We start from the raw sequence: 111,402 nt of genomic DNA, 5'->3' as shown, positions 1-111,402 counted from the left end.
ATCCCGCGCTGAAACTCTATCTAGTGGGCTATTTCGACAACCTCCCATCGGCTTTCGTCGCGGCTGGACGCATTCAGCTCCTAGATCCGACCCCCGACTATCTGAGCTACCTCGACCTCGTTCAGGGGGCGGACATCAACGTCGCCGTGCTCGAGCCTTCGCGGGTCACCGATGCAAAGAGTGAAATCAAGTGGTTGGAGGCAGCTGCCTTCGGCATACCCTCGGTGGTCTCGCCGACCGCGGCCTACCGGCAAGCCCTGGTCGAGGGCGAGACAGTCCTTTTCGCGGAGACCGTCGAGGACTGGCAGCGACAGCTCGAACGGCTGATCCAAGACAGGGATCTGCGCACCCGCATCGGGCGGGCGGCACGGGATGCCGCCTTCGCACGCTTCAGCCCGGCCGTCGGCGAACGTCAGCTCGGCAAGATCCTCAAGCCCTATCTGCCTGCCAAGAAGGCGCGCGCGAAAAAACGCATTCTCTTGGTCAACGTCTACTTCGCCCCTCAGTCGATTGGTGGCGCCACGCGGGTCATGGAAACCCAGGTTCGTGGCTTGATGGAGCACTACGCTGATGAATACGAGGTCTTCGTCCTGACGACCCAGGCCGACCATGATCCCGCTCGCCCCTACCATGTCGATCAATACTGGTACGAGGGCGTGTTAGTCACGCGTCTCGAGGTGCCGTCGCGAGACTGGGCGACACATGAGGATGGCAAGATTCAGGCGTTTTGCGAGGAGTTCTTCCGTTCCTATGAGTTCGACCTCATCCACTTGCACAGTATCCAAATGCTTACCGCATCGGTCGCGGTTGCGGCGCTGGCATGCAATATTCCCTACGTTGTGACCTTGCATGACGCCTGGTGGCTGTCCCCGTATCTCTTCCTCGTCGACGAATCCGGCGCACTGGTGGACCATACCGACCCCATGAGCGGAGGCGTATCGCGACCGAAAGGCGACTCCGCGCACCAGCGGCTAACCCGTGCCGGCGTGCTGCAGCGACTGCTGAAGAGCGCGGCAGCCGTCCTCGCCGTGTCGGAGACCTTTGCGGCCCTCTATCGCGAGGCTGGGGTGAGCAACGTCCGAGTCCATGAAAATGTCTCCGAGCCGTTGAAGGCAGTCGAGACTGCGCCGCGCACAGATGATCGAATCGTTCTCGGTTATGTTGGCGGTATTAGTCGGCACAAGGGGTATCATCTGCTCCGGGATGCGATCACTGAGGGCGACTTCCCTCAGTTTCGTCTTCTCGTCGTTGATCATGCACTCAACCCGGGCGAATCCTATGCGACACATTGGGGTCGCACCGAAGTCTGCTTCATCCCCAAGGTGGAACAGTCTCGTGTCGCCGAACTCTATGCACAGATTGACGTCTTGATCGCGCCGTCGATTTGGCCGGAAAGCTACGGGCTCGTCACCCGAGAAGCGCTAAAGGCTGGGTTGTGGGTGATTGCCTCCAATCGCGGGGCTATCGGAGACTGCATTGAAGATGATGTGAGCGGAAATCTGTTTGAGCCAAGTGATGCACAGTCCTTCCAGCGAGTGCTCCTGCGTCTACCGCAAGCCTTGGCGGGCAGACGGCCGCCCCGTCTCTTGGTCCCGGAATTGCGCGGAAATGCTCGAGATCCCTACGTGTGCAGCCTAGTTGATGTTTATCGCGAGAGCCACTGATGAGTCTTGACTATAGGAACTACCGTTTCGTTATTGGAATTGGCTCTCAGCGCGCAGGGTCAACGCTGCTCCACAGTCTGCTGGACAAGGCGTCAAACGTGTTTATGCATCCTGTGAAGGAGCTTCACTATTTCGACACCTTGAATGGTTATCGGTCAAGTGATGCGTTGAAGCAGTTCTCGGAGCGCCAGCTGGCAAGAGAAATCGATCATATCGTGACGGCGCCAGATACGTCGTTTACGAGGAACAAGAGATATCGCTGCTATCTCCGCACCAACAAGATTCTGAGTCGTGTCGAGGTTAACGAAGTAGATTACCTCGATCTGTTCCGCCCGAATCTAGCGGAGTATAAGCTGCTTGGTGAAGTGACACCAGAGTACATGTTGCTTGACTCGGATGCCATAGCGCGAATGCGGGACATCGTTGGGGAGTCGGCTGCCATCGTGATGATCTGCCGCAATCCCGTGAAGCGAATTCTGTCCGCTGTGAAGCTTATGAGCTCATACAATAACCTTCAGTTCGATGACGCGTCGGCAGGGCGCTGGCTTAGCGATATGTTGAGTCGAGATTCTTCGTGGCTGAAAGCTCAAGACGGTTATAACGACTATGAAGCGGCTATCGAGCGGTTTTCCAGATTCTTCTCACGATTTATTGCGGTGAGTTATGATGACCTGGTAGCTGATCCAGGATCAACTGCTGATGCCTTGTCAAGAGCACTTGAAATTCGTATTTCGACTCATGATTTTGTAGAAGGCGCTAGGAAAGTCACTAATTCCTTGGGAGTGGATTTCTCGTTTGGTGAAGGTACGATAGCGGCCCTAAGTGATCGCTATGCGGACGCTGAACGGTTTTTGAGAGACTATTTCGGGGTGCCGCTGCATTGTTAGAGCTGCGGTAAAAATGTCCAATATTTTGACTGCTTTTCGGTCGATTTCGGGAAGTCGAGACTCTGCCGTGAACGCTGAAATTTGCTCCAGCCCTTTTAGGGTGCAGAGATACAACATTCAAAATCAGCAAGTTGCGGAGTCTGCACGAGCCAGGAGAACGGCAATCGCGCCCCATTGACAGTCTAGGCTACTGAAAATTAGGGCGATTTTTCCGAACACGCCGCGGAACCTTAAAAGGGCTGGTTCGACGGGTTGCGCCCGGATCTAAACAGGAAGCAGTAAGTGCCAATCTTTCAAAACTTCAATTTGCTTTTCGTTCATATACCGAGATCCGGAGGAACCTCCATAAACCGGTTCTTTTACAATATGGGGGCGTTTCCTTACAAGAAACCAGACAGGAACCCTGATTATCACAGTCTATACGGTCTTGATTCGAAAGAACGCAAACTCATCGAGCTCGATCATTTAACGTTCGAGATGATCAAGCAATACACTCCTTATCATCGGCTCTCGAGACTCCAGAAGTTCTGCGTAGTCAGAAACCCATATGACCGATTCTTGTCCGAATACAATCGCCAGAAAAAAGAGAAGGATAAACGCATTTTTTCAAACATAGAAGATCTGAGCCTTGAAGCATACTCAGAGGCGGTATTCGCGCTTTTTGCGAGTCGGAAGATATTTGAACTAAGCCACTTTTCCCAATGCCACCTGATACCACAGTACGAATACATCCGAGACGGCTTCGGGATCGCGCGAGACCTAAGAATACTACGATTCGAGACGCTTGATGAGGGCTTTCAACGCCTCTTGGGCGACCTCGGAGTTCAGTCTGACCACCCTCTTCCGAAGCTCAATTTCACATCCAAGCAAACAAACATCGCCAAAGTGCCATTAGTGGAGCAAGCCGTAAGGGCTCTGTACGCGCAGGACTATGTTTTTCTTGGCTTTGAGGAGTAATCAATGAGGGTCGCCGTGATTGAATACTGGCCCGTGCACGAGGAAATACTGCCCTCGCATATCTACTCCCTAAATGCGTTGGGCGTGAAACCAGATGTCTTTCTCAACTCTGACTCAATCACCATCAAAGGTGACTTGTTCTCCCTCTACAATCAACTGGAATTAAATCTTATCGCTTACCCTTTTAAGGGTATTGCAAAATGGAAAGCTCTTGCAAACCGGATAAATGAAGAAAAATACGATCTAGTCATAGTCAACAGCTTCCAGACAGGCGGTAGCGACTGGGCTTTAAGCCTAGAGGCTCATAAGCTTTGCTTGGTTCACAGTGTCCTCGAATTCTACAATAACAGGAAGACATTCGAATCTGCCGTCGAGCGCGACGATGTCTCGCTCATGTGCCTAGGGGCAGCCAGCACGACAACGCTGCAGAACATTATTTCTCACGCTTGCAAACGACGCAAGGAAATTCATAGTATTTATGCCGCTATATTCCCAGATAACCAAACAAGTCTTGATAGACGAGTATGCCCAACTACATGCAAAGGTACGCGGATAGCGATAGTCGGTGGAATTAACTACAAGAACAGAAACTTCAGTCACTTATTTCAACTTGCCGCGAGCCACCGCGATGTCGTATTCGATGTTGTCTCTGGCGGTCAAGACTTCGGAAAGCTGCAAGCCGAAGTAAGAGAAAACGCATTGACCGGCCAGTTCCGTTTTCTTTCGAACGATGGATCGCGAACATCGTACAAGGACATGTTCGCGGCGGTACAGGGTAGCGACTATCTGATCACAGGGTTCAAGAGTCCGTGTAGATACCACGAATTCTCAATATCATCAGTAATTAATTACGCAATAGGATTCCGAAAGCCATTGGTACAGGACCCGATTACTAAGATGCTATATGAGATCCCCGGACCGATCGTGCATCGGGGCTTAGAAGAAATTCTGGATCTTAAGGAAGAGGACTACTCTCAAGCATTAGTTGCGCGGTTGGAGCAAGCAAAGTCGTCTTCCGTCCAAGCGTATCAAAGAGTTCTTGCGAAGTGTTGAGTTGAAAGGAAATGTATTCCCAGGGTCGTGCGCCGGCGTCCGCTTTGTACTATCGGTCCATATCCATTCGCTTTTGCGCATTCCTGACCTCTGATTGCGCGATTTTCTTGTTAGCGGCAGCGGCGAGAAGTGTCGCTTATAATTAGGCTCTCCAGGATTTCATGGGGAATCACAAGTCATTTTAAAACAATTGCTTAGAGCGGATTTTAGCGTACACGCCAATTCCAAAATATAGTCGAGCGATTCTATTTTAAGTTTTTGATTGTCCGAAGTACATGGCTTTGCGTACCTGGTGGCCATCATTGACTGGTACGCGCGCCGGGTGCTGGCCTGGCGCCTATCCAACACCTTGGAGGCGGGGTTCTGCGTGGACTGTCTGGAAGAGGCGCTACGGGCTCACGGGCGCCCCGAGATCTTCAATACCGACCAAGGGTCACAGTTCACCAGCGCGGCGTTCACGGGAGTGCTCCTGCGCGAAGGGATCGCCATCAGCATGGATGGACGCGGGCGGGCATTGGACAACATCTTCGTCGAGCGCCTGTGGCGCAGCGTCAAGTATGAAGATATCTACCTCAAGGGCTACGCCAGCTTGCCCGAGCTGCTCCTGGGGTTGACTGAGTATTTCGCCTTCTACAACGGAGAACGCCCCCACCAATCCCTGGGGTACCTCACGCCTGATGCGGTCTACCGATCGGGAAACGGGGGTGGGGCCAAGATCGTCGATCGCTTCGGCGAGGCAACACTGGGGCAGCGCCAAACCGCTGCGATTGAGGGGGCCAGTACAACTTAAATTCGAGGGAAAACTGTCCTGGACATGGGGTCCACTTTAGACGCCCTCGGTCATTCGCGAGGCGATGACCTCGGTGCGCACCCTGGATGTCGAGCAGTGGGTCAAAACGCATCTCGGCGACTCCATGCTGGCCAAGCGACGGCAGGCGTTCAGGCCGTCTGCGGTCGACATGAAAACTGCATGAAAGAATGACGGGGGATTGAACATCCTAGTCGGGCGGTCACCTTTGATCGAGGATTCAAGGCGAAGGCAGGCAGTCATGTTATCGCGCGAACTGGCCAGCTGACGTGCAGCGCCGCTGGCAATTGAATTGTTGGGTGTGGGTCTGATCATCTGGCGCTGAGGCGGGACGTGGCGCAGCCGGTGGCTGTGTTGGGGGGCAGATGCTTGGGGCCGGCGATCTCCAAGACCCGCCCCCCGATTGTTCCTATCCCGAACTCGACGATCTCGACGATCTGAGTCCGATGGTCCAGGGTCGGTCTCGCATCGCTGCACAAAGTAAGTAAGAGCTTCATACAACTGCATGATTTGCGACAAGTCCTGCTCGCAAGACAGCACGCGGAGACGCGAAGATGCGCGCAGGTCACGTTCATCCAGCTAGCCGGATACGTGCGGCCGGAGCCCCGCCGATCTGCTGCCGTGCCAGTGCCTGGGAGCCGGCCCGCTCCCCGCTCCCCTCGGCATCGCGGGCCGCGACGGCAAGCCGGCTCGCGGCGCGGTGCATGGCGCTGCCGTGTGATGGTCTCAAGCGCCACCAGGTGGTCGCGCATGTTCGCCAGCATGTGGGCCTGCATCCTTGGCGACCGCTCGACCCGTTAGCGGCTATCCTCGGCCTGCGCTCGCAGTGCCGCAACACTGGTGAACAGCGCGAAGACCAGCATCGGCTCCCCTTAACGCCAGCTCACTCGCGCACCCACGCCCGGATCTGATCCGGTCCCGGGATGCTCCCCGCGTGGACCACCTTGCCGTCCAGCACCACGCCGGGCGTGGACATGACGCCGAAGCCGAGGATCTCGGCCATGTCCGTCACCTTCACAAGCTCGATCTCCACGCCCGCCTCCCTGGCCGCCTGCGTGATCGCATTGGCGGTGACTTCACAGTTGCGGCAGCCGCCGCCCAACACTTTGAATTTCTTCATCGAGATACCTCAAGTAATCAGATTGAAACCCCAGCCGACCAGGGTGAAGGCGACCGCCAGCACCCCGGCGAACAGGGCCAGCGCCTGCCAGCGGATGACCTTGCGCAGGATGAGCATCTCGGGCAGCGACAGGGCGGCGACACTCATCATCAGGGCCAGGGTCGTGCCGACCGCCACCCCTTTGCCCAGCATCGCCTCCGCCACAGGGATGATGCCGGTGGCGTTCGAATAGAGCGGAATTCCCAGCAGCACAGCGGCTGGGACCGTATACCAGTCATCGCCGCCCAGGTGAGCGGTCACCCAGCCGGCCGGGACGAAGCCATGGAAGAGCGCGCCGACGCCGACCCCGATCAGCACCCAGAGCCAGATGCGGCCGACGATCTCTCTGACTTCGCCGACCGCGTAACGATGGCGGCCCATCAAGCTCTTATCCGGCTCGATCATCGCCGCCTCGCCCATGTGGATCTTCCAGACATAGTCCTCGACCCAGCGCTCGGGGCGGAACGCCTGCATGGCGATGCCGCCGAACCAGGCGACCAGGAGCCCGGCGGCGACGTAGAGCGCGGCGAGCTTCCAGCCCAGGACGCCGACCAGGATGACGGCGGCGACCTCATTGATCATCGGACTCGCGATCAGGAAGGAGAAGGTCACGCCCAGCGGGATGCCCGCCTCGACGAAACCGATGAAGAGCGGCACCGAGGAGCAGGAGCAGAAGGGCGTCACGGCGCCCAGGGTGACGGCCATGCCGCGCGCCTGCCAGTCCGGGCGGTCGCGGACGAAGGCGCGCACCCGCTCGGGCGAGAGCATGGCGCGCAACAGTCCCATCACATAGATGACGAGCACCAGGAGCACGAAGATCTTCACCACGTCCATGACGAAGAAGTGGATGGCCGCGCCGAGATGGGATTCTGGGCTCAGCCGCAGAACCTGGAAGGCGACCAGACGAGCGAAGGCATCAAACATGAGCGGCGACCGCGCGGCCCTCCTCGTACCAGCCCTTGGTGCGATTCACGACCCGCACCACCAGCAGCATCACCGGCACTTCGATGAGCACGCCGACCACCGTCGCCAGGGCCGCGCCGGACTCGAACCCGAAGAGCGAGATGGCCGCGGCGACCGCCAGCTCGAAGAAGTTGGAGGCGCCGATCAGCGCGGACGGACAGGCGACGCTGTGCTTCTCACCCACCTTGCGGTTGAGCCAATAGGCCAGTGCGGAGTTGAAAAAGACCTGGATGAGGATGGGTACGGCCAGGAGCAGGATGATCAGCGGCTGCTCCAGGATCGCCTTGCCCTGGAAGGCGAAGAGCAAGACCAGGGTCGCGAGCAGGGCCAGGATCGAGGCATGCCCCAGGGTCTCCAGGGTGGCGTCGAAACGATCCTGACCCTTTTGCAGGAGTCGGCTGCGCCAGACCTGGGCGATGATCACCGGGATGAGGATATAGAGCACCACGGACGTCAGCAGCGTCTCCCAGGGCACGACGATGGACGAGAGCCCGAGCAGCAGCCCGACGATGGGCGCGAAGGCGAAGACCATGATGCTGTCGTTGAGCGCGACCTGCGACAGGGTGAAATAGGGATCCCCGCCCGTCAGGCGGCTCCAGACGAAGACCATGGCGGTGCAGGGCGCGGCGGCAAGCAGAATGAGCCCGGCCACGTAGCTGTCCAGCTGCTCGGCCGGGAGCCAGGGCGCGAAGAGGCCGCGAATGAAGAGCCAGGCCAGCAGGGCCATGGAAAAGGGCTTCACGGCCCAGTTGACGAAGAGGGTGACGCCGATGCCCTTCCAGTGCGAGCGCACCTGGTGCAGGGCGCCGAAGTCGACCTTCATCAGCATGGGGATGATCATCACCCAGATCAGCAGCCCGACGGGGAGGTTGACCTGGGCGATCTCCAGCCGCCCGAGCAACTGGAAAGGTGCCGGAAACCATTGGCCGAGTCCGATGCCGACCAGGATGCAAAGCCCGACCCAGAGCGTCAGCCAGCGCTCGAAGACGCTCATGGGCGCCCCGGCGGCCTCTTTGATGGCGATCTCGCACTGAACCGACATGGGCTACTCCGCCGCTGCCGCGTGCAGACCAAGCGCCTGCGCAACGGCAGGCACCAACCGTGCGCGGATGTCGTCACGCACGCGGATGAAGGACTCCAACGGCTCGCCGTGCGGATCGTGGAACGCGAGATGGATCTGCTGGATCGGGCGCGGAAACACGGGGCAGCTCTCCTTGGCGTTGTCGCAGACGGTCACCACCAGATCGATCGGCGTGTCGATCAAGGTGTCGATGTCTTTCGGGTAGAGCCCATCGGTCGGCAGCCCGGCGTCCCGCAGCGCCGCGATGGCGCCGTCCGCCACCTTGGGCTGAGGACGGGTTCCGGCGGAGCGCGCGCGGACCTGTCCGGCCAGGTCGTGATTGAGAAGGACCTCGGCCATCTGCGAGCGGCAGGAGTTGCCGGTGCAGAGGACCAGGACGGTCTTTGGCTCGGTCGTCATGGGTGCGTCCTTTGGCGTTGAGAGTCAGTTGCCGCCGCGCTCGAAGTCGAGATAGGCGCGGTTGATGTTCTGGCGGTGCAGGCTGTCGAAGTTCTCCAGGCCACTGAACTGGGGCGCGTCCGCCAGCCGGGCGACGACCTCGTCCAACGGTTCCCAATCCGCCCGAGCCGTGCCGACCTGCTCGACCAGCCAGTCCAGATAGTCCCCGGTGTCGCGCTGGGCCTTGGCGAGATCGCCGACGCTGCCGTGTCCGGGCACCAGGACATCCGGCTTCAGGGCCTCCATCCGGTGAAAGGCCGCGCGCCAGCTCGCCACGCGGCTGCTCGGCAGCACGCCGAGCAGGCGGTCGTTGTAGACCAGATCGCCGGCGAACAGGACCCGCTGCGCCGGCAGCCAGACCACGGCATCGCCAGGGAAGTGGGCGTCGCCGAGATCCAGCAGCTCGATGCGGACGCCGCCCAGGTCCAGGCGCGCCTGATCGCCCGCCAAGGGTGCGCTGGCCGTCACGGGCTCGGTCCCCGCCAGCCGCTCGCCGAGGACGGCGCTCAGATTGGCCAGATGCTGGTCGCCGTAGGTCTTCTGGGTCGCGGCCGTGCGGCTCAAGGCGATGATCTCGGCGCCCTGCTCGGCGAAATAGCCGTTACCCAGCCAGCGGTGGTCCTGGCTGCCGGTATTGATGACCCATTTCACCGGCCGGTCGGTCACCGCGCGGATGGCCGCCGCGATTCGCTTGGCGCCCTCGCGCGAGGCGCCCGAGTCGATCAGCACCACACCCTGATCGGTCACGACGAATCCGAGGTTGCAGTTGAGTGCATCGTTCTCCGCGGTGCGCGCGCCGGTCGAGCCGATCAGGGCGTAGACGTCGGTCGCAACCCGAACCCTCGTCAGCGCGTCAGCCCAGGCCGCCGTCATACCGACGAGCAGCCAGAGCGCGGCCGAGGAACGGAGAAATCGCTGAATGGAAGGGGTCATGCTCGTCTCCCGCGGGTGAGCCCAGGCATCTGCTCGGGGAAGAAAGGTCGCGCCGCCCGACGTCAGGCGCAGCGCGACGCCGACGGCCGATTGGCCATGTTCGACAAGGCCTGCTCGTCATCCGTGAAGGGCGCTTGATCCGCCACCCCGGCGGCCGTTTCCCGCAGCACGCCCTGAATCCAGGCCGGCAGCGCGGGACGGATGCGGTAGTAAACCCAAAGACCCTCGCGCCGGTCCGAGACCAGCTCAAGCTCGCGCAGCTGTGCCAGGTGGCGCGAGACATGGGGCTGGACAGCACCTGTCGCATGGGTCAGCTCGCAGACGCACAGCTCCTCATGGCGCAGCAGCAGCACCAGACAGCGCAGACGGATGTCATGGGCAAGGGCGGCGAAGAGGGTGGTTGGCGTAAGCGGCATGCCGCAAATATATGCGCGGCTGTATATATCGTCAACCGTATATAGATCTGGGCTCGCCGAAGCCCGACGAGCACACCTGATTGGTCAGCAACAGGCCCATCACACAGAATGTCAGCCACCCGCGCTTGCTGCGAGTCAACCGGCGCTACCCGGTGCCGGTTCAGTGGCTGGCGGAGGAAGGCAGCTCAAAAGCCGCCGCCGGTGCGAAAGCCGCCGCTTCCGCGAGATCCGCCGCTTGGACCCCGTCCGCCGCCGCCCCCGCGGCTGCGACCCAGGCCGCCGGAGACGATGTCTCCGAGATTGCCGAGGTCTCCAAGCCCGCCGCCCCAGACGCTGCCGCGCCCGAAGCCGCCGGAGCCGAAACCGGGGTCGCTGCGTGGCGGCCGATAGCGCTGCTGCTCCTGCAGCACCCTCCAGAGCCCGTTGCGGTCGAGCATGCCGTTGAGGAAGTTGCCGAGCATGAGGGCGACCAGGCCGCCGTCCTGGAAGGTGGAGCCGGGGCGGTCGTAGCCGCTGCGCTTGAGGTCGACGCGCAGGGATTCGAGTTCGCTCAGGCGCGCGCGCTGCTGCCCCAGGCTGTCGCCGAGTCCTTGCGCGGATGCCTGGAGTCGACGGCGCTCGTCCTCGCGCGCGAGCAGGCGGCTGACGATGAGGTCGTCGTCCGGAAAGGGGGTGAGCATGGCTTCGCGCCGCAGCGCCATGAGGTCCTCGCGTTCAAGCTCGGCGGCCAGGTAGTCAACGGCCTGCTTGGTGTGTGCATCCTCCCCGGCGGCGAAGGCGGCCTTTTCCGAGACCAGCGTTTGGCGCCGCGCCTCGGCGGCCTCGATGCGGGCGTCGATGGCGCTCAGGGCCTGCTGCTCCTGTTCGAGCGCGGCCTCCAGCGTCGGGATGCCGTCCGCCTCCCGCGCCGCCGTGTCCAGCGCCTTAAGTGTCTCGAAGGCCGCATCGGCCGCCCGCTTGAGCGACTCCGCATGCGTGCGCAGCCGCTCGGGGATTTCGTTCAGGCGTGCGTAGTTCGCGCGCGCGTCCGCGAAGCCGATCAGGCGGGCGACCTTGGCGTCGAGCCAGCGGTAGAGGGGGTTGGCCTTGTAGGTCGAGGTGCCATGGCCGCGCTCCCAGAGATAGATGAAGAGGGGATCCTCGCGGTAGGAGGCGCCCTTGTGGTCTTTCTCGTGCGCGCTTTCGGCGGCCTTTTCACTGGCGTGCAGGGCGGTGCGCTCCGCCTCTTTGGCGAGCTGGCGCTGGTGCTGATAGACGGGGTCCGCGTCCAGTCTGGCTTGCGTGCTGGCCTCGGCCGTGTCCACGGCCTCGGCCGCGCGCTCGACCCGGTCGGCTTGCGCCTTGCGCGCCGCCTCTAGCTGATTGCGCTCCTCGTCGGCGGCCTGGATGCGTGCCGCACTGGCTGTGACGGCCGCGTCGCGTGCCCTCAGCAATGCCATCACCTGCTGCTCGGCCTGGTCGATGTGGCGCACCAGCTCGCCCGCCGCGAGCAGATCCACGCGGGTGCGGGCGAGGGCGCGATAGTCCTCGGCATCCGCGCGCTGCAGCTCCAGCTGGGTCGTGCCCGCTGCTTCGATGCGCTGTTCTAGCTCATTCAGCTTGCGGCGCTCGGCGTCCACTGCCTGGTCGATCGAGGCCAGGGTTTGTCGTCCCGAGATCATGTCAGCTCCCTTACCAGTGGGTGATGGCGCCGCCCGTGGTGCGCATCGCGTAGTTGGGCGTGAGGGTGCCGCGTGGCTTGTCGCCGAAGCGGTTCCGCTGGATGATGCCGTCGTCCTGCTTGTCGCGGGCGACTTGGTCGAAGGTCTGCTTGTCGACCCGCAGCCCCCAGGTCGTCACGGACTCCGTCTTGCCCGTTTCCTCATTGGTGACCGGCACCTCGACCAGGCGTCCGGTGGGATCGACGGCCTCGACGATGATGTAGTAATTCCGCGCCTGGGTGTTGATGTCCGGTATCCGCCAGACGCCCGTTCGCTCATCTGGGCGGTTCAGGATGCGGAGGCGATATTCCTGACTCAGACTGGTGCGCAAGGTTTCGATGGATTCCAGTGCCTGGCGCGCGGCGTCCGCATCGCCGGACGCTGCGGCGGTCCTGCCGGTGTCGAGCAGGCGCTGGGCAAGCGCGCGGGCATCGTCCGACTTGGCCAAGGCGACTGTTTCCGTGTAGACATCCGCGAGACGTTGCGGCAGGGCCGCATCCGGTGCCACGAAGACGACGTAGTTGATGGCCCAGGCCGCCATGAGCGCACTGACGCCGCCGAGCAGCCATTTGCCCCAGCGGCCGCGGCCGACGTAGAGGCGCGCAAGCCGCACGGCCACACCGGCGGACGGCGGCCGATAGACGAAGCGGTCTTCCTTGAGTGCCGCGACGCCCTCCGCGAGGATGTGGTCCGGGACCTCGATGCCCTGCGCCTGGTAGATCTTGTGCAGCCGCGCCTTGAGGTCCGCCTCGCGGCCCGCGGCGTCCAGCTCGCGGCTGACCAGGCGCTCGCGTCTGCGCAGGGTGTCGACCACGTCCATGGCGAGCATGACGTCGTCCAAGGGCGGTCTCCCGCCCGCGTCCGTCTCGCCCCCTGTCTTGGCCTCGGCGGTCGCGGCGCTCATGGGGCGGCCGCGCTCAGACCCTTGCCGTCCTCCGCGAGCCGGGCCAGCTTGCGCTTGCCCTCTTCGACGGCGTTGCGGATCTCCGTCGCGTTGGCGGTGCTCTGCACGCGCATCTCCTCGATGATCTCGTGCGAGCGGGTCTGCCAATTGACGACCGAATCGACCAGCTTCTTGACCGCATCGGCACGCACCGTCGGCCCATAGCCGGCCCTGACGGCGGCCTCCTGGACCTTGCCGCCGATGTCGGCGAGGACTTCGAGCGACTGGCTCACGCCTTCCTTCATGGCCTCCACGGTCTGAGTGCCCTCGTGCAGCCCGAACATGCCGGTGAAGGAGGCCGTCAGCGCGGTCAGCACCACCTCGTTGGTGCTGAAGAAGCTGACCGCCTGCGCGTAGACGCGCTCCTTGGCGTTGGTGGTTTGCAGGAGGCGCGCCATGACCACCTCGGAGGTGTTGTAGGCGATGGTCAGGTTGTCCGAGAGGTCCTTGGCGATCTGGTAGCGTTTCTCTTCGGTCTGCAGGGCGCGGACCTTCTCGTCGCGTGCCAGCTCCAGCCGGGCGCGCTCGGCGGGCTCCTGGCCCTGAAAGCCCTCGACGGCGTCCATGGCGGTCTTAACCTCGGCCTTGGCGGCATCGAGCCGCCCCTCGGCGGTCTTGAGCACCTCGAGCCCCAGCACCTCGGACTCCTTCAGCGCCCCGCGGAAGTCCTGATAGGCCTCCAGGATCTTGTGCTCGCGCTGGATCTGGTCGCTGGTCGCCGCGGTGACGTCGAGATAGGTCTCCTTGATGGTGTCGAAACGCGCGGAGATGTCGCCCCGGGTGACCTTCATCCAGACATTGCCCAGGCGCTCGAAGGTGTCGATCTTGCCGTCCTCGACCTGATCCACCATGGTCTTGGCGTCGTCGCGGATGCTGTTGAAGGCGTTGGTGATGTCTTCATAGCGCTCACCGATCTCCATGGCCTGGATCTGCTCGCGCACCACGTCGTTGAATAAGGACGACTGGCTCAGCGTGCGCGCGATGGCGGCGATGCGGCCCTCGTCCAGCTCGGAGATCTGATCCAGCAGGGCGATGATGGGCGCGCGCTCGCCGCCCTCCTCGGGCACCAGGCCCAGATCGTGCAGCTGGGTCATGGCTTTGTCGAGATACTGCATGGGCTTGGCGGTCATGGTCTGTCCTCGGTGATGGTCCCGGTTGGATCTGTGGTGGCTGTCTGGCAGGTGAGGGCGGGCTTGTGCCCGCTCCATGCGGTTCGCTCAGGCGTCGTTCAGTGGGATGCGGATCTTCTGGCCGGGGAAGATGAGATCGGGATCCTTGATGACCTCGCGGTTGGCGTCGAAGAGGCGCGGATAGGCCGATGCCTTGCCGTAGAAGTGCTTGGCAATGGCGGAGAGGGTGTCGCCCTTCTGAACGACGTAGTAATCGACCTTTTCGCTGGCGGGTGGCGCCTGGAGTGCGTCAGCCGTGACCGACTCGACACCCATGACGTTGCCGGCCATGAGCACGGCCTTCTCCATGGCCGCGGCATCGTCCGCTGTCCCGGCCAATGAAACGACGCCGTCCTGATAGCTCACCCGCAGGTCCTTGATGCCCGGGTTGCTCTGCTCGATGTGGGCGCGGATCTTTTCCTCGGCATCCGCGTCCTTGCTGAAGAGCTTGTGTCCGACCGTCTTTGCGAAATCGAAAAGTCCCATGATGCTCACCTCGTCTCTGTTGCGTTCAGCTGTGATCGAGAGCCTGTGTGATCGAAAGCAGGCGGGCGGTAAGTATAGGCGGCCAGGATGAAGGCCAACGTTCGATCGCGGGCGCCGCCGCTCCAAGCGCCCTTATGCTTGGCAATCGCGAGGTCGGCGCGCCAGGACGCTCATGCGGTTGCTCCCGCTGAACAACAGGGTCGTGCCCATCGCGCTCGCCCGCGGCGATTGGCGGGGTTGACGCCGCCGAGGATGACCGCGCCGCCCTGGAGATTGCCTGCCGTTCAGCGAGGGTTCATGCACGGCGAGGTAGGCTGTCGGGGTGAAACCAAGCGCCTGGCGCTTGTCCAATAGATCAGGTCTCGATCGCTGAGGTGACTCGACATGAAAGGTACGATGATTGCTCTCACGACCCTGGCGGCGCTCGCGGCAGCGCTGCCCGCCCCGAATGCCCAGGCCGGGGACCCCGGCGCTGCCGCCGCCGCTGGCTTTATAGGGGGGCTGGTGGGTGGCTTGCTGCTCGGTCCGCCGCCTCCCTATCCCCCGGCCGTGCTCTATATCGAGCGTCGGCCCGGTCCAGCGCCCGCCTTCAGATACGGCCCTGCGCCACCGCCGCACTTTTCGCACCGTCGGCATGCCGACTATGACGGCAGAGCCTACGGCGACGATCGGTCGTACGGCTACGATCGATCGTACGACGACCGCCCTTACTACGGCGACTAGCGGTTGCCATCTGGGGGCGTCAACGGCGCCTGTCGGTGCGACGTCGCTTGGCTTGGGTGGCCTGCGTCCGCTGTCTGGTGTCTGCCGGCCGGTCGGTCGTGGGCGTTGCGACCTGCAGCGTCCGGTATTGCCCCGGCTGTAGGTCGCCGAGCCGCCAATCCCCGATCGCGACCCTGACCAGTCTGAGGGTGGGGAGCCCGACTGCCGCGGTCATGCGGCGTACCTGACGGTTGCGCCCTTCCTGGATCGCGATCGAGACCCACGCCGTCGGCACGCTTTTGCGAAACCGGACCGGTGGATCGCGTGTCCAGAGATCCGGCTCATGTAGCGGCTCGACTCGCGCCGGCCGTGTCGGGCCGTCCTTGAGCATCACGCCCGCGCGCAACCGTTCGAGCCGAGCCTCTTCCAGCGTACCCTCCACCTGGACCCAATAGGTCTTCCACGCCTTGTGTCGCGGATGGCTGATCGCGTGCTGCAGCCTTCCGTCATCCGTCAGGAGCAAGAGCCCCTCACTGTCTTTGTCCAGCCGTCCCGCGGGATAGACGCCGGGCAGCGGGACATAGTCGGCCAACGTCTGGCCCGCCCCCGGCTCACCTCCGGTGAACTGACTGAGGACGCCATAGGGCTTGTTGAGTAGGACGAGGCGGGACATGGCGTTTGCGAGGGATGGCGTCGGCTGGGGCGGCATAGTCTACCGGCGTCCCGGCGCGGGCGGCGATTCCAGTCGCGCTCGGTGTGGCTGAGAAGGTGGTGTTGGCGCGCCAAGCCCCGAAGGACTGGCGAACCCGGCCAGCCTGTGAGGATGACGCCGCATTGGAACCTGGGGTCGCCAGTTGACTCTAATGTTGCAGTGCACAAATACGGGCCCGAAGTCCTGTGATCTTCGCCGGCTGTCTTTTTTCGCGTGTTGGCTGCGGCCGTACTGGGCCATTTTGCGGAGGCTCAACCATGTTGAATCCTGATCGAGCTGGACTGGGGTATGGGGGCGACTTCCTGCTGAGAGACGGCACGTCGTACCGAATTCGTCCGATCGGCGCGGCCGACCGAAGGCTGGTTTTCGATTGTTTCGAGGCTTTGTCCCCGGACGCGCGGCGGTTGCGCTTCTTCGGCGTCAAGCCAGCGCTGAGTCAGTCCGATCTCGACTTCCTGACGGGCGCGGACGGGCGAGACCACCTCGCCTTGGGCGCCGTTCGGCTGACCACGCAGGGAGACGAGGTCGAGCTGATCGGCGCGGCGCGCTGCATCCGCTTGGGGGCGGGATCCGACACCAGCGAGTTGGCGATGGCGGTCATTGACAAGGCACAGGGGCTTGGCATCGGTAAGGCCCTGCTGAGGCGCCTGGTCGAAGTCGCTGGCGCGCGGGGCATCCGGCGCTTTCGCTGCGAGGTCATGGCCGCGAACCACGGCATGCGCGCCCTTGCCGATGGCCTTGGCAGCCGCGCGCGATGGCTGGAGGACGGCACGCTGGAGTATGAATATCCCTTCGCCTGTCCGACGACCGATGTGGAGGAGCCTTTGCGCTTCCCAATGGATCTGCTGATGGTGAGCAATCTGACGACAGCGGCCTGGACGACGGCAACGGTGCAGTGCTGCGAGGACGTCTTCGCGCTCGGCAGGTCGCTGCTCGCGGTCTGGTTGGAGCGCTGGCCAGCTTGGGAGGAACCTCTGCCCACAACACCCAAGTTGTCCTCTTGGTCGTCGTCATGTCCGCCACTGGCGAAGATGTCGAGGCTGGAGTCCTCGACGCAGCGCCAAGCGCGCTGAAGCGGTCGGATCGGTTGTGGTGACAGGCGCCCTCGACTAGGCTTTCCGCGTACACATGTCTCACTCGGAGATCCGTCGTGGAGCCACCCGCCTCGTCACTCCCTTACTCCTCCTTAGTCCCTCACTCATCCTTATTCACTCACGCCTCCTTGCTTGCCGTTCTGCTCGGCGTGCAGGGCATGCCGTACGCTGCGAGCGCGCTCGCGCCGTCGGGGCAGGGCGGCGAGGCCCCGGCCTGGTCAGCGGATGCGTCGTTGCGCGGGGCGTCCACCTCGGGCGATTCGGTCGAGGTGCCTGATCTGATGCTTGCCGAGGTCTATGAGCCAGGCGTGGATCTGGCCGACTATTGGGTGAGCGAGAAGCTCGACGGTGTGCGTGCCTACTGGGACGGGGCGCGACTCGTCAGCCGCGGCGGAATCCGCATCCATGCGCCGGCCTGGTTCACCGCCGGCTTTCCGGCGCGGGCGCTGGACGGCGAGCTCTGGATCGAGCGCGGTGCCTTCGAGCGGGTGTCGGGGGCGGTGCGTCGCCGCGAGCCGGACCTGCGGGATTGGCGGGCGATCCGCTATCGGGTCTTCGATCTGCCCAGCGTCGACGCCACTTTCGGGGAGCGGTTGCCCATCCTCGCGGACCTCGTGGCCACGGCGTCCAACCCCTATCTCTCCGCGGTCGAGCAGGTGCGCATCCGCGACGCGTGGGATCTGCGGCGCATGCTGCGTGAGGTGGAGGCGGCCGGTGGAGAAGGGCTGATGCTGCACCGCGACGATGCCCGCTACCGCGGCGGGCGATCGAGCGCCTTGCTCAAGGTGAAGTCCCACCAGGATGCGGATGCGCGGGTGATCGCGCGGATCCCTGGTCGGGGGCGGCTCGCGGGGATGCTCGGCTCGCTTCTGGTCGAGGACGAGGATGGCCGGCGCTTTCGGATCGGGACAGGTTTCAGCGATGCGGAGCGACGCAATGCGCCGCCCGTCGGCAGCATCGTGACCTTCACCTATCAGGGCCGCACGGAGCGCGGCATCCCGCGCTTCGCAAGCTTTCTGCGTGTCAGAGAAGACGACTGATTCGATCTGGCGCGATGCGTCGTGAGTGAGTCGACGCGCCCATGATCGGGGTGAATCGGCGCTCAATGAGCCGCCGATTCCGAGGCTCTATGGTTCCTAGGCTCTGTGGTTGGCGGCTGGAGTCCGCTTCCAGCGCCTGGTTCGATGGTCGGTCGGATCCTCGGTCAGTGGCCGAGATGTTGCCAGTTCTGTAGCACCTCAGCCTCGATCTGGCGCTCGAAGCCGCCGAAGCGACTGCGCTGCTGGCCTTGCGCCTGGGGATCACACCAGGGGTGAAGCGCCAATGCTGGTTGGGTCCAATCCCGAGCTGTCTGCTCGTATCTGGTGTGGGTCAGGAATGCGTCCGGGTCGCGATCGAACATGCTGGGATCCTCGTGGAGGCTGGAAGACACATGCTTGAGTATTCTCTCAAGCAAAAGTCTTGCCGAAACGCGCCGAAATCAAGGTCGAGTCGAATTTCGGTCGAGGATGGAGGCACCCGTGCGCCGATCGCGCGATCCCCATTCCGGCAGCTGCATGCAGCTTTGCACCTACCGCGTCTGCTGTCTGCGGACGGTTTCCCAACTTGGGCAAAAGTGCGCCGCTCGGCTGTTCTGCCCGCTACCGGTGCGCGGGATGCACGCTTCAGGTGCATCCCGCGACCGCTCGGCGTCTTCCGCCCGGTCAGAGCTGGCGGCAAGACTCCAGGGTAACGGGCGAGGCGGGGCGGCCCGAGTTGGATCCCTGCGCTTCGATCGCGCTGATGACGTCCATGCCCTCCACCACCTTGCCGAAGACGACGTGTTTACCGCTCAGCCAGGGTGTGGCGGCGACCGTGATGAAGAACTGCGAGCCGTTGGTGTTCGGCCCGGCGTTGGCCATTGCAAGCTGCCCCGGTCCGGTGAAGTCGAGCTCGAAATTCTCGTCCGCGAACTTCTCGCCGTAGATGGATTTGCCACCCGTGCCATTGCCATTGGTGAAATCGCCGCCCTGGATCATGAAGCCGGGGATGATGCGGTGGAAGGGACTGCCGGCAAAGCTCAGGTCCTCGCCCTTCTCGCCGGTGCAGAGTGCGCGGAAGTTCTCGGCGGTCTTGGGCGCGACATCGGCGAAAAGCTCCAACGTGATGGTTCCGGCGGGTTTGCCGCCGATGCTCACGTCCATGGCAACCTTGGGGTTGGCGGCAAATGCCGTGGCCGTGCTGGCGGCGAGCAGAAGAGCGGCGATCAAACGGTTCGATGTGGACATCATGATTCCTCGATTCGTGTTTTTGTTGGGATTGGGGCTTCGTTGGGACGGGAATTCGTTGGAACGGGGATTGGTGTCGGGACAAGCATTGGTGTTGCGATCGGTCTTGATGGTCGGATCGGCTGTTGATTCCGTGGCGCCCTGATCTGAACCGCGAAGCCAGGATAACCTGCACGCTCAGGTCCAGTGTCTGCGCTGTCTCAGGGCGCCTTCTCCGTGTCGCCTTGCAACTCCGGAGGCGGCGGGAAACGCTCCGCCAGCGCATCCGGGATCTCGCCGCGGCCTGCCTGCTCGATGGCACCGGACTCCAGCATGATGCTGACCATGACGGCCAGCAGCAGCGGCACCACGCCGAGGCGCGCCCAAACGGCGCTTCCCATGTCCTGCGACGCCAGTTTGTGCCGCTCCATCTCCTGCATGGCGGGGGACAGACCCTGAACCTGTGCCTCGATGTCGGCCTCGTTTGCGCCCCCCAGCCACGCCAGGCTGAGGATGGCGGCGCAGACGACATAGGACGCCAGCACCAAGCGGTAGCGCGAGGTCGCGAGTCGCCAGTGGACGCTGACGAACCAGTGCCGCCGCTGCGCGCCCGCTGCGCGCCGCCAGGTGATGCCGATGACGGTCAGCGACACGACCAAGGGGGCCGCCAGGGCGACCCACTTGAAGTGCGCGATCGCCGAATCCGGTTGCGCCATGGACCCCGCCAGCAAGGCTACGCCGATCAGCAGGTTGCAGACGATGAGATTGACCATCGCCAGCTCATGCGGTGCCTTGGCCGCCTTGCGTGTTGCCTCGTCGACGGGGAGTCGCATGACTTAGGTCATCCTCGGATCAACAGTTGGTGCAGGATTGGATGGGCAGGCCGCGGCGGATCCAGCCCGGCCCCGCCTTGCTGCCGGCCATCCCCTCGGGCACGTTGTAGACATTGGTGAAGCCGACGGATTGTAGCTGCTCCTGCAGATAGGTGCTGCGGTTGCCGGTGCGGCAGATGAGCGCGATCGGGGCCGACTTGTCACCGCCGACGCTGTCGAGCAGCTTGCTCAAGAAGGCGGAAGGACCTTTCGGGTCCGCCATATCGATCCGCTGCGCCACCGGGGCCACGCCGGTCTGGCGCCACTCGGGCGGCGTGCGGATGTCGATCAGCGTGATCTCGCCCGCCTGGGCCTTGGCGAGCGCCTCCTCCGGCGACAGATTCGGCCCGGCCGCCTCGGAGCAGCCGACTGAGAGGAGGAGTGCGGCGAGCAACGCCGTCAACCAACTGAAACGCTTGTACAACATGGTGATCTCTCTGTTTATGTGAAGTGGGTTAGTGATGTGACGTGGGCGAATTGCGTGAAGTGGGCTAGTCGCGTGAAGTGAGCGGGCTTCGAATCGGGATACTCAGAACCGCCAGGGCCGTCTTTCGTTCCCGGCGGGGCGGCAATGGCGGCGGGTTATACTCGCGGCCGGACACGACTTATCAGAACCACACGGAGCGCTGTCAATGACAACTTCCATCCTCGTCGGCCAGCAGGGCGACCAGGCCGTCTCCATCCTCGCCGGCATGGCCAATCGTCACGGCCTGGTCGCCGGTGCCACCGGGACGGGCAAGACCGTCACCCTCCAGCGTCTGGCCGAGCAGTTCAGCCGCATGGGTGTCCCGGTGTTCCTGGCCGACATCAAGGGCGATCTTGCGGGGATCAGCCAGGCTGGAGGTGACAATCCGCGGGTTGCCCAGCGGGTCGCGGAGATGGGGCTGGAGGCGGGCGATGGCTTCGCCTATGCCGCCAACCCCGTGATGTTCTGGGACATCCTCGCGGAGCGGGGGCATCCGGTCCGCGCCACGGTGAGCGAGCTGGGACCTATGTTGCTGTCGCGGCTGCTCAATCTCAATGAGGTGCAAGAGGGCGTCATCAATATCGTCTTCCAGGTCGCGGACGAGAACGGCTGGCTGCTGCTGGATCTGAAGGATCTGCGGGCACTGCTGGCGCACGTCGCGGACACGGCCGACAGCCTCCAGACCCGCTACGGCAATGTCTCCAAGGCCAGCGTGGGCGCCATCCTGCGCCGTCTGCTGGCACTGGAGCAGCAGGGCGCGGAGCAGCTGTTCGGGGAGCCGGCGCTGGCGCTGGAGGACATGATGCAGACCGACGTGCAAGGGCGCGGCTACATCAATGTCCTCGTGGCGGACAAGCTCATCCATGCCCCCGCGCTCTACTCCACCTTTCTGCTCTGGCTCCTCTCCGAACTCTTCGAGGAGTTACCGGAGGTCGGCGACCCGGCCAAGCCGAGGATGGTCCTCTTCTTCGACGAGGCGCACCTCATGTTCGACGACGCGCCCAAGGTGCTGCTGGACAACATCGAGAAGGTGGTGCGGCTGATTCGCTCTAAGGGAGTTGGCGTCTACTTCGTGACTCAGAACCCGCTCGATGTTCCGGAGTCCGTGCTGGGCCAGCTCGGCAACCGGGTCCAGCATGCCCTGCGGGCCTACACCCCGAAGGATCAGAAGGCGGTGCGCGTCGCGGCCGAGACCTTCCGCCAGAATCCGGACCTGGATACCGAGGCGGTCATCACGGCCCTGGGCGTCGGCGAGGCGCTGATCTCGACCCTGGACGATCAGGGGATCCCGAGCAGGGTTCAACGGGTCTTCGTCGCACCGCCCGGCAGTCGGCTGGGGCCGATCAGCGAGGCGGAGCGCGCGGCCGTCATGGCTCAGTCCCTGGTGAATGGCGTCTACGATGCGCCCGTCGATCGCGTCTCCGCCTACGAGATCCTCGAGGAGCGCGGGCGCAAGGCGGCATCCGCCACGGAGGCGCCCGAGATCCCGGACCTCCCGGACGACTTTGGACGCGGCGGCGGCGGTTCCTCCGCGCCGTCGCCGCGACGTCAGCCGAGCACGCGCACCAGCAGCCGCCAGAGTCCGATCGAGGCCTTCGCGACGAGCGCCATGCGCTCGCTCGGAACCCAGATCGGGCGGCAGCTGGTGCGCGGCATCATGGGTTCGCTGCTCGGCGGCGGCTCGCGGCGGCGCTGACCGCGTGCGAGGTTTGTCATGCCCATTTCGCTGGATCCAACGGCCAGGGGCCTTGTCGCGCCCTTTGGCTGAGTATGATGCCGCCGGACTGCCGAGGCGTCTGCCATGGCGAGCGCCCATCGAGGTCGCTTGGCGGGCTGAGGTTCCCCAGCTGTTTCCAGCCGACAATCCCGAGCGCGCGACGATGGGAGGCCGACTGTGCCGCATGCGTTGAGAGTCCTCAAGCCCGAGGAATACTTCATCCGGGACGAGCCCTACTACGAGCCGGTGGGTGAGGAGATTGCGGTCTTCGATGCGGCCTACCGCCAGGGGCTGCCGATCCTGCTCAAGGGGCCGACCGGCTGCGGCAAGACGCGCTTCATGGAGCACATGGCGTGGCGGCTGAAGCGGCCGCTGATCACCGTCTCCTGCCATGACGATCTGACCGCGTCCGACCTGATTGGCCGTTTCCTGGTGAAAGGTGGCGAGACCATCTGGGTGGACGGGCCGCTGGCCCGCGCGGTGCGCGCCGGCGGCATCTGCTATCTGGACGAGATCGTCGAGGCGCGCAAGGACACCACCGTAGTCATTCATCCGCTGGCCGACGATCGCCGTGTGCTGCCGATGGAAAAGGTCGGTGAGCTGCTGGAGGCGCCGGACACCTTCTGTCTGGCGATCTCCTACAATCCCGGCTATCAGAGCGTGCTCAAGGACCTCAAGCAGTCCACCCGCCAGCGCTTCGTTGCCCTGGCGTTCGACTACCCGGCCTCGGCGCTGGAACAGAAGATCGTCGAGAAGGAATCCGGCATCGATGCCGCTCAGGCGCGGCAGCTGGTCAGGTTCGCGCACATGACGCGCAACCTCAAGGGGCAGGGTCTGGATGAAGGCGCCTCGACCCGTCTGCTGGTGCATGCGGCGAAGCTGATGGTCGGCGGCGTGGAGCCCGTGGTTGCCTACCGCAGTGCCATCGCTCAGGCGCTCACCGATGATCCGGACATGCTCTTCGCCATCCGGGAGCTGAGCGCTTCACTGTTCTGAGTCCCTCAGCGACTTTCGCGACACTCCGCGCCGAGTCTTGTCGTCACCGATTCGCGGAGCTGTCCGAGGTCCGAGGGGCGTCGATCCGACGACGCACCCCCGGACCGGGCTCAATCAGACGCAGGTTGATGCTCGTCCTGCGCGTCCGTCGTCCCGCTGAGTTTCTCGCTCGCCGCCTCCAGCTTTTCGGCGGCCTGCTCGGCGGCCGTCCCCAGGCCGGCCTTGGCATCGCCAACGGCATTGTCGAGCTTGGATTGCGCCTCCTGCATGGATGCGTTGATGCGCTCGTTGGCCTCGCTCATCGCCGTGTCGGCGCGCTCTGAGGCCTTCTGCATGGCCGTGTCCAGCTCCTTGCCCATGCGTTCCGCGGGGCCTTCGGCCTGCTGCTGAGGCTCCGTGTCCTGGCCGCAGCCAGCGATGGCGATCACAAAGAGCGCGCTCATGGCGAAGGCCAGCGCGCGACCATGTCCGCGGGGATGAAAGCTATGCATCAGTTCTCTCCTGTTGTGCTGATATCACCGACCGTTCCGACCACGCTCATTCTGCCGATAAAGACCTGTCTTGCCAAAGGGTGCATGCGCGCGGACTTGCGTCCCACCTCTCACTCAATCCGCCCCGCCGCCAGCGTCTAGCGCGCGTGTCGCGCGTGGCACCGCGGAGCGGCTGCCACGAGAGGGTTGCTGTTTCGTCGCTGGCGAAGCGCGCGGACGTTGCCCATCCCGCCGATCCGCACCGCAGCCGGAGGCTCTGTCCGCCGCCATTGGACCACCTCGGCATGATCCTGAGCCCCATTGTCGGCCGCTGCGTCGATCAGGTTTCGGCCCAGGGAGGTGGATGCCTATAATGAGGCGACAACGCGCTTGGTCTGGCGTTTAGCGTGAATGCGGCGCTGGTGCTCTTCGGGCGCGACCGACTCAAATCCTCGCGTCGCGAGCCTGTCACTGCGTCCCGCGCGGCCCAATGCGCGGCGCGGCGAACGCGAGCTGTCCCTACCGATCGAGATCAAGTTTTGACGCAACGCACGGGATGCATGATGCGTGAGGGTGCAGCGGATCGCGAGCTCGATCATTCGGCGCCTGTCACCCGGCTCGGACGGGCGCTGCTCGGCGCATGGGCCGCGGTGGGTTGCCGCATCCGTGCCTTGGTTCATGCCTCACTCCTGGGCTTCGTGATCTGTGCCCAAGTCCTGCTCGTGCCTCAGGGCGCCGAGGCGGCCACCCCGGCCCTGTGGCGGGAGGACGCTCAACGGATGCAGCTTGGCCTGAAGCTCTTCCCGGCCTGCCTCGGTGCGGTGGAGTCGCTCGATAGGCATCTCGGCCCGGACGGCAGTCTGTTGGTGCTGGTGGTCTATGAGGACTCCAAGGCCGCTGCGCTGGAGGCCGCCGCCAGCCTTGCGTCCATGGCGAGGATTGGCGGTCATCCGCTGCGCGTCGAGGTGTTCTCGGCAGCGGATCTGGATGCCTATGCCGGGGAGCGCCCGGCTGGGATCTTCATTGCCAGTGTCGGCATGGAGCCGCGCCGTCTGCGCCTCTGGTCGGAGCGCCAGCGCGCACTCGTCTTCTCGCCGTTCGCCGGCGCCGTCGAGGAGGGGGCCGTGGTCGGCATCTCTGTGGCCGACCGTGTTCTACCCTTCGTCAACCTGGCGCAGGCGCGCCGGGCCGGCATTCGCTTCAAGTCCTATTTCCTCGACGCGGCGCAGGCGTATCAGCCCTTCGCCGAGACCGATGTGCGGGCGACCTTTCTGCTCAACTTCGCGCTCTTCATCGAGTGGCCGTCCTCGGCTTTCGACTCGCCGTCCGCGCCCCTGCGCTATTGCGTGCTCGGAAACCCGGCCTTGTCCTCCAGCTTGGGGCGGATGCTCGCGGGTGAAAAGGCCGCGGGCCGGCCATTGCAGCTCGTCGATGCCGAGGACGCGGCGCAGTGGCGCCGCTGTCACATCCTCTATATCGACCATTCGGCGGCCGAGCCCGCGGCGCGTGTGCTTGCCGCGGTGAAGGGCGCCGCGGTGCTCACCGTCGGCGATATGGAGTCGCTGGTGCACCAAGGCGGGATGGTGGCGTTGGTCCGCAAAGGCGGTCAGTTGCATCCGCTGATCAACCGCCAAGCGGCGACGCGCACCGGGATTCGGATCAGCTCCAAGCTGCTGCGCCTCGCGACCCTGGTGCCGGAATCGCGCAACGCAGAGCGGCGCTGATCGAGGTCGTCCAGGACCAGGCTGGCGATGGTGGCGCGCGTCGAGCCGAGCGGGGGGCTGTCTTACCGCCATTGATAGGAGAGCTGTACCCACCAGGTGCGCTCCTGCAGCAGCGGGTAGTCATTGGCGTAGGTGTAGGCGGCCGCGGGCGACTTGATCTCCTGTGCCAGGAGGTTCTTGACGCCAGCGCGCAGCGTCAGCCCCGGGCCGCCAAGGTCGAACCAGCTCAAGGTTAGCGCCAGATCCTGGTAGCCGGGGAGGCGATCGCTGCGCGGGTCCTCCGCCGAGCGATGACGATCGCTCACATAGCGCCAATGGCTGCTCACCAGGACGTCCGGGCGCGGACGGTAGAGCAGACTGAGGTTGCCCAGCCAGTCCGCCGCGCCAGCCAGCGGTCCGCCGATTTCTTCGTCCTGGGTCTCGCTGTAACTGAGGTTGGCCACGGCCTTCCAGGTCGGGCTCAGGCGCTGCTCCCATTCCGTCTCGATCCCTTGGAGACGTGCCCGCCCGCGGTTGAGATAGCTGCTGTTTTCGATGACGATCAGATTCTTGACCTGGGAGTGATAGAGCGTGGCGCGCGCGACGCTGTTCCCTCGTCGAAAGATGTAGCCGAGCTCGCTCGTGGCGACGGTCTCGGGCTCGATGGCGAATTCGCGCAAGCCCGAGGTACCAGGGTTTCCATAGACCTGAAAGAGTGTTGGGGGGAAGAAGGCCTCCGCATACTGGGCCTTGATGAGATGCGTGTCGCTGAGGGTCCAAACCGCCGCCAAGCGAGGCGAGAGGTTGTCGCCGACGTCGCTGTAGCTGTCATAGCGCAGACCGGCGGTAATCTCCAAGGGGGCGAAGGGATGGAATTGGTCCTGCACCGCGATGCTGCGGGTCGAGCGCCGCGCGCCGTCGTCGATGAAGTTCTGGTCTCCGCTGTAGCGACGCGGCGCCGCCAGCGGCTCAGAGGTGTCCAGGTCACTATTGAAGGCCCACCAGGCGTCGTCGATCTGGACGTTGGCCGCCGAGAGATCGAGCTGCCAGCGATGCCCGCTCCATCCGCGCCAGTCGAGATCGAGCTCGGCCTCCTGGCGGCTGAGTCTGATGTAGTCCGCGATGAAGACGCCGTCCGGATAGATGATCTGGGAGTCCAAGGGATAGGGCACTCCGGATGGGAGCACCTCCTCCGCCCATTTCCCAATGTACTGCGACCAGGTGAGCTTGAATTCCGCGCTGAGCGTGTCCGTTGGCGCCAAGGCCTGGCGCGCCTGGACCAGGGTCTGTTCGGAGAAGGAGGCGTCCGGACCCTCGCTCTCCTCGGGCAGCACGTTCAGCGCGCCGAAAAAGCTGCCGCCACGGTTGCGGCTGTACTGTGCCAGCAAGGAGAAGTGCTGGTAGTCCAGCGAGAGCACGGCGAGCCGATCGTTCTCGGCGTTATTGATCCTGCCCGGGGCCTGGGAGCGCTCGCCGAGGCCGAGCGCGTAGAGCCGGTCGACTCCCGCCGTCACCCCGACTCCATCCCTGTCCCAGCCGGCGGCATTGAGGCTGAGCCGCCAATCGCCCTTGGGGTCATCGACTGACAAGACCGCTCCCGCCTCATGCATCTCACCGCTTCCGGCGCGCAGATGGGCGCGGTTCTCGTGCTGGCGGGTGATGATGTTGATGACACCGGCGAAGGCGTGCTCGCCATGCATGGCGGAGCCGGGGCCGCGGATCACTTCGATGCGCTCAACCTGCTCGACCGGGATGTAGAGAATGTTCGAGTAGCCGCCGAACGCATTGTTCATCGGCGCCGAATTGAGCAGCAGCTTGACGTTGCCATTGGCATGCTGAAAGCCGCGAATCGCGACGCGCAGTCCGCCGTTGTTGTTGCGGTCGATCTGCACCCCGGGAACCAGCTCCAGGGCCTCCCAGGCGGTGTGCACCCCCAGGGCAACGAGCTCGTCGCCGTCCAGCACGCTCAGGATACCCGGCACATAGTCGGCGTTCATGCGCGTCTTCGTCGCCAGCGTAGACGCCTCGTCGATGACGGATAGGAGATCGGCCTTCGCGGCTCGGTTGCCCTTGATGTCATCCCGGCGGGGATCGGTCACTGAACTGCGCTGCTCGGTGGCCGTTGCCGGTAGGCTGAAGGCCGTCACGATGAGGATCGCTGCCAGCCGGAAGAGCGGTGCCGTCGCCATGAAGGCCTCTCTGTGGGATACGCTCGAATTGAGGCTCGTGAAGTCTCCACCAGAACCTCGAACGTGGGTATCGTCAAGCGGCAATCGGGTCATGGGGCGGCGACGTTGAAAACGGCTGGCTCACTCCGGCCAAGCCAGCACCGAGCGAGCAGCCCGCGAGGTGGTCTGAATCGCCCGGATGGTTGATGACGAATCTTAGCGAGACCCCTATCATTGTGTCCATGGAGGCGGCCACGATTCGATTGCCAATTCTTGCGATCTTAGGTTCTTACCCTGGCGATCAGGCGCGACTGACGCGGCGTTGTCCAGCGCTGCATCGCATCCAGGTCATCGCACCCATTGACCAGCGCCGGTGAGAATCGGCCAACGGGAGGTCGTGATCACGGACCGCGCCACTCACTCGCTCAAGTCGGCCTGTCCCAGACGCGGCTGCGGGATCTGCCCATCTCGGCGCGCGTTCACCCACTGTGTCTGAGCAAGGGGCTTCCTTACGGCCGCTGCACAACGCGGAGCGCTCTTCATCCAGCCTCTCGGTCACCGCTCCCTGGGGTCTTTGCGCGGCCTTCCTCAGGGCGGCAGCGCGGCCAGCTCCGCGAGCGCATGATCGGGCTGGCCTGCACAGGGGGGCAAGACGGTGATCGATCCTGAGGCGGCCTTGCGCGAGGTCATCCGCGGCAGCGCGCGGCGCTGGCCGCTGCCCATCCTGGCGACACGCGAGGGGCAATAGCGGGATGTCGTCCCTGTTCAGAGACGTGTCGGTGCGCTGGAAGGTCATCGCCGTGGTGATGCTGGTCACCACCGTGGTGCTGGGGATCTCCAGTCTGGTGGTCATCGTCATGGACGTCATCAGCATGCGCAATGCCCTGGTGGAGCGCGTCGGTGCGCTGTCGCGCGTCGCGGCCATCAACATGGCGGCGCCGCTCGCGTTTCAGGATCCGGGCGCCGCCGAAGAGATCCTCGCGGCGCTGGGTAGCGAGGAGGACGTCATCCGCATTCAGGTGCTCACCGCGGAGGGGCAGCTCTTCGCCGACTACCTGAGTCCGCGCCCTCGCTACGCCGGGCGCCTCGCGACGCTGGTCGATGAGGCGCAGGCGGCTCGTGCGAGGGAGCCGCAGGCGTCTGGCGGCGGCGTGGAACCCGTGCTCAGCTTCAGGTCCGGCTATCTCGACCTGCACATGTCGGTGCTCGTCGACGGCAAGACGCTCGGCTACATGGACCTTCAGTACGACACCACGGAACTGAGCCGGCGGATCCTCTATCAAGGGCTGGTGGCGCTCCTGGTCTTTATCGGCGGGACGGGCATCGCCTTTTTGCTGGCCGCGCGGCTGCACGGGCTTATTTCCGGGCCAATCCGCGAAATCGCCGAGATCATGGGGCGTACCGCGACCCATCAGGATTTCTCCGTTCGGCTGGACGCCCACCAGAAGGACGAACTCGGCACCCTGATGCGGGCCTTCAATACCATGCTGGAGCAGATCGAGCTGCGGGATGTGGAGCTGCGCAAGGCGCGCGACGCGGCGGAAGCCGGGAGTGAGGCCAAGTCGCAGTTCCTGGTCTCCATGAGTCACGAGATCCGCACCCCGATGAACGGCATTCTGGGCATGGCCGAACTCTTGTCTGGCACGTCGCTGGACGCACGCCAGCAGCATTTCACCCAGACGATCCAGGTGTCCGCCGAATCCCTGCTGGCGATCATCAACGACATCCTGGACTTCTCCAAGATCGAGGCCGGCCGCCTGGACCTCGAGCGGTTGGACTTCGACCTCTGCGCCATTCTCGATCGCACCCTGGATCTCCTGCACGAGAGCGCCCGAGCCAAGGGACTCGCGTTGCGAGCCCGGATTCCCGCCGGCTTTCCTGGCTGGGTCCGCGGCGATCCGGGCCGCTTGCAGCAGGTGCTGACGAATCTGCTCTCCAACGCCATCAAATTCACCGAGCGGGGAAGCGTGCAGCTGACGCTCTCCGTCTTGGAGGAGACGGCGGCCGTGCGGCGGGTACGCATCGCCGTTGCGGATACCGGAATCGGCCTCGCGCCGGACCAGCGCGAGCCTGTCTTCGAGCGCTTCAGTCAGGCGGATTCGTCCACCTCTAGGCGCTACGGCGGCACGGGGCTGGGCCTGAGTATCAGCAAGCAGTTGGTCGAGCTCATGGGAGGGGACATCGCCGTGGAGAGCGCGCTGGGGCAGGGGTCGGTCTTCCGCATCGACCTGCCGCTCGAAAAATCGCCGGGGCGGGTGGCGGACCAGCCGCGGGATTTCGGCCGACTCAGGGTGCTCCTGGTGACATCGGATCCCCGCACGCAAGCCGACTTGGAGCGACAGTGCGCGGCTTGGGATCTGCAGCTGACCTGCCGTGTCGATCTGCATGACGCCATGGAGCTGGCCCTGAACGAGGCGATGTGGGGGCGTGGTTTCGACGTCTTCTTGCTGGAGCAGGCCCAGCTGCCGGCGTTGGAGGTGCCGGCGGGGCGCGTGCTGCGCGATCTCATCGAGCAGGCGTCCGGCGCCGCCGTCCTGGTCCCGGACGCGCTGAGCGAAGGTGTCGACTATGCCTGGGGACGGTTGCGCACGCTCGCGACGCCTGTCGCCTCAAGCGGGCTGGCCGCCTATCTGAGTGCTATCATCGAAGGACGTCGCCTGCGCGCGGCGCAGACCCGGCCGGAGCTTGGGCGCGCGCCGGCCGGGGGGCAGCCCAATCTTGGGCTCAACGTCCTGGTGGCGGAGGACAATGAGGTCAATCAAGAGGTCATCGACAGCATGTTGAAGGCGCTGGGCTGCCGCGTCACCCTCTGTGCGGATGGCAAGGTGGCGCTGACGGCACTGGCCGAGCAAGCGCCGGATCTCATCCTCATGGATTGCCAGATGCCCTCTATGGACGGCTACGAGACCACGCGCCGCATCCGAGCGCGTGAGGCGCGCCAGGGTGGCCGGGTGCCGATCATCGCCCTGACGGCTCACGCGATGCGCGGCGACCGCGAGCGCGCCCTGGCCGCGGGAATGGACGATTTCCTCAGCAAGCCATTCAAGCTGGTCGATTTGACGGCGCTGCTGCAGCAATGGGGCGCCAAGCCGCAGACGACCGAGGCGCCCTCCGCGGCGGCGTCGGTCGATCGGTCCGCCTAGGACGTGTTCGCAAGCTGGCCGGATGACGAGCGGGAGACGCGCTGTCGATCGCCCGCCTCCCCTGCTTGGGCGGGGCCTTCCCCCCCTGCTCGGGCGAGCGGGCGCTTGAGAATGAAGGACCCGGAAAACGCGTTTTCCGGTTGTGAGCGGGTCGACTGCCACGCGGGCAGGCGATCGGCGCCTCGATAGGGACATTCCACGGGACTCACCAACATGCATACCTCCTCCTCTCCGTCGGTCGCCGCCACACTGGGGCGCATCAGTCTGCTGACCAGCCTGATCTCCCTGCTGCTGGCCGTTCCGAGCGCACTCGCCGTCTGGTCCATGGTCGCTGACCCGCTCCTCAGTGCCCTGCTTCTGGCGGGCGTGCTGGTGGTGGTGCCGGCGTTGGCTGGGTGGCTCGTGGCTCGGCGCTCGGGCGGCCTGCTTGCGGGCTTGCCCAGGGCGCCTGCCGAGGACCTGTCCCGGCCGCCGCTGGACGGTGCCGACGGCGCTGAGCGTCTGGCTGGCGAGGCGCGCGCGCAGGCGCCAGTGGCTGGTCCGCCCCAGGGGGCCGTCCAGGCCGGTTTCGGCGGGAGTCAGCTCCTCGCCGACATCAGTCACGAGGTGCACACCCAGCTCAACGGTGTCCTGGGGATGAGCGAGATGCTGCTGGGCACGGATCTCACGCCGGAGCAGAGGCGTTTCACCGCGGTCTTGATGCGTTCGAGCCGTCTGCTTCAGGGCGCACTCGAGGATATCCTCGACATCTCCCAGATCGAATCTGGCCGGATGCGCCTTGAGGAGACCGAGCTCGATCTGGTCGAACGGGTGGAAGAGGTGCTGGACCTCTACGCCGAGCGCGCCCAAGCCAAGGGGCTGGAACTGACGGGCGATCTCGCCCTCGACCTGCCCGATCGCGTGCGCGGGGATCGCGCCCGGATCGGCCAGGCGCTCGGCGTTTTGCTGGCGAACCTGCTCAAGCGCGCGGACGGTGGCGAGTTGATCGTCCGCGGTCGTCTGCGCGCGCGTGAGATCGACCGGGCAGAGATCCGGCTCGAGGTCGTGGCGTCTCGGGTCGACAGGGTCTCCGTGATCTACGACCAGGATCTGGAAGCCTTCGCACGGACCGGCGAACAGGGGGCATCGGGTGCCGAGACCGACGCGCGGGGGCTGGGGTTGGCCAAGGCGCTGGTCGGGCTCATGGGCGGCTCGACAGGGATCGAGATGGACGGCGAGCACGGGATGTGCCTGTGGCTCTCGCTGCCGCTCGCCGTCACCCGATGGGATGCGCCAGCGCCGGCGCGCGCGGCTCAGCTGGCTGGCCTGCGGGTGCTGCTTGCCGTCCCGCGTGAGCATTGCCGCGGGGTGCTTGCCGGCTACCTGGGCGGGGCGGGCGCGCAGGTGGTCGCCTGTGCCAGCATGGACGCGCTCGAGATCGCCTTGCGGGAGGCCCGCTCGCTTGGCGCGGCCTTTGACCTCCTGGTGCTGGATCCGGAGCTGCCGGGCGTCGAGCGCCTGATCGCGCGCTCGCGAGGGCGGGGCGATCCGGCGTTAGGAGAGGTTCGCCCGGTGCTCCTGATCCCCGTGCGTCCGGGGTGGGAGTCCGAGCGGATCGCCGGCATCCGCCCCGCGGACTATCTCACCAAGCCAGTTCGCCGCGACCTCTTGATCCAGTGCCTGGCGCGCCTCTCGGGTCGCGCGCCCGCGCCAGGGGAAGGGGAGGAAGCGCCCGCTGCCCCAGCTGTGGAGCGGCGCCTGGCCTTGGGGCTGAAGGTGCTGGTGGCCGATGACAACGCGGCCAATCAAGACACGGTCAGGGCCATGCTGGAGGTGTTGGGCTGCACGTCTCGGATCGTCTTCGACGGTCAGGCGGCCATCGACGCCTTCCTGGCCGAGCCCTTCGACCTCGTTCTCATGGACTGCAAGATGCCCACCGTCGATGGCTACGAGGCGACCCGACGCATCCGGCTGAAGACGTCCGCGGAGCCCGGGCGGCAGGTGCCCATCATCGCCTTGACGGCGCACGCCATGGAAGGCGATCAGGAGCGCTGCGAGGCCGCTGGCATGGACGACTATCTCACCAAGCCCCTGTCGCTCAACGCGCTGCGCGCAACCCTCATGCGCTGGGCGCGTGAGCGTGGCTTGGGCTCGCTCGGCGCGGCCGAGGCTGACGACGAAACCGATCTGGACCGGCTTTCCAGCCTCGGCAAGCAGCCTCCCACCGAGGCCTTGAGGCTCGATGGTCTCGACGCGCTCCAGATCCTGGATCCGCAGCCCCTGGGGCAGGTCGAGGCCATCAACCCAGAGACCGGACGGGCGCTGACCGCGCGGTTGCTTCACAGCTTTCTCGATTCGGCGCCCGGCCTGGTGGCCAGGATGCGCGAGGGCCTCGCGGCCGGCCGGCCGCAGCAGATCGCCGAGTCGGCGCATTCGCTGCGCTCGGCCGCCAGGATCCTGGGCGCGACCCGCATGAGCACCTTCTGTGGCCGTCTCGAGCAGTTCTCCGCGGCTGGCTGCACCTATTTTCCGCCCGATGATCTCCTGGCCTTGCTGGAGCGGATCCACGGCGAGACCAGCGCGGCCGTCCAGGCGCGTCTCGGCGACGCGCGGGGGCCGTCCGGCAGCCAGGTGTCCAGCCCCCTGGAGGCGGCGCAGCCGAGCGCAACCGGCCTGGGCCAAGCCCCCGAGCAGCTGCCCCTGTTGCGCGACGGCCCGCTGATCCTGGTGATCGATGCCGATCCCGGCATCCACGCCGTGGCGCAGGCGGTGCTCGAGCGTGCGGGCCTGCGTTTCGCCGGGGTCCGTGATGGTCAGGGGGCGTTGGAAGCCGTCCGGTTCCAGCGTCCGGACCTGATCGTGCTCGACGTCGTGATGCCGGACATGGACGGCTATGAGATCTGTAAACGCTTGCGCCGCCTGCCTGGCCTGGAGCTGATTCCCCTCCTGGTGATGACGGGTCAGGAGGACACGACCGCCATCGAGCACGCCTACGAGTCCGGCGCAACGGACTTCCATGCCAAGCCGGTGAACTGGCATCTGCTGACGCACCGCATCCGCTATCTGCTGCGCGCTCATGCCACCCTGGACGCGCTGCATCGCAGCGAGGCGCGCAACAGCGCCTTGATCGCCGCCATCCCGGACGCCTTGATGCGGCTGGATCGGCGGGGGCGCGTGCTCCAGCAGAAGTCGGCGGATCTCCTCAGGCAGATCACCGGGCGTGAGGATGAGCCTGTCGCGGATCTCTCCGACCTGCTGCCGGAGTCGCTCCGCGCGCTCATTCTCAAGGAGCTCGAGGGCACCTTGGCCGAGCATGGGGTGCGCGAGCTCGAGCTTGAGCTGGCGGACGCCCAGGGTGAACCGCTCCTCTTCGATGCCCGTCTCATCGCGATCGACGAGAACCAGGTCATTCTGCTGCTGCGGGACATGACCGAGCGCCGTCGCCGTCAGCGCGTGATCCATCAACTGGCCTATCAGGACAGCCTCACCGGGCTCGCCAACCGCCAGCAGTTCAATCAAGACCTGGCCGCGGCGCTCACGCGCGCGCGGCGGCGCGAGGACCGGCTCGCGCTCCTCTATCTGGACCTCGACCAGTTCAAACGCATCAACGATTCGCTCGGTCACGGGGTTGGCGATGAGCTGCTGCGCGAGGCCGCGCGGCGTCTGCAGGTCGCGGTGGACGACGCCACCGCGGGCGACAGGGTGCGTGGCGCGGGGATCGCCAACACGGTCGCCCGCCTGGGTGGCGACGAGCTGACCGTGATCCTCAAGGGGAAGGGTGCGGAGCGCGCGGCGGGCCGCGTTGCGGAGCATATCCTGGCGCGGTTCCGTGAGCCTTTCCACTGCCAGGGGCGGATCATCGTCTGCACGGTGTCGATCGGGATCGCGCTCACCCCGCAGGATGGCGAATCCGCCGAGACCCTCCTGAAGCACGCGGATACGGCGCTTTATGCCGCCAAACTGGCGGGCCGGGACACCTTCCGCTTCTTCACCGCCACCATGGGCGAGATCGCCTCGCACAGGCTGGACATCGAGGCTGGCCTGCGTCGCGCGCTCGAACACGGCGAGCTGCGGCTGCACTACCAGCCCGTGATCGACCTTGCCTCCGGCGAGACCCTCAGGCTGGAGGCCCTGGTGCGCTGGCAGCACCCCGAGCTTGGCTTGCTCGAGCCGGCCGCCTTCATCCGCGTGGCGGAGGAGTCCGGGATGATTCTGCCCCTGGGAACCTGGGTGATCGATGAATTGGGGCGTCAGGTGGCGGCCTGGTCCACCGCGGGTGAGCCGCCCGCCGTCTCGCTGAACCTCTCGGACGTTCAGTTCAGCGATCTGGGCCTGGTCGAGCAGCTGCTCGCGCTCGCCGCCGAGCTGCCGCCGCGAACGATCGAGCTGGAGATCACGGAGAGCCTGCTGCTGGCCCGCGATCCACGTCTCATCGACACCTTGACCACCCTCAGAAAGCGCGGCGTGAGTGTGGCGATCAACAACTTTGGCACTGGCTATTCGTCGCTCTCGCTGCTCAAGCATCTGCCGATCGATACCCTAAAGATCGATCAGAGCTTCATCCGTGAGATCGGGCAGGAGTCGGCGAGCGATCTGCTGGTCAGCACCATCATCGCACTGGGGCATGGGCTCGGGTTGCAGGTCGTCGCCGAGGGCGTGGAGACCCAGGAGCAGCTGGATTTTCTGCGGCGCGAGGGGTGCCCGGCCGCCCAGGGCTACTTCTTCGCGTCGCCGGTCGCCCCCGCGGGGCTTCAGATGCTTTCCGGTGAACAACAGACCGGCGGTTCCGATCCCGTCGGGCGGGAAACGCCCGCGCGATGAGTCGTGTGTGCAGCGCTGGGGCGCTGTCGCGCCGTCGCCCAGCGTGCGGCAGTCAGGCGCATGCGAAGCAAGGCTAATCGCACCGACGCCATGGATCTCGACGACGAGCAGGGCCAGATGCCAGCGCTTCAGGACGCCACCGACTGTGCCGTGCATCGCCAGGAGCGACTGACAGGGGTGGTCCTGGACGATTGTGTCGGCGTCCTGGAGCGCTTCCTTTGCGGTCTCAACGGCCGTCCCCTCAGGATCGCGGTCGCCGAGCAGGTCTATACGGACACCGAGACGCTGTTCCTGCCGCCGGTGATCGATCGGCTTGCGGATCGGGCCTCCAATTTCCGTCTCTACAAGGCCATGGCTGTGCACCTCTGGGCGCAGAGCTGGTATGGAACCTGGCGCGGCGGCTGGCTGATCGAGGCCAGCGACCAGGGACGGCTGGCGGCTGGCGAGCTGGCGCGTCTGCACGCACTCGAGACGCGGCGTCTGGATGCCTGTCTTCAACGGGACTTCCCGGGTCTGCACCGCGACATGCTGGGGCTCAGGGGCGAGTTGGATGATCAGCCCGACCTCTGGTGCGCGCCCGCGGATGCGCTGCGACAGCCCTCCGCCACGGTGCGCGACAGCCTGCGCCTGCTCGACGTCTGTCGTGGTGCGCCTCCTGTCTGCTGCTACGCCGGTGTCCTCCAGCCCGCAGCGGTCGGCGCTCGCATGCGGCGGCGGGTTGCGCAGGAGCGCGACGACTTCCGCGTCGCCCTGGCTCGGCTGGTCGAGGATCAGGACGGGCGTTCTCCCGCGGCCGGGGAGAGGGACGCCGAGACGCTCCAGGAGAGGCGCGAGCGGCTTGCCGTGCGGCGCAAGGAGGACCTCGCGGGGGTGAATGGCGTTGGCTACGACCTGCTGCTGGACGGTCGTGCGATTGCGCCTCCGGCCGATCGGGTTTCGATCATGGAGCGCATCATCCAGGATCAGGGCGAGATCCCGCCGGATGATCTGATCGCGGCCGGTCCGGGCCTCTATCGCCCGCGCCCGGCGGAGCCGGCAAGAGACCCCCGCGCCGTCCGGGCCGGGACTGACCGCGAAGATGGCGCCTTTCTCTACGACGAATGGGATTTCAGTCGCCAGCATCATCGCAAGGGTTGGTGTGTGCTGCGCGAGCATGAGGTCGAGCCGGATGATCCGGACTTCTACCCTCAGACCCTCGGGCGCTACGCCGGGCTGATCAAATCCGTGCGTCGCACCTTCGAGGTGCTGCGCGGCGAGGATCGGCGCCTGAAGCGCCAGCAGGACGGCGAGGACGTCGACATCGACGCCCTGGTCGATGCCTACGCGGACGTGCGTGCCGGGCTGGAGATGAGCGATCGGCTCTTCACCCGCTCGCACAGGGACGAGCGCGACATCGCGGTCGCCTTAATGGTCGACATGTCCGGCTCGACCAGGGGCTGGATCAACTGCGCCGAGCGCGAGGCGCTGATCCTGCTCGCCGAGGCGCTCGACACCCTGGGCGAGCGCTTCGCCATCTACGGTTTCTCGGGCTGGGGGCGCAAGCGCTGCGAGGTCTATGCCGTGAAGCGCTTCGACGCGCCCTATGACGACGCCACCAAGGCGCGGATCTGCGGGATCGCGCCGCGCGACTACACGCGCATGGGTGCGCCCATCCGTCACCTGACCCGATTGCTTGCGGAGCAAGTGGCGCGCACGCGCCTGCTGATCACGCTCTCGGATGGCAAGCCGGACGACTATGACCTCCAGTACCGCGGCGCCTATGGCATCGAGGATACGCGCCAGGCACTCTTCGAGGCGCGTCTCGCCGGCATCCACCCCTTCTGCATCACCATCGACGCGGAGGGCGCGGATTACCTGCCTCATCTCTACGGATCGGCCAATTACACGGTGATTGCGGATGTGGCCAGTCTGCCGCTCAAGGTCTCGGACATCTATCGGCGCCTGACCGCGTGATTCAGATGACCTCCAGGGCGCGCACCAGCGCCAGGATGTCCGGCTCTTGCTCCAAGGCGCCCTCCCAGATGCGATAGCGGCGAATCTCCGGTGGTGAGCCGACGCTGAGCGTGGCGACGAAGCCCGTCGTCCCCTCGGGCGCGGGGTGCTCGCGTGGCGCGCCCAGGGTGTCGATGAGGGCCTGTAGATTGCTGCACGCCACCTCGTTCAGCTGGCCTTGGCGGGGTGTATGGCTCGTATGGTCGCCGCAGTCGATTCGGTAGGCCCCGGCCGAATCGACGCTGATGTCGAGCATGTAGTCGTCTTGTCCGACGACGCGGTAATGCAGGGGTGTGAGTGACATCTGTCTTGCTGCCTCCGTCCGGATGAGCGTCGCTGCCTGTCGTCATGAGTATAGTGGTCAGCGATCATCCGGCGTTCAGGCGATTCCTGGCCTCTGACATGCGCGGACCTTCGAGCATGGGGCAGGCAGGGGTTCGCGGAGCGGGCGTTACGCCCCGCGCTTGCGGCTTGCTTTTCGCCTGGGTGGTTGGCAACCTCGCGACACCGTTCGTTCGGTATACCAATAAGCTTGGAGGAATTCGATGAAGTCTCGTGCGACCCTGTCTCTGATCCTGTGCGCCGCCGTGGTGGCGCCCTTGTCTGCTGAACCCTATGGCTTTGGTCCTCCCTCGGGGCCTGGGTATTCCGGCCCGATGGGCGCGCCCTGGGGGGCGGAGCGGATGCCGCCCGGCATGCCGTCTTGGGGACCGTCCTCCGGGCCAGCACCATCGGCGGAGTCCGCGGCGCCGGTGTCGCCAGCCGCTGAGTCCGGCGCCGCGGGGCTGTCCGCGCAGGCCATGAATCCGGCGCTCCAGGCCAGTACCCAGCTCAAGGCGGGAATGGATAAGCTGCTCGGGTTCCTCGGGCAGGACGAGCGTCCCAACAACCTGCAGGTCGCCGCCTTCCTGGACCGCGAGATCGCCCCTTACTTCGACTTCGACTATATGGCGCAGTGGGTCGCCGGACCGGCCTATGCCGGCATGAGGCCGGAGGAGAAAAAGGCGCTCGCGGGGCAGTTGGAGGTGAATTTCCTCGAGACGCTTGCGCGCAATCTTGCCGGCTACGATGGCCAGCAGATCAAGATGCTGCCGCCGCGGCGTGGGGCGCGCGGCGCGGTCAACATCAATGTCGTCGTGATGCAGGCGGGTACCTATCCGACTCGGCTGGAGTTCCGCATGTCCGACTCCGGCAGCGGTTGGAAGGTCTATGACGTCGCGGCCAACGGCCAGAGCGCCGCGTCCTACTACCGCCAGGAGTTCCAGCGCACGGCCCGGCAGCAGCTGGGCTATGTGCCGCGTTGATCCAGTCCCGCTCATGAGCGTCCAGCGCCCTCGCTGGGCGCTCTGGTGCGCTGGGATCCTGCGGTTTCCATCAAGATGACCGAATCCCCGCCCAGCCGGGACGATCTCCCGTCGCGGATCGGTCGGGCGATGCTTTTCGGCGCCTGGATCGTCGGTTTGGCATTGCTGGCGATGTTCTTCGAGCGGCTGTTCGAGCGTCAGGAGAACCCCAATCCGACTCCCGCGCTGTCACAGGGCGCCGACGGGGTGCCGCAGGTCGTGCTGGAGCGCAACCGGGCCGGCCACTTCGTGGCGACCGGCTCGATCAATGGCGTGCCGGTGCGCTTCCTCGTCGATACCGGTGCCACCGACGTGGCGCTCCCGCTGCCGCTGGCCCGGCGACTTGAGCTGCCGTTGCGTCCGGGCGGGATGTCCAACACCGCCAACGGTACCGTGCGGACCTGGAGCACCCAGCTCGACCGCGTCGAGCTGGGCGGGCTGGTCGCGCGGCAGGTGCGGGCGAGCGTGCTGCCCAACATGCCAGGGGACGATGTGCTGCTCGGCATGAGCTATCTGAGACATCTGGAGATGATCCAGCGCGGCAATACCCTCATCCTCCGCCCGCATGAGGGTGTTTGATGGCCCTTGGCCAGGTCCATGACCTCGTCAGTCGTGGGGTTTCCGGGTAACCTTCGGTCGTCATCGCAGATCCTGACCCCCTGTCCTGAGGGCGGCGAGCGTGCCTCCAACCATCGCGGTATTCGCTGCTTTCTGGTCGTCGTGGCTCGGTCATGCTCTGCGCGGGAAGAACCAGAGATCGAGGATTGAAGATGTCTTGGCTGAGACAGTATCGCGGGTTGATCCTTCTATCCACATGCGGCGTGGCCGTCGCCGTCCTCTTGAGCCAGACGGGCACGCGCGGCAATCCCAACCCCCATCCCGTCGCCTATCTTGGGGACGCGGGCATTCCGCAGGTCGTCCTCAAGCAGAACCAGGTCAGTCAGTATGTGACGACGGGCCGCATCAATGGCGAGGCGGTGGAATTCCTGGTGGATACCGGTTCCGCCGACGTCGCCATGCCCTATCGCGTGGCGCAGAAGCTCGCGCTGCGCCTGAACCCCGGCGGCGTCAGCAAGACCGGTAACGGCAACGTCCAGAGCTGGTCGGCGTGGCTGGATAGCGTGGACGTGGGCGGTCTCGAGGCGAGGCAGGTCAAGGCCACGGTGCTGCCGAACATGCACGGCGATCAGGTTCTGCTCGGCATGTCCTATCTCAAGTACATGGAGGTCGTCCTGGCCGCCGGCGAACTGACCCTGCGCCCGCTGGTTATTCCTTGACGCCCTCCGACTTTAGCAGGCGTGCCTTCATGCGCCGGATGCCGAGCCAGGCGATACCGACCACGAGCGGCGCGGCCAATCCCGTGCCATAGCTGGCGTCGATCGGGATACCGTGTGCCTCGAGCCCCTTCAGCAAGTAGCCGATGAGACCGACACCGTAGTAGCCGATGGCGATGACGGAGAGGCCCTCGACCGTCTCCTGCAGTCTGAGCTGAATCTTGGCGCGCTGGTTCATCGACTCCAGCAACCCGCGATTCTGTCGCTGCAGCTCGACCTCGACCCTGGCCCGCAGCAGGCTGGTCAGACGCGCCGCGCGCTCGGCGAGGTCGCGCTGACGATGCGAGGTCGAATCACAGGTGGCGATCGCCGGGGCCAGTCGCGCGTCGAGGAATTCGGTGAAGGTCTGCAGCCCCTCGATGCGACGCTGGCGCAGCTGATCGAGTCGTTGCACGACGACGCCGTAGTAGGCCTTGGATGCCTCGAAGCGGTAGCTGGTGCGCGCGGCGACCGTCTCGATCTCGGCGGCGAGTGCGGTCAGCTCGGCAAGGAGCGCCTTCTCCGCGTCGGATTCGGCGCGCTCCTCGCTGGACATCGTGGTCGCGACCACAACCAGACGGCTGTCCGCCTTGCTCAGGATGCGATTGGCCTCGCGCGCGGGGGGCAGGCCCAGCAGGGCCATGGCGCGGTAGGAGTTGACCTCCAGGACGCGCTTGGCCAGGCGGCCGGCCTGATTGTTCGCCAGCCCCTGATCGCGCAACAGGATGCGCGAGAAACCGTCGCTGTGGATGCGCAGATCCGACCAGGCGCGCGCGGCGCCACCCACCACCTCGGAGCCGATGACGACGTGGCCGGCGAAGAGTTCGCTGAGTTCTTCCGGCGAGCGTTCGGGTGTGTCCCGCGGTTCGAGCGCGAGCGAGACCGCGGAGACGACCTCGCCTGGCAGACTGGCGAGCCACTCCTCCGGCAGCTCGCGCAACACGGGGTAGGCGAAGGGGTGGACGAAGCGCCCGTGCTTGCTGAAGGTATAGGTGACGAACTCCGTGTGGCGCTCCCACAGCAGGCGGATGTCGCCGAGTTCCGCCCGGTAGTGTTGGTCGACCTTCTCCGGGGCGGGCAGCCCAAAATGCTCGAGCAGCAGTCGCAAGTGTTGCAGGTTGCGGCCGCTGCCGCGCTCCCCGGAGACGGCGGTGATGTGGGAGATCCGCTCGGGCGCGCACAGTGGCTCATAGGTGCGCGCGTGCAGCTCTGCAACGGCCTGATGGCGTAGGGGGTGTTCCTTGAATGGCACTGGCATCTCGTTAGAGGCTCCTGGAAACGGCTGGTTGCGAACTTTAGCCTGAATGCGAACTGTCGCTGAATGTGAACTCTAGTCTGAAAGGGTGACGTCCCAAAGACCGTGCCCGGCGCGCTGACCGCTCGATTCATCGAGTCGTCGAGTCGCTGCAACCCGGTGGACGGCGTCGGCATGGCGTGTTTAAGTAGCCGCTCGGCGCGTCGCCAGGGATGGGTGTCATGCGAGCGGCTTCACCCCCTTCCGAACGATTGGTCTTGGCGCCCTGGTGCGCGAGGGCGGAAAATGGCCTGCCATGCCGCTCTTTTGCCCGATTGGACTGCGGTGAGGCGAAAATCGTGCTTCAAAAATGCACCGGATGCCATCAGCGTCTGCGGAAGAGGTCTCGGTGCAGCCGATCGAATCCGTGTAGAACATCCGTGCCGGCAAAGACTGTGCCGAGCGACCACCATCGGTGATGCCTAAGATGGCCGAACAAATCGACTCGCAAACACATTACGACGACGAGTCCGAGTCCTTGCGCAAGACGCTGGAGCAGATGCGCAGGGAGGCGGAAGAAGAGGTCATGCGCCTGAGCACCAGGTTGGCCGAGCGGGACTTCGCGCCCGACAGCTCGGTCGCGTCGGCCACCGAGCGGCTGGCGCTGCAGCAGGAGATGACCATGCTGCAGCAGACCCTGGAGGCCAAGGAGCAGGCGCTCGATCACATCACGGAAGAATGCCGCCGGCTGGAAGACGAACTCGAAGACCAGAATATCGCCTACGACAGCCTCAAGCAGGAGATCGAGCGCAAGGAGAAATCCCTCAAGGCGGCGCATTCGGAAGTCGATCGGTTGCGCCAGGAGCTGGTCGAGGCGAAACGCGCGCGGGAGGCTCCGCCCGTCCAGCCGCCCGAGCCCGTCATCATCCGGGAGAAGCCCAAGATCCCGCCCCACCTGTTGGTCGCGGGGGCCGTTGTGCTCTTCGTCCTGCTTTCACTGGCAACGGTGACGCTCATCTATTCCATGTGGGACCGCATCGGCCTGTCCTTGCCTGGGCTGACCCCGAGGGCCGAGCTGCTGCCGAGCGAGCCTCTCGACGCGATCGTCTCCGCGGAGCCGGCTGGGGAGCCGACCGAGGAGGCACCCGCGCTGGCCCCCGATCGCGCCGCCAGCGCGCCGCCGCGCATCTATCAAGACCGGCTGCGCAGCGGCGGCCCCGGCCCCGCCATGGTGGTGCTCGAGGGTGGTGTCTTCGAGATGGGGTACAACAGCCTCTCGGGTCAGGACTTCAGTCCGGCCCACCGTGTCAGCCTGCGCCCCTTCATGATTGGTGTCCATGAGGTCACCTTTCAGGAGTACGACAGATTCGCGCGCGCGACCGGCCGCTCACCGCCGGAGGATTATGGCTGGGGGCGGGGCTCGCGCCCCGTCATCGGCGTGACCTGGGAGGATGCGCGGGCCTACACCCGCTGGCTCTCGGAGCAGACCGACCGTCGTTATCGGCTGCCGAGCGAGGCGGAATGGGAGCTCGCCGCCCGCGCTGGCACGCAGAGCTCGTTCTGGTGGGGCTATGAGTTGGAACCGGATCGAGCCGCCTGCTTCGACTGCGGTACCCAGTGGGACAACCGCTCGACCGCGCCGGTCAAGAGCTTTCCCGCCAATCCCTACGGCCTCTACGATACGGCCGGCAATGCCATGGAATGGGTCGCCGATTGCTACACGGCCAGCTATCAGGGTGCCCCGAGCGATGGCTCGGCCCGACTCGACGGCGACTGCATGACGCGCGTCGCGCGCGGCGGTGCCTTCAACAAACCATCCTCCTCCATGCGCTCCTACGTCCGCGCCCGCTTCGTGCCCGAGACCGAGCTCAACATGCTGGGATTCCGGGTTGCTCGGGATTCCTGATCTCCCGCCCGACTTTCGTCACTCCGCAGTCAGCCGAATCCTCGGCGTCGGCATTGCAACCCTAGACCTGATCAACGAGGTCGATTCCTACCCCGCTGAAGACGCCGAGGTGCGTGCATTGGCTCAGCGCCGGGTCCGTGGCGGCAATGTGACCAACAGCCTGGCCGTGCTGGCGCAGCTCGGGCATCGATGCGCCTGGCTCGGGACCCTGGCCGAGGATGCCGGCAGTCGCCACATCCTGGAGGATCTCGCTCGCCATGGCGTCGATGCCGCGGGTGCGATTCGCGTCCCGGGCGGGACCACGCCGACCTCCTACATCGCCCTCAGTCGCGCGACCGGAAGTCGCACCATCGTGCATTTCCGTGATCTCCCCGAGCTGGATGCGGCTGCGTTCGAGCGTTTTCCCCTGGCCGGGATCCAGTGGATCCATTTCGAGGGCCGCCATCCGACGGAGACGGCGCGGATGATCGCCAGCGCGCGGTGCGGGTGCCCAGGGGCTGTCGTGTCCATCGAGCTGGAGAAGCCGCGCCCTGGGATCGAGGCGCTCTTCGAGGGGCCTCACCTCATTCTGGCCGGCCGGTCCTTCGCGGAGGCGAGCGGCTTCGCACGCCCCGGGGCCTTTCTGGCGCACCTCTATGCACGGACGGATGCGGGTCTCTGTGTCCTCGGTTGGGGCGCCGAGGGGGCGTATTACCTGGTGCGGGGCGGCACTGTCCAGCATGCGCCGGCGCATCCGCCGGCTCGGGTCATCGACACCCTGGGGGCGGGCGATTGCCTCAATGCCGGTGTCATCGACGGGCTGGCGCGGGGTTTGTCGCACGGCGAGGCGATTGCTCGCGCGGTTCGCCTGGCGGGCTTCAAGTGCGGACGCCGCGGAATCGATGGGCTGATTGCAGCGGCGTCCGCCGCTGCCGTGCTCTAGGCGCCTGTCCGACGCGGCGGTCTCTCAAGGCGCCGGGTTGGGCTGTCTGGTGTGAATCGCCTCGATCTCGGCGAGCACGGCCTCGTCCAGGGTGAGGTCGATGCTGGCGAGGTTGGCGTCCAGCTGCGCCAGGGTGGTGGCCCCGATGATGTTGGAGGTCGTGAAGGGGCGGCTCGTCACCCAGGCGAGCGCCATCTGCGCGGGATCCAGGTCGTGGCGCCTGGCCAGTGCGACGTAGTCGGCGGTCGCGCGCTCGGCCTGCGGATTCGAGTAGCGGCTGAAGCGTTCAAAGCGCGTGACGCGCGCGCCGGCCGGTCGCTGGCCGTTCAGGTATTTCCCGGAGAGGACACCAAACGCCAGGGGCGAGTAGGCCAAGAGCCCGCAGGCTTCCCGGATGGCGACCTCCGCGAGCCCGATCTCGAAGCTGCGGTTGAGCAGGTTGTAGGGATTCTGGATGCTGGCCATGCGCGCCAGGCCCTGGGTCTCGGCAAGCGCCAGGAAGCGCATCAGTCCCCAGGGGGTCTCGTTGGAGACGCCGATCTGGCGGATCTTGCCCGCCTTGACCAGGTCGTCCAGGACCCGCAGCGTTTCGAGTAGGGGGACGCTGTCATCCGCATCGCTGGACGTGAAGCCGAGTTTGCCGAAGAAGTTGGTCTCGCGGTCCGGCCAATGGAGTTGATAGAGGTCGATCCACTCCGTTTGTAAGCGCCGCAGACTGTCGTCCAGGGCGGCCTCGATATTGCGCCGGTCGAGCCGTGCCTCGACGCCGCGGATGTGGGGCAGCCAATCTCCAGGGCCGGCGACCTTAGTCGCCAGCACCACCTGGTCGCGGCATCCACGGGCCTTGAGCCAGGTGCCGATATAGGTCTCGGTCAAGCCCTGGGTCTGCGCACACGGCGGAACCGGATACATCTCGGCCGTGTCGATGAAGTTGATGCCTGCCTCGCGCGCGCGATCCAGCTGGGCGTGGGCGTCCGACTCGGTATTCTGCTCGCCGAAGGTCATGGTGCCGAGGCCGAGTGCGCTGACTTGGATGTCGGAGCGGCCGAGCCTTCTGTAATGCATGTTGGTTCTCCATCCTGCGGGTTCGCCGGCTGATTGCCCCGCCCGCGGTCTTGCGGTTTCGGATGCCCGCGCCCGCTGGCCGGGAAGTCCGCGCAGCCCCGTCCTTGGGCCGAGGCCGAAATGGCGCGGGCGGCTCCGTTGAGCTTGGGTGCGCGTTGCCCCAATTCTACCCACTGCGGCCTGGTCGTGAGAGGGGCGTGGTTCATGCGAGGTCTCAGATGACGGTCGATGCCAATTTGCTCTCGCCCAGTCTGCTCTGGGCGATGGGCGTCCTCTTCGTGCTGGGGTTGTCGCTGGCACTGCGGTTGGCGCCCTGGCGCAAGCTCAAGGATCAGGAGCAGTCTCATGTCTTCCTCGGCGCCACGGTGGTGGTGCTCCTGCTGTGGCACCTGGATACCCAAGTGCAGCCCGGCCTGTCGTATCACCTCCTGGGGGTCACGGCGATCACCCTCATGTTCGGCTGGTCCCTGGCCGTCATCGCGGCCGCGTTGGCGCTCGTTGGGGTCACGCTGAACGGTGGCGGCAGTTGGGAGGGCTTCGCGGTGAACGCGCTCCTCGCCGGCATGATGCCCATCACCCTGACGCAGGTGGCGCTGATTCTGATCCGCTGGTATCTGCCCAAGCAGTTCTTCGTCTACGTCCTCATCAACGGCTTCGTGACCGCGGGGCTGGTGGCGGCGCTCTCCGCCTACTGTGCGATCGGTTCGTTGGTTCTGAGCGGGGCCTACAGCTATGCGGACATGGGTGAGACGGTCATCCCCTTCTTTCCGCTCATGTTCATGCCCGAGGCCTTTCTCAACGGCTGGGTGCTGGTCGTGCTGGTCGTCTTCAAGCCGCGGTGGGTCTACTCCTTCAGCGACGAGCAGTACCTGAAGGGCAAGTGAGGCGCGAGCCCAGTTCTCCGCGGCTGAGGCTGGTCGAGGCGTTGGAGCCCGCTCTGCGACTGCCGGGTTCGCCGTGGAGTGAAAATCTCCCTCGCATGGGTTAGAGTTGCGGGCTTTGGCCTGCCCCACACCTAAAACCAAACCCTGACTAGCCCCGGCTCCCGCGCGGCACCGAGGCTTGCGGAGGACACGACTCATGGCGGTTGATCTCATTGCACCTTCGATTTTGTCGGCTGATTTCGCCAAGCTCGGGCAGGAGGTGGACAGCGTGCTCGCCGCCGGCGCCGACATTGTCCATTTCGATGTCATGGACAACCACTATGTGCCCAATCTCACCATCGGGCCGCTGGTGTGCGAGGCGCTGCGCAAGCATGGCGTGACCGCGCCCATCGACGTGCACCTCATGGTCAAGCCGGTGGACCGCATCATTCCCGACTTCGCCGCCGCCGGCGCGACCTACATCACCTTCCACCCGGAGGCGAGCGAGCACGTCGACCGCACCCTGCAGCTCATCCGCGGCGAGGGTTGCAAGGCCGGCCTGGTCTTCAATCCCGCCACGCCCCTGAGCTATCTGGACTATGTCTTGGAGAAGGTCGACATGATCCTGCTGATGTCGGTGAATCCGGGCTTTGGCGGCCAGAGTTTCATCCCCTCGGCGCTCGACAAGCTGCGCGAGGTGCGCGAGATCATCGACGACTCGGGGCTCGACATCCGCCTGGAGGTCGACGGTGGTGTGAAGGTGGACAACATCGCCGAGATCAAGGCCGCGGGCGCGGATACCTTCGTGTCGGGCTCCGGCATCTTCGGCAAGGGCAAGGACACGGATCCCAACCGCTACGACAGCATCATCGCGCAGATGCGCGCGGCGCTCGGCCGCGTCGGTCGCTGAGTGTCGGATCGAGAGCGGGAGCTGTATCGAATGTTTCGGCCAAAGATGATCCTCTGTGACCTGGATGGGACGCTGGTGGACAGCGTCCCCGACCTCGCCTATTGCGTCGATGCCATGATGGCGCGACTGGGCCTGCCGTTGCGCGGCGAGGCGGCTGTGCGCGACTGGGTCGGCAATGGCGTGGAGCGTTTGGTGCGGCGCGCCTTGATCGGGCAGCTGGACGGCGAGCCGGATGAGGTGCTCTATCAGCGCGCCTATCCGGTCTTCCTGGAGCTCTACGCGGCCAACACCTACAACCGCTCGGTCCTCTATCCCGGGGTGCGGGAGGGGATCGACTTCATGAAGTCGGCCGGCTATGCGCTGGGCTGCATTACCAACAAGGCAGCGCGTTTTACGGAGCCCCTGCTGGAGCACATGGGGCTCGCCGACGATTTCGGGATCGTGGTGAGCGGCGACACCCTGCCGCGCAAGAAGCCGGATCCGCTGCCCTTGATGCATGCCGCCGGGCATTTCGGCGCGGCGCCCGAGGATGCCCTCATGATCGGCGATTCGGTCAGCGACGTGTCCGCCGCGCGGGCCGCCGGCTTCGCGATCATCTGCACCAGCTACGGCTACAATCACGGCCAGGATATCCGCGACTCCAACCCGGACGCGGTGATCGATTCCCTGGCCGAGCTGCGGGGCCTCTTGGCGCCACAGGCATGAGCGAGGGGCGAGGACGGGGCACGATGCAGACGCATTCCATGCGCGCAATGACAGGGCGGCGATGGCGACGCTGAAGCGTCTCGGCCACCCCCTTTGCTGATTCCTGCCCGGAGATCCTCATGACCCCCAAGACCTTTCGTGCCCTGGCCGATCAGGGCCACAACCGCATTCCGATCGCCTGCGAGGTGCTGGCGGACCTCGAAACGCCGCTCAGTGTCTATCTCAAGCTTGCGAAGGGGCCATACTCCTATCTCTTTGAATCCGTGCAGGGCGGCGAGAAGTGGGGCCGCTATTCCATCATCGGTCTGCCCTGCCGCACCCTCATCAAGATCACCGGCGATCAGATTCGGGTCGAGCGCGACGGCCGCCTGATCGAGGAGGTCGAGAGCCCGGACCCGCTGTCCTGGATCGAGGCCTATCAGGCCCGCTTCCGGGTCGCCGAACTCGGCGATCTGCCGCGTTTCACGGGCGGGCTGGTCGGCTATTTCGGCTATGACACCATCCGCTATATCGAACCCAAGCTGGCCACCTGCCCCAATCCCGATCAGCTGGGCACGCCGGATATCCTGCTCATGGAGTCCGATGAGGTGGTCGTCTTCGACAACCTCAGCGGGCGCATGTACATCATCCTGCACCTGGATCCGACCGCTGGCGATACCCTGGAGGCGGGCGAGGCGCGCATCGCCGAGCTGAACGCGCGCATGCGCCAGAGCACGCCGAACGGCAGCGGTGGATCGGATCGCCAGGTGACGGAGGCGGACTTCGTCTCCGGTTTCACGGAGGCGGGCTTCAAGGCGGCCGTCGAGCGAATCAAGGCGTACATCCTGGAGGGCGACTGCATGCAGGTCGTGCTCTCGCAACGGCTCTCCATCCCCTTTCAGGCGCCGCCGCTCGACCTCTATCGCGCGCTGCGTGGGCTCAATCCGTCGCCCTATATGTACTTCCTGGATCTCGGCGACTTCCAGATCGTCGGCTCCTCACCCGAGATCCTCACCCGACTGGAAGACGGGGTCATCACGGTCCGACCCATCGCGGGCACACGGCCGCGCGGCGCTACCGAGGAAGAAGACCAGGCGCTCGAGGCGGAGCTGCTGGCGGACCCCAAGGAGCTGGCCGAGCATCTGATGCTGATCGATCTGGGTCGCAACGATGCCGGTCGCGTCGCCGAGATCGGCAGCGTGCGCTTGACCGATCGCATGATCGTCGAGCGTTACTCCCACGTCATGCACATCGTCTCCAACGTCGTCGGCCAGCTCAAGGAGGGCATGAGCGCCATCGACGTCCTGCGCGCGACCTTCCCGGCGGGCACCGTCTCGGGCGCGCCCAAGATCCGCGCCATGGAGATCATCGACGAGCTGGAGCCCGTCAAGCGCGGCATCTATTCGGGCGCCGTCGGCTATCTCTCCTGGAACGGCAACATGGACACCGCCATCGCCATCCGAACCGCAGTCATCCAGGATGGCATGCTGCATATCCAGGCGGGGGCGGGCATCGTCGCCGACTCGCAGCCGCAGATGGAGTGGCAGGAGACCATGAACAAGGGGCGCGCCGTCTTTCGTGCCGTGACGGCGGCCGAGGTCGGGATCGATCGCTATGGCTGCGGGCTGAAGAGGGTCTGACCATGCTGCTCATGATCGACAACTATGATTCCTTCACCTACAACCTGGTCCAGTATTTCGGTGAGCTGGGCGCCGAGGTCAAGGTCGTGCGCAACGACGAGCTGAGTGTCGAGGAGGTCGTTGCGCTCGCGCCCGCGCGCCTCGTCATCTCTCCCGGACCCTGCACGCCGAGCGAGGCGGGGATCTCGGTGCCGCTGATCCGGGCCATGGCCGGCCGCGTGCCGATTCTGGGCGTCTGTCTCGGGCACCAGTCCATCGGGCAGGCCTTCGGCGGCGACATCATCAAGGCGCCGGCCGTCATGCACGGCAAGACCTCGCCCGTCCATCATCGCGACCAAGGCGTCTTCAGCGGTCTGGGCAATCCCTTCGAGGCGACGCGCTATCACTCGCTGGTGATCGACCAGGCGACCCTGCCGGATTGCCTCGAGGTGACCGCCTGGACGCAAACCGCGGAGGGGGAGTGCGAGGCCATCATGGGCGTGCGGCATCGTGAGATGCCCATTCAGGGCGTGCAGTTCCATCCGGAGTCCATCCTGACCCAGCATGGCCACGCCCTGCTTCGGAACTTCCTGGAGGACCGCTGACATGGAACTCAAAGACGCGATCGGGCGCTGCATCGAGCGCCAGGATCTCACCGGCGCGGAGATGGCGATCGTCATGCGCACCATCATGACGGGTGGCGCGACGCCGGCGCAGATCGCGGGCTTCTTGGTCGGTCTGCGCATGAAGGGGGAGACGGTTGCGGAAATCGCCGCAGCCGCGCAGGTCATGCGCGAGTTGGCGACCGGCGTCGATATCTCGGGGCTGGACTATGCGGTCGACATCGTCGGCACCGGCGGCGATTCCTCGGGGACCTTCAATGTCTCCACGACCAGCATGTTCGTGGCCGCCGCCGCGGGCTGTCATGTCGCCAAGCACGGCAATCGCTCCGTCTCCAGCAAGTCGGGTGCCGCCGATGTCCTGGAGGCCGCCGGCGTGCGCCTGGATCTCTCGCCGGATCAGGTGGCGCGCTGCGTGCGCGAGGTGGGCGTCGGCTTCATGTTCGCGCCAGGGCACCACAGCGCCATGAAGCACGCCGTCGGCCCGCGCCGTGAGCTGGGTGTGCGCACGCTCTTCAATGTCTTGGGGCCGCTGACCAATCCGGCCGCTGTCCCGAACCAGCTCTTGGGCGTCTTCAGCGCGGACCTGCTCGTGCCCTTGGCCGAGGTGCTGCAGCGGCTGGGCAGCCGTCATGTCCTGGTCGTCCACGCGCGCGACGGTCTGGATGAGATCAGCATCGCCGAGACCACGGATGTGGCCGAGCTCAAGGGTGGCGAGATTCATCGCTACAGCATCCGGCCGGAGGACTTCGGCCTGCGGCGTGCCGGGCTGGATCAGATTCGCGTCAAGGATCCAGCCGAGAGCCTGGCGATGCTGCGCGGCGTCCTCGAGGGCCGCTCCGGGCCGGCCCGGGACATCGTCCAGCTCAATGCGGGGGCCGCCATCTATGCCGCGGGCCGCGCAGACTCGCTCGCCGATGGTCTGTCCTTGGCGGCCGAGGCTGTCGCGAGCGGCGAGGCGCTGAAGCGGCTGGAGCGACTGGTGACGCTGACGGCGAGTTTCGCGCCATCCCAGCACTGAAAATCCCGCTCATCCTCTCTGCGCAGGGATCAGTCAGCACACCAGCTCCGACTCCATTGAGCGGACATCCCCCCGCGAGCGCCTACTCACCTGACACCTGACACCTGACACCTGACACCTGACACCTGACACCTGACCGCGATACCCCACCCATGGCCGAGACCCCAGACATCCTGAAGAAGATCATTCGACGTAAGGTCGAAGAGGTTCGCGCACGCATTGAGCGGCGTCCGCAAGCCGATCTCGTCGCCGCCGTCGCGGACACCGAGCCGAGCCGGGGATTCGCGTCCGCGCTCGCGGGGCGGATCGCCCTGGGGCATGCTGCCGTGATCGCGGAAATCAAGAAGGCAAGCCCCAGCAGGGGTGTGCTTCGCGAGGATTTTCGACCGGCGGAGATCGCCCTGAGCTACGCGCGAGGGGGTGCGGCTTGTCTCTCGGTCCTGACGGATGTCGACTTCTTTCAGGGCAGTGATGCCTACCTGCAGCAGGCGCGCGCGGCGTGCGCCCTACCCGTGATTCGCAAGGACTTCATCATCGACCCTTACCAAGTCTACGAGGCCAAGGTCATGGGGGCGGACTGCATTCTCCTCATCGCCTCCTGTCTGGATGATGGCCCCTTGAGCGCGCTGAGCGGCTTGGCGCAGGAGTTGGGGCTGGATGTGCTCGTCGAGGTCCACGACGCGGAGGAGTTGGAGCGGGCGCTTGCCGTGCCGGGTCGGCTGGTCGGCATCAACAACCGTAACCTTCGGACCTTCGAGGTCAGCCTGGAGACGACCATCGACCTGCTCGGAGCCATCCCGCGGGACCGCTTGCTGGTGACCGAGAGTGGGATCCTGAGCCGTGATGACGTGAGCCGCATGCGTGGTCACGACGTCAACGCCTTCCTGGTGGGCGAGGCCTTCATGCGCGCGCCTGATCCAGGCGCCGAGTTGGCGAGGTTGTTTTTCGATTGAGTGCTGTGCGGGGATGAGTGCTGTGATCGGATGAGTGCTGTGCGCGGATGGGCGGTGGAGCTTCTGGCACAGAGCGCCGCCATTGGAGTGGCGCCGTAGAAGGGTGCCACGAGCGCCGAGAACAGGCATCCTGTCACTACCTTCGCAATGACAGAGGCGCACGCCGACCAAGGTGGTGCATGGTCGGCTGTCGAAACAGCCTCCCCACGCTGCTGGGTGGGTCAGCGCGTCCCGAAGACGACGATCGTCTTGCCCTTGACGCTCACTAGTCCCTGCTCCTCCAGGCTCTTCATCACGCGCCCCGCCATCTCGCGCGAGCAGCCGACGATGCGTCCCAGTTCCTGGCGCGTGACGCGGATCTGCATGCCGTCCGGGTGGGTCATCGCATCCGGCTGTTTGCAAAGGTCCAGCAGTGTCCCGGCGATGCGCCCGGTGACATCCAGGAAGGCTAAATGGCCAACTTTGCGGCTGGTCACCTGGAGACGCAGCGAGAGCTGTTCGCCGATGCTGTAGAGGAGTTCCTTGGCGACCTCCTTGAGTTCGTCGTTCAGGAGTCGGTCGAGCCGTTGGTAGGTGATCTCGGCGACCTTGCACTTGGTGCGGGTGCGGATGATGACGCTGCGCATGTTCTGCGGGATGAAGAGTCCCATCTCGCCGATGAACTCACCCTTGTTGATGTAGGCAAGCATCAGCTCGCGCCGCTCTTCCTCGTCAAACATCAGGGCGGAGACTGAGCCATCGATGAGATAGTAGAGGCTCTCGGCGGCCTGTCCCTGGCGGATGAACTCCACGTTCTTGTCGTAGCTCTTGGTATGGCACTGAGCCAGGAATGGCTCCAGCCAATGCGGGTCTTCTTTTGGGAGTTTCACGATGCTCATAGCTGGGCCTGTCATGGGGGACGGGTTAGTCCTGATTCTAGGTGTGCTGTGGTGCCTTGTCGAACTGTGCTAGCCTCGGGGCCTGTTTCGGGCTGGGCACGCCGAGCGGCGCATGGCCGCCTATCGAGGGCATGGCTGATTGGCCGCGCTGGTCTGGTGCCTTTGCTTGTGTACAGTTTAACGGCAAGGCTCGCAAGGGCTTAAGCGAAAATCCTTCGAATCCGATTGAGATTCGACGATCGAAGCAGAGACTGAGACGATCAGGTAGGTGCGTGGATGAAGGCGAGAGTGAAATGGATCGATGGCGTCGCGATGCTGGGCGAGGCCGGTTCGGGCCATGGCGTGGTGATGGATGGCCCGCCGGAGCTTGGCGGGCGCAATGTCGGCGTGCGTCCCATGGAGATGCTCTTGCTGGGCATGGGCGGCTGCACGCAGTTCGACGTCCTGCTGATCCTGCGCAAGGCCAGGCAGGAGGTCACGGATTGCATCGTGGAGCTGGAGGCGGAACGCGCCGAGCAGGATCCCAAGATCTTTACGCGCATCCATGCCCATTTCATCGTCACCGGTCGCGCTCTGGACCCCAAGCGCGTCGAGCAGGCGATTCGGCTGAGCGCGGAGAAGTACTGCTCTGCCTCCATCATGCTGGGGGCCATGGCGAGCGTGACACACGACTTCGAGATCCGGGAAGGCTAGTGCCTGTTGACGGCACCATCATGGACTGGCACCCGTCTCGTGCAACGCGACGCCTGGCCCCCTGCCGGATGCCGTGGTTGCCCGCCTCGACAAGCGTCACATCAGGGTTCACGCCTATCCCGAGACCAATCCGCGGAGGGCTATCAGTTACCGGCGGAATCTAGCGCGGAATTCGGAGTTCATGGGGCGCTGAGGGGGGTGGATTCGACCGTCAGCCGCGTGGCGGGGCGCCCAGGCGTCGCGTCGCTCCCTCGCGAGCGTGGCGCCTCGGGCCTTTGGGGGCTGCGCTCAAACCCAATAGACCGTGCGTGTCATGATCCGCGAGGTCAGCTTCATCGCGAAGCGAATGGGGCTTGGCAGATCTGCGCCGCCCGCTGATTTGGCGATCTGGGCGTGTTTGATCTCATCGACCTTCATCTGCTCAAGGATGGCTCGGCTCTTCTCGTCATGAGTCGGGATTTGCTCCAGGTGCGTGTTGAGGTGACTTTCGACCTGGTGTTCGGTTTCGACGACGAAGCCCAGGCTCCACTTGTCCCCAGCCAGTCCCGTGGCGGCGCCCATCGCAAAGGCGCCGGCGTACCACAGTGGGTTGAGCAGGCTCTTGCGGTCACCAAGCTCCTCCAGGCGCGTCTCGCACCACGCGAGGTGGTCGTTCTCCTCTTCGGCCGAGCGCTCCATGCGCTGGCGTGTCTCCGGCAGCTTGGCGGTCAAGGCTTGCCCCTGATAGAGGGCTTGAGCGCAAACCTCGCCGGTGTGGTTGATCCGCATCAGGCGTGCGACGTGCTTCCTCTGGTCTTCCCGCAGCTCGGTCTCGGGCAGGGGCGCGGCCGGATTGGTGCGTTCTGTGGTTTGCGGGCGGCCGAAGAGGGTGCGCAGGGCGTGATCGGCGCTGATCAGCACGTCGTCCAAGGGGGAATAGCGGCGGGTATTGGTCGTCTGGATGCTCATAGGCGCGAATGCTTCGTGAGTGTGCGAATCGTTCCGGGGCGCGCCAATCGTTCTGGCGCGGGAGAATCGTTCTGAAAGGTTCCAGTCTTCTGCATTCTGAGTGGCGGGATCTCGGGTTTCAACCCGCTGCGCGGGTCGCGGCCTGGCGATGGGGTGTCCGTCGCCGCGCTCAGGCGTGAGCGGCTGGTCGATCGTCATTCGGGCAGTTGCCGGGCAATGAGTTCAATGGGGTGGCAGACTTCGATCTCCAGTCCTGCCTCGTGGAAACCTGCGATCAGGTGCAAGGCGCAGCCTGGATTGGTGGTGACCAGGATGTCCGGATGCGCCCGGCGGGCGGCAGTGAGCTTGTCCTCCAGGAGCCTGGCCGCCATTGCCGGCTGCTGCAAGAGGTAAGTCCCGGCCGCGCCGCAGCACTGATCGTTTCCGGCCAATGGCGCGACCTGGATCCCGGGGATCCGCTTCAGCAGGTCGTAAACGGCGCTGACTCCGCCCAGCAGGTTGCGGTGCGAGCAGGGCTCGTGAACCGCCACTGTGCGTTCGAGCCTTTTGAGCTGCAATGTCGGCGGCCAGTCGATCGATTCCAGGAAGGCGCAGATCTCCTGCGTCTCCCTCAGCTGCGGATGCTCCTTCAGCTCCGCGACGCAAGCGCTGGACAGCCCGACCAGCGGGCGGCCCGCATGCGCGCGGGCAACGGCTGCGCGGTAGCGGTCGGCTTCCTCGGGAAAGCCATTGTGGCGCATCAGCGCGCCGCAGCAGTCTGAGTCAGCCGACACCCTTGGGTTCAGATCGAGCCGCTCGCAGACCCTGATGGCCGCTTGCACGGCGGCGCCCTGCGCGCTCGATCCCATGCAGCCGATGAAGAGGTCGAGTCTGCTGTCCCGCGGATCCCTGGGGGTCGACGGGCGCGCCGTCCTGCTCAGGGCCGCCGCGATCCGATGATAGGCCGCTAGCCTGTGAAGGCTGTGGATGCTCAGGCGTTCGGCCAGTCGGGCGAGGCCGATCGCGTTGTAACCCTTCGCCAGTCGGCCAATCGCTTGCATGACGCGCGCGTGCGACAGGGCGTGAAGCCCCAGGCGCCGCGTGATACGCCGCCAGGCGGGTTGCCGCGCGGTCCGGCGAGCCTTTGCGCCGTCCGCCAGACGCCCGTAGGCGACGAGCGAGGGACATGCCGTCTCGCAGGCGCGGCAGGTGAGGCATCCGTCCAGATGCCTGGCCATGGCTGGCGACATCTCGAGCTCGCCAGACACCCAGCCCTGGATGAGGGCGATGCGCCCGCGCGGTGAATCGGCTTCGTTGCGTGTCTTCACATAGGTTGGACAGTGCGGAAGGCAGTATCCGCACTTCACGCACTGGTCTGCCAAGCGGAGCAGTTCTTGGTCGGACGGTGGATGCTGTGGGGGTGGAATTGTCGGCGCGGCCTGAGTGTTCAAGGAGGAGTTCTGGTTCGGAGGCTGGGAAGGGGCGGCGGGCAGGGAGATCGGAGTGGTCGACTGGTGCGGGGCGGGATGTCTCGGCGCCGGCGACTGCTCGCCCTGCGGCTCTCATGGTAACCTCCTTCTGCCCTGCCTGCTCCAATTCAGGTCATTGATGATGGCTGACTACGATCATGGCTTACTATAAACACCATGTCTTCTTCTGCACCAACCAGCGCGACGCCGGCATCCAGTGCTGCGGGTCTGCCGGCGCTGCCTGGGTACGTGACTACCTCAAGCGTCGCACCAAGGAGTTGGGTATCTCTGGACCGGGCGGTGTGCGCATCAACACGGCTGGGTGTCTGGGCCGCTGCGCGGAGGGGCCGGCGCTGGTCGTCTATCCCGAAGGCGTCTGGTACACCTATGTCGACCGCGAAGACGTCGAGGAGATCCTGCATGAGCACCTCGTCGAAGGGCGCGTGGTCGAGCGATTGCGGCTCGGTGATGAACCCTCGTGACGCTGGCGTGTTCTGGAGACCCACGCCACCGGTCGGTTTTGCCCAAACGCCGAGATCGGGGCGCTCCAGGCATGTCGCCGCGGCAACGAAGCGGCTGCTGGTCAGTGCTCCGGAGACCCAAAGCCCGGCCGGTGCCGAGCTGGATGCCAAAAGGTGTTGCGGCCGCTACGTGTGTCGCGTATAGTTCGCGGTCTTTCTCGACGCAGATAACGATTTTACGGCCAGCGCGCTGCCATTCCGCGTGCGGGCTTCCCGGAGCGAAGGATCATGACGACGACTGTTAGCGCCAAACCCGCCGAGGTTCGCCGCGCCTGGTACCTAGTTGACGCTGAGGACAAAACCCTTGGTCGTCTGGCCAGCGAGCTTGCGCTGCGGCTGCGCGGCAAGCACAAGCCTCAGTACACCCCGCATGTCGATACGGGCGACTACCTGGTTGTGGTCAACGCCGAGAAGATCCGCGTGACCGGCAACAAGCGGCAGGATAAAATGTACTACCGTCATACGGGCTATGTCGGAAACCTCAAGTCGACCAATCTTGCCAAGCTGTTGGAGACTGCTCCCGAGCGCGCGATTCAACTCGCCGTCAAAGGCATGCTCCCCCGCGGTCCGTTGGGTCGCGCGATGATCAAGAAGCTGCGTGTCTACGCCGGCCCGAATCACGCGCATCAGGCCCAACAGCCACAGACTCTCGAGCTCAACGTTTAGGAATCAGGCGTATGTCAGGCACGCAACTCTCTACTGGTCGCCGTAAGACGTCTGCCGCACGTGTCTTCTTGGCGGTGGGCTCTGGTGATATCACGGTCAATGGTCGGCCGTTGGATCAATATTTCGGGCGCGAAACCGCTCGCATGGTCGTTCGTCAGCCGCTCCAGACGGCGGGGATGGCTGAGCGGCTCGACGTGAAAGTGACGGTCAAGGGCGGTGGTACCACCGGTCAGGCTGGCGCCATCCGTCACGGCATCGCCCGCGCTCTGGTCGAGTACAACGAGGAACTGCGCAGCCCCATGCGCCGCGCCGGTTTCCTGACGCGCGATGCGCGTGAGGTCGAGCGGAAGAAGGTAGGCCTGCACAAGGCGCGCAAACGTCCTCAGTACTCCAAGCGTTAGTGGAAGCTGGCGCCCGGTCGCTCTCTGGCTGGACGCCGCTTTGTTGTCGCGTTTTTTGGGGGATCGTCTAGTGGTAGGACAGCGGACTCTGACTCCGCTAACCTAGGTTCGAATCCTAGTCCCCCAGCCAACTTCTGGCGCACCTAAACCCTGCTTGAGCGGAAACGCTCCCGCGGGGTTTTTCTTTGTGTGGTGCTGTTTCTTGCGAGCGCTGGTGGTCGCGGCGCGCATGGGCGCCAAGACATCTAAGCGCATCGTGTTGCAATTCCGTGCAGATCTCGCGAGGGCTGGTCGCGATCTCGCTGATTTACCGGCTGGGCCGCGGTCGAGGTGTCGTGGCGACAGGCCGCGCGTTAGGATCTTAGGCGCGCAAAATAATCCATTCAAAATGTGCTCTTTTTGCAACATGCCGAGTGCATCTCGCCGATGCCTCTGGCGGCGGCTGCGCCGTACGTGTCCCTTTCTATGGGTGGCGCTCGCTAAATTCTTTGATCTCGATCAGGTTTTTAGGCGTTTTCGACGCTCCTGAAGCTCTGCTAGGATGATGCAGAGCTCGCGTGCGTGGTATTTCTGTGCTCGCCTTCACGCTGGCTTGGTGTCGTCCTTTGGTAAAGAATTCGCCCCTTTATCGATCGCGAACCTTTTCCTGGCGCCTGGTCTGGTGTAAAAATGCTACACAAAACGGCGGTGTGTCTTTTTTTCGCCCAATCTGTTGCAAAACGCCCTGTCGTCCTCTATAGTTCACAGCGCAAAGCATGATTGCGTTCGGTTTCTGCAGTCAAACTGACAAATTCACAACAGCGGAGAACAGCATGAACAAGAAACTCCTTACTCTAGCGGTCGCCGCCGCCATGGTCGCTCCGACCGCCGCGATGGCAGAAGCCATTCTCTACGGCAAGCTGCATATGTCGATTGACTGGGCGGACGTCGAAGGTTATGGCACAAAGCCCGTGGTCGATCCAGTGGGCGGCCAGATCATCGGTTATGCGCCCAAGAACTATCAGGGCTGGGGTCTGAACGGGGGCGGCGCGATTCCTGGTGCTTTGCGCGCCAACCGCATCGGCGTCAAGGGTTCCGAAGATCTGGGTAACGGCCTCAAGGCGATCTACCAGGTCGAATTCGGTATCCAGATGACTGAGGAGAGCACCGCCGGTAACGTCGCTTCCGGCGGTAACGCCGAGCACGTCACCATGCGTAATACGTTCGCTGGTCTTGCTGGCGGCTGGGGTACCTTCGTGGTGGGTCGTAACGACACCCCTTATAAGACCTCGACCGCGAAGCTCGATCTCTTCACCGACACCATGGCCGACTACAACGGCACCGTCGGCTTCGACGACATCCGTGCCGACAACGCGGTCGCCTACGTCAGCCCCAGCATGAGCGGCTTCCAGTTGGCGGCGGCAGTGCATGCGGGTGGTGCCTCCACGGCCATCTCCGAAGAGAATATCAATTCCGACAGCATCGCCGAGGCCTACTCTCTTGCTGGTATCTACAGCAACGGCCCCTTCTATGCGTCCTTGGCGTACGAGTCCCTGAGCAACGAGCTGTTCATGAATTCGCTGACCAGTCAGCTGGGCAGCACCTTGAGTCAGACCTTCCCGTGGGTCCGTCGTGCCGGCTATGTGGGTGACGACTATACCAAGTGGCGTCTCGGCCTCGGCCTGATGGACTGGAACGGCTTCACGCTGACCGGTATCTATGAAGAGCAGTCCAACCTGCCTGAAGGGCAGATCAACCCGCTGGCGAACGATAAGCTGAATCTCTGGCAGATTCAGGCTGGCTATGCCTTCGCCAACAACATGGTCAAGGCCATGTATGGTAGTGGCAATCGTGATGGTCGCGTCGACGAATTCAACAGCGTCAACGAGTTTAAGGATTCCATCGAAGGTGATTACTACACCTGGGCGATCGCCTTTGATCACAATTTCAGCAAGCGCACCAAGGCCTATGTGCTCTACACCCAGGTCGATGACGACGCTCCGCAAGCGGGTTGGGATGGCTTCTCGGTTGGTATGATCCACGACTTCTAAGCGTTAGCCTAAAAGTTGCTGTATCTGAACGGGACCTTCGGGTCCCGTTTTTCGTTTCTGGGTGTCGGGAAGTGCCCTTTCGGTCGCCTTTGATTGTCGCTCCGATGGGGTGCGCGCGACCGACGCTAGGGATGGTCGTGCTGTTGCGAAAGCATCCTGGGTTTCGGCTCGCCGCTCGGCATCGTCGCCCGCGGGGGCGTGACGGGAGCGGCGAGAGATGGGGCTGGGTTGGCTGGCGCTAACTGGACTTCAGGGTTTTGGGTCCTTCGGCGGCGCCAAGAATCAGTACGTCGGCGGGGCGCAGCGCGAAGATGCCCACGGTGACGACGCCGGCGATATTGTTGATCTGTTGCTCGAGCTGGCTGGGTTCCATGATCTCCAGGCCGTGAACATCCAGAATGACATTGCCGTTGTCGGTCACAAAGCCGTCTCGCCAGACTGGTGTGCCGCCTAGGCACACGAGCTCGCGCGCCACATAGCTGCGTGCCATGGGGATGACTTCGACGGGCAATGGAAACTTGCCAAGCACCTTCACGAGTTTGCTTTCGTCGGCGATGCAGACGAATGTCTGGCTGGCGGCGGCGACGATCTTCTCTCGCGTCAAGGCGCCGCCGCCGCCCTTGATGAGCTGCAGTTGCTCATTGGATTCGTCGGCGCCATCGACATAGATCGATAGCTCGCCCGCCGAATTCAGATCGAGCACCGGAATCCCATGCTGCTTCAGGCGTTGGGTCGATGCCTCGGAGCTGGAAACCGCGCCCTCGATGCGGCCCTTGATCGACGCGAGGGCGTCGATGAAGTGATTGACCGTCGAGCCGGTGCCGACCCCGATCACGCCGCCTTCCACGTAGTCGAGGGCTGCTTCCGCCGCCTGTTTCTTTAGGGCGTCTTGATTCATGATCTGTCCTCCGTTGTCTGTGTCTGTCGGCTTGAGATCATATCAGAGCCCTGGTTCGGCGATGTCGAGAGGTGGTCTGCTGTAGATCCCGGATTCGCTGACGACGGCGTCGAGCTGGACGTCCCAGGGATTGGGGGCGATGGCTGCGAGCCGCTGGCACTCGTGGGCGATGCCGATGAGGCGCGGGTGGTGTCGTCGGCTGCGCTTCCTTGTGGGGCCGAGGGTGCGGTCGTAGAATCCGCCCCCCATCCCGATGCGATGGCAATCCGCGTCGAAGCCGACGAGCGGTACCAGGATGAGGTCGAGCCGCCGTGCTCGGGTGCGCAGGCGCAGGGGGGAGGTCGGTTCCTGGATCCCGAGCCGGTTGGGACGCAGCCGATCGTTTGGCCGAAATCGCGCGAACCAGAGCGTGTTGCGAAAGGGCGGGATGCGAATGGGGTTCAGGATCGGAAGATAGCAGGCCTTGCCCGCCGAGAGGGCGATGTGCATGAGCGGGCGTGGATCGAGCTCTCCGTCTGTCGGCCAGTAGAAGGCGAGCCGGGAGGCCCCGAGAAAGAATCGCTTGCCGCGCACGCGTGCTGCGACGGCGAGGGCATGACGACGTTGCTGGGATGCCGTAATGGCGCGTCTGCGGGTTCGCAGGTCGGGTCTTAGGGTGCGTGGTGCGGGCATGAGGGGAATGGGGACACCCCCCGTCTATGCCGTTGCAGACCTTTGTTCTTGAACCGATAGGTTCAAGTGGGAACGGTCGGCGCCGCTTCAGGCTTTCCGCTCGGTGACGGACATGCTCAACAGCTTCGCTTTCATGTCCCCAGGGCAGCGATTAGGCTCAAGAAAATACCCAGGCCGCTATCGAGCACTGCAGGGGGTGTCTTAAGGTACAGGCTATACTCTTTCGTCCGGTGCGTCTAGGTGAGGCGGTGTGATCTCCGTCTCCGAATCGTCAGCCTCATAGGGCGCGTCGGACGCGGCAGGATCGAAGGTCTCCTCGCGATCACCGGCCAGGGCGGAGTTGATGCGCTCTTGCAGCTGACGTAGGCGCTTGCCGGGATCCTCGTCGCCAGCGCGCGAGCGCTGTAGCTGTATGAGGTCGTGAGCGATGTTGAGGGCCGCCATCACGGCGATGCGGTCCGTGCCGATGACGCGGCCGGTCTGGCGAATCTCTCTCATGCGGCTGTCGAGAAGGCGCGCCGATGCCCGAAGGTCGTCTTGCTCGTGATACGCGCAGGCGATCCGGTATTCTTTCTCGAGTATTCTGATGCTGACTTGCAACGGCTCTTCGATCACAGATTCTCCTCCATTGCGCGCAACCGGGACAGCATGGCTTCAACGCGACTTCGCGCCTGCTCGGTCTTTTCGATCAATTCACTTCGCTCCGCAACCAGAGACTCCTGACGCACCCGTAACGAGGCGTTCTCCTCTCGGAGCTTATGGTTGAGGCGGAGCAAGGCGTTTACCTGAAGCTCAAGTTGGTCGAGGTCAAAGTTGGCCAAAGTCCACGACTCCGTTGAAATTCTGCGCACTATAGAAGGGGCTTGGTGAGCGGTCAATCGGCCAGGAGTCCGTGCTATGATCCAGCGGAATCCAATCTCTGCCGCACCTGTATCCGATCGTGGAAGCTCACACGGACATCGATGACGCCCAGCTCGGTGTCTTGCTCGACGCCAGCCCTCTGAATCCGTCCATCGCGGAGGCTCAGGGCATGCTCTATGGCTTTCTCTGCGGCGGCGGGGGGGATCCGATCTCCGTCTGGCTGGACCAGGTTCTGCCGATGGTCGATGCGAACGAGGACTCTCTGCGCGAGGCGCGCGATGCCTTGCGCAGCTATGCCGCCCCGCTCGCGCAGGCGCTCCGTGGCCAGGATGCGAACATCCAGGTGTTTCAGCCGAACGAGCCCGCGTCCTTGCTCCAGCGCGCGACCGCGGTCTACGACTGGGTCCGTGGCTTCCTCTACGCCATGGGGGTCTTGAAGATTTCGGAGCGGGACCTATCCGCGGAAGGTGTCGAGGTCTATCGGGATTTCGCGGCCTTGACGCGCATGGACCTCGACGACCTCGAAGAGACCGAAGACAACGAGCAGGCCTTGATGGAAGTGACCGAATTCGTCCGTGTGGCCGCCCTCCTGATCGACGCCGAGCGGCCAGGCTCGCATCGCGAGGGCGGGACACCATGACCCGCGCCGAGTACAAGCGGCGGCGTCGCGCACTGGGAAAGGCCATCGGCGACGGCGGCATCGCCGTCCTGCCCGCGGCCCGGGAGCGGATCCGCAACCGCGACGTCCACTATCCGTTCCGTCAAGACAGCGATTTCAGCTACCTCACCGGCTTCATGGAGCCCGATGCCTTCGCGGTGGTGGCGCCCAAGCGTGAGGAGGGCGAATTCGTCCTCTTCTGCCGTCCCCGAGACGATGAGCGCGAGCAGTGGGACGGGTCGCGTCTCGGCGTTGAGGGCGTCACGACCGAGCTGGGCGCCGATCAAGCCTTTCCGTTGAGCGAGCTCGACGAGGTTATGCCGAGCCTGATCGAGGGGCGCAAGCGGGTCTATTTTCCCATTGGGTCCGATCCCGCGCTGGATGCCTGTGTCATGGGCTGGGTCAATCAGGTGCGCGCCAAGGTGCGCACCGGCGCCGCCGCGCCGGACACCTTCATTGCCCTCGACTCGGTGCTGCACGAGCAGCGCCTGCACAAGAGCAAGGCGGAGGCGGACATTATGCGCCGCGCCGCGCAGATCTCCGCCGATGCCCATTGCCGGTTGATGCAGCTGTGCCGGCCGGGCATGCGTGAGTCCGATCTGGAGGCCGAGTTCCAGCATGCCTGCGCGACCCAGGGCGCGCGCGACTTGGCCTATCCCTCGATCGTCGGCGGTGGCAGAAACGCTTGCGTCCTGCACTACATCGAGAACGCCGATCGGCTCGCCGAGGGTAACCTGGTGCTCATCGATGCCGGCTGCGAGCTGGATGGCTATGCCTCCGACATCACGCGGACCTTCCCCGTCAACGGCCGTTTCACGGCGCCTCAGCGGACGCTCTACGAGCTGGTCCTCAAGGCCCAGCTCGCCGCGATCAAGAAGGCGCGGCCGGGCATGCACTGGAACGAGCCCCATGAGGCGGCCGTGCGGACCCTGACGAAGGGGCTCGTCGGTCTCGGTATCCTCAAGGGCAAGATCGGCAAGCTCATCGAAGAAGAGGCTTACAAACCCTATTACATGCACCGCACGGGTCATTGGCTGGGCATGGACGTTCATGATGTCGGTGCCTACAAACGCGAGCAGCAATGGCGCGTACTGGCGCCTGGCATGGTGCTGACCGTCGAGCCGGGCCTCTACATGCCAAGCACGGATGAGGTGCCCGAGGCGTATCGGGGTATCGGCATCCGGATCGAAGACGATGTGCTCATCACCAAGGATGGGCACGAGATCCTTTCCGCGGCGGTTCCCAAACACCCGGACGCGATCGAGGCGTTGATGGCGGCCTGATCCCTCGGTTGCGCTGGACCCTCTTCCCGATCGACGACCACTGAGATGGACTGACACCAAGCGAGCGCTGAGATGTATGACTATGACCTCGTGATTGTCGGTGGCGGCCTCGTCGGTGGCAGCCTGGCCTCTGCCTTGAGCGGTACCTCGCTGAGGGTTGCCCTGATCGAGGCTGCCCCGCTGCGCTCGGATGGACAGCCGAGCTATGACGAGCGCGTCATCGCCCTCTCTCTCGGGAGTCGGCGTATCTTCGAAGCCATCGGCGTGTGGCCGGCGATGGAGCCCGAGGCCGAGCCGATTCTTGAGGTCCGCGTCTCTGATCGCGGGCATTGCGGTTTCACCAGCCTGCATCACGCCGAAGAGGGCGCCCCGGCGCTCGGCTATGTCACGCCGGCCCGCGCGATGGGGCAGGCCATCCATTCGGCGCTCAAGTACGCGCCCAACCTTGAGGTGTTCTGTCCGGCGCAGCTCCTGAGCCATCAGGTCCGCGCCAATGGCGTGGATCTTGAGGTGCGCGCCGAGGGCAAGACCCGGCATCTGAGTGCGCGGCTGCTGGTCGCCGCGGACGGCGGCGATTCCGCCGTGCGCCGTCACCTGGATCTCAAGACCGAGGAGCGCGCCTATGGTCACGACGCCATCATCACCACCCTGACGCCGGACCGGCCACTGCGTGGTCTGGCCTTCGAGCGCTTCACCGAGTCAGGGCCCCTGGCCATGCTGCCGATGACAGGCGGTCGTTACTCGGTCGTCTGGACCTGTCGTGAGGCGGACACGGCGCAGCTGCTGGCTCTGTCGGACGAGGACTTCCTCGATCGCCTGCAGGCCCGCTTCGGCTACCGGCTCGGTCGCCTCGGACAGGTCGCCCCGCGCCACGCTTATCCGCTCAAGCTCCTGCTGACGCGCGACTCCGTGCAGGAGCGCCTGGTGCTCATTGGGAATGCAGCCCATACGCTGCATCCGGTTGCAGGCCAGGGCTTCAATCTAGGGCTGCGGGACGTCGCGGCCCTGGCCGAGGTCGTGGTCGATGCCGCCGCTGGTGGCGCTGACATCGGCAGCCCTGGCGCCCTGGCCGACTACCGTCAGTGGCGTCTGCACGATCAGGTCGGAACGGCCAGACTGACGGACGGGCTTGCTCGTCTCTTCGTCGTCCCCTGGTTGCCCGTGCGCCTGGCCCGCAATTTGGGAATGCTGGGGCTGGATCTCGTTCCGGCGGCGCGCCACCGGCTCGCCGAGCGTTTCATGGGGCTCGGAGGCCGGCTGCCACGCCTCGCTCGAGGACTCGCGTTGGAGACTCGTCATGTCTGAGAACCTGCAGTGCTTCGATGTCGTCGTGGTCGGTGGCGGGATGGTTGGCGCGGCCTTTGCGCTAGCGCTTGCCGGCAAGGGGCTCAATATCGCCGTGATCGAGGCTCGCGAGCCGGCGCGCAGCTGGCCCGCGGGTGAGATCGATCTGCGCGTCTCAGCCTTGAGTCGCGCCAGTCAGCGCATCCTGGAGCGGCTCGGCGTCTGGTCACGCATTCGGGCGCTCGGATGCAGCCCTTACCGTCGCATGCACGTGTGGGATGCCGTGGGGGGCGGGCACATCGACTTCGACAGCGCCTCGGTCGGCGAGGGCGACCTGGGGCACATCGTCGAGAATCGCGCCATTCAGCTCGCCCTCTGGGAGGCGCTCGAACAGCTCCCGGACGTGACGCGCTTCTGCCCCGGCGCCATCTCGGATATCGAGCATGCCGCAGCCGGTGGCCGAGATCGCGTGCCCTCCCGTCTGCTCTTCACGGACGGGCGGTCCATCGAAGCGCGCTTGTTGGTCGGCGCCGATGGTCGCGACTCGCTGGTGCGGGCGTTGGCCGGCATCGAGACCGAGGGCTGGGACTACGGCCAGCGTGCCATCGTCGCCAATGTGAAACCGGCCGATTGGCACCAGGAGACCGCCTGGCAGCGGTTCTTGTCCACAGGTCCGCTCGCCCTCCTGCCCCTAGCCGATGGGCGTTGCTCCATCGTCTGGTCGGCCTGTGATGAGCGCGCGACCGAGCTGATGGCGATGGACGACCAGGACTTCTCGAATGCGCTGACCGATGCCTTCGAGGCGCGTCTCGGGCGGCTCGTGGTCGACGGCCCCCGCGCCGCCTTGCCGCTGCGTCTTCAGCATGCCAAGCACTATGTGCAGCCGGGTCTCGCGCTCATCGGAGATGCGGCCCACGCCATCCATCCGCTGGCTGGGCAGGGCGTCAATCTTGGGTTTTTGGATGCCGCGGCGCTGGTCGCGGCGCTGGAGCTGGCGATCGCGCAGGGGCGCGACATCGGCGGACTCTGGGCCTTGAGGCACTACGAGCGGGCGCGGCGTGGCGACAACATGCTCATGCTGGCCGCCATGGACGCCTTCAATCGGCTGTTCAGCAATGACGATCCCGCCCTCTCGACCATCCGCAGCCTGGGTCTGCGGGCGACGGACCGCATCGAGCCGCTCAAACAGCTCTTCATGGAGCGGGCGCTGGGCATGGGCGGCGGTTTGCCGCCGCTTGCCGCTGTCTAGGCTCCTGGGCGCCGATCAATCGGTTGCATCCATGCACGGGTATTTTCGATTTGGACCCCGCTGCGCTTTTGGTTAGTCTTGCGGCCGGCCTGCGTGGACGTACGTCTCAGCAGGCTGGGCGCACGTCGGTCGAGACGCTCGACGCACTGGCGATGACTCCACCGCAATCCATCCATCGACATGGCGAGCATCCCAGACATCACTGAGACTGAGCAGTGGATCCTGCGCACCACCCTGCGCGAGCGCGATGGGCGGGAGGTCGAGATCCAGCTCGCCGATGCGGAGATTCGTCTCCATGCCTCGGATCGCGAGCTCACCAACTGCCCGGTCATCGTCTGGCAGGCGGAGGACGGCTGCAATTTCGTCATCCTCAAGGTGGGCGACCGCGCCTACCGCTGCCAATTCTTCTACAAGCCCTACACACAAATGGGGACCGGCATCGATCAGTATGACGACCTTGCAGAGTGCACCGTCGCGGTGCTGCAGGTGCAAGCGGATTTCGCGGCCGAAGCGCGCGGAGATCTGCCGAGCCAGCGTCGTTGACGCCGAGTTGCCGGCCTCTCCAGCCAGCTAGAACCCTGATCCAGCGAGGACGACCATGTCAGCAAAAAATGCCTTCTATGCCCAATCCGGCGGTGTCACGGCGGTCATCAATGCCTCGGCCTGCGGCGTGATCGAGACCGCCCGGCGCCACACCGATCAGATCGCCAATGTCTACGCCGGTCGCAACGGCATCATCGGCGCACTGACCGAGGATCTGATCGATACCAGTCAGGAGTCCGACGAGGCCATCGCGGCCCTGCGCTACACCCCCTCCGGCGCCTTCGGTTCCTGCCGCTACAAGCTCAAGAGCCTGGAGGCCAACCGGCGCGAGTACGAGCGCCTGATCGAGGTCTTCAAGGCGCATGACATCGGCTACTTCTTCTACAACGGCGGTGGCGATTCGGCCGACACCTGCTACAAGGTCTCGCAGCTTTCCGAGGCGCTCGGTTATCCGGTCCAGGCGATCCACGTCCCCAAGACCGTCGACAATGACCTGCCCATCACCGACAACTGCCCCGGTTTCGGCTCGGTTGCCAAGTACATCGCCACCTCCGCGCTGGAGGCATCCTTCGACGTGCGCTCCATGTCACGCACCTCGACCAAGATCTTCGTGCTGGAGGTCATGGGTCGGCATGCCGGCTGGATCGCCGCCGCTGGCGGTCTCATCGAGGATCACAACATCCCGGTCATGATCCTCTTTCCGGAGATCGAGTTCGATCAGGAGCGCTTCATCGCGGGGGTCAAGGAAAAGGTCGCGCGGTTCGATTTCTGCACCATCGTCGTCTCCGAGGGTGCGAAGTATCCGGATGGTCGCTTCCTCGCCGAGCAAGGGACGCGCGACGCCTTCGGTCACGCCCAGCTCGGCGGTGCCGCGCCCGTGGTCGCGAATATGATCAAGGAGGCGACCGGCTACAAATTCCACTGGGCCGTGGCCGATTATCTCCAACGCGCGGCGCGTCATCTGGCCTCGAAGACCGATGTCGAGCAGGCCTATGCCATGGGGCGGGCCGGTGTCGAGTTTGCCTTGGCCGGTCACAATGCCGTCATGCCGGCGGTCAGGCGCACCAGCAATGATCCCTATGCGTGGGAGGTCGGTGAGGCGCCTCTGTCCGCGGTCGCCAATGTGGAGAAGTTCATGCCGCGCGAGTTCATCACCGCCGATGGCTTCGGTATTACGCCGGTGTGCAAGGAGTACCTGATCCCCTTGATTCAGGGCGAGGACTATCCGCCTTTCGAGCGCGGTCTACCCAAGTACGTCACCCTCAAGAACGCGCCGGTCGAGCGCAAGCTGGAGCCCTTCGAGGTCTAAAAGGGGGGCGCGACCATGGCCGGGCGCGCCTGACGCGCCCGGCCTTTCCTTCTGTCGCGGTCTCCGCGTCCGATGACAGGCGCTGGTGGATGACCATCGATCATGTGCGCTGATCGGCACCCAGATCCAGCGAGGCAGTGGCTGCAATCGTCACTGGGTCCGCCTCATCCTGGGCGAGGTCCAGCGCGCATGGCCGGTCGGCCGTCGATGCGCTGATCCGCGCACTGAGCCTTCAGCAGGCACTCGCTCTCTCAAGCCTGGTGCTGACGACCCTGTCGTCGCTCGTTGAGCGCGCCGTGATGGAGGCGTCGGCGCGCGGCCATGATCACTGCGTGGTCCGATCGCTGGTGGCCATATCCGAAGGATTAAGATTTCCAAGGGCAACTTGGAATACAATTGGGAGATAACCATCGCCAGCGGCCCGCCAGGGCCTTTTTTCGTTATGTCGGGCGCGCTCAAGGTGTCGGGCGAGTCCCATGCGGCGACCCTTTTCCAACCCAATAGAGGCCATCCCAATGGATTTATCCAAGGTTTCCCGGGGCGATAACGTTCCCCATGTCCTGAACGTCATCATCGAGATTCCGGCGCATGCCGAGCCGGTGAAGTACGAGATGGACAAGGCGACCGGCGCCATGTTCGTCGATCGCTTCATGTCCACCGCCATGCATTATCCCTGCAATTACGGCTATGTGCCCCATACCCTCTCCTCCGACGGCGACCCCGTGGATGTCTTGGTGGTGACCCCTTATTCGCTCATCTCCGGCTCCGTCATCAAGTGCCGCCCGATCGGCGTGCTCAAGATGACCGATGAGTCCGGCGACGACGCCAAGATCCTCGCGCTCCCCATCGACACCCTTTACAAAGGCTTTCGCAATGTCGAAAGCTTCCGCGATATGCCGCAGCACTTGCTCGATCAGATCGCGCACTTCTTCGAGCATTACAAGGATCTCGACGAGGGCAAGTGGGTGCGTGTCGGTGGTTGGGGCGGCCGCGAAGAGGCGTGCCAGGAGATCATGGAGAGCGTCAAGATGTTCGAGGACGCACCGGAGAAGCCGGCCTTCTAATGCCGCTCACCCACTTCACCGAGAGCGGCGAGGCCCACATGGTGGATGTGGGCGACAAGGCGGTGACGCGGCGGCGCGCCGTGGCCGAGGGCTGGATCCGCATGGCTGCCGCGACGCTCGCCTTGATCGAGCAGGGCGGGCACAAGAAGGGTGACGTGCTCGGGATCGCCCGCATCGCGGGCATCATGGGTGCCAAGCGCACCTCGGATCTGATCCCGCTCTGTCATCCTCTGAGTCTGACCAGGGTTGCGATCGACCTGGAGACCCGCCCAGAGGCGCCTGCCGTCTATTGCCGCGCGACGGTCGAGACGCAGGGGCAGACGGGCGTCGAAATGGAGGCGCTCTGTGCCGTCCAGCTCAGTCTTCTGACCATCTACGATATGTGCAAGGCGATCGATCGCGGCATGGAGATGACGGGGATGCGGCTCCTTGAAAAGGCCGGTGGGCGTTCTGGTCATTGGCGGCGTGAACTGGCCGGGGCAGTGGGCTGAGATGAATCCCTTCTATCAGCGTGCTCACTTCCTGACGGCCGCGGCCAAGGTAGAGCAATGCCCGGACGATACTGGGCGCGAGGTCGCCTTCGCGGGTCGCTCGAATGCGGGCAAATCCAGTGCGATCAATGCGATCTGTCATCAAAACTCCCTGGCCCGTACCAGCAAGACACCCGGGCGCACGCAACAGCTGATTTTCTTCGAGCTGGATGAGCGGCGTCGGCTGGTCGATCTGCCCGGCTACGGCTACGCCAAGGTCGCGGTGTCGGTCAAGGCAAAATGGCAGCAAGAGCTGTCACGCTATCTCGAGCATCGATCCTCGCTCGCCGGTCTCGTGATCGTGATGGATATCCGCCATCCCTTGACTGACTACGACCGTCAGATGCTCACCTGGGGACGGAGCAGCGATCTCTCCGTGTTGCTTCTGTTGACCAAGGCGGACAAGCTCAAGCGCGGTGCCGCCCGCGCGGCGCAGCTGTCCGTCGAGCGCATGATCAAGGGCGATGACGACAAGGTCAGCGTCGCGCTCTTTTCCGCCTCGGAGCGTCTGGGTGTCGAGTCCGTTCAGGCGATGCTGGATCAATGGCTCGAGGTCGAGTCTGCTCAAGCGCGGACGCCTTGGAGTGGGCTCGACCCCGGCTCGTCCTGATGCTCGATCCCACCCCTGTCGCGGGCATCGGCGCTTTGGACAGAGGGCGGGATACGGACGGGGATGACCGCAAGACCACGCACAGGATCCAGGCTCGGCGCCAGCCGGGCCCGGATCCCGTGCCGTCTGGACCTTAGTCCCCTTGTCGCTTGGCGGGCGGCGGGGGTGGGCCTTGGTCGTAGCCGGGCGCCTCTTGGTAGTACGGCATCATGGGCGGGTAGGGCATGTCGTAGGCATCGTCCTGGCAGGGATGCTTCCTGCTTGGGTAGCCGTAGCCTGCCTGCGGCATGCGCGGCCGCGGTTTCGCGTGCGGGTGCCGCCCGAAGACGGCGCGCGCCGCTTCACGCTGCTCGTCGGTCATCTGCTCGATCGTCTTGCGATAGGCCTCGAAGCGCTCCGCCATGTCTTGGTGACGCTTCTGGGCGTCGGCCCAGGGCGGCGTCTGCGGCATGTCCATGCCGCGCTCACTAGCCTCGTCCTGCATCCGCTGCCAGCGCTCCGCGCGCATGGCCTCGCGCTGTTGCCGCATGGCCTTGCGCTCCTCGGGTGAAGGCCGTCCATAGCCCGCGGGCATGTCCGGCGGCGTTGGCATGGCGGGCATCGAGGACTCGGCGACTTGCCAGGGCGGTGTTTCGGGTAACTCCACACCGAGCTGTGCGGCGCTTGCGCGCAACTCCGCGTAGCGCTTCTCGCGCTCCGCGTCCATCTCGGCTCGACGTTGTTCGGCCCTGGCGCGCGCGACTTCGGCCTTGGATGGCTCGGGCGTCGCCTCGGCCGGCTGTGCCGCCGGGGTCTGGGGTGTCTGGGTAGCTGTCTCGCTGGGGACCTCTTCCGCGGCGGACGCGGTGCTCAGCCAGAGCGCGGGCGTCATCGCCAAGGCCAGGACAGCGCTTGAAGCCAGGGTTCGAACGGGTTGCTTGCTGGGCATCGTCACTCCTCTTGATCGTCTCGATGGTTGAAATCGCGAAGTGCTGGTGTCGACTGGGTCGTGCTGGGATCCTGGTGCCGCCTGTCTGTGCGCACCTGGGCTGCTGAGTTTACAGCCGAAGCCCGGTTGCGCCCATCCGCCGATCGCGTCGGCGAGTTCCGCCCGACCCTGACCGGCGTCTTTTCGGCGATGGGGATCAGCTTTCGGCTGAGCTAGAATCAGCCCTGGCAAGGCGTGCTGAGGGCACCCGCAAACCCCGACGAGGATAGAGATGCAAATTGGCGATCTGATGACCAAGAGTGGTGTCACGTTCGGCACCAGCGGTGCGCGCGGCTTGGCGGTGGAGATGACGGACTGGGTCTGCTACGCCTATACCTCTGGTTTCCTGGGGTATCTGCGCGATCTCGGGGTGCTGTCCGCCGGGCAGGACGTTGGGATCGCCGGGGATCTGCGCCCCAGCTCGCCGCGGATCATGACCGCCTGCGCGCGCGCGGTGCTCGACATGGGCTGCTCCCCGGTCAATGCTGGGTTTATCCCAAGCCCCGCGTTGGCTGCCTTTGGCATCGCGCGGAGCGTTCCGACCCTCATGGTGACCGGCAGCCATATCCCGGACGATCGCAATGGCATCAAGTTCAATCTGCCGACGGGCGAGATTCTCAAGCGAGACGAGGAGGGCATTCGGGCGCAGTGCGTGACGCAGCCGTCCGGCCTCTTCGACGCGGACGGGGGCTTTCTGACCGACCAGTCGTCCGCTCTACCCGCGCCTGACGACAGGGCCTACGTCAGCTACGTTGCCCGCTATCTGGATTTCTTCCCGGCGGGCTGTCTGGTTGGACGACGCGTTGGTGTTTACGAGCATTCGAGTGTGGCGCGGGAGGCCTATCGCGACGTGCTGGCCGGCTTGGGTGCCGAGGTGACCTGCCTGGGTCGCTCGGACGTCTTCATGCCCGTGGATACCGAGGCGATCCGTCCGGAGGACGTCGCGCTGGCGCGGGAGTGGGCGGCGGATGGCCAGTTCGACGCCCTGGTGTCCGCGGATGGTGACGGCGATCGGCCGCTCGTGGGTGATGAGACCGGGACCTGGCTGCGGGGGGATATCGCCGGGGTGCTCTGTGCGCGCCAGCTCGGGGCGCGCGCTGTGGTGACGCCGGTGAGCAGTAATACGGCGGTCGAGAAGTGCGGCGGCTTCGAGCGTGTGAAACGGACCCGGATCGGCTCGCCTTTCGTCATCGAGGGGATGCAGGCGCTGATGGCCGAAGGGCTTGCGCCCGTCGTGGGTTACGAGGCCAATGGTGGCTTCCTCTTGGGGACGGACCTCGAACAGGATGGGCGCCGCCTTGCCGCCTTGCCGACGCGGGATGCCGTTTTGGTCGCCGTCACCATCCTCCTGGCATCGGCGCGACAAGGCAAAGTGGTCTCCGCCCTCGCTGGCGATCTGCCGCGGCGCTACACCTATAGCGATCGCCTCAAGGATTTTCCATCGCACATCAGCCAGGCGCGTCTCGCCGAGATCAACAGCGGTGATGTCGAGCGGGACAAGGCGGCGATCGAGAGTCTCTTCGCCGCGGATTTCGGAGCGGTTGCGGCGATCGACGCGACCGATGGCTTGAGGATGACCTTTGCAAGCGGCGAGATCGCGCACCTGCGACCTTCCGGGAATGCCCCTGAGCTGCGTGCCTACACCGAGGCCGCCACCCCGGAGCGCGCCGAGAGCATGAACCGGATCTGTATGGAACGACTCGCCGAATGGCGCCGCTGAAGGCCAGCGGCATCAGAGCAGGAAGATGGTTGCGAGCCCGAGGAAGGCGAGGAAGCCGACGACGTCGGTGACCGTGGTCAGGATGACCCCGCCCGCCAGGGCCGGGTCGATCCCCAGACGCTCCAACAGCAGGGGGAGCAGGGCGCCGGCAAAGGCGGCGGCCAGCAGGTTGATGCTGATGGCGGCGGCGATGACCATGGCGATCCGCGTGTCGTGGAACCAGAGCTCGGCGATCAGGGCGACGACCAGTGCCCAGATGACGCTATTGATCGCCGCCACGGCCATCTCCTTGAACAGCAGCCAGCGCGTGTTCGCGAACGTCAGCTGACCCAGGGCGAGGCCCCGGATGGTCAGGGTCAGCGTCTGTGTCCCGGCGATGCCCCCCATGCTGGCGACGACGGGCATGAGGACCGCCAGCGCCACCACCTGTTGGATGGTCGCCTCGAACTGCCCGATGACCCAGGCCGCCAGAAAGGCGGTGAGCAGATTGACCCCGAGCCAGAGCGCCCGCCGGCGGGCACTCAACAGCACGGGCGCAAACATGTCATCGGTTTCGGACAGACCGGCTTGACCGAGGAACTGGTGGTCGGCTTCCTCGCGAATCACGTCCATGACGTCGTCGACCGTGATGCGGCCCAGCAGATTGCCGTCTTCATCGACCACGGGCACGGTCACCAGGTCGTGCTGCTCGAATCGGGTCGAGACCTCGCGCGCGCTCCAGGTGGCCGGGATGGCCTGGACGTCCAGCGTCATGGCCTCGGCGACCGAGTCGTCAGGGTCATGCGTCAGCAGATCCGTCAGGTAGAGCACCCCCAGATAGTGACCCTTTCGGTTCACCACGATGAGATTATCGGTGATGTCCGGCAGCCCGTCCTTGAGTCGGCGCAGGTAGCGCATCACCACGTCCAGGGTCATCTCTGGGCGCACCGTGACCGTATCCGTGTTCATGAGGCCGCCGGCGCTGTCCTCCGGGTAGGACAGGGCCTTTTCGAGGCGGTCGCGGCGCTGCTGATCGAGCGATTTGACGACCTCATGCGTGATGGCGACCGGCAGATCCTGAATGATGTCGGCCAGGTCGTCGGTATCGAGGTTGCCGACGGCCGCGACCAGCTCGCCGGTGTCCATGAGCTCGATCAGGTGCTCGCGGACGTCGTCGTGCAGATAGGTCAGAACCTCGCCGTCGTACTCCGAATCGACCAGATTCCAGACCAGCTCGCGCTTCTTGGGTGGCAGCGACTCCAGCAAGTGCGCGATCTCGGCCGTCTGCAGGGCATTGAGCATGCGGGCGGCCTTGCGCATGGCGCCCTGCTCGAGGACGTCGTGCAGGTCTTCGAGACGCGTGGTTTCCGGATTGCTGGCGGCAGGGGCAGTCATGATCACCTTGTCTGAGGGTCGCGGGTGGTCGACGGCGTCTGGGTAGAGCCGTGCCTCTATGCTAACAGCTGGGGCGCTGTTCCGAGCGGTCTCAGTCCTGATTCAAGGTGTCGAGCAGGCGGGCGGGATGGGTGTCGTCGAGGTGGGTGAAGAGTCGGGCGGTGCGCCGCTGCAGATCCTCGGTGTCGACCTGCAGGAGGATCTCTTTGACGTCGAGGATGGCGCCGGGCTGCATGCTGAATTCACGCAGCCCCATGCCTAGCAGCAGGCGCGTGAAGCGGGTGTCGCCAGCCATTTCGCCGCACATGCTGACGGCGATGCCGGCACCGTTTCCGGCGTCGATGATCATGCGGATCAATCTGAGGATGGCTGGATGGATGGGGTCGAAGAGGTAGTTGACCGAATCGTCCAGCCGATCCACCGCCAGCGTGTACTGCGCCAGATCGTTGGTGCCGATGGAAAGGAAGTCCACCCGCCGCGCGATGGCTCGGGCGGCGAGCGCTGCCGCGGGGACTTCGATCATGGCGCCGACGGGCAGGTCGTCGTCGTAGGCCAGGCCCTGTGCATGTAGCTCGCGCTTGAGCTCGGCGAGCAAGGCGAGCACGGTGTCGATCTCCTGGACGTTGGTGACCAGGGGCAGCATCAAGCGCACTGGTCCGAGTGCGGCGGCGCGCAGGATGGCCCGCAGCTGTGGTCGGAAGAGCGCCGGCTCTTTGAGGCAGAGCCTGAGGGCGCGCAGCCCCAGGGCTGGATTGCAGGCGCCCGACCCGCAGGCGGAGAGGCCGTCGGCGCGTTTGTCGATGCCGAGATCCAGGGTGCGGATGGTAAGCGGAATGCCGTCGAGATCCGCCACCAGGGCGGCATAGGTCGCCAAGTGCTCCGCCTCGTCGGGCAGATCCTTGCGATTCATGTAGAGGAATTCCGTGCGATAGAGACCGACTCCGGAGATGCCGTTGGCGCGCGCGATGTCGACGTCCTCCGGCAGCTCGAGATTGGCCTGAAGGCTGATGAGGACGCCGTTGCGCGTCTTGGCCGGTTGGTCGACGATGTCCCGTAGTCGGCGCTGGCGGGCCTCGATGGCGCGCAGTCGTTGGCGATAGTACTCCAGGGTCGACTCGTCGGCCTTGGCGAGGACGGTGCCGGTTTCGCCATCCACCACCAGGGGCTCGCCCGAGCGCAGATAGCGCGTGATCTCGTGAATGCCCATGACGGCGGGCACACCCAGGCTGCGCGCGAGAATCGCCGTGTGCGACATGGGGCCGCCGAACTCGGTCACGAAGGCGGCGGCGCCGCGATGTTTCAGCAGAATGGCATCCGCCGGCGTCAGATCCCGGGCGACCACCACGACGCCCTGGAGGTCCTGCTCCTCCAGGCGGGTGTGCGGGGCGTCGTCGCGCAGATGGGTCTGGATCTGGTGGACCACATGCTCGATGTCGTCGCGGCGGGTGCGCAGATAGGGGTCGTCCATCTGCTCGAACACCTCGACCAGGGTGTCGCCATGGATCTGTAAGGCCCATTCGGCGTTGCAGCGCTCGTCGGCGACGATGCGCCGGACCTCATCGACCAGGGCGGCGTCCTCGAGCATCAGGAGATGGGCGTCGATGAATTCGGCGACCTTGACTGGGGTGTTGCGCGGGATCTGGGCGCGCACCCTCTGCAAGGCGCGTCGCGCCGCGGTGACGGCGAGATCGAAACGCGCGATCTCCGCGGGGACTTGCTCGGAGCTGATACTGGAGTGCGCGGCGCCGACGCGTCCGCGGGCATCGATGAAGGCTGGACCCAGGGCGATCGAGCAGGCGGGCGCGATGCCGATCCCTTGGAAGGCCAGTGTCACTCGGGCTCTCCGAAGCGTTCGCGAATCAGTGTCTCGATCGCCATGATGGCCGCCTCCTCGTCGTTGCCCTGCGCTTCGACCGTCACCGTCGTGCCCTTGCTGGCCGCCAGCATCATGACGCCCATGATGCTCTTGCAGTTGACGCTTTGGCCGCGTCGCGCGATGTCGATCTGGCTTTCGAAGCCTGTCGCACACTGCACCAGTTTTGCTGCCGCACGCGCATGCAGCCCGAGCTTGTTGCAAATCTCGAAGTCTTTCCGAATCATCCCGCGTGACATCCTGATGGGTATAAGCCTAGTGCCTAATCAATTGGCGTGCCTGATCGAGTAGCGTGCCGGATCGAATCGCATGACCGGATCGAGCGCCGACCGCTACTCGGGCGGCGCGCAGAGACGCACGCCGTCGCGTCCTCCCTGCAGGGCCTTGTCGACGACTGCGTTCAGATCGAGGTTGGCGTAGTTGAGTGCCTTCAGCAGCATCGGCACATTCACCCCGGCGAGCGCGCGAATGCGGGGATGGCACTCGCAGAGCGCAAGCGCGATGTTGGCGGGGGTTGCGCCATAGAGGTCGGTGAGCACCAGCACCCCGTCGCCGGCGTCCAGGCCGTCGGCCAGACGCCGGGCATCGGCGAGCACGCGCTCGCAGGGTGTGTCGTTGATGACTTCAAGGATCTCGACCGCGCTGGGCCGGCCGCCGAGGATGTCGCTCGCGATGCGCAAGAGGTCGCCCGCAAGCGGCCGATGCGTGAGCAGCAGAATCCCGACGCTCATGAGAGCTCCCGATGGCGCACCATGACCTTGTGGCCGAGCGCCTCGAAATGCCGGCTGAGCGCCTCCGTCATGTAGACCGAGCGGTGTTGCCCGCCGGTGCAGCCGATCGCGATCGTCAGGTAGCTGCGGCCGTCCGTCTCGAAGAGCGGGATCCAACGCTCGAAGAAGCGCGTCAGGTCATCGCGCATGGAGAGGACCGCCGGGCTGGCTTCCAGGAACTGCGCCACCTGAGGATCGAGTCCGGACAGCACCCGCAGCTCGGGTTGCCAGTGGGGGTTGGGTAGGCAGCGGACATCGAAGACGAAGTCGACGTCTTGCGGAACGCCGTGCTTGAAGCCGAATGACTTGAGCAGAATGGAGACCTTGGGCGAGGTGCTGCCGACCAGCCAGCCGCGCACCCGGTCGCGCAGCTCATGGACATTGGTCTGGGTGGTGTCGATCAAGACGTCCGCACTGCGCCGAATCGGTTCGAGCAGCGTCTGTTCGAGTGCGATTGCCTCGCGCAACGAGCGGTCTCCCCGCGTCAGCGGGTGTTTGCGCCGCGTCTCGCTGAAGCGGCGGATCAGCGTATCCGTATCCGTTTCGAGGAAGAGCATCTGGCAGTCGATGCCGCTGGACTGTGCGGAGCGCACCAACTCCGGCAGGCGCTGGAGTGCATCCGGGTTGCTGCGGGCGTCGACCCCGACGGCCGTGTTGGCAAAGGCTTCATCGAGTGCCTTGTCGAGTCCCTGGACGAGGTCTTCGAGCAGGAAGATCGGCAGATTGTCGATGCAGTAGAAGCCCAGGTCTTCGAGCGTATGCAGAGCGATGCTCTTTCCAGACCCGGACAGGCCGCTGAGGATGACCAGTTTCATGGCGCGTGCTGTGTGTGAGGCTGAGAGATGTCGGCCGTGGTGCCGAGGCGCGCGTCCTTAACGCCGGGTGCCGGGTGGATCCGGTCGGTCCTGGCCGATGGCGCGTGCTTGACGGTCGATGAAATCGACCCCCGCATCATAGCCTCGGATTCTGAGGATTTGGTGTCTGACGGCGGCCTCTACCAGGATCGCCAGGTTGCGGCCGGGCGCGACCGGCATGGTGATCTTGGGCACGGCCAAACCCAGGACGTTCATCACCGAGAGGCTCCCGCTGAGCCGGTCGATGCAGGCGAGCTGCTGGTGATCCAGCGGCTGGAGATCGATGATCAGATTGAGCGTCTTGTTACGCATGACTGCGCCCTCGCCAAACATGGCGCGGATATTGAGGATGCCCAGGCCGCGGACCTCCAGGAAGTCGCGGAGCGTCTCCGGGCAGGTGCCTTCGACCACCTCTGGCGCGATGCGCGCGAATCTGGGGGCGTCGTCGGCGATGATGCGATGGCCTCGGGTGATGAGGTCCAGCGCGAGTTCGCTCTTGCCGACCGCGGGATCCCCGATCAAGAGGACGCCCATGCCCAGCACCTCGATGAAGACGCCGTGCAGCGTCTTGCGCTCGGCCAGCGCGTGCGTCAGGAAGTAGCGCAGGTGGTTGATCAGATCTTGATCGCCCAGCGAGGAGCCGAGTAGCGGCGTTTGCGCATGCGCGGCCCGCTCGCGGATATCGGCGTCGGGCTCGATGCCGTCGGTGAAGATGACCGCCGCGGGGCGGTCCGCGAAGAGCTTGTTGATGGTCTCGCCGTAGGCGGTGCTGCCCAGGGTCTTGAGGTAGAGCTGCTCAGGGCGGCCGATGACCTGGAGACGATTCGGGTGGATGCAGTTCAGCGACCCGATGAGGGAGTGCTGGGCTTGCTCGGGGGCGTCCCCGCGCAACGGCAGCTCGCGCGCTGGCACTGCCGTCAGCCAGCGCAGCTTGAGCTGCGGCCCGGTCTGGTCGACGACGGATTGGAGGCTGTCGATCATGACGCAGGTCCGAGGCGCTTAGCCCGCGTGGTGCTGAGCGCCGAATGGGCCTCTGAGCGCCGACCGGGTCTTGCGTATCATTGGTTGTTGAGCACCTGCAGCAGCTCGGCGGCCGTGCTCGCCTCACGCAGGCGTGCGCGAACTTGGGTGTCGCTGAAGAGGCTGGCGAGATGGGCGAGCAGGTGCAGGTGCTCCTCGTTGGCGGCCTCGGGGACCAGCAGCGCGAAGGCGAGGTCGACCGGCTCGCCGTCGGTGGCATCGTAGTCGACGCCCTGGACGGTCTGCACGAAGGCGCCGAGGACCTCCGTGATGTCCTTCAGCCGAGCATGGGGCAGCGCAATGCCATGTCCGAGCCCGGTGCTGCCGAGACGTTCGCGCTCGAGCAGGCGCTCGAAGACGATCTCGGTCTGCAAGCGCGGGTGCTCGCTCGCCAGCAGCTCGGCCAGTGTCTCGAGCAGCCGTTTCTTGCTGGCGATCTCCATGCCGCAGCCGATGCGGGCTTCACTGATGAGGTCAGGGCTGAACATGGGGCCGACTCCTAGGCACTAGCGCGCCCACCAACGTCCATCGCTCGGGGTGCTGCTCTCCCAAGCCGGTGCAGAGTATCGATTTCCGCTCATAGGTGTCTGCTCTTGCGTGTCTACGCGATTGGTCCGGCATTCCCCGTGCCATTGCGCAAGGGGCCGCCGAGTCCTGCGCGCTACCCGAGGTGGTTGCCGTATCGGGGTGGTTGCCGTATCCCGATGCTTATTGTGTCCGTCTGTCGGCGTCTCAATGCAAAACACCCCGAACGGTCGGTCTGCCCCGTTCGGGGTGCTGCGATCACCCGTTAAGGATACGCCGCTTTCAGCCTGAAGGCGCGCTCGCGGTCACTCCTCGGCCTCTAGGATCTTCGTCGGGCCGCTGCGATGGCTGCTCTTCTTCTCCTTGTAGCGGAGAACCTGCCGGTCCAGCTTGTCGATCAGGCCGTCGATGGCCGCGTACATGTCCTCATGGACGGAGTCGGCAAATACCTTGCCCCCATTGATGTGGAGCGTTGCCTCTGCCTTCTGCGCGAGCTTCTCGACGCTGAGAACGACATGGGCGTTGATGACGTGGTCGAAATGCCGTGCGAGACGCTCGAATTTACTGTCGACGTATGTCTTCAGTGCATCGGTGACGTCGATGTGGTGACCCGTCAGGTTGATCTGCATCATGTGACTCCTTCAAAGGTTCAAACGGCCTGTCAAGCCAGGCGTTTGCGCTCGTTCGAGGGTGGGATACCCATTGCCTCGCGGTATTTGGCGACTGTTCGCCGCGCCACATTTATACCCTGATTACCCAGTTCTTGGGCAATCTTGCTGTCGCTGAGCGGCTTTTTTGTCGACTCGCCAGCGATCAGTTTGCGGATCAGGGCACGAATGGCTGTGGATGAGCACTCGCCGCCAGATGCTGTATTGACGTGGGAAGAAAAGAAATATTTGAACTCGAAGGTGCCGCGCGGGGTGTGCATGTATTTCTGCGTGGTCACGCGTGAGACGGTCGATTCGTGCAGCTCCAGCGCCTCGGCGATGTCACGCAGCACCATGGGCCGCATGCCCTCATCGCCATGCTCGAAGAAGTCCTGCTGCATTTCGACGATCTTCGAGCCCACTCGCAGCACGGTGTCGTTGCGGCTGGCCAAGCTCTTGATGAACCAGCGCGCCTCCTGCAGATGACTCTTGAGCGTGCTGCTGTCCGCGCTCTGGTCGGAACGGCGAATCAATCGCGCGTAGTCCGCATTCACGCGCAGCTTGGGTGTCGATTCCGCGTTCAGCTCGACGTGCCAGCGCCCCTCTCGCCTGCGCACGAAGATGTCCGGAACAACGTACTCCGGTGGCGCGTCTTCGATCAAGCTGCCGGGCCTGGGGTTGAGGCTGCGGATCAGCTCCAGCGCGGCGGCGATCTCCTCTTCGGACAGCTTCAGCTGGCGCACCAGGGCGTTGATGTCGCCCCTGGGCAGGTGCTCGAAGCCGTCGGCGCAGATGGCGATGGCTTGATCTCTGCTGGGTGTGGCGGTGGGCAGCTGACGCAGCTGAATGAGCAGGCATTCCTGAATCGTGCGGGCGCCGACGCCGGATGGGTCGAGCGACTGGACACGATGGATCTGGGTCGCGACCTCCTCGCGGCTGATCTGTGCGTTGTCGATGGTGGCAAGCAGCTCATCGACATCGCTGCGCAAGTAGCCGCCCGCGTCGATGGCATCGATCACGGCCTGAGCGATCATGAAGTCGCGTTCGCTCAGTCGGCTGAGGTTGAGCTGCCAGGCGAGGTGGTCCTGGAGCGTCTGCGGGCGGCTCTGCTGAGCGAAGGGGTCGAAGTCGGAGCCGTCGTCCGTCCCGTGCGAGGTGGTCGGCAGGTAGCTGTCGTAGACATCCGCCCATTGCGTGTCCACCGCAAGCTCCTCCGGCATCTCGTTGGACTCGCCACGGACTTCGCGGTCGACTTTGAGGTCCTGCTCGGCCTGTGTGGTCTCGGCCTTCTCCGGCTGCGGGAGCCGCATGTCCAGGTCGTCGGCGGCGTTGAAGCGATCGGCCTCGTCACCTTCCTCGAGCATGAGGTTGGTCTCGAGCGCCTCCTGGATCTCCTGTTGGAGTTCGAGCGTCGACAGTTGCAGCAGCTTGATCGCCTGCTGCAACTGGGGCGTCATGGTGAGGTGCTGGCTGAGGCGAAGCTGGATGGATTGCTTCATCGATCGCGTTGGCGTCTGTATCTGTACCGTTCGGGAAGGGTTAAAGCAATAACAGTGCCTGACGTGATTCTAGCCCATTTCGCCGCGCGCCGACGGTTGTTCGTCGCTTGGCTTCGGGGGCTTGGGTGGGTCGGCACCCGTCGAGCCTACTCGACTCTGTCCGGCGCTGGCTACATCGAAAAGTCCGCGCCCAAGTACACCTCTCGGACCTGTTGGTCGGCAAGCAGCGTTGCAGGCTCACCCGAGGCTATCACCGTTCCCGCGCTGATGATGTAACCGCGGTCGCAGATGTCGAGGGTTTCGCGGACATTGTGATCCGTGATGAGCACACCGATGCGGCGATCCCGCAGATGCGAGACGATCGACTTGATGTCTCCGACCGCAATGGGGTCGACGCCGGCGAAGGGCTCGTCGAGCAGCATGACGGCGGGGTCAACGGCAAGCGCGCGGGCGATTTCCAGACGGCGGCGTTCACCGCCGGAGAGGCTCAGGGCGAGGGAGTCGGCGACATGGGCGATGCCCAGCTCCTCGAGCAGTCGCTCGCAGCGTTGCTCGCGCTCCGCGCGCTTGAGTGCCTTGCGGGTTTCCAGGATCGCCATGATGTTCTCGCGGGTGCTGAGCTTGCGGAACACCGAGGGCTCCTGGGCGAGGTAGCTGAGCCCGGAGCGCGCCCTTGCATGCATGGGCAGCCGTGTGACGTCCTGTCCGTTGAGCAGGATGCGGCCTTGGTCGGCGGGGATGAGTCCGACGATGAGATAGAAGCAGGTGGTCTTGCCGGCCCCGTTCGGACCCAGCAGCCCCACCACCTCGCCCGCGTCCACTTCGAGGCTCACGCCCTGCAGGACCTGGCGGCGGCGGTAATGCTTCTGCAAGTGCTCGGCGCGCAGTGTGGTCACGCGCGGCACCTTGGCTGTGAGACCGTCATTGCTTTTCGGGGGTGATGGTGATTTTGACTCGTCCCGAGCCTCCGGCGCGGAACTGGGCCTTGGCGCGGTCGTAGACGATGCGCTCCCCGGACAGCCGGTCGCTGCCCTGGATCAGGAGACCATCGCCGATCAGGGTCAGCTCGTCCTTGTCGGCGTCATACTCCATCCGCTTGGCGAATGCCTGCACCTCGCCCTGCTTGTCATCGAGCAGTTGCTTGTATTTGGCCGGCTTGCCAAGCGCGATGATCAATCGCGGCTGGCGGTCCTTGCGGTGGTAGACGGTCACATGGTCCGCCAGCAGGCGCATGCTGCCCTGATCGACCTGCACATTGCCGACATAGACGCTGGTGCTGTCGCTCTCGCGGACCTCGACGTCATCGGCTTCGATCAAGACCGGTTGTTTGGCGTCGTCCTTGAGCGCCCAGGCGGACGTCCAACCAGACAAGGCGAGGCAGCCGAGCAAGATCGAGGTTTGAGCGCGAAGCCTGAGTGGCAGGCGCAACCCTCTTTGCACTGCGCATGGCTTCAAGGCGGGGTCTCCTGTTCGGGGGCGAGTCGGATGCGCGCGCGACCGTGGAAGGTCGAGCGGGTCGGCTCGTTGTACCAGAGCCGCATGCCGTTCGCCTTGAGGGTGTCGCCGTCGCTGCGGATGCGCACTGGCAGATCCGTTTCGGCAATGCCTTGCTCGCGCCAGATGTCGATCTGCTCGGTCTCCAGGTGCGCGGGGCGGGAGGTGGCATCGCCGGCGCGGTCGAGCTCGACGTTGCCGATCAGACGGACCTGATCGCCGCCGGCGAAGACGGTGCCGGACCGGGCGCGCGCGTGCCAGGGTTGCCCTTCCGCTTCGTAGAGTTCCATGCGCGGCTGATCCAGCTCGGAGAGGTCTTCCTTCACGTAGTGCCGCAGCTGCTGAGCGATCAGTCGTCGGCTTGGCTGGCCGGTGGCATCCGTTTCGACGGCCGAGAAATCCTTGACGACATAATCGGGCAGGCGCTGACGCGGCTGCTTGGAGGCGCCCTCGTCGCTGGTTTGGAGCAGCCACCAGGCGGCGGCGCCGATGGCAGCCAGCAGGATGCCCAGCAGCAGCTGGCGTCCAGACCACCATGGCCCGTCCAGCGGATGTGCATAGCGTGTCATCTGTCGTGGGCCATCATGTGTAGCGGGCCATCATTGCGTCCAGTGTGCCCTGGGCGTCGAGGATCAGCTCGCAGACCTCGCGCGCCGCACCCCGACCGCCGAGTGCCAGCGTCGACCAGTGCGCGTGCTGCTTGACGGCCGGGTGGGCGTCGGCGACGGCGATGGCCAACCCGACGTGCCGCATGATGGGCAGGTCGACGACGTCGTCGCCGACATAGGCGATGTCCGTGTCAGCGAGCGCGAGACGCCCCTTGATCTCCTCATAGGCCGGGAGCTTGTGCCGGTAGCCCTGATAGACGTCCGAGATGCCGAGACTCTCCATCCGCATCTGTACCACGTTCGAGGTGCGCCCCGTGATCACGGCCAGACGCACGCCGCTCTCCTGGAGCATCACCATGCCGTGCCCGTCGCGCGAGTTGAACGCCTTGTACTCCTGTCCGTCGTCACCGAGGAAGAGGCTGCCGTCCGTCAGGACCCCGTCGACATCGAAGATCACCAGCCGAATGCGCGCGGCACGCTCGCGAATGTCTTGCATCTGGACGCTCCCCAGGTTTTTGAATCGTGGTCAGACGACGCCGGCTCTGAGTAAGTCGTGCATGTTCAAGGCGCCGATCAGGCGGCGTTCACGGTCGAGGACCAGCAGCCCATTGATCGACCTGGACTCCATGATCCTGACTGCCTCGACGGCCAGCGCATCGGCCTCGAGCGTGGTGCAATGCGCTGTCATGACGGCGTCGATGCGGGTCTCGCGCACATCGATCCCGCGATCGAGGGCGCGTCTCAGGTCGCCATCGGTGAAGATGCCGACGAGCCTGCCCTCGGCGTCGAGCACGGCGCTCATGCCGAGGCCGGTGCGGGACATCTCCTCGAGGGTATCCAGTAGGCTGGTGCCGAGGGTGACCTTGGGCAGGCGCTCGCCGCGGTGCATGATGTCCCCGACATGCAGCAGCAGGCGTCGTCCGAGGCTGCCCGCCGGGTGCGAGCGGGCGAAGTCCTCGGCGGTGAAGCCGCGGCTCTCGAGCAGTGCGATCGCCAGGGCGTCCCCCATCGCCAACGCGGCCGTCGTGCTGGACGTGGGCGCCAGCCCCAAGGGGCAGGCCTCGGTCTCGACGCTGATGTCGAGGTTGACGTCCGCCTCCTGGGCGAGGGTCGAGGCGCGCCGGCCGGTCATGGTGACCATGGGCACACCGAGCCGCTTGAGGATGGGTAGGATGGTGAGCAGCTCGTCGGTTTCGCCCGAATTGGAGATGGCCAGCACGACATCGCGTGGTGTGATCATGCCGAGGTCGCCGTGGCTGGCCTCGCCGGGGTGGACGAAAAAGGCCGGGCTGCCGGTGCTGGCGAGCGTTGCGGCGATCTTGCCGCCGATGTGGCCGGACTTGCCCATGCCGAGCACCACGATGCGACCCTCGCAGGCGAGCAGATAGCGGCAGGCCTCGACGAAGGACTGGTCCATGCGCCGGGCGAGTGCCGCGACGGCCTCGGCCTCGGTCTCGATCACCGCGCGGCCCAGCGCCACGATCTTCTCCGCCTGTCCGCTCGAGAGGACGGCCTGCTGCGCGCCGAGTTTGCGTTGCTCTGTCATGCTCGCTGGATCATTTTTGGTTGAATTCTTGCTGGTTGCGTTCTTCAGGTGCGCTCCAGGAAGCCGTTGAGGAGCGGCCAGTGATGTTCAGCAGGATGCGCCGGATTCCTCAGGAGTCCCATTGTCGAGCATGCCGATCCTGCCAGTCCTGTCCATCCAGCGCATCGGGTCTTTCGGTGCCGGGGCTCCCGAGAAGCGCCTATGGCTGCCGGTTGATTCTGGGTCCGCGCCCGAGCCCGCACAAAAATACACCAAGGGATGCACCGCTGTCCCCTGCAGGCAGCTGTGGATCGTCGCGCGTGACCAGGAGTGACGCGCGTCGGCCCAGCTTCTGTCTGGCGGGCCGACGTGAGGACGCCCAACATGCGCCCTTTCGCTGGGTCTCGTCCCTCGGCCCAACCGCGACGCTCGATATCAGTTGTGGTCACACCCTGGATCGTCGGCTATCTTGACGCTTCGACACGCGCTCGCGACAATTCAGAGTTTCGCCAATGGCGCACCAGATTCAGTATCAGACCATGGCTAGGCGAGGCTCAGGCGCGCGGCACAGTGTGAGGGAGCAAGGCGTTGGCTCGGAAGAGCACCCCCATCCAACGCCGCAGGTACCCACGTGCCTGGCCGCGAGCGAGACCGATCGGGTCCGCGAGCCAGCCCCTTCGGGTCCGGCTCCGGAGGACGCGCCCATCGTGCGGATCCGTGGTCTGAGTTATCGCCGCGGCTCCCTGGTCATCTTCGAGGATCTGGATCTGGATATCCGGCGCGGCGCGGTGACGGCTGTGATGGGGCCGAGCGGAACCGGCAAGACGACCTTGCTCAAGTTGATCACCGGCCAGCTCCAGCCCGACGCGGGTAGCATCGAGGTGGATGGCCTGGAGGTTCGGCGCCTCGACAAGGCGGAACTCTGCCGGCTGCGTCGCCGGATGGGAATGCTCTTCCAGGCCAACGCCCTGCTGACGGACCTGAGCGTGTTCGACAACGTCGCCTACCCCTTGCGCGAGCACACCCGGCTGAGCCCCACGCTGCTGCGCAAGCTGGTCCTCATGAAGCTCGAGGCCGTGGGTCTGCGCGGTGCGCGCGACCTCATGCCCAGCGAGCTCTCGGGCGGCATGGCTCGGCGCGTCGCGCTGGCGCGGGCGATCGCGCTCGATCCCATGATGATCCTCTACGACGAGCCCTTCACCGGCCAGGATCCCATTTCCATGGGCATGCTGATCCAGCTCATTCGCCAGCTCAATGACGCGGTGGGGCTCACCAGCATCGTGGTCTCGCACGACGTGCGGGAAACGGCAGGCATCGCGGATTATCTCTATGTGATTGCGCAGGGGCGGATCGTCGCGCGCGGCACACCCGCGGAGATCGCCGAGGATCGCTCGGACTGGGTGCGCCAGTTCATGGATGGTCTGCCGGACGGGCCAGTGCATTTCCACTATCCCGCGCCGCCGCTCGATCAGGATCTCCGTCTGCGGGGTGCCGCCTGATGCTACTGGGCGCCGTTGCGGGACTGGGGCGAGGCGTGTTGGATGCGCTGACGCAGCTGGGGCGGGCGCACCTGCTGCTCGGCGGTATCCTGCGTGGCTCGGGCGAGGTGCTGCGCCATCCCCGTCTGCTCGGTGAGCAGGTCTTCAACATCGGCGTGCTCTCGCTCCTCATCGTCTGCGTGTCGGGACTCTTCGTCGGCATGGTCCTGGGGCTTCAGGGGTACTATGTGCTCGCGCAGTTCGGCGCCGAGGAGAGCCTCGGGGTCATGGTCGCCGCCTCGCTGGTGCGGGAGCTGGGGCCGGTTGTCGCCGCCCTCCTGGTGGCCGGTCGCGCGGGCTCGGCGCTCACGGCGGAGATCGGCCTGATGAAGGCGACCGAGCAGCTGTCCGGCCTTGAGATGATGGCGGTCGACCCGGTGCGCCGAATCCTCACGCCGCGGTTCTATGGCGGCGTGATTGCCATGCCGATCCTCGCGGCCATCTTCAGCGCTGTCGGCGTGATCGGCGGCTACTTCGTGGCGGTCGGGCTGCTGGGCGTCGACGAGGGCGCCTTCTGGAGTCAGATGCAAGCGAAGATCGATTTCTCCGACGACGTGGTCAATGGCGTCGTCAAGAGTCTCGTCTTCGGTGTGGTCGTGACTTGGATCGCCCTCTTTCAGGGGTATAACACGGTGCCGACCTCGATCGGTGTCAGCCGTTCGACGACGCGCTCAGTGGTCCACTCGGCCCTGGTGGTCCTGGGGCTGGACTTCGTATTGACGGCGCTGATGTTCGGAGACTAAGGCATGGCCAAGCGGCAAAACGTGGAATTGATGGTCGGGGTCTTCATGGCCCTGGGGATCGTAGCCCTGTTTTTTCTCGCGATGAAGGTGAGCAACCTGAACCTCAGCGCGGGTGGTGATGGATATCAACTGACCGCGCGCTTTGCGAATGTCGGCAGCCTCAAGGTGCGCTCGCCCGTGACCATGGCCGGGGTGCGAATCGGGCGCGTCGAGGCGGTGCGTTTCGACAAGGCGACCTATGAGGCGGTCGTGAGCATGCGGATCGACGCCGAGGTGGACTCCATTCCGGAGGACACCTTCGCCAACATCTTCACCTCCGGTCTGCTCGGCGAGCAGTACGTCGGACTCGAGCCCGGCGGTAGCCAGGATTTTCTGCGCGATGGCGGCGAGATCGCCAATACCCAGTCGGCACTGGTTCTCGAGCAGATGATCGGACAATTCCTTTTCAAGAAAGCAGGTGAGAGCGGGTAATGCTTCCGAGACGTCGATTTCTTCTTTTGATCCTGTTGCTCGCGCCTCTGGCGTGGAGCAGCACTCTTCTGGCCGCGCAGGACGAGGCGACGGCGCTCGTCAAGCGCACGTCGGAGCGCATGCTGGAGACCCTGCAAGCACGCCGTGCCGAGGTCGACCGCAATCCATCCCTGATCTACGGGATGATCGAGAGCATCGTTGCGCCTCACTTCGACTTCGAGCGCATCACACAGGGTGCCCTCGGGCAATACTGGCGTCAGGCGAACCCGGCCCAGCAGCGCCAGCTGGTCGATGGCTTCAAGCAGGTGCTCGTGCGCACCTATGCGCGCTCGCTGCTGAGCTATTCGGGACAGGAGATCCGCTATCTACCGGTCAAGCCGGGTAGCCGCCCGTCGACGGTGACGGTCTCGACCGAGGTGCGCGAGGCCGGGTCGTCGCCCATTCCGGTGGACTACCGCATGTACAACAGCGGCGGCGGCTGGAAGGTCTATGACGTGGTGATCAACAATGCCAGTCTGGTCGGCAACTACCGCAGCAGTTTCGCCAACGAGGTCCGTCAGGGTGGTGTCGACGGTCTCATCGGCAAGCTGTCGGACATGAACCGCAAGGGCCAAGGGTGACGGAAACACGCCTGACGGCCCCGGAGCCCGGGCGCTGGCGGTTGTCCGGCGTCCTCGACTTCATGACGGTCCCGCGCCTGGCGAAGGAGGGGGATGTCCTTCTCAAGGGCGCGCAGAGTCGGGGTCTGGAGCAGGTCGAGGTCGACCTGTCCGGCATCGAGTCCGCCAACAGCGCGGGGCTTGCCCTCCTGCTCGAATGGATGGACATGGCGCGCACGCGCGGGCTGCGCTTGACCTACCTCCACCTCCCAGAGTCCCTTGGCCGGATCGCCGCCGTCTCGAACCTGCATCGCCTTCTGCCGATCGGCGCTTGATCGCCGTTTGGCCTCGCTTCCTTCTTTCTGCGTTTTCTGAAATCAATGGACAAACTCCTCATCACCGGCGGCTGCGCACTTCAGGGTTGCGTGCGTGCATCCGGTGCCAAGAACGCCGCGCTGCCCATCCTCGCCGCGACCCTGCTGGCGGACGGCCCCGTCACGCTGACGAACGTCCCTCGATTGAGGGACATCAGCACCACCATGGCGCTCCTCGGGCGCATGGGCGCCAGTCTGACCCAGGAGGCGGCGGATCGCATTCGCGTCGAGCCTCGCGCCCTGACCAGTTTCATTGCGCCCTACGAGCTGGTGAAGACCATGCGTGCCTCCATCCTGGTGCTCGGACCCTTGGTCGCGCGCTATGGTGAGGCGGACGTCTCCCTGCCCGGCGGTTGCGCGATCGGTGCCCGTCCGGTCAATCTGCATATCGAGGGGTTGCGTGCCCTGGGTGCCGAGGTCAGCGTGGACAGCGGATACATCCGCGCCCGGGCGAAACGCCTCAGGGGGGCGCGCCTGTTCATGGAGCTGGTCTCCGTGACGGGGACCGAGAATCTCATGATGGCGGCGGCGCTGGCGGACGGCGAGACCCTGATCGAGAACGCCGCGCGGGAGCCGGAGGTCGTCGACCTGGCCCAGCTCCTCATTGCCATGGGGGCGCGTATCGAAGGTGCCGGGACGGATCAGATCCACATCCAGGGTGTCGAGCGCCTCGGTGGTGCCGAGTATCGGGTGATGCCGGATCGCATCGAGACCGGAACCTTCCTGGTCGGTGCCGCCATGACGGGTGGGAAGGTGCGTGTCGAGGAGACACGGCCGGACTGCCTCGATGCCGTGCTCCAGAAGCTGCGGGAGGCGGGCGCCGAGATCACCACCGGGCCGGATTGGATCGAGCTGGACATGCGCGGGCGGCGTCCCAAGGCCGTCGACATCCACACCGCGCCGCATCCGGCCTTCCCCACCGATATGCAGGCCCAGTTCTGTGCCCTCAACGCGGTCGCCGAGGGCGTCGGGGTGGTGGCCGAAACCATTTTCGAGAACCGATTCATGCATGTGCCCGAGCTGCAGCGCATGGGGGCGGACATCCGCGTCGAGGGGAATCTGGCCGTCTGTCACGGCGTTTCCGGGCTCACCGCCGCGCCCGTGATGGCGACCGATCTGCGCGCCTCGGCCGGGTTGGTGCTGGCCGGACTCGTGGCCAGTGGCGAGACGCTCATCGACCGCATCTATCACCTGGATCGCGGCTATGAGACCATGGAGGCAAAGCTCCTGACCCTTGGTGCTCACATCGAGCGCATCTCCGGTGGGAATGGAACCCTGACGCCATGAATCTGAATGCCCCGCTGACCATCGCCCTCTCCAAGGGCCGCATCTTCGAGCAGACTCTGCCGCTGTTGGCGCATGCCGGCATCCAGCCGCTGGATGACCCGGAGACGAGCCGAAAGCTGATCCTCGAGACCAGCAATCCGCGGGTCAAGCTCGTCATCATTCGCGCGAGCGACGTCCCCACCTATGTCCAGTACGGTGCGGCCGACCTTGGGGTGGCCGGCAAGGACGTGCTGTTGGAACATGGCGGTGACGGGCTCTACGAGCCGCTCGATCTCGGTATCGCGCGCTGCCGCCTCATGGTGGCCGGATTGCCGGGCACCCAGACCCCGGTCTCCCGGCGGCTGCGGATCGCCACCAAGTACGTTCACAGCGCCGAGCGCTATTTCGCCTCCAAGGGCGAGCAGGTCGAGATCATCAAGCTCTACGGTTCCATGGAGCTGGCGCCCCTGGTGGGTCTGTCGGATCTCATCGTGGATCTGGTCGAGAGCGGCAATACGCTCAAGGCCAACGGGCTCGTCCCCCTGGAGCACATTGCCGACATCAGCTCAAGGCTGGTCGTCAACAAGGCGTCCTGGAAGATGAAGCATGAGGCCATGACCGTCCTGCTGGAGCGGCTGCGCGAGGCGGTTGGCGCTGGCTGACCGATCGCGCTGACACGGCATCCAATCAAGACCTCATCCAATCGAGACCTCATCCAATAGAGGAAGCGTGATCGTTGTGACCGATATCAAACGCCTTGCGACAACGGATTCCGACTATCAGGCACGGATCGCCGAGCTGCTGGCCTGGGAGTCCGTGTCGGACGACGGCGTCCAGCAGACCGTCGCCGAGATCATCCGCGACGTCCGGGCGCGTGGCGATGCGGCCTTGATCGACTACACCAACAGGTTCGATCGCTGGGCCGCGGCCTCGGGTGGCGATCTTGAGCTGCCGCTCGTGCGCCTGGAGCAGGCCTGGAACGCCATCCCGGCGGATCAGCAAGTCGCGCTCGAGACGGCGGCGGCGCGTATCCGCGCCTATGCCGAGCATCAGAAGATGAGCGGCTGGAGCTACCGCGAGGCGGACGGGACACTGCTTGGCCAGCAGGTCATGCCCCTGGACCGTGCCGGCCTCTATGTCCCCGGCGGCAAGGCGGCCTATCCCTCGTCCGTGCTCATGAATGCCATTCCGGCCAAGGTCGCCGGTGTCGCCGAGCTCATCATGGTCGTGCCCACGCCGGGCGGCGAGCTGAACGAGCTGGTGCTCGCCGCGGCCCATGTCGCGGGCGTCGACCGGGCATTCGCCATTGGAGGCGCGCAGGCGGTCGCCGCGCTCGCGTATGGCACCGAGACAATCCCCGGAGTCGACAAGATCGTCGGTCCGGGCAACATCTATGTGGCAACGGCCAAGCGTGCCGTCTTCGGTCAGGTCGGCATCGACATGGTGGCCGGCCCCTCGGAGATCCTGGTGGTCTGTGACGGCCAGACCGATCCGGACTGGATCGCCATGGACCTCTTCTCGCAGGCCGAGCATGACGAGGATGCCCAGTCCATCCTGGTGAGCTGGGATGGCGATTTCCTCGACCGTGTCGCCGCCAGCATCGACAAGCTCCTGCCGACCATGGAGCGCCAGGAGATCATCGCCACCGCCCTGCGCGCGCGCGGCGCCCTCATCCGGGTGCGGGATCTCGACGACGCCGTCGAGGTTGCCAACTTCATCGCGCCGGAGCACCTTGAGCTGTCGATCGAGGATCCCGAGTCCGTCGCCGGGCGCATTCGGCACGCCGGCGCCATCTTCATGGGTCGCTACACCGCGGAGGCCCTCGGCGACTATTGCGCGGGCCCCAACCACGTGTTGCCGACCTCACGCACCGCGCGCTTCTCCTCGCCGCTTGGTGTCTACGACTTCCAAAAACGCTCCAGTCTCATCATGGCCTCCCACGCGGGCTCGGCCGAGCTGTCCAAGACGGCCTCCATCCTGGCGCGCGGCGAAGGGCTCACGGCCCACGCGCGATCGGCGGAGTACCGCGGAGCAGCCCCCCGATGAAGGCGTTGATCGATGCCCTGGTGCGTCCCGAGGTCCGCGCGCTCAAGGCCTACCATGTGCCCGAGGCCGCGGGGCTGATCAAGCTGGACGCCATGGAGAATCCCTACGGTTGGCCGGATAGCCTCAAGGCCGCGTGGCTGGAGACCCTGCGGGACGTCGAGCTCAATCGCTACCCCGACCCGCAGGGGCAGGCGTTACAGCAGGCACTGCGCGAGGCCATGGAGATCCCGGCCGACATGGGCCTGCTGCTCGGCAACGGCTCGGATGAGCTGATCCAGATGATCGCCCTCACGGTGGCTCAGCCGGGACGCAAGGTGCTGTCCGTCGATCCCGGCTTCGTCATGTACCGCATGATCGCGGGCTTCGCCGGGATGGAGTACGTCGGCGTTCCGCTTCAGGCCGAGGACTTCTCCATCGATCTCCCGGCGATGCTGGACGCCATCGCGCGGGAGCAGCCGGCGGTCGTCTATCTCGCCTACCCGAACAACCCGACCGGCAATCGGTTCGACGCCGACGACATCGTCCGCATCATCGAGGCCGCGCCTGGCGTGGTCATCGTCGACGAGGCCTATGCACCCTTCACGGATTGCAGCTTTCTGGGACTCTTGGGCGACTGGGAAAATCTCTTGGTGATGCGCACCGTCTCCAAGATGGGGCTGGCGGGTTTGCGGTTGGGGTATCTGGTGGGGCCGCGGCCCTGGCTTGAGGAGATCGACAAGGTCCGCCTGCCCTACAACATCAACGTGCTCACCCAGGCGTCGGCCGTCTTCGCGCTGCGGCACAAGGCGGTGCTCGATCAGCAGACCCACGACATCCGTGTCGAGCGTACTCACCTGTTCGAGGCGCTGCGCGGCATCGACGGCATCCACGCCTATCCGAGCGAGGCCAATTTCATCCTGGTGCGCGTGCCGGAGGGGCAGGCCGATGCGATCTTCGCCGGCCTCAAGGCGCGCAAGGTGCTCATCAAAAATCTGAACGGCGCCCACCCGCTGCTGAAGGATTGCCTGCGCCTCACTGTTGGCACGCCGGAAGAGAACGGCGCGCTGGTCTCTGCGCTGCGCGCTGTCCTTTAGGCGATTTTCGGGAAACAACAGACCAACCGCCCCCTGCCTTGATGATCCGCTTGTTTTCCGGAAGGATCCTTACAGCCAGGTTCCCCGGCTGCTCAGGCTGGAGAACCACTCAGGGCGAACCTGCGCGGTAAGCCCTGTCCGCGCCGGTTGTCCCGCCGCAAGCCTGGGGTCCAGCGTGTGATCCCTGTCGCAGGCCTGTAAGCAGTAGTTGCTGACGCCAGCGTCGGCGAGGGTCTTGGCCAGCTCGCCAACCAGGTCTGGCGTCCAGCCCGGCATGAGGGTGGTGCGTACCTCGAGTGGAATCCCCGCGGCCAGAAGGAGGCGCAGGCTTTCCCACGCCTGTTCACCAGAGCCTGGGACGCCCGTGACACTGGGATAGTCCTCAGGCAGCGCCTTGATATCCAAGCCGACCCAATCGAGCAAGGGCAACAATTGACTCAGGCGTTGCGGATAGGCGCCGCCCGTATGCAGGCCGATCTTGTAGCCGAGCGAGCGGGCCTCGCGCATGGCGGCGGCGAGCGCGCGCTGCGCGGTGGGTTCCCCGCCGCTGAAGACGACGCCATCGAGCAGGCCGACACGGTGTTCGAGAAAGCCTCTGACCTCTGACCAGGAGATGCCCCCGCCGCTGTCGTCATCCAGTAAGTCGCCGTTCTGACAATAGCGGCAGCGCCAGGGGCAACCCTGGCAGAAGACGACGGCGGCAAGCTCGCCGGGGTAATCGATGCTGGTCAGCCGGGTCAAGCCGCCGATGCGCAGAGGGTCTGCGTCTGACGGTTGCGGTTGCGCCAAATCCTTTCCTGGTTTGAGCGAGGGGGCGATGGACTGCGATCGGTCGAGGACGTTTGGCATGGCAGGTGCGTTGGCCGCCGAGCGGCGGCGGCCAGGGGGAGATTAGGCCGCCACCAACTGCTCGCGGCGCTGCGGCGCGCCCTTCGGCTGCTCGTTGAAGTAGCAGCGGTCGGCATGCTCGGCGCGCTTACCGGTGTTGAAGGCGGAGACCGGGCGGTGGTAGCCCATGACGCGGGTCCAGACCTCGCAAGGCGTCCGTTCTGTATCGTCGAGTTGGATGGTTGCGTCGGTCATGGCGTGCTGCTCCTGGTTGGGGTTCATTGGGGGGGTGATTGGACGGTTCGGTGCTTGATTCATTCGGTGGCGGCCTGGAGCGCCGGGGTGTCTTGCTTGGCCAGCTTGCGTGCGATCAGCTCTTGGTCGCAGATCGGGCAATAGGGGTGCTCGCCGGCGATATAGCCGTGTTTGGGGCAGATGGAGAACACCGGGGTGACCGTGATGTAGGGCAGGCGGAAGCCCTCCAGCGAGCGCCGCACCAGCCGCTTGCACGCCTCGGTCGAGGAGATCTGCTCGCTCATGTAGAGGTGCAGCACGGTGCCGCCGGTGTACTTGCTCTGCAGGGCTTCCTGCATGGCCAGCGCCTCGAAGGGGTCGTCCGTGTGACCGACCGGCAGCTGCGAGCTGTTGGTGTAGTAGGGCGTCTCCCGCGTGCCGGCCTGGATGATGCCGGGGAAGCGCTTCTGGTCCTCGCGGGCGAAGCGGTAGGTGGTCCCCTCCGCTGGGGTGGCCTCCAGGTTGTACATGCTCCCGGTGCTTTCCTGGAACTCGACCATGCGGGTCCGCACATGGTCGAGCAGGCGGCAGGCGAGGGCATGGCCGGTCGGGGTCGTGATGTCGTCCGCGTCGCCGGAGAAGTTGCGGATCATCTCGTTGACGCCATTGATGCCGATGGTCGAGAAGTGATTCCGCAGGGTGCCGAGATAGCGCTTGGTATAGGGGAAGAGCCCGGCGTCCATGTGCCGCTTGATGACCTTGCGCTTGATCTCCAGGCTGTTGCGCGCGATGTCCAGCAGCGCGTCGAGACGCGCCAGCAGACCGGCCTCGTCGCCCTTATGGGTGTGGCCGAGCCGCGCGCAGTTGATGGTGACGACGCCCAGTGATCCGGTCTGTTCCGCCGAGCCGAAGAGCCCGTTGCCGCGCTTGAGGAGTTCGCGCAGGTCGAGCTGCAGCCGGCAGCACATGGAACGCACCATGTTGGGCGTCAGCTCGGAGTTGATGAAGTTCTGGAAGTAGGGCAGGCCGTACTTCGCGGTCATCTCGAACAGCAGTTCGGCGTTCTCGCTCTCCCAGGGGAAATCCGGGGTGATGTTGTAGGTCGGGATCGGGAAGGTGAAGATCCGGCCCTTGGCGTCGCCCTCGGTCATGACCTCGATGTAGGCGCGGTTGATCATGTCCATCTCAACCTGGAGGTCGCCATAGGTGAAGGGCTGCTCCACGCCCGCAATCACCGGCACTTGCTCGCGCAGGTCTTCCGGGCAGACCCAGTCGAAGGTCAGGTTGGTGAAGGGCGTCTGACAGCCCCAGCGCGAGGGCACGTTGAGGTTGTAGATCAGCTCCTGGATGGCCTGCTTGACGTGCGGGTAGTCGAGCCCGTCGACGCGCACGAAGGCGGCCATGTAGGTATCGAAGCTCGAGAACGCCTGGGCGCCGGCCCACTCGTTCTGAAGGGTGCCGAGGAAGTTGACGATCTGGCCGACGGCGGACGACATGTGCTTGGGTGCGCTCGCCTCCACCTTGCCCGGAACGCCGTTCAGGCCCTCGTTGAGCAGGGTGCGCAGCGACCAGCCGGCGCAGTATCCGGCGAGCATGTCGAGGTCATGGATGTGGAAATCGCCTTCGCGGTGGGCCTGGCCGATCTCGGGCGGGTAGACGTGATTCAGCCAGTAATTGGCGATCATCTTGCCCGAGGTGTTGAGGATGAGCCCGCCGAGCGAGTAGCCCTGGTTGGCATTGGCCGCGACGCGCCAGTCGGAGCGGTCCAGATACTCATTGATGGAGCCGCCGACGTCGACCAGGGTACGGCTGTCGGTGCGCAGCTTCTTGTGCTGCTCGCGGTAGACGATGTAGGAGCGCGCGGTTTCGAAGTGGTTGGCGCTGATCAGCGTCTGCTCGACGACGTCCTGAATGTCTTCGATTTCGGGCAGGCGCCCCTCACCGAAACGGTGGGCGAGAACCTTGACGACCTGGGCGGTGAGCAGGCCGGCCTCCAATGGGCCGAACTCCCCAGTTGCCTGCCCGGCGCGCAGGATCGCGGACTCGATCTTGGAGGCGTCGAAACGGACTTCGATGCCGTCGCGCTTGAGGACGCGCGTCGGCAGCGTTGGAAAGTTTGGCTGACCGGTTCCCATGGTGGTTCTCTGATGTTTGCACTATATCTTGTGGTGCGGAGTTTAACGCCAACTAGATGATGTGTCGCGCAAGTCGATGCTTTATTGATCGAGATCAAGTTGGCCGAGGTGAAGCCTTGTGTTGGCGGGGTTCTCGGTGATCCGCACGAAGCGTGCTCCATGACTGTAGACGACTTGAAGATACCCGAGTTGACGCCTAGGCTGATGATGAGAGGTCTTGATGGGGAGCCCGGTCGCTTTGGCCCGACTCCCTGAGAACAGGATTCAACAACGCTGGAGGAGGCTCGTATGAAAAAGTCGATTGGTGCGCGTGGCTTTCAGACGGCGAAGGCGCTCGGCGTGACGGGCGTGGTCGCCATGACCGCCGCCGTTCAGCAGGTCGCGAACGCGGATGCAATGCTGTTCCCCGTGATGACTCGGAGTTCGGCGGTTGCGACCATCGTGTCCGTTGTGAACAAGGATCCCCAAGGGGTGGTGAATCTCAACTACTTCACCAAGTCCCCGGATCTGGCCACGCCCTGCGTGGACGAGGGCATCAAGCAGGTTGCGGCATCCGGGCGCGCCAACGACATGGTGACCTTCGATGCCTCCGGGGTCTTTCTGGCCAGCGAGGGGAGCGGGCCGCTTTTCAACGATCCACAAACCCTGGCGCCCTATGGGGCGGTGCAGTTCAGTACCAACAACACGGGCGTGGCGCGTGGATTCCTGATCGTCGACGATGGCGATACCAGCAGTGAAGGTGGAACGGGCGCCGATCTCTATGGCGAGGCGATCATGCTTGAGATCGCGGGTGGCGCGGCCTTTGGCTATCGCGCGCTGAACACAGCGCTGGATGGGCCGGTGTTGGGCAACCAGGGTGGGTTACTGGCCTTTCTCGGCGAGATCTTGGATCAGGGAATCGGTACGGGGGTCGCCGGGGTCGCCTTGCTGCCGCCGAGCGAATGGACCACGCGCTTCTTCGTCACGCCCGTCTCGGATGGGGCGGGCGGGCGCACCCAGCGCGATTGCGAAACCTGCAGCGTCAGTATCTACATTTCTCCCGATAGGGCTGGCACGCTCGCGGGCATGATTGACCGCGATACCGTGGTGCGCTCCGAGCCCTTCGCGCCCGCGCCCTTGCCGACCGCGGCCAAGAACGTGGTCTGCACGGGCGCCGTCGACATGACGGATATCCTGCCGCAGGCCGTGGTCAATCAGGTTTCCAACCAGGGCGGCTGGGGCTATGTGCAGATCCGCTCAGGCACCTCCGGGAACGTCGAGGATTCGGCCGTGGTGCTCAAGCTGGAATACAACCTGGTCGATGGCTTCGCGACCTCGACCATCTCGCCGGATGGCTCCACCAGCTTCACGGGCACGGTGAACAATGGTCTCTGGTTGCGCAACATCGGGCTCGCGGGGACGAGCCTTTTTTAGCCATATGCTGCGAACCCTGCTTGTGGCGGCGGGACTCTTGGTCTCGCCGCTTATCGTAGCGGACGCGCAGGAGTGGCGCGTCAACCCTGAAACCTTCAGCCCCAAACAGACACCCAGGCTGGCCGCGACCGCGACTGGCAAGCCCTACGTCGCCTATGGCGACGATGCGGGGCGGCTCCTGGTCCGCCACCCCGACGCCAGCATCCAGACCCTGACCGCGCCTGACGCCAAGGCCGCAGGCTTCGTGCTGGAGGCCTTCGGTGAGAACCTCTACGCCGCTTGGCTGAACGGGCAGCCGGGTGCGCCGCCAGCGATCGAGATTCGCGGTCTGCATGGGGACGCGGGCTGGTCGGACAGCGTTGCGCTCGACTCGGCGTCCCGGCCGCTGCCGCGCATCCGGCTCACGGGAGATGCCGAGGGTCAGCTCTCCGTCGTCTGGCTCGGCGATGCGCCGGATGTCGATGGAGTGGCGTCGGGCGAATCCGCTCCCGAGGCAACACCCAACTACCACCTTTATGCGCGTCGCTCCAAGGACGGCGGGCAGCGCTGGGGCGATGTCCAGCGCCTGACCGCCGGGTACGACACTGGCTTTTGGCCCGCCTTGACCATGGCGGGCGGGCGTGCGCATGTCTTCGCCGACGCCCGTCGGGGAGGCGAGACGCTGCTCGTCCACGCCCAAAGTGACGATGCGCTCGGCTGGACGCCGGCCGAGCCGGTCAAGCCGATCGGCAGCGTGCTGCTAATCGCCGCGACCGAGGTCCGGGGGGAGCCGCTGGCGGTGTGGTTTGGCGGTTATGGCAACCAGTACAGACTGGAATCGGCGGTGCGCGACGGCGACGGCTGGAAGACCTATGCCTTCCCGGGCAGCGACATCTATGACATCGGGTCCATGGATCTGAAGGCGCAGGGTGATTACGTCTACCTGGTCTTCAGCGCCCGCGGCGCGCGGCAGACGGATCAGCCGCGCAAGAATCATGTCTTCTTCACCCGCTCCACGGATGGCGGCGTCAGTTGGGAACCCATCCGCCCCTTCAGGCACTATCCGTTCGACATCACCCAGGACAACTTCCCGCAGATTGCCTTGGGGCGAGACGGGTCTGTCCTGGTCGCCTGGAACGATTACCGGAATCTGCGTGGCGATCTCTACTACAATCGCTCGACCGATCATGGGGCGACCTGGCTGGCGCAGGATCTGCCGCTCGACGCGCCTGGCGTCGCCGAGGATGTGCTCTTCCCCTTCGTCAGCAATCTGCGGCCGTCGGACACCGGCTTCTGGCAGCTGGCGGCACGTTACCGCGACGATGGCCTTGCGACGGCCGATCTCTATCTTCACGCCCTGCCGAGCGAGCCGCCGGCAGCGCCCGAGACCGGCCTGAACGACCTTGGCTCCGCTGAAAAGAAGGCCCGCCTTGAGTTGCGCGCCGCTGAATTCTGGGGCGCCCTGGTGAAGGCTGACTACGCCAGCGCCTTCGCCCTCTTCGATCCCTACTTCAGGCGCCGCATGCGTGAAGGCGACTACGTCGGCCAGTCCGGGCGGGTCAAACATCACAGTTTCAGCGTCCAGGACGCCAGGGTCGCGGGGAATCTGGCCCGAGTGGCGGTGGAGTTCAACTATGAGATCCCGCTGTTGAAGCTGCCGCGAGGCGGTACCTACAGCCGTCCGCCGACCTCGACCAGGGTCGAGGAAACCTGGATCTACATCGACGGCGACTGGTTCAAGGAGTACCGCAACGAGATCGGTGACTTCAGCTACACGCGCTATTGAGCCTTTCCTGGAAACCATGCCAGGGATGGCCGCTTCGGGGATGCGCCATGGCGCTATCCCTGGGGTTGACACTAAGCCGCTGATTCATCAGGATACGCGCCCTTGCGATCCCTGTCCGATCCTGGTTATGGGTTGACAGTCCTTCCGCCTAACCCTATCCGTCCCCACCCTGGTTATCTCGACTCACTGCCTTCGCCGGCGGACTTTCATGCCTCGTAAGCTCTACATCCAAACCTTCGGCTGCCAGATGAACGAGTACGACTCCGCCCGCATGGCGGATGCGTTGCGCGTTGGCGCCGGCCTGGAGCTGACGGACCAGCCGGAAGAGGCGGATGTGCTGTTGCTCAACACCTGCTCCGTGCGCGAGAAGGCGCAGGAGAAGGTGTTCTCCCAGCTCGGACGCTGGCGGCCGTGGAAGCTCAAGCGGCCCGAGCTGGTCATCGGCGTCGGCGGCTGTGTGGCGAGCCAGGAAGGCGAGGCGATCCGTGCCCGCGCGCCCTTCGTGGATCTGGTGTTTGGTCCCCAGACCCTGCACAGGCTGCCGCGGATGCTCAAGGATCTGGAGGCCAGCCGCCGTCCCCAGGTCGACGTCTCCTTCCCGGAGATCGAGAAGTTCGATTGTCTCCCGGCACAGAAGGCCGAGGGGCCGACGGCCTTCGTCTCGGTCATGGAAGGCTGCTCCAAGTACTGCACCTATTGCATCGTGCCCTTCACGCGCGGTGAAGAGATCAGCCGGCCCTTCGATGACGTGATCGCCGAGGTCGCGGATCTGGCCGAGCAGGGCGTGCGCGAGATCAATCTCCTGGGCCAGAACGTCAATGCCTACCGCGGCCCAATGGCCGAATCCGAGGGCGAGACCGCCGACCTGGCGCTGCTCATTCGCTATGTGGCGGCGATCGAGGGCATCGAGCGCATCCGCTTCACCACCAGCCATCCGGTCGAATTCACGGATGAGCTGATCCAGGTCTTCGCGGAGGTGCCGCAGCTGGTGAGCTTCCTGCACCTGCCGGTGCAGTCCGGCTCGGACCGCATCTTGACCGCCATGAAGCGCGGCCACACGGTTCTGGAGTATCGTTCCAAGATCCACCGTCTGCGGCAGGCGCGTCCCGACCTCTGCCTCTCCTCCGATTTCATCGTCGGCTTTCCCGGCGAGACCGAGGACGACTTCGCGGCGACGCTCGACCTGGTCGAACAGATCGGCTTCGACCACAGCTTCAGCTTCATCTACAGCCGCCGCCCAGGCACGCCGGCCGCGGACTATCCGGACGACGTCCCGCTGGCCGTCAAGAAAGCGCGCCTGGAACGACTGCAGCAGCGCATCAACACCAATGCGCAGCGTATCAGTCGCCAGATGGTCGGCACCCTGCAGCGCGTGCTGGTCGAAGGCGCGTCCCACAAGGATCCCGACCAGCTCGCCGGTCGCACCGAGAACAATCGCGTGGTCAATTTCGACGGTACTCCGGACCTCATCGGCCGGTTCGTCGACCTGACCATCTCCGAGGCCCTGCCCAACTCGCTCCGTGGGCATCTGACGCGCTGATTCGACTTCTACTTGGCCATTCAACCCCAGACTTTCGACCTCGTGCTCGAACCCGAGGACAACGCCCGGCTCGCCAACCTCTGCGGCCAGCTCGACCAGCACCTGCGGCAGTTGGAGCGCAGGCTCGGCATCGAGATCAACAATCGCGGCGTCAGCTTCCGCCTCATCGGCGAGCAGGCCTCCGTGCGCGTCGGCGAGCAGCTGCTGCGTGAGCTCTACGCCCAGGCCGCGGAGGAGGTCCTGACGCCCGAGAAGATCCATCTCTCCTTGCAGCAGGCCGGTGTGGACGCCTTGTCCGAGCAGGTCGCGGACCGTCTGCCCGAGGTCATCATCAAGACCAAGCGCGGCCTCATTCGGGCGCGTGGGCCGAATCAGCAGGAATACCTGCACGCCATCCTCAAGCACGACATCAATTTCGGTGTGGGGCCGGCGGGTACCGGCAAGACCTACCTGGCCGTCGCCTGCGCGGTCGAGGCGCTGGAGTCCGACCGCGTGCGCCGCCTGCTCTTGGTGCGCCCGGCCGTCGAGGCGGGCGAGCGGCTCGGCTTCCTGCCCGGCGACCTGGCCCAGAAGATCGACCCCTATCTGCGCCCGCTCTACGACGCGCTCTTCGAGATGCTAGGCTTCGAGAAGGTCAACAAGCTGATCGAGCGAAACGTGATCGAGGTCGCACCCCTGGCCTATATGCGTGGCCGAACGCTCAATGAATCCTTCATCATCCTGGACGAGGCTCAGAACACGACACCCGAGCAGATGAAGATGTTCCTGACACGAATCGGCTTCGGCTCGACCGCCGTCATCACGGGGGACGTCACCCAGGTCGACCTGCCGCGTGGCCAGCCCTCCGGTCTGCGCCAGGCGGTCGAGATCCTCAAGGATGTCGACGGCATCAGCTTCACCTTCTTCAGCGCGCGCGACGTGGTGCGTCACGCACTGGTTCAGCGCATCGTCAATGCCTACGACGTCTTTGAGAACCCCATCTCGGGGGAGACGCGCAAGCCCTCCAGGTGATCCGCGCGATGGCACTTGATTTGGATCTGGATCGACAGATCGCAACCGACCGCGAGGGTCTACCGACGCTCGCGCAGCTGCGCCATTGGGTCTCGGCCGCCCTTGAGGGACGCCGCGAGCGGGCCGCCTTGACGATTCGCCTCGTGGATCCCGAAGAGGGCCAGTCGCTCAACCTGCACTATCGCGGGCTGGATAAGCCGACCAATGTCCTCTCATTCCCCTTCGATCTTCCGCCGGGCGTGAGTCCGGACGACCCCATTGCCGACCTGCTCGGCGATCTCGTGATCTGCGCCGAAGTCGTGCAGCGCGAGGCACTGGAACAGGGCAAGGAGGCGAGCGCGCATTGGGCGCACATGGTCGTTCACGGTGTTTTGCATCTGCTTGATTACGATCATATTACCGACCCTGACGCCGCAGAGATGGAAGCGCTGGAAACGACCATCTTAGGCGGGTTAGGATTCCCCCCTCCCTACGAAAGCCAGGACGACCTGGAGGACTGTTGACACCTCATGACGAGCGATCGATCTAGCGAGGGCTCGCGATCACGCAACTGGCTCGAGAAGCTGGGACAGATGCTGGGTGGCGAGCCGCAGGACAAGGAGCAGCTCATCGAGCTGTTGAAGGATGCGCGGCAGCGCGAATTGTTGGACACGGACGCCCTGAGCATGATCGAAGGGGTGTTGCAGGTCTCGGATCTGCGGGTGCGGGACATCATGATTCCGCGCGCGGAGATGGTTTCGCTCAGGCGGGACGATCCGCTCGACAAGATCCTACAGATCGCCGTCAAGTCGGCGCACTCGCGCTTCCCGGTCACCGGGGACGACAAGGGCGAGGTGGTTGGCATCCTGCTCGCCAAGGACCTGCTGGCCTTCTGCATGGAGAACAGCCGACGCGCCTTCAACATCCGCGATCTCTTGCGCTCCGCCGTCTTCGTCCCCGAGAGCAAGCGGCTGAACGTGCTGCTCAAGGAGTTTCGCTCCAGCCGCAACCATATGGCGATCGTGGTCGACGAGTACGGCAACGCGGCCGGTCTGGTGACCATCGAAGACGTGCTTGAGCAGATCGTCGGCGAGATCGACGACGAGCACGACTATGACGAAGGCTCGGGGATCTTCCGCCGCGGCGACAACCTCTTCAGCGCCAAGGCGCGCACCGCCATCGAGGACTTCAACGAGTACTTCGGCAGCGACTTTTCGGACGAAGAGCTCAACACCATCGGCGGGCTGGTCGTCAACGCCTTCGGTCACCTCCCCAAGCGTGGCGAGGCCGTCGAGCTGGGTCGCTTCCGCTTCACGGTGGTGCGCGCGGACAGCCGTCGCGTGCATATGCTCAACGTCGAATGCCTGGATCCAGACGACGGGCTCAAGGTGGCGGCGGAGGACGGCGGCGCTTGAGCGCCGCTCGGCTCAGTCGCGTCGGGCCGTGATGGCGCGAGGCGCGCTCAGGGCCGAGGCAAGCGCGAACCCATCCGCTCGCCGCGGCTGAGTGCGCACTGGGGGTGCCGCTTCAGCGCTCCTTGCCGAACCTCAGCGTGGCGATGGCAAGGAAGATCTCGCGCAGGAAGAAGATGAGGGCCACGATGAAGGCCAGCATGGCCGCGATGAAGAGGGCGGCGACCAGCACGGATGCATCGAAGGTGGCGAAGGCGCCGAGGAAAAGGATGGCGATGACGCTGGAAACCAGCAAGGCCGTCAGGGTGCACAAGCTGATCGAGACGCTGATGAGCCGGGCTCGATGGGAGAGCGCTGGAAGTTCAACATCCCAGAGGCCGCTATCGTCCGCGAGACTGAGCTGCGCCTCGACCGTCCGGGCGCGGTCGACGATGCGCCCGAGCCGATTGGTCATGACGGCCAGCATGCCGCCGATGCCGGTCAGCAGGAAGACGGGCGCGACGGCCAGTTGGATGACGTGCGCCACATTGGCGATGGGTGCTTCTTCGAGCATGGGTGAGCGATCGACTCCGGGTGATGGTCTCTGCCGCCCCGCTCGCGGGGAACGTGGCCGGTGGCTTGGGCATGCTGCGCGATTCCGATCGAGGCGGCTGCCTTGGATTCTGCCCCAGAGCCAGTCTGCTTCGCCATCTGTTGTCTCCTCGTGACGTTGGCCACCGCCGGATGGATCGCGTCGCCCAGACGGGCCTGGAGCCCGGTATCGGTATCGGTATCGGTATCGAAATCGCCTCTCTTGCGGACTCTCAGCAGACCCTCATGCGCGCCTGGATGGGTGTCTTGCGCCCCTCGTGAGCTGGGTGCTCATCTGGCTGACGCCGGGTCGGCCGCGCGTTCGCAGCGGTAGCGCAGACTGAGCGGCCCCTCTGCCTCAGCGCGCCGCCCGAAGCACAGCAGGCCGCTGCCACGCAGCCAGCGCTGTTCGCGGTGGACGAGCACCGGCTCCGGTGCGTCATTCTCCAGGATCGAGGTTCCATTGGTGCTCTGGTCGATGAAGATGATGCGTCCCTTCTGATACTCCAGACGGCCATGATTTCGCGAGACGCAGTCCTCGGGGATGATGAGGTCGTTGCCCGTGTCGCGGCCGATGCTGAAGACCGGGTGCGCCGCGTCCAGCGTGAACGTCTGCGTGTCGTGGGTGAGTGCGCAGCGCACATAGTGCTCGCCCGCGGGCGAGCGCGTCACGCGCTGCGCGACCTGGGTGACGCCGGGATCCTGGCGCAGAATTTCGTAGATCTCCACCGGGTCGTCATAGCCCTTGATGCGCATCTCGTCCGCGAGACGCCGCCGGATCTCGGGCATGGCGCCCGCCGCGCTCAGCGTCGTCTGGGTCGTGAGGATCTGATCGGTCTTGGCCAGGTCCACCATCCGCTTGGCGATATGGATGGTGTCGCCGAAGAGCTGATCCTGCTCGATGAGGATGGGGCCATGGTGAAGGCCGAGGTGCATCCTGATGTTCGCGGGAAACTCCCCCGCGCGTCCCCCGGCCCTGACCGACGCCTGGATCGCGAGCGCCGCGCGGATCGCCTCGCGGGCATCCGGGAAGGTGCACATCAGCTCGTCGCCGATCCGCCCCCTCACCTGTCCACCGTGCTGCCGCACGCTCTGCGCCACCCGCGCCAGGCAGCGCTGGATCAGGTCGCGCGCGACCCTGTCGCCGAAGTCTTGGATGATGCGCGTGCTGTGGCTGATGTCCGCGAACAAGAGCGTTAGGATCTCGGCCCGCTCCGCCATGACGATTCTCGATTCCTGTTCCGTGTGACTCTAAGTCTAGAGCCTTCCTGGCGAGCATTCGCGCGATGAGACGCCCTGACTGAGCGCCACGCGCTGTTGCAAGGCGTCCGCGCCTTGCCTCACAGGCGGCGCAGATCCCTGTCGACGATGGCCGCGACGACCAAGTCCCCCCAGACGTTGATGGCCGTGATGGGATAGTCGAAGAAGCGATCGACGATGAGATAGAGCGCCAGATAGGTCTGGGGCAGGCCGAGCAGATCCAGCATGAAGGCCATCATCGCAATGCCGCCGCCCGGAATGCCGGCGGTGCCGGCCGACGAGGCCATGGTCAGCAGCACGATGAAGAGCGCCTGCAGCGGCGTCAGGTCGATGCCCGCCAGTTGGGACATGAAGATCAGCAGGATCGACTGGTAGAGCGCGGAGCCGTCCATGTTCAGCGTCGCGCCCAGGGGCAGCGTGAAGCTGGTGACGCGCTCGGCGATGCCTTGTTGCTCCAACGTTTGCTTCGAGAGGGGATAGGTCGCCGAGCTGGACGCGGTGGCAAGGGCCGTCAGCAGCGGCGCTCGACAGGCCGCGACGAAGGGCCAGGGCGAGCGTCCGGTGCGCAGGCGGTAGAGGGTCGGCAGGGCGACCAGGGCGTGCAGCACCGCCGCGAGCGTGACCGCCCAGACGAAGGAGCGCAGCTGAAAGACACCGGCCCAATCCATGTTGGCCAGACTGGCATAGACCAGGGCGGCGATGCCGATCGGCGCCAGGGCGAGCACCCCGCGCAGCAGTTGCATGAGCAGTGCATCCAGGGCGCGCGCGCCGCCGAGCAGGACATCCCGCTCGCGCTCGGCGATCCGGCGCGAGGCCAGCGCCGCGACCACGGCGATGAAGACGATGTGCAGGATGTTGCCCTCCGCCAGTGAGGCGAAGAGGTTGGTCGGAATGAAGTTGGCCACCAGACGCTCTAGGCTGAAGGCGGCGCCCGTCTGATCGACCTGTTCCAGGCTCAGGAGTCCGGCCGGCAGGTCCGAGGAGAAGCCCAGGCCGATCAGGGTTCCGAGCGTCGCGGCGACGCTGGAGGTCGCCAGGTAATAGAGCAAGGCGCGTCCACCGATGCGTCTGAGTTCGCTCCCGCCGGCGAGCGAGGCATAGATGGAGACCAGGATGAGCGGCAGGATGAGCAGCTTCAGCAGGGACAGGAAGATCTGACCGGCCCAGGCGACGTAGGGCGCGCCGGCCGGGACGATCAGCGCCAGCAGGATGCCGAGCAGCAGACCGGCGGGGATGGAATAGAAAAGGCGCATGGGGTGTCCTCGGTGTCCTACGGGTCTCTTGAGTGCTCCTGGCGCCTAGGAAGGTGTCTGAGACGGTAGAGTTTTTCAGGCAGCTTCCAAGGATCTGTCCCTCAATTGCTTCCCGCCCTTCTGGTCACGAGCTGGAGCGTCTTCACCAGACTCAACTCGCGACGTAGACGTGGACTGCGCCGCGCTTCTCTACCCCACGGACGACTGGCCCAAACGGTGATCAAGGCCGGATCCGAAACTCCTTTTCCGCGACTCGCTCACGCCGCGAGGTGCATCGGCTTGATTCGATCCAATGCATCGCCGAGCGAATCCTTCGCGCATTCCAGCTCGTAACGCTGCTGCAGGTTCATCCAAAGATCGACGGACGTTCCAAAAAAGCGCGCCAGACGCAAGGCCGATTCAGCCGTGATACCGCGCCGTTCGCGCACGATCTCGTTGATGCGTGTGGGGGTGACGCCGATGGCGCGCGCCACGGCATGACTGGAAAGTCCCAGCGGCAGCATGAATTCCTCGCGCAGGATTTCGCCAGGATGGATGGGGGGACGTTTTTCGCTCATGGCGGCCGTACCTCAATGAGAATCAACGATCTCAACATTCATTGGTCCATCGCTTGGCCAGATGAAGCACAAGCGCCACTGGTCATTGATGCGAATGCTGTGTTGGCCGGTCCGATCGCCCCGCAAGGCTTCCAGACGATTGCCCGGTGGAATGCGCAGATCGGACAGATCGCTGGCGGCGTCCAGGTAACTCAACTTGCGCCTGGCTGGCCCCTCGACATTCACGAAGCGATTTGCGCGCTGGCGTTCGAACAGGCGCTTCGTTTCCGCGCATTTGAATGACTGGATCGACATGCCTTGATCGTATATCGATAAGCGATACACTGCAACCCAGTGCGCGTCTTTGAGTGAACGTCCAAGCGAGCGATGAATTGCGCGTGTTCAGCAATAAATCAGTCCCCTTTTCCGTCCGATATGCTGGCTCCCACGCTCCAGCGTGGGAGCACGGCCGGACGCTCTGCGTCCCGCGCTCGATCGCCCGCTGGCTCAACGGATCATCAGTCTTGGTCGGCAGCTGGACCGGGTGGACGGGCGCGAGCGAAGTCAACCAAACCCCGCGCCGTTGTTGGTGGACCGCACCGCGCTTCTCTACCCCACGGACGACTGGCCGGAACGACGATCGACGCCGAGTATTGAGTTGGTGCCGAGGGCCTTGGTCATTGGTTGGACCGGTAGGGTGGACGAGCGAGAGCGAAGTCCACCGACCCCCGCGCCGTTGTTGGTGGACTGCGCTGCGCTTGTCCACCGAAGACGACTGGTCCGAAGGACGATCGACGCCGCGCCGAGTATTGGGTTGTTGAGTGGCTGCTCAAGCCGGCGATTTATTCCGCGTGTCGGAAATCGATCAGTCCCCTCGTTCCTGATCGTCACAGGGATCGACGCGATAGTGCAGATCGCTGGAGAAGCGGACGCGCTGTCCGTCCAACCGGAAGGCCGCGCGCAGCGCCTCCCAAACCGGAGCGCTTGCTTCCCGCGCTGGCTGGGTATCGGCGAAGAGGGTCTCATCCATGTAGACGAGGACGGTCGGCGTCGCCGTGTCGAAGATCCGCCGTCCGCGCGGCACCTCCTCGTATTCCAATCTGCTCAGGATCGGCAACTCCGCCTTGTGACGCGCGACGATGCGCGGCCACATCGCGACATGAGCCTCGGGGCTGTCGCCCTTGGTGCCGCGCGTGTCGGCCCGTTCCAGCGGAACCGCACTCGCCATCGGCCGGTTTTGGTAGAGCCAGAAGATGCCAACCCGACACTCGGTGGAGCCGCTTCGCGTGCTGTCTGCCGGGCTCATCGAATACGCCATCCGTGCGCTGCTCTTCAGGGGCTAGGACAGGCCGCGTGCAGCCCGTAGGCAGGGACGCGGGCGATCTGTGCGGAGGTCTCGGGACGGAAATCGTGCGTTTCTCGCAGACCGCTTGCACGGCCGCCTCCGGGCTCAGGTCGGCCTCGATCAGGAGGCAGCTGAAACGAGACCCGTGTGCCCGATGCCCCCCGCGCAGTGAACGACCAGAGGCTCGCCGCTCAGGATGTCCCGGTAGAGTCGTGAGATGAGCGTTGTCATGGCGTCTGACTCGGGCAGACCGTGATCCTGGATCGGGAAGCGCTCAAAGGCGATGCCGCGCTAGCCGAAAAGGGTCGGCTCGGGATCCAGGTGCAGGGCGGTTTGCTCTCCAGCTTCCAACAGCCTTGGTGAGTGGATGTCCACGCGATCGATGAATTCTGCGTGTTCAAAAATAAATCCGTCCCCTTTTCTAGATGGGCATGTTAGGCGATTGAAATGATTTAATTCCATAGCCTGGAAATTAAATCGAACCTGACCCCTGTAACTCTGTAACCCATGCCCTATCTTATCCCCCTAGTATTGTCATAGGGCTGTAAGCGATCAATAAGATAATCTTCTAACGCAACTGGAGATACAATGTGTTTTTGGCTTTTCTCTATTGGAATGGTTGCGACATAACACGGTTTTCTTGACCAACCCGGATGGACAATTTTGCATACATCGGTACCCTTAAAATAGGTGTACAGCCGACTTCCAAAAGTGCTGTCGGTTTTGCCAATATACATCAACTCTAGATCTTCATCGAAAATCAAGTAGACGCCCGGTTTATCTTGATGTGGATATTGGTCATTATCCCATCTGCCACAAATAGCAATATCATCTCTTGCCGTATCAGGAAATAGTGCATAATAATCACTTATATCTAATTCGGGCAAACCTCTCTGCATACCTAAATAGTCTTCAATTGCGTTTTTAGCATCATGCAAGGTCGCCATGTCGAAATACCTATAAACAAGAAGATGAGACAATATTGCTGTCTGCGCCTTTACGTATTCTAACGTCACCCATAAGCCGGGCCATACTGCGCCACTACAGCACCAAAGGATTGCTTTGAGGGCGATGCGCAGTATGGCCTCGGCTTTATGGGCGTGTTAGGTGATTTCTTCGCGTCAGTCACCCGCGCGGGCTTCTAGAGTTAAGTAAACTGTCCCCGGAATTACTGGAGGCGGGCTCTCCCGGATCTCCTGGGGTTGTGATATCTTATAAAACAGCGGCTTGAGAGCCAGTTCTCGTCAAAACCCAATTCGAACGCTGTTGATTATGATGCTTGACAAAGAGACCATCCGGGTGCTGTTGAACCTACCCGATATCGCCATTGATCGGATTGTGGTGGAAGGGGCCAGAACGCTCAAGATCTTTGTTCATAGCATCCTGGAAGGCACGCACTGTCACCGTTGCGGAAAGCCCATTGATCATCCTTACGGGTTGAGTCAAGAGATAACGCTGCGCCATGTGTCCTTGGGTGAATACACCATTTTGATTGTCTTGCGCCCCAAGCGCTACCAATGCGACGACTGCGAAGGGCGTCCGACGACGAGCCAAACGCTGTCGTGGTATACGCCACGCGCCTCGGTGACGAAGGGCTTCGAGGATCAGATGCTGCTAGAACTGATCAACAGTACGCTCGAGGATGTGAGCCGCAAGCAGGGCATCGGTGTCGATGCGCTACAGGGTATCCTGGATCGGCGCATTGATCCTGAGATCGATTGGAGTGCCATTGAGACCCTGGAGGTCATGGGCATCGACGAGATTTCCTTGAAGAAAGGTCATCGTGATTTCGTGGCTGTCATCAGTGCCTACGTGAACGACCAGCTGCGTGTCATCGGCCTCCTCGCCGAGCGCACGAAGGCGGCGGTTAAAGGCTCTCCCGGATCTCCTGGGGTTGTGATATCTTATAAAACAGTGGCTTGAGAGCCAGTTCCCGTCAAAACCCAATTCGAACGCTGTTGATTATGATGCTTGACAAAGAGACCATCCGGGTGCTGTTGAACCTACCCGATATCGCCATTGATCGGATTGTGGTGGAAGGGGCCAGAACGCTCAAGATCTTTGTTCATAGCATCCTGGAAGGCACGCACTGTCACCGTTGCGGAAAGCCCATTGATCATCCTTACGGGTTGAGTCAAGAGATAACGCTGCGCCATGTGTCCTTGGGTGAATACACCATTTTGATTGTCTTGCGCCCCAAGCGCTACCAATGCGACGACTGCGAAGGGCGTCCGACGACGAGCCAAACGCTGTCGTGGTATACGCCACGCGCCTCGGTGACGAAGGGCTTCGAGGATCAGATGCTGCTAGAACTGATCAACAGTACGCTCGAGGATGTGAGCCGCAAGCAGGGCATCGGTGTCGATGCGCTACAGGGTATCCTGGATCGGCGCATTGA

The 111,402-nt window shown here is 64.6% G+C and carries 110 protein-coding genes, 1 tRNA gene, 1 other RNA gene and 2 pseudogenes (1 of these 114 only partly in view); 60 read left to right on the top strand and 54 right to left on the bottom strand.

The genetic code is table 11. The annotated features are described in order from the left end of the window. The 5 genes and pseudogenes from CKO23_RS04340 to CKO23_RS04320 form a co-directional block, all read left to right on the top strand. A protein-coding gene (locus tag CKO23_RS04340; protein WP_207168422.1) for a glycosyltransferase crosses the window boundary here: on the top strand, positions 1-1,664 show its 3' end. The gene continues 1,909 nt to the left of window position 1, outside the view; 1,664 of the gene's 3,573 nt are visible here — the last part of the coding sequence; the start codon falls outside the window, past its left edge; its stop codon occupies positions 1,662-1,664. Next, the gene (locus CKO23_RS04335) at positions 1,664-2,551 is read left to right on the top strand and encodes a sulfotransferase (protein WP_200328530.1); all 888 of its coding nucleotides are present in this window, start codon (positions 1,664-1,666) and stop codon (positions 2,549-2,551) included. Before CKO23_RS04340 ends, CKO23_RS04335 begins: the two co-directional genes overlap by 1 nt. Positions 2,552-2,833: 282 nt before the next feature. Next, positions 2,834-3,508: a sulfotransferase family 2 domain-containing protein gene (locus tag CKO23_RS04330; RefSeq protein WP_200328529.1), complete on the top strand. Its 675-nt coding sequence runs from the start codon at positions 2,834-2,836 to the stop codon at positions 3,506-3,508. Positions 3,509-3,523: 15 nt separating this feature from the next. Continuing rightward, positions 3,524-4,561, top strand: a complete 1,038-nt coding sequence (locus CKO23_RS04325; RefSeq protein ID WP_200328528.1) for a hypothetical protein — start codon at positions 3,524-3,526, stop codon at positions 4,559-4,561. A gap of 277 nt (positions 4,562-4,838) precedes the next feature. Beyond that, positions 4,839-5,351: pseudogene (locus CKO23_RS04320) on the top strand (transposase); the annotation flags it as partial. A 901-nt stretch (positions 5,352-6,252) separates the two neighbouring features. Here the strand turns inward: CKO23_RS04320 and CKO23_RS04315 are convergent. From CKO23_RS04315 to lysM, 10 genes are all read right to left on the bottom strand, one after another. Beyond that, positions 6,253-6,489 carry a thioredoxin family protein gene (locus CKO23_RS04315; RefSeq protein ID WP_200328527.1) on the bottom strand — a complete coding sequence of 79 codons (237 nt, stop codon included), beginning with the start codon at positions 6,487-6,489 and terminating at the stop codon, positions 6,253-6,255. A gap of 9 nt (positions 6,490-6,498) precedes the next feature. Beyond that, on the bottom strand, positions 6,499-7,452 hold the full coding sequence (locus CKO23_RS04310; RefSeq protein WP_200328526.1) for a permease: 954 nt from the start codon (positions 7,450-7,452) through the stop codon (positions 6,499-6,501). Continuing rightward, positions 7,445-8,533, bottom strand: coding sequence for an ACR3 family arsenite efflux transporter (gene arsB / locus CKO23_RS04305; RefSeq protein WP_200328525.1), 1,089 nt, complete (start codon positions 8,531-8,533; stop codon positions 7,445-7,447). The genes CKO23_RS04310 and arsB overlap by 8 nt, the downstream gene beginning before the upstream one ends. 3 nt (positions 8,534-8,536) lie before the next feature. After that, complete coding sequence (locus CKO23_RS04300) at positions 8,537-8,971, bottom strand: arsenate reductase ArsC (RefSeq protein ID WP_200328524.1); 435 nt, start codon at positions 8,969-8,971, stop codon at positions 8,537-8,539. A 24-nt stretch (positions 8,972-8,995) separates the two neighbouring features. Then, positions 8,996-9,943, bottom strand: a complete 948-nt coding sequence (locus CKO23_RS04295; protein ID WP_200328523.1) for an MBL fold metallo-hydrolase — start codon at positions 9,941-9,943, stop codon at positions 8,996-8,998. 62 nt (positions 9,944-10,005) lie between these two features. Next, positions 10,006-10,359: a metalloregulator ArsR/SmtB family transcription factor gene (locus tag CKO23_RS04290; RefSeq protein ID WP_200328522.1), complete on the bottom strand. Its 354-nt coding sequence runs from the start codon at positions 10,357-10,359 to the stop codon at positions 10,006-10,008. A gap of 185 nt (positions 10,360-10,544) precedes the next feature. Next, positions 10,545-12,020, bottom strand: a complete 1,476-nt coding sequence (locus tag CKO23_RS04285) for a hypothetical protein (RefSeq protein ID WP_200328521.1) — start codon at positions 12,018-12,020, stop codon at positions 10,545-10,547. Between the two features lie 10 nt (positions 12,021-12,030). Next, on the bottom strand, positions 12,031-12,963 hold the full coding sequence (locus CKO23_RS04280; protein ID WP_200328520.1) for a DUF6384 family protein: 933 nt from the start codon (positions 12,961-12,963) through the stop codon (positions 12,031-12,033). Next, the gene (locus CKO23_RS04275) at positions 12,960-14,132 is read right to left on the bottom strand and encodes a cell surface protein (protein WP_200328519.1); all 1,173 of its coding nucleotides are present in this window, start codon (positions 14,130-14,132) and stop codon (positions 12,960-12,962) included. Before CKO23_RS04275 ends, CKO23_RS04280 begins: the two co-directional genes overlap by 4 nt. An 87-nt stretch (positions 14,133-14,219) precedes the next feature. Next, positions 14,220-14,657: a peptidoglycan-binding protein LysM gene (gene lysM, locus CKO23_RS04270; protein WP_200328518.1), complete on the bottom strand. Its 438-nt coding sequence runs from the start codon at positions 14,655-14,657 to the stop codon at positions 14,220-14,222. Between the two features lie 396 nt (positions 14,658-15,053). On the opposite strand from lysM, the gene CKO23_RS04265 reads away from it, so the two are divergent. Then, complete coding sequence (locus CKO23_RS04265; protein ID WP_200328517.1) at positions 15,054-15,380, top strand: hypothetical protein; 327 nt, start codon at positions 15,054-15,056, stop codon at positions 15,378-15,380. 19 nt (positions 15,381-15,399) lie between these two features. On the opposite strand, the gene CKO23_RS04260 is transcribed toward CKO23_RS04265, so the two are convergent. Continuing rightward, positions 15,400-16,032 (bottom strand): pseudouridine synthase, encoded by a 633-nt coding sequence (locus CKO23_RS04260; protein ID WP_200328516.1) that lies wholly within the window; start codon positions 16,030-16,032, stop codon positions 15,400-15,402. A gap of 296 nt (positions 16,033-16,328) precedes the next feature. Between CKO23_RS04260 and CKO23_RS04255 the strand changes: the two genes are divergently transcribed. Together CKO23_RS04255 and CKO23_RS04250 are read left to right on the top strand one after the other, a co-directional pair. Next, positions 16,329-17,144 (top strand): GNAT family N-acetyltransferase, encoded by an 816-nt coding sequence (locus CKO23_RS04255; RefSeq protein WP_200328515.1) that lies wholly within the window; start codon positions 16,329-16,331, stop codon positions 17,142-17,144. A gap of 179 nt (positions 17,145-17,323) precedes the next feature. Further along, positions 17,324-18,205, top strand: a complete 882-nt coding sequence (locus CKO23_RS04250; protein WP_200328514.1) for a DNA ligase — start codon at positions 17,324-17,326, stop codon at positions 18,203-18,205. A gap of 164 nt (positions 18,206-18,369) precedes the next feature. On the opposite strand, the gene CKO23_RS04245 is transcribed toward CKO23_RS04250, so the two are convergent. From CKO23_RS04245 to CKO23_RS04230, 4 genes are all read right to left on the bottom strand, one after another. After that, complete coding sequence (locus tag CKO23_RS04245) at positions 18,370-18,567, bottom strand: hypothetical protein (RefSeq protein WP_200328513.1); 198 nt, start codon at positions 18,565-18,567, stop codon at positions 18,370-18,372. Positions 18,568-18,868: 301 nt separating this feature from the next. Then, the gene (locus CKO23_RS04240; protein ID WP_200328512.1) at positions 18,869-19,432 is read right to left on the bottom strand and encodes a peptidylprolyl isomerase; all 564 of its coding nucleotides are present in this window, start codon (positions 19,430-19,432) and stop codon (positions 18,869-18,871) included. A 200-nt stretch (positions 19,433-19,632) separates the two neighbouring features. Next, positions 19,633-20,244, bottom strand: a complete 612-nt coding sequence (locus CKO23_RS04235; RefSeq protein ID WP_200328511.1) for a hypothetical protein — start codon at positions 20,242-20,244, stop codon at positions 19,633-19,635. A gap of 19 nt (positions 20,245-20,263) precedes the next feature. After that, positions 20,264-20,710 (bottom strand): rhodanese-like domain-containing protein, encoded by a 447-nt coding sequence (locus tag CKO23_RS04230; RefSeq protein ID WP_200328510.1) that lies wholly within the window; start codon positions 20,708-20,710, stop codon positions 20,264-20,266. A gap of 205 nt (positions 20,711-20,915) precedes the next feature. Between CKO23_RS04230 and CKO23_RS04225 the strand changes: the two genes are divergently transcribed. Together CKO23_RS04225 and CKO23_RS04220 are read left to right on the top strand one after the other, a co-directional pair. Next, positions 20,916-22,445, top strand: coding sequence for a helicase HerA-like domain-containing protein (locus CKO23_RS04225; protein WP_200328509.1), 1,530 nt, complete (start codon positions 20,916-20,918; stop codon positions 22,443-22,445). A 198-nt stretch (positions 22,446-22,643) separates the two neighbouring features. Next, positions 22,644-23,462: an AAA family ATPase gene (locus tag CKO23_RS04220; RefSeq protein ID WP_200328508.1), complete on the top strand. Its 819-nt coding sequence runs from the start codon at positions 22,644-22,646 to the stop codon at positions 23,460-23,462. Positions 23,463-23,572: 110 nt separating this feature from the next. Here CKO23_RS04220 and CKO23_RS04215 read toward each other — a convergent pair whose 3' ends face one another. Then, on the bottom strand, positions 23,573-23,953 hold the full coding sequence (locus CKO23_RS04215) for a hypothetical protein (protein ID WP_200328507.1): 381 nt from the start codon (positions 23,951-23,953) through the stop codon (positions 23,573-23,575). A gap of 542 nt (positions 23,954-24,495) precedes the next feature. Between CKO23_RS04215 and CKO23_RS04210 the strand changes: the two genes are divergently transcribed. After that, positions 24,496-25,656, top strand: a complete 1,161-nt coding sequence (locus tag CKO23_RS04210; protein ID WP_200328506.1) for a YfiR family protein — start codon at positions 24,496-24,498, stop codon at positions 25,654-25,656. Positions 25,657-25,718: 62 nt separating this feature from the next. Here the strand turns inward: CKO23_RS04210 and CKO23_RS04205 are convergent, their stop codons facing one another. Then, positions 25,719-27,824, bottom strand: a complete 2,106-nt coding sequence (locus tag CKO23_RS04205) for a TonB-dependent receptor plug domain-containing protein (RefSeq protein ID WP_200328505.1) — start codon at positions 27,822-27,824, stop codon at positions 25,719-25,721. Positions 27,825-28,555: 731 nt separating this feature from the next. Here CKO23_RS04205 and CKO23_RS04200 point away from each other — a divergent pair. The 3 genes from CKO23_RS04200 to CKO23_RS04190 all read left to right on the top strand — a co-directional run bounded on the left by CKO23_RS04200 (position 28,556) and on the right by CKO23_RS04190 (position 37,699). Then, positions 28,556-30,946, top strand: a complete 2,391-nt coding sequence (locus tag CKO23_RS04200) for an ATP-binding protein (RefSeq protein WP_200328504.1) — start codon at positions 28,556-28,558, stop codon at positions 30,944-30,946. A 213-nt stretch (positions 30,947-31,159) separates the two neighbouring features. Further along, entirely contained in the window at positions 31,160-35,746 is a 4,587-nt protein-coding gene (locus CKO23_RS04195) for an EAL domain-containing protein (RefSeq protein WP_200328503.1), read from the top strand. A gap of 60 nt (positions 35,747-35,806) precedes the next feature. Further along, entirely contained in the window at positions 35,807-37,699 is a 1,893-nt protein-coding gene (locus tag CKO23_RS04190) for a nitric oxide reductase activation protein NorD (protein ID WP_200328502.1), read from the top strand. Between the two features lies 1 nt (position 37,700). Here the strand turns inward: CKO23_RS04190 and CKO23_RS04185 are convergent, their stop codons facing one another. Next, the gene (locus CKO23_RS04185; protein ID WP_200328501.1) at positions 37,701-38,042 is read right to left on the bottom strand and encodes a hypothetical protein; all 342 of its coding nucleotides are present in this window, start codon (positions 38,040-38,042) and stop codon (positions 37,701-37,703) included. 241 nt (positions 38,043-38,283) lie between these two features. Between CKO23_RS04185 and CKO23_RS04180 the strand changes: the two genes are divergently transcribed. From CKO23_RS04180 to CKO23_RS04170, 3 genes are all read left to right on the top strand, one after another. After that, entirely contained in the window at positions 38,284-39,042 is a 759-nt protein-coding gene (locus CKO23_RS04180; protein ID WP_200328500.1) for an MlaC/ttg2D family ABC transporter substrate-binding protein, read from the top strand. Between the two features lie 75 nt (positions 39,043-39,117). After that, a complete protein-coding gene (locus tag CKO23_RS04175) occupies positions 39,118-39,660 on the top strand; it encodes a retropepsin-like aspartic protease family protein (protein WP_200328499.1) in 543 nt (180 codons plus the stop codon). A 191-nt stretch (positions 39,661-39,851) separates the two neighbouring features. Beyond that, entirely contained in the window at positions 39,852-40,358 is a 507-nt protein-coding gene (locus CKO23_RS04170) for a retropepsin-like aspartic protease family protein (RefSeq protein WP_200328498.1), read from the top strand. On the opposite strand, the gene CKO23_RS04165 is transcribed toward CKO23_RS04170, so the two are convergent. Next, positions 40,348-41,652 (bottom strand): DUF3422 family protein, encoded by a 1,305-nt coding sequence (locus CKO23_RS04165; protein ID WP_200328497.1) that lies wholly within the window; start codon positions 41,650-41,652, stop codon positions 40,348-40,350. The two genes, CKO23_RS04170 and CKO23_RS04165, sit on opposite strands and share 11 nt — an antisense overlap. Positions 41,653-42,115: 463 nt before the next feature. On the opposite strand from CKO23_RS04165, the gene CKO23_RS04160 reads away from it, so the two are divergent. Further along, entirely contained in the window at positions 42,116-43,534 is a 1,419-nt protein-coding gene (locus CKO23_RS04160) for an SUMF1/EgtB/PvdO family nonheme iron enzyme (protein ID WP_200328496.1), read from the top strand. Beyond that, positions 43,518-44,456 carry a PfkB family carbohydrate kinase gene (locus CKO23_RS04155; protein ID WP_207168421.1) on the top strand — a complete coding sequence of 313 codons (939 nt, stop codon included), beginning with the start codon at positions 43,518-43,520 and terminating at the stop codon, positions 44,454-44,456. The genes CKO23_RS04160 and CKO23_RS04155 overlap by 17 nt, the downstream gene beginning before the upstream one ends. A 24-nt stretch (positions 44,457-44,480) precedes the next feature. Here CKO23_RS04155 and CKO23_RS04150 read toward each other — a convergent pair whose 3' ends face one another. Then, entirely contained in the window at positions 44,481-45,521 is a 1,041-nt protein-coding gene (locus CKO23_RS04150; RefSeq protein WP_200328495.1) for an NADP(H)-dependent aldo-keto reductase, read from the bottom strand. A 218-nt stretch (positions 45,522-45,739) separates the two neighbouring features. Between CKO23_RS04150 and CKO23_RS04145 the strand changes: the two genes are divergently transcribed. From CKO23_RS04145 to trpC, 7 genes are all read left to right on the top strand, one after another. Further along, positions 45,740-46,405, top strand: a complete 666-nt coding sequence (locus tag CKO23_RS04145) for an energy-coupling factor ABC transporter permease (RefSeq protein ID WP_200328494.1) — start codon at positions 45,740-45,742, stop codon at positions 46,403-46,405. 196 nt (positions 46,406-46,601) lie between these two features. Further along, positions 46,602-47,294, top strand: a complete 693-nt coding sequence (gene rpe, locus CKO23_RS04140) for a ribulose-phosphate 3-epimerase (RefSeq protein ID WP_200328493.1) — start codon at positions 46,602-46,604, stop codon at positions 47,292-47,294. A 30-nt stretch (positions 47,295-47,324) separates the two neighbouring features. Next, complete coding sequence (locus CKO23_RS04135; RefSeq protein WP_200328492.1) at positions 47,325-47,999, top strand: phosphoglycolate phosphatase; 675 nt, start codon at positions 47,325-47,327, stop codon at positions 47,997-47,999. Positions 48,000-48,118: 119 nt separating this feature from the next. Continuing rightward, positions 48,119-49,618 (top strand): anthranilate synthase component I, encoded by a 1,500-nt coding sequence (gene trpE, locus CKO23_RS04130; RefSeq protein ID WP_200328491.1) that lies wholly within the window; start codon positions 48,119-48,121, stop codon positions 49,616-49,618. A 2-nt stretch (positions 49,619-49,620) separates the two neighbouring features. After that, complete coding sequence (locus CKO23_RS04125; RefSeq protein WP_200328490.1) at positions 49,621-50,202, top strand: anthranilate synthase component II; 582 nt, start codon at positions 49,621-49,623, stop codon at positions 50,200-50,202. 1 nt (position 50,203) lies between these two features. After that, positions 50,204-51,238, top strand: a complete 1,035-nt coding sequence (gene trpD, locus CKO23_RS04120) for an anthranilate phosphoribosyltransferase (protein WP_200328489.1) — start codon at positions 50,204-50,206, stop codon at positions 51,236-51,238. A 152-nt stretch (positions 51,239-51,390) separates the two neighbouring features. Next, positions 51,391-52,191, top strand: a complete 801-nt coding sequence (gene trpC, locus CKO23_RS04115) for an indole-3-glycerol phosphate synthase TrpC (protein ID WP_200328488.1) — start codon at positions 51,391-51,393, stop codon at positions 52,189-52,191. 221 nt (positions 52,192-52,412) lie between these two features. Here the strand turns inward: trpC and crp are convergent, their stop codons facing one another. Continuing rightward, positions 52,413-53,069 (bottom strand): cAMP-activated global transcriptional regulator CRP, encoded by a 657-nt coding sequence (gene crp, locus CKO23_RS04110; protein ID WP_200328487.1) that lies wholly within the window; start codon positions 53,067-53,069, stop codon positions 52,413-52,415. A 276-nt stretch (positions 53,070-53,345) separates the two neighbouring features. Here crp and CKO23_RS04105 point away from each other — a divergent pair, with 276 nt between their 5' ends. Further along, positions 53,346-53,762 (top strand): OsmC family protein, encoded by a 417-nt coding sequence (locus CKO23_RS04105; RefSeq protein WP_200328486.1) that lies wholly within the window; start codon positions 53,346-53,348, stop codon positions 53,760-53,762. A 288-nt stretch (positions 53,763-54,050) separates the two neighbouring features. On the opposite strand, the gene coq7 is transcribed toward CKO23_RS04105, so the two are convergent. Continuing rightward, positions 54,051-54,710: a 2-polyprenyl-3-methyl-6-methoxy-1,4-benzoquinone monooxygenase gene (gene coq7, locus CKO23_RS04100; protein WP_200328485.1), complete on the bottom strand. Its 660-nt coding sequence runs from the start codon at positions 54,708-54,710 to the stop codon at positions 54,051-54,053. Positions 54,711-54,904: 194 nt separating this feature from the next. After that, positions 54,905-56,017 carry a (Fe-S)-binding protein gene (locus CKO23_RS04095; protein ID WP_440870559.1) on the bottom strand — a complete coding sequence of 371 codons (1,113 nt, stop codon included), beginning with the start codon at positions 56,015-56,017 and terminating at the stop codon, positions 54,905-54,907. 299 nt (positions 56,018-56,316) lie between these two features. Between CKO23_RS04095 and CKO23_RS04090 the strand changes: the two genes are divergently transcribed. The 5 genes from CKO23_RS04090 to CKO23_RS04070 all read left to right on the top strand — a co-directional run bounded on the left by CKO23_RS04090 (position 56,317) and on the right by CKO23_RS04070 (position 59,776). Continuing rightward, positions 56,317-56,640, top strand: coding sequence for a (2Fe-2S) ferredoxin domain-containing protein (locus CKO23_RS04090; protein ID WP_200328484.1), 324 nt, complete (start codon positions 56,317-56,319; stop codon positions 56,638-56,640). A gap of 267 nt (positions 56,641-56,907) precedes the next feature. Continuing rightward, positions 56,908-57,345, top strand: a complete 438-nt coding sequence (rplM, locus tag CKO23_RS04085) for a 50S ribosomal protein L13 (RefSeq protein ID WP_200328483.1) — start codon at positions 56,908-56,910, stop codon at positions 57,343-57,345. 11 nt (positions 57,346-57,356) lie between these two features. Further along, on the top strand, positions 57,357-57,746 hold the full coding sequence (rpsI, locus tag CKO23_RS04080; protein ID WP_200328482.1) for a 30S ribosomal protein S9: 390 nt from the start codon (positions 57,357-57,359) through the stop codon (positions 57,744-57,746). 56 nt (positions 57,747-57,802) lie between these two features. Continuing rightward, positions 57,803-57,876: transfer RNA gene (locus CKO23_RS04075), tRNA-Gln, on the top strand. Between the two features lie 682 nt (positions 57,877-58,558). Then, positions 58,559-59,776, top strand: a complete 1,218-nt coding sequence (locus tag CKO23_RS04070) for a porin (protein WP_200328481.1) — start codon at positions 58,559-58,561, stop codon at positions 59,774-59,776. A gap of 238 nt (positions 59,777-60,014) precedes the next feature. Here the strand turns inward: CKO23_RS04070 and rpiA are convergent, their stop codons facing one another. From rpiA to CKO23_RS04045, 5 genes are all read right to left on the bottom strand, one after another. Beyond that, positions 60,015-60,674: a ribose-5-phosphate isomerase RpiA gene (gene rpiA / locus CKO23_RS04065; RefSeq protein WP_200328480.1), complete on the bottom strand. Its 660-nt coding sequence runs from the start codon at positions 60,672-60,674 to the stop codon at positions 60,015-60,017. A 42-nt stretch (positions 60,675-60,716) separates the two neighbouring features. Continuing rightward, the gene (locus CKO23_RS04060) at positions 60,717-61,346 is read right to left on the bottom strand and encodes a 5-formyltetrahydrofolate cyclo-ligase (protein WP_200328479.1); all 630 of its coding nucleotides are present in this window, start codon (positions 61,344-61,346) and stop codon (positions 60,717-60,719) included. 13 nt (positions 61,347-61,359) lie between these two features. Beyond that, a non-coding RNA gene (gene ssrS, locus CKO23_RS04055) (6S RNA) lies at positions 61,360-61,545 on the bottom strand. Positions 61,546-61,559: 14 nt separating this feature from the next. Next, the gene (locus CKO23_RS04050; RefSeq protein WP_200328478.1) at positions 61,560-61,961 is read right to left on the bottom strand and encodes a cell division protein ZapA; all 402 of its coding nucleotides are present in this window, start codon (positions 61,959-61,961) and stop codon (positions 61,560-61,562) included. Continuing rightward, positions 61,958-62,167 (bottom strand): TIGR02449 family protein, encoded by a 210-nt coding sequence (locus CKO23_RS04045; RefSeq protein WP_200328477.1) that lies wholly within the window; start codon positions 62,165-62,167, stop codon positions 61,958-61,960. Before CKO23_RS04045 ends, CKO23_RS04050 begins: the two co-directional genes overlap by 4 nt. Positions 62,168-62,286: 119 nt before the next feature. Between CKO23_RS04045 and CKO23_RS04040 the strand changes: the two genes are divergently transcribed. The 9 genes from CKO23_RS04040 to yihA all read left to right on the top strand — a co-directional run bounded on the left by CKO23_RS04040 (position 62,287) and on the right by yihA (position 70,737). Continuing rightward, positions 62,287-62,847, top strand: coding sequence for a UPF0149 family protein (locus CKO23_RS04040; RefSeq protein WP_346014559.1), 561 nt, complete (start codon positions 62,287-62,289; stop codon positions 62,845-62,847). Then, the gene (pepP, locus tag CKO23_RS04035) at positions 62,844-64,148 is read left to right on the top strand and encodes a Xaa-Pro aminopeptidase (RefSeq protein ID WP_200328476.1); all 1,305 of its coding nucleotides are present in this window, start codon (positions 62,844-62,846) and stop codon (positions 64,146-64,148) included. Before CKO23_RS04040 ends, pepP begins: the two co-directional genes overlap by 4 nt. 72 nt (positions 64,149-64,220) lie before the next feature. Then, on the top strand, positions 64,221-65,453 hold the full coding sequence (gene ubiH / locus CKO23_RS04030; RefSeq protein ID WP_200328475.1) for a 2-octaprenyl-6-methoxyphenyl hydroxylase: 1,233 nt from the start codon (positions 64,221-64,223) through the stop codon (positions 65,451-65,453). Then, positions 65,446-66,681, top strand: a complete 1,236-nt coding sequence (locus CKO23_RS04025) for a UbiH/UbiF/VisC/COQ6 family ubiquinone biosynthesis hydroxylase (RefSeq protein ID WP_200328474.1) — start codon at positions 65,446-65,448, stop codon at positions 66,679-66,681. Before ubiH ends, CKO23_RS04025 begins: the two co-directional genes overlap by 8 nt. A 180-nt stretch (positions 66,682-66,861) precedes the next feature. Further along, positions 66,862-67,224, top strand: a complete 363-nt coding sequence (locus CKO23_RS04020) for a hypothetical protein (RefSeq protein ID WP_200328473.1) — start codon at positions 66,862-66,864, stop codon at positions 67,222-67,224. Between the two features lie 55 nt (positions 67,225-67,279). Continuing rightward, the gene (locus CKO23_RS04015) at positions 67,280-68,533 is read left to right on the top strand and encodes a 6-phosphofructokinase (protein ID WP_200328472.1); all 1,254 of its coding nucleotides are present in this window, start codon (positions 67,280-67,282) and stop codon (positions 68,531-68,533) included. A gap of 515 nt (positions 68,534-69,048) precedes the next feature. Then, positions 69,049-69,597: an inorganic diphosphatase gene (ppa, locus tag CKO23_RS04010; RefSeq protein ID WP_200328471.1), complete on the top strand. Its 549-nt coding sequence runs from the start codon at positions 69,049-69,051 to the stop codon at positions 69,595-69,597. After that, a complete protein-coding gene (moaC, locus tag CKO23_RS04005; protein ID WP_200328470.1) occupies positions 69,597-70,088 on the top strand; it encodes a cyclic pyranopterin monophosphate synthase MoaC in 492 nt (163 codons plus the stop codon). The genes ppa and moaC overlap by 1 nt, the downstream gene beginning before the upstream one ends. A 1-nt stretch (position 70,089) precedes the next feature. Continuing rightward, a complete protein-coding gene (yihA, locus tag CKO23_RS04000; RefSeq protein WP_200328469.1) occupies positions 70,090-70,737 on the top strand; it encodes a ribosome biogenesis GTP-binding protein YihA/YsxC in 648 nt (215 codons plus the stop codon). Positions 70,738-70,870: 133 nt separating this feature from the next. Here the strand turns inward: yihA and CKO23_RS03995 are convergent, their stop codons facing one another. Beyond that, complete coding sequence (locus CKO23_RS03995) at positions 70,871-71,665, bottom strand: hypothetical protein (protein WP_200328468.1); 795 nt, start codon at positions 71,663-71,665, stop codon at positions 70,871-70,873. Positions 71,666-71,936: 271 nt separating this feature from the next. On the opposite strand from CKO23_RS03995, the gene CKO23_RS03990 reads away from it, so the two are divergent. Next, on the top strand, positions 71,937-73,424 hold the full coding sequence (locus tag CKO23_RS03990; protein ID WP_200328467.1) for a phosphomannomutase: 1,488 nt from the start codon (positions 71,937-71,939) through the stop codon (positions 73,422-73,424). Positions 73,425-73,436: 12 nt separating this feature from the next. Here CKO23_RS03990 and mgtE read toward each other — a convergent pair whose 3' ends face one another. The 14 genes from mgtE to CKO23_RS03920 form a co-directional block, all read right to left on the bottom strand. Further along, positions 73,437-74,798 (bottom strand): magnesium transporter, encoded by a 1,362-nt coding sequence (mgtE, locus tag CKO23_RS03985; RefSeq protein ID WP_200328466.1) that lies wholly within the window; start codon positions 74,796-74,798, stop codon positions 73,437-73,439. A gap of 91 nt (positions 74,799-74,889) precedes the next feature. Further along, the gene (ptsP, locus tag CKO23_RS03980) at positions 74,890-76,632 is read right to left on the bottom strand and encodes a phosphoenolpyruvate--protein phosphotransferase (protein ID WP_200328465.1); all 1,743 of its coding nucleotides are present in this window, start codon (positions 76,630-76,632) and stop codon (positions 74,890-74,892) included. Beyond that, positions 76,629-76,898: an HPr family phosphocarrier protein gene (locus CKO23_RS03975; RefSeq protein WP_200328464.1), complete on the bottom strand. Its 270-nt coding sequence runs from the start codon at positions 76,896-76,898 to the stop codon at positions 76,629-76,631. The genes ptsP and CKO23_RS03975 overlap by 4 nt, the downstream gene beginning before the upstream one ends. A 105-nt stretch (positions 76,899-77,003) precedes the next feature. Beyond that, a complete protein-coding gene (locus tag CKO23_RS03970; RefSeq protein WP_200328463.1) occupies positions 77,004-77,402 on the bottom strand; it encodes a PTS sugar transporter subunit IIA in 399 nt (132 codons plus the stop codon). Next, the gene (gene rapZ / locus CKO23_RS03965) at positions 77,399-78,256 is read right to left on the bottom strand and encodes an RNase adapter RapZ (protein WP_200328462.1); all 858 of its coding nucleotides are present in this window, start codon (positions 78,254-78,256) and stop codon (positions 77,399-77,401) included. Before rapZ ends, CKO23_RS03970 begins: the two co-directional genes overlap by 4 nt. A 57-nt stretch (positions 78,257-78,313) precedes the next feature. Further along, positions 78,314-79,276, bottom strand: a complete 963-nt coding sequence (hprK, locus tag CKO23_RS03960) for an HPr(Ser) kinase/phosphatase (RefSeq protein ID WP_200328461.1) — start codon at positions 79,274-79,276, stop codon at positions 78,314-78,316. A 77-nt stretch (positions 79,277-79,353) separates the two neighbouring features. Next, on the bottom strand, positions 79,354-79,803 hold the full coding sequence (locus CKO23_RS03955; protein ID WP_200328460.1) for a PTS sugar transporter subunit IIA: 450 nt from the start codon (positions 79,801-79,803) through the stop codon (positions 79,354-79,356). Positions 79,804-80,145: 342 nt separating this feature from the next. After that, complete coding sequence (hpf, locus tag CKO23_RS03950) at positions 80,146-80,469, bottom strand: ribosome hibernation-promoting factor, HPF/YfiA family (RefSeq protein ID WP_200328459.1); 324 nt, start codon at positions 80,467-80,469, stop codon at positions 80,146-80,148. 32 nt (positions 80,470-80,501) lie between these two features. Then, the gene (locus CKO23_RS03945; RefSeq protein ID WP_200328458.1) at positions 80,502-81,986 is read right to left on the bottom strand and encodes an RNA polymerase factor sigma-54; all 1,485 of its coding nucleotides are present in this window, start codon (positions 81,984-81,986) and stop codon (positions 80,502-80,504) included. 170 nt (positions 81,987-82,156) lie between these two features. Continuing rightward, positions 82,157-82,882, bottom strand: a complete 726-nt coding sequence (lptB, locus tag CKO23_RS03940; protein ID WP_200328457.1) for an LPS export ABC transporter ATP-binding protein — start codon at positions 82,880-82,882, stop codon at positions 82,157-82,159. Positions 82,883-82,907: 25 nt separating this feature from the next. Continuing rightward, positions 82,908-83,378, bottom strand: coding sequence for a lipopolysaccharide transport periplasmic protein LptA (gene lptA, locus CKO23_RS03935; RefSeq protein ID WP_346014563.1), 471 nt, complete (start codon positions 83,376-83,378; stop codon positions 82,908-82,910). 59 nt (positions 83,379-83,437) lie between these two features. Further along, entirely contained in the window at positions 83,438-84,049 is a 612-nt protein-coding gene (gene lptC, locus CKO23_RS03930) for an LPS export ABC transporter periplasmic protein LptC (protein WP_200328456.1), read from the bottom strand. Positions 84,050-84,062: 13 nt separating this feature from the next. After that, positions 84,063-84,584, bottom strand: coding sequence for a 3-deoxy-manno-octulosonate-8-phosphatase KdsC (gene kdsC / locus CKO23_RS03925; protein ID WP_200328455.1), 522 nt, complete (start codon positions 84,582-84,584; stop codon positions 84,063-84,065). A gap of 30 nt (positions 84,585-84,614) precedes the next feature. Beyond that, entirely contained in the window at positions 84,615-85,634 is a 1,020-nt protein-coding gene (locus CKO23_RS03920; RefSeq protein WP_200328454.1) for a KpsF/GutQ family sugar-phosphate isomerase, read from the bottom strand. A gap of 683 nt (positions 85,635-86,317) precedes the next feature. Between CKO23_RS03920 and CKO23_RS03915 the strand changes: the two genes are divergently transcribed. The 9 genes from CKO23_RS03915 (at position 86,318) to hisC (ending at position 93,723) form a co-directional block, all read left to right on the top strand. Beyond that, positions 86,318-87,112, top strand: a complete 795-nt coding sequence (locus CKO23_RS03915) for an ABC transporter ATP-binding protein (protein WP_346014562.1) — start codon at positions 86,318-86,320, stop codon at positions 87,110-87,112. Further along, positions 87,112-87,894, top strand: coding sequence for a lipid asymmetry maintenance ABC transporter permease subunit MlaE (mlaE, locus tag CKO23_RS03910; protein WP_200328453.1), 783 nt, complete (start codon positions 87,112-87,114; stop codon positions 87,892-87,894). Before CKO23_RS03915 ends, mlaE begins: the two co-directional genes overlap by 1 nt. A 3-nt stretch (positions 87,895-87,897) precedes the next feature. Beyond that, complete coding sequence (gene mlaD, locus CKO23_RS03905) at positions 87,898-88,365, top strand: outer membrane lipid asymmetry maintenance protein MlaD (RefSeq protein WP_200328452.1); 468 nt, start codon at positions 87,898-87,900, stop codon at positions 88,363-88,365. Further along, positions 88,365-88,985 (top strand): MlaC/ttg2D family ABC transporter substrate-binding protein, encoded by a 621-nt coding sequence (locus CKO23_RS03900; protein ID WP_200328451.1) that lies wholly within the window; start codon positions 88,365-88,367, stop codon positions 88,983-88,985. Before mlaD ends, CKO23_RS03900 begins: the two co-directional genes overlap by 1 nt. After that, complete coding sequence (locus CKO23_RS03895) at positions 88,982-89,299, top strand: STAS domain-containing protein (protein WP_200328450.1); 318 nt, start codon at positions 88,982-88,984, stop codon at positions 89,297-89,299. The genes CKO23_RS03900 and CKO23_RS03895 overlap by 4 nt, the downstream gene beginning before the upstream one ends. A gap of 45 nt (positions 89,300-89,344) precedes the next feature. After that, positions 89,345-90,625, top strand: coding sequence for a UDP-N-acetylglucosamine 1-carboxyvinyltransferase (gene murA / locus CKO23_RS03890; protein ID WP_200328449.1), 1,281 nt, complete (start codon positions 89,345-89,347; stop codon positions 90,623-90,625). After that, on the top strand, positions 90,622-91,266 hold the full coding sequence (hisG, locus tag CKO23_RS03885; protein WP_200328448.1) for an ATP phosphoribosyltransferase: 645 nt from the start codon (positions 90,622-90,624) through the stop codon (positions 91,264-91,266). The genes murA and hisG overlap by 4 nt, the downstream gene beginning before the upstream one ends. A gap of 76 nt (positions 91,267-91,342) precedes the next feature. Continuing rightward, complete coding sequence (hisD, locus tag CKO23_RS03880; protein WP_200328447.1) at positions 91,343-92,650, top strand: histidinol dehydrogenase; 1,308 nt, start codon at positions 91,343-91,345, stop codon at positions 92,648-92,650. Next, complete coding sequence (gene hisC, locus CKO23_RS03875; protein ID WP_200328446.1) at positions 92,647-93,723, top strand: histidinol-phosphate transaminase; 1,077 nt, start codon at positions 92,647-92,649, stop codon at positions 93,721-93,723. The genes hisD and hisC overlap by 4 nt, the downstream gene beginning before the upstream one ends. A 69-nt stretch (positions 93,724-93,792) precedes the next feature. On the opposite strand, the gene CKO23_RS03870 is transcribed toward hisC, so the two are convergent. From CKO23_RS03870 to CKO23_RS03860, 3 genes are all read right to left on the bottom strand, one after another. Continuing rightward, on the bottom strand, positions 93,793-94,512 hold the full coding sequence (locus CKO23_RS03870) for an anaerobic ribonucleoside-triphosphate reductase activating protein (protein ID WP_242482200.1): 720 nt from the start codon (positions 94,510-94,512) through the stop codon (positions 93,793-93,795). Between the two features lie 102 nt (positions 94,513-94,614). Further along, positions 94,615-94,806 (bottom strand): anaerobic ribonucleoside-triphosphate reductase, encoded by a 192-nt coding sequence (gene nrdD / locus CKO23_RS03865; protein WP_200328444.1) that lies wholly within the window; start codon positions 94,804-94,806, stop codon positions 94,615-94,617. Between the two features lie 59 nt (positions 94,807-94,865). Continuing rightward, a complete protein-coding gene (locus CKO23_RS03860; protein WP_200328443.1) occupies positions 94,866-96,920 on the bottom strand; it encodes a ribonucleoside triphosphate reductase in 2,055 nt (684 codons plus the stop codon). Positions 96,921-97,208: 288 nt separating this feature from the next. Between CKO23_RS03860 and CKO23_RS03855 the strand changes: the two genes are divergently transcribed. From CKO23_RS03855 to CKO23_RS03830, 6 genes are all read left to right on the top strand, one after another. Next, the gene (locus CKO23_RS03855) at positions 97,209-98,333 is read left to right on the top strand and encodes a hypothetical protein (protein ID WP_200328442.1); all 1,125 of its coding nucleotides are present in this window, start codon (positions 97,209-97,211) and stop codon (positions 98,331-98,333) included. A gap of 4 nt (positions 98,334-98,337) precedes the next feature. Further along, complete coding sequence (locus tag CKO23_RS03850) at positions 98,338-100,098, top strand: sialidase family protein (RefSeq protein ID WP_200328441.1); 1,761 nt, start codon at positions 98,338-98,340, stop codon at positions 100,096-100,098. Positions 100,099-100,306: 208 nt separating this feature from the next. After that, positions 100,307-101,638, top strand: a complete 1,332-nt coding sequence (gene miaB / locus CKO23_RS03845; RefSeq protein WP_200328440.1) for a tRNA (N6-isopentenyl adenosine(37)-C2)-methylthiotransferase MiaB — start codon at positions 100,307-100,309, stop codon at positions 101,636-101,638. Between the two features lie 12 nt (positions 101,639-101,650). Beyond that, positions 101,651-102,649, top strand: coding sequence for a PhoH family protein (locus CKO23_RS03840; RefSeq protein ID WP_200328439.1), 999 nt, complete (start codon positions 101,651-101,653; stop codon positions 102,647-102,649). 8 nt (positions 102,650-102,657) lie between these two features. Beyond that, on the top strand, positions 102,658-103,152 hold the full coding sequence (gene ybeY, locus CKO23_RS03835) for an rRNA maturation RNase YbeY (RefSeq protein ID WP_200328438.1): 495 nt from the start codon (positions 102,658-102,660) through the stop codon (positions 103,150-103,152). Between the two features lie 6 nt (positions 103,153-103,158). Continuing rightward, positions 103,159-104,043, top strand: a complete 885-nt coding sequence (locus CKO23_RS03830) for an HlyC/CorC family transporter (RefSeq protein ID WP_200328437.1) — start codon at positions 103,159-103,161, stop codon at positions 104,041-104,043. A gap of 112 nt (positions 104,044-104,155) precedes the next feature. Here CKO23_RS03830 and CKO23_RS03825 read toward each other — a convergent pair whose 3' ends face one another. Beyond that, complete coding sequence (locus CKO23_RS03825; RefSeq protein ID WP_200328436.1) at positions 104,156-104,593, bottom strand: DUF2721 domain-containing protein; 438 nt, start codon at positions 104,591-104,593, stop codon at positions 104,156-104,158. A gap of 2 nt (positions 104,594-104,595) precedes the next feature. Between CKO23_RS03825 and CKO23_RS03820 the strand changes: the two genes are divergently transcribed. Then, a complete protein-coding gene (locus tag CKO23_RS03820; protein WP_200328435.1) occupies positions 104,596-104,892 on the top strand; it encodes a hypothetical protein in 297 nt (98 codons plus the stop codon). A 9-nt stretch (positions 104,893-104,901) separates the two neighbouring features. Here CKO23_RS03820 and CKO23_RS03815 read toward each other — a convergent pair whose 3' ends face one another. From CKO23_RS03815 to CKO23_RS03790, 7 genes are all read right to left on the bottom strand, one after another. Beyond that, a complete protein-coding gene (locus CKO23_RS03815; protein WP_200328434.1) occupies positions 104,902-105,831 on the bottom strand; it encodes an adenylate/guanylate cyclase domain-containing protein in 930 nt (309 codons plus the stop codon). A gap of 119 nt (positions 105,832-105,950) precedes the next feature. Then, a complete protein-coding gene (locus CKO23_RS03810; RefSeq protein ID WP_200328433.1) occupies positions 105,951-107,123 on the bottom strand; it encodes a dicarboxylate/amino acid:cation symporter in 1,173 nt (390 codons plus the stop codon). A 257-nt stretch (positions 107,124-107,380) separates the two neighbouring features. Then, the gene (locus CKO23_RS03805) at positions 107,381-107,680 is read right to left on the bottom strand and encodes a HigA family addiction module antitoxin (protein WP_200328432.1); all 300 of its coding nucleotides are present in this window, start codon (positions 107,678-107,680) and stop codon (positions 107,381-107,383) included. A gap of 12 nt (positions 107,681-107,692) precedes the next feature. Beyond that, a complete protein-coding gene (locus CKO23_RS03800) occupies positions 107,693-107,974 on the bottom strand; it encodes a type II toxin-antitoxin system RelE/ParE family toxin (RefSeq protein WP_200328431.1) in 282 nt (93 codons plus the stop codon). A gap of 550 nt (positions 107,975-108,524) precedes the next feature. Next, on the bottom strand, positions 108,525-108,965 hold the full coding sequence (locus tag CKO23_RS03795) for a hypothetical protein (RefSeq protein ID WP_200328430.1): 441 nt from the start codon (positions 108,963-108,965) through the stop codon (positions 108,525-108,527). Positions 108,966-109,124: 159 nt separating this feature from the next. Then, entirely contained in the window at positions 109,125-109,289 is a 165-nt protein-coding gene (locus tag CKO23_RS26870; RefSeq protein ID WP_440870560.1) for a protein-tyrosine phosphatase family protein, read from the bottom strand. Positions 109,290-109,516: 227 nt separating this feature from the next. Beyond that, positions 109,517-109,951, bottom strand: coding sequence for a GIY-YIG nuclease family protein (locus tag CKO23_RS03790; RefSeq protein ID WP_200328429.1), 435 nt, complete (start codon positions 109,949-109,951; stop codon positions 109,517-109,519). 328 nt (positions 109,952-110,279) lie between these two features. Between CKO23_RS03790 and CKO23_RS03785 the strand changes: the two genes are divergently transcribed. Together CKO23_RS03785 and CKO23_RS03780 are read left to right on the top strand one after the other, a co-directional pair. Beyond that, positions 110,280-110,927, top strand: a complete 648-nt coding sequence (locus CKO23_RS03785) for a transposase (RefSeq protein ID WP_207168419.1) — start codon at positions 110,280-110,282, stop codon at positions 110,925-110,927. 44 nt (positions 110,928-110,971) lie between these two features. Next, a pseudogene (locus CKO23_RS03780) lies at positions 110,972-111,402 on the top strand (ISL3 family transposase); the annotation flags it as partial.

Source organism: Thiocystis violacea (assembly GCF_016583565.1).
Taxonomy (GTDB): Bacteria; Pseudomonadota; Gammaproteobacteria; order Chromatiales; family Chromatiaceae; genus Thiorhodococcus; species Thiorhodococcus violaceus_A.
This window is presented reverse-complemented; position numbering and strand designations above follow the sequence as displayed.

Excerpts from the sequence above, each read along its gene's own strand:
- CKO23_RS03810 (WP_200328433.1), bottom strand. The coding sequence starts at position 107,123 with ATGCGCCTTTTCTATTCCATCCCCGCCGGTCTGCTGCTCGGCATCCTG.
- CKO23_RS04285 (WP_200328521.1), bottom strand. The coding sequence starts at position 12,020 with ATGATCTCGGGACGACAAACCCTGGCCTCGATCGACCAGGCAGTGGAC.
- ybeY (WP_200328438.1), top strand. The coding sequence starts at position 102,658 with ATGGCACTTGATTTGGATCTGGATCGACAGATCGCAACCGACCGCGAG.
- rpsI (WP_200328482.1), top strand. The coding sequence starts at position 57,357 with ATGTCAGGCACGCAACTCTCTACTGGTCGCCGTAAGACGTCTGCCGCA.
- CKO23_RS04195 (WP_200328503.1), top strand. The coding sequence starts at position 31,160 with ATGCATACCTCCTCCTCTCCGTCGGTCGCCGCCACACTGGGGCGCATC.
- CKO23_RS04260 (WP_200328516.1), bottom strand. The coding sequence starts at position 16,032 with ATGTCCCGCCTCGTCCTACTCAACAAGCCCTATGGCGTCCTCAGTCAG.
- CKO23_RS04265 (WP_200328517.1), top strand. The coding sequence starts at position 15,054 with ATGATTGCTCTCACGACCCTGGCGGCGCTCGCGGCAGCGCTGCCCGCC.
- CKO23_RS04215 (WP_200328507.1), bottom strand. The coding sequence starts at position 23,953 with ATGCATAGCTTTCATCCCCGCGGACATGGTCGCGCGCTGGCCTTCGCC.
- CKO23_RS04210 (WP_200328506.1), top strand. The coding sequence starts at position 24,496 with ATGCGTGAGGGTGCAGCGGATCGCGAGCTCGATCATTCGGCGCCTGTC.
- CKO23_RS03945 (WP_200328458.1), bottom strand. The coding sequence starts at position 81,986 with ATGAAGCAATCCATCCAGCTTCGCCTCAGCCAGCACCTCACCATGACG.
- mlaD (WP_200328452.1), top strand. The coding sequence starts at position 87,898 with ATGGCCAAGCGGCAAAACGTGGAATTGATGGTCGGGGTCTTCATGGCC.
- CKO23_RS03830 (WP_200328437.1), top strand. The coding sequence starts at position 103,159 with ATGACGAGCGATCGATCTAGCGAGGGCTCGCGATCACGCAACTGGCTC.
- CKO23_RS04335 (WP_200328530.1), top strand. The coding sequence starts at position 1,664 with ATGAGTCTTGACTATAGGAACTACCGTTTCGTTATTGGAATTGGCTCT.
- CKO23_RS04165 (WP_200328497.1), bottom strand. The coding sequence starts at position 41,652 with ATGCCAGTGCCATTCAAGGAACACCCCCTACGCCATCAGGCCGTTGCA.
- murA (WP_200328449.1), top strand. The coding sequence starts at position 89,345 with ATGGACAAACTCCTCATCACCGGCGGCTGCGCACTTCAGGGTTGCGTG.
- hisC (WP_200328446.1), top strand. The coding sequence starts at position 92,647 with ATGAAGGCGTTGATCGATGCCCTGGTGCGTCCCGAGGTCCGCGCGCTC.
- CKO23_RS03785 (WP_207168419.1), top strand. The coding sequence starts at position 110,280 with ATGCTTGACAAAGAGACCATCCGGGTGCTGTTGAACCTACCCGATATC.
- CKO23_RS04205 (WP_200328505.1), bottom strand. The coding sequence starts at position 27,824 with ATGGCGACGGCACCGCTCTTCCGGCTGGCAGCGATCCTCATCGTGACG.
- coq7 (WP_200328485.1), bottom strand. The coding sequence starts at position 54,710 with ATGAGCATCCAGACGACCAATACCCGCCGCTATTCCCCCTTGGACGAC.
- mgtE (WP_200328466.1), bottom strand. The coding sequence starts at position 74,798 with ATGACTGCCCCTGCCGCCAGCAATCCGGAAACCACGCGTCTCGAAGAC.
- CKO23_RS04225 (WP_200328509.1), top strand. The coding sequence starts at position 20,916 with ATGACAACTTCCATCCTCGTCGGCCAGCAGGGCGACCAGGCCGTCTCC.
- CKO23_RS04240 (WP_200328512.1), bottom strand. The coding sequence starts at position 19,432 with ATGTCCACATCGAACCGTTTGATCGCCGCTCTTCTGCTCGCCGCCAGC.
- CKO23_RS03825 (WP_200328436.1), bottom strand. The coding sequence starts at position 104,593 with ATGCTCGAAGAAGCACCCATCGCCAATGTGGCGCACGTCATCCAACTG.
- trpE (WP_200328491.1), top strand. The coding sequence starts at position 48,119 with ATGACCCCCAAGACCTTTCGTGCCCTGGCCGATCAGGGCCACAACCGC.
- hisG (WP_200328448.1), top strand. The coding sequence starts at position 90,622 with ATGAATCTGAATGCCCCGCTGACCATCGCCCTCTCCAAGGGCCGCATC.
- CKO23_RS04180 (WP_200328500.1), top strand. The coding sequence starts at position 38,284 with ATGAAGTCTCGTGCGACCCTGTCTCTGATCCTGTGCGCCGCCGTGGTG.
- hpf (WP_200328459.1), bottom strand. The coding sequence starts at position 80,469 with ATGCAGATCAACCTGACGGGTCACCACATCGACGTCACCGATGCACTG.
- rapZ (WP_200328462.1), bottom strand. The coding sequence starts at position 78,256 with ATGAAACTGGTCATCCTCAGCGGCCTGTCCGGGTCTGGAAAGAGCATC.
- rpe (WP_200328493.1), top strand. The coding sequence starts at position 46,602 with ATGGCGGTTGATCTCATTGCACCTTCGATTTTGTCGGCTGATTTCGCC.
- hprK (WP_200328461.1), bottom strand. The coding sequence starts at position 79,276 with ATGATCGACAGCCTCCAATCCGTCGTCGACCAGACCGGGCCGCAGCTC.
- CKO23_RS04250 (WP_200328514.1), top strand. The coding sequence starts at position 17,324 with ATGCCGTACGCTGCGAGCGCGCTCGCGCCGTCGGGGCAGGGCGGCGAG.
- moaC (WP_200328470.1), top strand. The coding sequence starts at position 69,597 with ATGCCGCTCACCCACTTCACCGAGAGCGGCGAGGCCCACATGGTGGAT.
- CKO23_RS03970 (WP_200328463.1), bottom strand. The coding sequence starts at position 77,402 with ATGAGCGTCGGGATTCTGCTGCTCACGCATCGGCCGCTTGCGGGCGAC.
- CKO23_RS04185 (WP_200328501.1), bottom strand. The coding sequence starts at position 38,042 with ATGTCACTCACACCCCTGCATTACCGCGTCGTCGGACAAGACGACTAC.
- CKO23_RS04295 (WP_200328523.1), bottom strand. The coding sequence starts at position 9,943 with ATGACCCCTTCCATTCAGCGATTTCTCCGTTCCTCGGCCGCGCTCTGG.
- CKO23_RS03900 (WP_200328451.1), top strand. The coding sequence starts at position 88,365 with ATGCTTCCGAGACGTCGATTTCTTCTTTTGATCCTGTTGCTCGCGCCT.
- CKO23_RS03995 (WP_200328468.1), bottom strand. The coding sequence starts at position 71,665 with ATGCCCAGCAAGCAACCCGTTCGAACCCTGGCTTCAAGCGCTGTCCTG.
- CKO23_RS04135 (WP_200328492.1), top strand. The coding sequence starts at position 47,325 with ATGTTTCGGCCAAAGATGATCCTCTGTGACCTGGATGGGACGCTGGTG.
- rplM (WP_200328483.1), top strand. The coding sequence starts at position 56,908 with ATGACGACGACTGTTAGCGCCAAACCCGCCGAGGTTCGCCGCGCCTGG.
- CKO23_RS03790 (WP_200328429.1), bottom strand. The coding sequence starts at position 109,951 with ATGGCGACCTTGCATGATGCTAAAAACGCAATTGAAGACTATTTAGGT.
- nrdD (WP_200328444.1), bottom strand. The coding sequence starts at position 94,806 with ATGACCGACGCAACCATCCAACTCGACGATACAGAACGGACGCCTTGC.
- CKO23_RS03990 (WP_200328467.1), top strand. The coding sequence starts at position 71,937 with ATGCAAATTGGCGATCTGATGACCAAGAGTGGTGTCACGTTCGGCACC.
- CKO23_RS04200 (WP_200328504.1), top strand. The coding sequence starts at position 28,556 with ATGTCGTCCCTGTTCAGAGACGTGTCGGTGCGCTGGAAGGTCATCGCC.
- pepP (WP_200328476.1), top strand. The coding sequence starts at position 62,844 with ATGACCCGCGCCGAGTACAAGCGGCGGCGTCGCGCACTGGGAAAGGCC.
- ubiH (WP_200328475.1), top strand. The coding sequence starts at position 64,221 with ATGTATGACTATGACCTCGTGATTGTCGGTGGCGGCCTCGTCGGTGGC.
- CKO23_RS03850 (WP_200328441.1), top strand. The coding sequence starts at position 98,338 with ATGCTGCGAACCCTGCTTGTGGCGGCGGGACTCTTGGTCTCGCCGCTT.
- CKO23_RS04310 (WP_200328526.1), bottom strand. The coding sequence starts at position 7,452 with ATGTTTGATGCCTTCGCTCGTCTGGTCGCCTTCCAGGTTCTGCGGCTG.
- CKO23_RS04090 (WP_200328484.1), top strand. The coding sequence starts at position 56,317 with ATGGCTTACTATAAACACCATGTCTTCTTCTGCACCAACCAGCGCGAC.
- CKO23_RS03920 (WP_200328454.1), bottom strand. The coding sequence starts at position 85,634 with ATGACAGAGCAACGCAAACTCGGCGCGCAGCAGGCCGTCCTCTCGAGC.
- CKO23_RS04245 (WP_200328513.1), bottom strand. The coding sequence starts at position 18,567 with ATGTTCGATCGCGACCCGGACGCATTCCTGACCCACACCAGATACGAG.
- CKO23_RS04020 (WP_200328473.1), top strand. The coding sequence starts at position 66,862 with ATGGCGAGCATCCCAGACATCACTGAGACTGAGCAGTGGATCCTGCGC.
- CKO23_RS04300 (WP_200328524.1), bottom strand. The coding sequence starts at position 8,971 with ATGACGACCGAGCCAAAGACCGTCCTGGTCCTCTGCACCGGCAACTCC.
- CKO23_RS03860 (WP_200328443.1), bottom strand. The coding sequence starts at position 96,920 with ATGGGAACCGGTCAGCCAAACTTTCCAACGCTGCCGACGCGCGTCCTC.
- arsB (WP_200328525.1), bottom strand. The coding sequence starts at position 8,533 with ATGTCGGTTCAGTGCGAGATCGCCATCAAAGAGGCCGCCGGGGCGCCC.
- CKO23_RS04150 (WP_200328495.1), bottom strand. The coding sequence starts at position 45,521 with ATGCATTACAGAAGGCTCGGCCGCTCCGACATCCAAGTCAGCGCACTC.
- CKO23_RS04280 (WP_200328520.1), bottom strand. The coding sequence starts at position 12,963 with ATGAGCGCCGCGACCGCCGAGGCCAAGACAGGGGGCGAGACGGACGCG.
- trpD (WP_200328489.1), top strand. The coding sequence starts at position 50,204 with ATGGAACTCAAAGACGCGATCGGGCGCTGCATCGAGCGCCAGGATCTC.
- CKO23_RS04290 (WP_200328522.1), bottom strand. The coding sequence starts at position 10,359 with ATGCCGCTTACGCCAACCACCCTCTTCGCCGCCCTTGCCCATGACATC.
- CKO23_RS04125 (WP_200328490.1), top strand. The coding sequence starts at position 49,621 with ATGCTGCTCATGATCGACAACTATGATTCCTTCACCTACAACCTGGTC.
- CKO23_RS04025 (WP_200328474.1), top strand. The coding sequence starts at position 65,446 with ATGTCTGAGAACCTGCAGTGCTTCGATGTCGTCGTGGTCGGTGGCGGG.
- CKO23_RS04070 (WP_200328481.1), top strand. The coding sequence starts at position 58,559 with ATGAACAAGAAACTCCTTACTCTAGCGGTCGCCGCCGCCATGGTCGCT.
- CKO23_RS04015 (WP_200328472.1), top strand. The coding sequence starts at position 67,280 with ATGTCAGCAAAAAATGCCTTCTATGCCCAATCCGGCGGTGTCACGGCG.
- CKO23_RS04145 (WP_200328494.1), top strand. The coding sequence starts at position 45,740 with ATGACGGTCGATGCCAATTTGCTCTCGCCCAGTCTGCTCTGGGCGATG.
- lysM (WP_200328518.1), bottom strand. The coding sequence starts at position 14,657 with ATGGGACTTTTCGATTTCGCAAAGACGGTCGGACACAAGCTCTTCAGC.
- CKO23_RS03975 (WP_200328464.1), bottom strand. The coding sequence starts at position 76,898 with ATGATTCGGAAAGACTTCGAGATTTGCAACAAGCTCGGGCTGCATGCG.
- CKO23_RS03955 (WP_200328460.1), bottom strand. The coding sequence starts at position 79,803 with ATGTTCAGCCCTGACCTCATCAGTGAAGCCCGCATCGGCTGCGGCATG.
- crp (WP_200328487.1), bottom strand. The coding sequence starts at position 53,069 with ATGAGCATCGTGAAACTCCCAAAAGAAGACCCGCATTGGCTGGAGCCA.
- ppa (WP_200328471.1), top strand. The coding sequence starts at position 69,049 with ATGGATTTATCCAAGGTTTCCCGGGGCGATAACGTTCCCCATGTCCTG.
- mlaE (WP_200328453.1), top strand. The coding sequence starts at position 87,112 with ATGCTACTGGGCGCCGTTGCGGGACTGGGGCGAGGCGTGTTGGATGCG.
- CKO23_RS04060 (WP_200328479.1), bottom strand. The coding sequence starts at position 61,346 with ATGCCCGCACCACGCACCCTAAGACCCGACCTGCGAACCCGCAGACGC.
- CKO23_RS04160 (WP_200328496.1), top strand. The coding sequence starts at position 42,116 with ATGGCCGAACAAATCGACTCGCAAACACATTACGACGACGAGTCCGAG.
- CKO23_RS04175 (WP_200328499.1), top strand. The coding sequence starts at position 39,118 with ATGACCGAATCCCCGCCCAGCCGGGACGATCTCCCGTCGCGGATCGGT.
- trpC (WP_200328488.1), top strand. The coding sequence starts at position 51,391 with ATGGCCGAGACCCCAGACATCCTGAAGAAGATCATTCGACGTAAGGTC.
- CKO23_RS04230 (WP_200328510.1), bottom strand. The coding sequence starts at position 20,710 with ATGTTGTACAAGCGTTTCAGTTGGTTGACGGCGTTGCTCGCCGCACTC.
- rpiA (WP_200328480.1), bottom strand. The coding sequence starts at position 60,674 with ATGAATCAAGACGCCCTAAAGAAACAGGCGGCGGAAGCAGCCCTCGAC.
- CKO23_RS04235 (WP_200328511.1), bottom strand. The coding sequence starts at position 20,244 with ATGCGACTCCCCGTCGACGAGGCAACACGCAAGGCGGCCAAGGCACCG.
- CKO23_RS03805 (WP_200328432.1), bottom strand. The coding sequence starts at position 107,680 with ATGAGCGAAAAACGTCCCCCCATCCATCCTGGCGAAATCCTGCGCGAG.
- lptC (WP_200328456.1), bottom strand. The coding sequence starts at position 84,049 with ATGACACGCTATGCACATCCGCTGGACGGGCCATGGTGGTCTGGACGC.
- CKO23_RS04170 (WP_200328498.1), top strand. The coding sequence starts at position 39,852 with ATGTCTTGGCTGAGACAGTATCGCGGGTTGATCCTTCTATCCACATGC.
- CKO23_RS03815 (WP_200328434.1), bottom strand. The coding sequence starts at position 105,831 with ATGGCGGAGCGGGCCGAGATCCTAACGCTCTTGTTCGCGGACATCAGC.
- CKO23_RS04255 (WP_200328515.1), top strand. The coding sequence starts at position 16,329 with ATGTTGAATCCTGATCGAGCTGGACTGGGGTATGGGGGCGACTTCCTG.
- CKO23_RS04105 (WP_200328486.1), top strand. The coding sequence starts at position 53,346 with ATGAAGGCGAGAGTGAAATGGATCGATGGCGTCGCGATGCTGGGCGAG.
- kdsC (WP_200328455.1), bottom strand. The coding sequence starts at position 84,584 with ATGCAAGACATTCGCGAGCGTGCCGCGCGCATTCGGCTGGTGATCTTC.
- CKO23_RS04315 (WP_200328527.1), bottom strand. The coding sequence starts at position 6,489 with ATGAAGAAATTCAAAGTGTTGGGCGGCGGCTGCCGCAACTGTGAAGTC.
- CKO23_RS03800 (WP_200328431.1), bottom strand. The coding sequence starts at position 107,974 with ATGTCGATCCAGTCATTCAAATGCGCGGAAACGAAGCGCCTGTTCGAA.
- yihA (WP_200328469.1), top strand. The coding sequence starts at position 70,090 with ATGAATCCCTTCTATCAGCGTGCTCACTTCCTGACGGCCGCGGCCAAG.
- CKO23_RS04275 (WP_200328519.1), bottom strand. The coding sequence starts at position 14,132 with ATGACCGCCAAGCCCATGCAGTATCTCGACAAAGCCATGACCCAGCTG.
- miaB (WP_200328440.1), top strand. The coding sequence starts at position 100,307 with ATGCCTCGTAAGCTCTACATCCAAACCTTCGGCTGCCAGATGAACGAG.
- CKO23_RS03795 (WP_200328430.1), bottom strand. The coding sequence starts at position 108,965 with ATGAGCCCGGCAGACAGCACGCGAAGCGGCTCCACCGAGTGTCGGGTT.
- CKO23_RS04190 (WP_200328502.1), top strand. The coding sequence starts at position 35,807 with ATGCGAAGCAAGGCTAATCGCACCGACGCCATGGATCTCGACGACGAG.
- CKO23_RS03855 (WP_200328442.1), top strand. The coding sequence starts at position 97,209 with ATGAAAAAGTCGATTGGTGCGCGTGGCTTTCAGACGGCGAAGGCGCTC.